Here is a 113773-nt window from a genome sequence, read left to right as displayed (position 1 = left end):
ACGGCGTCGGCAACCCGCACAACCTGGGCGCAATCCTGCGTTGCGCCGCGCATTTCGGCGCGTCCGCGGTGCTGCTTCCCAAAACCTCGACGCTGGCGCTGTCGGCCGCCGCCGCGCGGGTCGCCGAGGGCGGTGCAGAGGCCGTCGCGTTCGTGCGCATGGGGCGCGACGACAACGCGATGGCGCAGTTGCGCAGCGCCGGATTCGCATTGGCCGCCACGGTGGTCCGCGGCGGCGCGGACCTGTTCGCGACGCCATTGCCGCGGCGCTTGGTCTACGTGCTCGGCGCCGAAGGCGAGGGCATGGACGCGGGCCTGGCCGCGGCCTGCGACCTGCGCCTCTCGATTCCCGGCAGCGGGGCGGTCGAAAGCCTCAATGTCGCCGCCGCGACCGCCGTCCTGCTGGCCGCGTGGGCGCGGCCCTGACGGAGTGCCTCAGCGGCCGAGGCCGCGGCGCCGCGACCCGGCCTGCTCGGGGGAACTGCCGAAGCCGCCGTCCGCCTGCGCCGCGAGGTAGGTGAACACCGCGTAGGCGGCGACGTTCTGCGCCAGCGCCTGCGGATCGATCTTGTCGAGGGTGTCGTCGGCGGTGTGGTGCAGGTCGAAGTATTCGCTGCCATCGTGGCCGAGCCAGCCCCAGGCCGCGCCCGCGCCCGCGAACGGACCGACATCCGACTCCGGGCTGCCCTGGCCCGGCGTCCATTCGATCCCAAGCGGCTTCAACGCGGCCGCGATCTTCGCGACCGCATCCCTGGCGTCGTCGGCGATGTTTCCTGCGTCGAAGGCGTAGATGCGGCCGGCGCCGAAATCGCTTTCCGAGACGATCGCGTGCCGGGCCAGCTCGGCTCCATGCGCTTCGGCGTAGGCGAAGCCCCCGTGCAAGCCCTGTTCCTCGTTGGCGAAAGCGACCACGCGGATCGTGCGCGCCGGGTGCCGGGGGAGGTCGCCGATCAGCTTGGCCGCGGCCATCGAGATGCCGATGCCGGCGGCGTCGTCGATCGCGCCGGTGCCTGCATCCCAGGAATCCAGGTGCCCGCCGATCAATACGATCTCGTCCGGGCGGCTGCTGCCGGTGATCTCGCCGATCACGTTCTGCGAGGTGTATTCGCCGTTCCAGCCGCAGTCCAGCGCGACCCGGACCCGGGTCGACGGGTCCAGCGCCAGCAGTCGCGCCAGCTGGTCGGCATCGGGATTGCTCAGCGCCGCCGACGGAATCGGTGCCAGGCCTTCGTCGAAACGGGTGATGCCGGTATGGGCGACGCGATGGTTGTCGGTGCCGGCCGAACGCATCAGGTACGCGGCCGCCCCGGCGCGGATCGCGGCCGACGGGCCGGCGCCGCGCACGCGCGAACCCATGCCGTAGCCGTGCCCGTCCTGTGCGCGCGCCATGCGGTAGTCGATGAAGGCGATCTTGCCGTCGAGCGATCCGGGGGCGGCCTTCGCGAGCGAATCCAGGTTGGCGAAACGCACCACCTGGCCCTCGACCGTGCCGGCGGGGCTGCCGCCCAGGGCCGTCAGCACCAGCGCTTGCGAGTGCGGGCCCAGTACCTGCGCATGCTCACTGCGACGCTCCCATTTCGGGAAGGTCACCGGCTCGGTCCAGACCTTGTCGAAACCCAGCTGCTCGAACTTCGCCTTCGCCCAGGCCACCGCGCGCGCATCGGCTTCGCTGCCGGCCAGGCGCGGGCCGACCTCGGTGGTCAGCGATTCGGTGACTTTCCAGCCGGTGTCGTCCTTGAGCGCGGTTTCGCGCAACTGCGCGGCCGTCGCCAGCGCGGCGTCTGAAATCTGCGTGGGTTGCGCGGCGGCTGCAGGCAGGGCGATGGCGAGGGCAAGCAGCAACGGCGCAAGACGCATGGCGGACTCCGCTTCGGCAAAGGGGCACATCGGGAAACACGAAGCCGCGAGCTTAGCAGCCCGCGGCTTCGCGGCTTGTGCCTCTAGTCACGCCCCGCCGCGCATCAGCGCCTCAGCGAATCGCGGATCTCGCGCAGCAGCAGCACGTCTTCCGGCGGTGCGGCGAGCACCTCGGCGGTCGGCGTGCGCATGCGGTTGTAGGCCTTGACCACCAGGAAGATCACGAAGGCGATGATCAGGAAGTCGATCAGCGTCTGGATGAACGCACCGTACGCGATCGCCACTTCGGCGACCTTGGCACCGGCGGCATCCACCGTTTCCGGTCGCAACACGTATTTCCAGTCGCTGACGCTGACACCGCCCAAGGCCACGCCCACGATCGGCATCACGATGCCGTCGACCAGTGCGGTAACGATCTTGCCGAACGCCGCGCCGATCACGACGCCCACCGCCAGGTCGAGCACGTTGCCCCTGGCGATGAATTCCTTGAACTCGCTGACCATGCCCATCGTAGCCTCCAGGTACGCCGCGGCCCCCCGCGCGGCCAGCCTACAACGGCAGCGACGGCGGCGCGATGCGGCCGCGGAACTCGACCACGCCATCCAGGGCGGCGCGGAAGGTATCCCCGGGCTGCAGCGGACCGACGCCCGCCGGCGTACCCATGAACACCAGGTCGCCGGCACGCAACGCGTACAACTTCGAGAGCTCGTGCAGGATTTCCGCAACGTCCCAGACCAGGTCCGACAACGCGCCGTGCTGGCGCAGGCTGCCGTTGACCTGGAGGCTGAGCGTGCGCGTGGACAGGTCGCCGACCTCCGCCGCCGGGACGATCGCGCTGATCAGCGCGGAGGCATCGAAGGCCTTGCCGATGTCCCATGGCAGGCCCTGGGCCTTGGCCTGCGCCTGCAGGTCGCGGCGGGTCAGGTCCAGGCCGACGGCGTAGCCGAAGACCAGCGCCGGCGCATCGGCGGTGGCGAGTTCCCCGGGGGGCGCATCGCGGCCCAGCGCGACCACCAGTTCCACTTCATGGTGCAGTTCGCGGGTGCCGCGCGGATAGGGCACGACGCCGTCGCCGACGATCGCGTCCACTGGCTTGAGGAAGAACACCGGGCGGCCGCGCCCCGACTGCGCGGCCGGCGCCGGCGCTCCCATTTCGCGCGCATGCTCGGCGAAGTTGCGGCCGACGCAATAGATGCGATGGACCGGGAAAGTTCCGGCGTCCCGGTCGTCGCCGCGCACGGCCACCCGCGCAGTCGGCGCCGCCGCGATGACATCGCTCATGCCTGGGGCAGGGCCGGCTTGCCGAGTACCCGGAATTCGCCGTCGACCACGCGTGCTTGCTGCCGCGCCAGCGGCTTGCCACGCTGCTTCCACAACCGGTACAGCAGGCCCGCGGCCAGCATCGCCACGCCGATGAAGACACTGAAGAACACCAGCACCAGCAACACCCCGAGCCCGAGCAGGCCCAGCAGCACGCGCAGCAGCGGATGTCGCGGCTTGCGCGGCGCCATGCCGGCACGGAACGTGGCGCGGCCAGCGCGGAAACGGTCGAATCGGAAGTGGAATGCGGACATCTGTTCTTCGCTGTCGTGACACAATCGGCACGATGGCCGGGACGGCCAGTATCGGGCGGAGCGCAGTTGCGTTTGTGAGAACTTCGTTAAACAACGACGGCGAAAGCACGCTGCTGGCGCGCCTGGAGCAGATCGAGGACGGCGGCTTCGCCGAGGCCGAAGCCCGTTTCGATGGCACTCCGGAATCCGTGATCCTGCATCGCGACGGCGCCGCCGTGCGCGCGTGGCTCAACGTTTGCCCGCATGCCGGCAGGCGCCTGGACTGGGCCCCGGGCAAGTTCCTGAAGTCGAAAGACGGGTTGCTGGTGTGCGCCGTGCACGGGGCCAGTTTCGAGTTGCAGCGCGGTCAGTGCGTGGCCGGGCCGTGTCGCGGCGACTGCCTGCGCGCGGTGCCGGTCGAGGTGCACGACGGCGCGGTCGTGCTGGCAGGCCAAGCCCCCGCAACCTAGGATCGCCGACTGCAGGCCCGCACGCGGCCGCTGCGACGCACGGCCCGGCAAATGCCTCGACCGCGTGCGCGCCTTCAGAACATCAGGTTGACCGCCACCACCACGATCGCGGTGTAGACCAGCGTCAGCGGCCCGCCCACGCGCCACATGTCGCCCGGGGTATAGCCGGCGGGCCCGGTGATCATCGAGATCGACGGATTGGACGCGGTGATGAAGTTGTTGGACGCCGACAACGCCACGATCAGCGCGAACCCGGTCGGGTCGCCGCCCACCGCCAGCGCCAGGTTGATTGCCAGCGGCACCATCACGATGGTCGCGCCGACATGGCTGATCACCAGCGAGAACGCGGTCGTCAGCAGGCCCAGCACCAGTTCGATCAGCCAGACCGGCAAGCCGTGCGGCAGGCGCTCGATGCTGTGCCCGGCGACCCAGGCCGCGGTGCCGCTGCTGTCCATCGCCCAGCCCAATGGAATGAGGCAGGCCATCAGGAACACCGTCTTCCAGCTGATCGCGGCGTACGCCTCGTCCATCTTCAGCACGCCCGTGACCAGCATGCCGGCGACGCCGGTCATCAGCGCGATCGAGGTCGGGATCCGCGAGGACAGCGCCAGCAGCATGCTGATGGCGAAGATCACCATCGCGACCTTGAACTTGTGCGGGCGTTGCTCGCCCTTCGGGTAATCGGTGACCACGACGAAGTCGCGGCTGCTGGCGGCATCGGCCAGGTCGGTCCAGATGCTGTGCAGCACCAGCATGTCGCCGGCGCGCAGCGGCATGTTGCGGATGCCTTCGTTGTGCACTTCCTTGTCGCGGTTGATCGCCAGCAGGCTGATGCCCTGCTGCTTGCGCAGGCGCAGGTCGGCCGCGCTCTTGCCGATGAACTTCGAGGTCGGCGGCACCACCGCCTCGGAGATGCCGGCGCGGCTGGGGTTGAACAGGTCGCCGAACTCGCGCAGCCTGGTCGACAGGCGCAGGAACTGGTTCTGGGCGAAATCCGCCACCTGCTGCCGCGCGCCCATCGCGCCGAGCACGCTGCCGACCCAGATGCGGGTGTCGGCCGGTGGCGCCAGCCGGGACTCGTTGCCGGTCTTGAGGGCCAGCAGCAACGGCGCGCCGTGCAGCGCCTCGGCCTCGCCCAGCGACATGCCCACCAGCGGACTGTCGGCGCTGACGGTCAGTTCGAACACTTCGCCCTCGATGCCGTAGGTGTTGGCGAAGTAGCTCTGGGTGCGCGCCGGGGTCACGCCCTTGTCGCCGTCCTCGCGCAGCAGCCTGGCGCCGAAGAAATGGAAGTACAACAGGCAGGCGGCGAGCAAGGCCAGGCCGATCGGCAGCGGCGCGAACATCTTCAACGGTTCCAGCGTCGCCACGCCCGACGGCAAGTTGGCGTTGGCCGACACCAGCAGGTCGTTGAGCAGGATCAGTGGCGAGTTGCCGACCATGGTCAGCCCGCCGCCCATGATGATCGCCGCCGACATCGGCATCAGCAGCCGCGACAGGCTGAGGCCGGTGCGTGCGGTCAGGCGCGAGGCGATCGGCAGGTACAGCGCGGTCACCGAGGTGTTCTGCATGATCGAGGAGTTCAGGCCGGCGACCGCCGAGGTGAACAGCAGCAGCCGTTCCTCGACCCCGCGCGCGCGCCGCAGTAGCCAGCCGGCGAGGCGGTTGAGCGCGCCGGTGCGGTCAAGGCCGGCGCCCAGCACCATCGTGGCGATGACGTTGATCACCGCGTCGGAGGAAAAGCCGCTGAAGATGTCCTCCGGCGCGACCAGCCCGGTCAGGCCCAGCAGCACCAGCACCACCAGCGCCACCACGTCGGCGCGGATCCGCTCGAACACGAACATCAGCATGGTGAAGCCCACCAGCCCGAGCACGAGCTGCATGTCGGTGGTGAGCGTCAGCGCGGTGTCCATCAGCAGGGCGACTGCTGGTGCGGGTTGCGGGGAGCGCAGCGGCCGGGCACGGGGCGCCGACCGGGTTCGGGGTTCGGCAGGGCCTGGTGCGTGATGCCTTGGCGTTTGCGAATCACGGAATCACCAGTCACGTCCTGTCGTAGACCAGGTCCCAGACGCCGTGCCCGAGCTTCCGGCCGCGGTCCTCGAAATGAGTCTGCGGCCGCCAGTCGGGGCGCGGTACGTGGCCCCGTGGTCCGGCGCGGTTGCGCAGGCCCGGCGTGGCATCGAGCACGTCCCACATCTGCTCGGCATAGTCGTGCCAATCGGTGGCGAGGTGCAAGCGGCCGTCGGGCGCGAGCTTGCGGACCAGCAGCGCGGCGAACTCCGGCTGCAGCAGGCGGCGCTTGTTGTGGCGCTTCTTGTGCCAGGGATCGGGGAAGTAGATGCGGATCTCGTCGAGCGCGCCGTCGGCGACCTCGTGCTGCAGCACTTCGACCGCATCATGGTGGTACACGCGGACATGCGTGCTGCCGTCGATCGCGAGTGCATTGAGCAGGCGGCCGACGCCGGGGGCGTGGACCTCGACTCCGAGCAGGTCGCGTCCGGGGTCGCGGCCAGCGGCGAAGCGCAACGCCTCGCCGTTGCCGAAGCCGATCTCGAGCACCCGCCGCGCCTTGCGGCCGAAGACCGCGTCGAAGTCGCGCGGCTGCCCGGTGTAATCCAGTCCGTAACGCGGCCACAGTTCGTCGAAGGCGCGCTGCTGCGCGGGCGTGAAGCGGCCTTGCCGCAACACGAAGCTGCGCACCTTGCGGCGGCCTTCTTCGACGGTGAAGGGCTTGGGCGGGGCCTTGGCGCCGTCGCTGGAAAACGGATCGGTCATCTCACCGGGCGTCCCGGGCGAGGCCACGCAGTGGCGAAGCCGCAAGCCCTTGCGACTGCCTCGAGTTCTTCGACTCCGGCCGTGCGGCGCATCCCCCAGGGCGAACGCGACCGCTCGCGCGTGCGCCCGTCACCCGATCAGCCCGTCGACCGGCGAAGAGGCACTGGCGTGGCGCTTGCGCGGGATGCGGCCGGCCCGGAACGCGGCGCGCCCGGCGGCGACCGCGAGCTGCATTGCGCGTGCCATCAGCACCGGATCCTTCGCGCCGGCGATCGCGGTGTTCATCAGTACCCCATCGCAGCCCAGTTCCATCGCGATCGCGGCGTCCGACGCGGTGCCGACGCCGGCGTCGACGATGATCGGCACCTTCGCGTTCTCGACGATCTCCAGCAGGTTGTAGCGGTTCTGGACGCCCAGGCCGGAGCCGATGGGCGCGGCCAGCGGCATCACCGCAACGCAGCCGATCTGTTCCAGGCGCTTGCACAGGATCGGGTCGTCGGAGGTGTAGACCATCACCTGGAAACCTTCGCGAACCAGGGTTTCGGCGGCGGCCAGGGTCTGCACCACGTCGGGGAAGAGGGTGCGCTGGTCGCCCAGCACCTCCAGCTTGACCAGGCTGTGGCCGTCGAGCAATTCCCGCGCCAGCCGGCAGGTGCGCACGGCATCGTCCGCGCTGTAGCAGCCGGCGGTGTTGGGCAGGATCGTGTAGCGGTCCGGCGGCAGCACGTCGAGCAGGTTCGGCTCGCCGGGGTTCTGGCCGATGTTGCTGCGACGGATCGCGACGGTGACGATCTGGCTGCCGGCGGCATCGGTGGCGCGGGCGGTTTCGTCGAGGTCGCGGAACTTGCCGGTGCCGGTCAACAGGCGCGAGCGGTAGGGCTTGCCGGCGATGAACAGGCTGTCGTCGTCGGCGGGAAGTGCGGGGTCGTGGGGCATGGACGAATGTTACCAGCGCCGTCGGTCGGCCATGGACGGCCGATGGTCAGCCAGGTGCCGGAATGTGCGGATCCGTGGCCGCCGCTCGTTCCCCGGTGCGTGTAGCGCAATGAGTGGGCGATCCGGTCAGGCGGCACCCCTGACCCCGGACCGGTCGTCGGCTCGCGCGCGGTGCCATCGCGCGGTACGCCAAACGCACAACCGGCGCAAGCCGGCGTCGCAAAGCCCATGGGTCCCGGCGATCACCCCACCGCCGAGGGACAGCCGGGTTCCCATACCGCCGGTGGTCATCGCGCGGTTTTGGCCGGTCCGGCTGGACGCACCCGGATCCGAGACCTCGGCTCGGCTGGCCGGTGGATGGCATGGTCAACGACAGTCCGTCGCCCGTTGCTTGAACGGCGCCATGCTCGCACAGGGCAACTTGCCCGCCAGTACTTCCCCGCCTGCGGCGCGCGTATTCCTCGCTGCAGGCCGCATTGCGGCGTCAGCCGCCGCCGAGCGCGTGCACGATCTCGACGCGGTCCCCGTCCAGCAGCAGGCGGGTGGCGTGGGCACTGCGCGGCACGATTTCGCCATTGACCTCGACCGCGACCCTGCGATCGGCCAGGCCGGCCTCGGCAAGCAACTGCAGCACGCTGCAACCGGCGGGGAGGCGCTGCTGGGCGCCATTCAAGCGGATATCCATGCCGCCATTGTCCGGGTTATCGCCCCTTCCTGCACCCTGCTGTCCAGCCCGGGCGACCGCCGATGCCGTACTTGAGTCGCGTGTCATTTTCGTGAAACGATCCTGCCATCCGGTGGCGTATCGGCCCGGCCGGTCATCCAACATTCCCAGGAGAACACCATGGCGTCGTCCCGCAGGCCCCTCCGCTCCCTTCTTGCTGCGGCGCTCGCGCTGGCGGCGGCCCCCGTGTTCGCCCAGAGTGCTCCGTTCTCGCAGACGGTGTTCTTCGGCGACAGCCTCACCGACAGCGGTTTCTACCAGACTTTCCTGGTCGAGAACGTCGACCCGTCCGCTGCCGTGGCGGCGCGCTTCACCACCAACCCGGGCCTGGTGTGGTCGGAGTTCCTGGCCGACTTCTACGGCACCGACGCTTCGGCCGCCTGGCAGCTGACCGCCACCGGCGTGGCCCTGACCGGGGGCGACAACTTCGCCGCCGGCGGCGCCACCATCGGTCCGGAACTGGGCGCGGGCTTCCCGCCCTCGATTCCGACCCAGTTCGCGCCCTCGCTGACCGACCAGGTCAACACCTACCTGGCGCTCAACGGCGGCCAGGCGGATCCCGACGCGCTCTATACCGTGTGGGGCGGGGCCAACGACTTGTTCTTCCACCTCAACGGCGCCACCACCCAGGAGCAGTTCCTGGCCGCGGCCGGCGCCGAGGTCGGGTTGGTCGGCACGCTGACGGCGGCCGGCGCGCAGTACATCCTGGTGCCGACCATGCCCGACGTGGGCACCACCCCGTTCGGCCTGTCGTTGGGGCCCGATGGCTCAGCCGGCGTCACCGCGCTGGTCACTGCCTACAACCAGACCCTGTTCGGCGGGCTCGGTGCCGCCGGCCTGCAGGTGATCCCGCTGGATACCTACAGCCTGTTGCACGAAATCACGGCCAACCCCGGCCTGTATGGCTTCAGCAACGTCACCACGCCGGCTTGTGGCGCGGCGCCGGCGCTGGGGTGCAACCCGGCCAATTTCGTCGCACCCGACGCCGACACCAGCTTCGTCTTCGCCGACGGCGTGCATCCGACCACGACGGCACACGAAGTCCTCGCCCAGTACGCGATCTCGATCCTGGAAGCGCCCGGCCAGATGGCGGTACTGCCGCATTCCGAGGCCGTGGTCGGGCGTGCCCGTGCCGAGCGCGTCGGGGCGCAGCTGTCGCAGGCGCGCGAAGGCGAGGGCATGCGCTGGTGGGCCGACGTGCGCGGCGACTCGCAGCGCTACGGCGAAGACGTGAGCAATTACGACGGCGGCGGCCCGACCCTGACGGTGGGAGTCGACTGGGCCAGCGGCAACCTCGTCTATGGCGTCTTCGGCGGCTACGGCCGCCAAGGCATGGACTGGGGCCAGCGTCGCGGCAGCTTCGACCAGACCGACGCCAGCCTTGGCGGCTACCTGGGCTGGCAGGGCGGGCGCGCATGGGCCAATGCCCAGGCCAGTTATTCATGGCTCGGTTTCGACACCGACCGCGACGTCCAACTGGGCGCGGCCACCCGGACCCACCACGGTTCTGCCGACGGCAGCAACCTCAGCATCGGCGTCAACGGCGGCTGGACCTTCGGCGACGGCGCGTTCCGCCATGGCCCGGTGGTTTCGTTGTTGTCGCAGCAGATCGACATCGACGGCTTCGCCGAGAGCGAGCCGTCGCTGTCGACTTCGCTGGCCTACCCGGACCAGGGCGTGGATTCGCTGATCGGCAGCGCCGGCTGGCAATTCAGCTACGCGCCCGGGGAGCGCATCCATCCCTACGCGCGCGTGACCTGGGACCACGAGTTCGAGGATTCGGCCGGGCAGGCCTTCGCCATTGCCCAGTCGATCCCGGGTTCGCTGGCCTATGCGGTCCCTGGCCAGGAGTTCGACCGCGACTACGGCACCCTGTTGCTGGGCGCGCGCACGCAGTTGCTGGGGCTCGACGCGAACGTCGGCGCCAGCGCCACCTTCGCCCAGGAAGGCGGCAACGACGCCAGCGTGTTCATGACCATCGGCAGTCGTTTCTGATGCGGCACCGCGCGGCGGCCCCCGCCGCGCATTGCCATGCCCGGCGCGGGGGGCATAGACTTCGCCGCCTGCGGGTGTAGCTCAATGGTAGAGCTGTAGCTTCCCAAGCTACTGACGAGGGTTCGATTCCCTTCACCCGCTCCACCATGCAACGGCGGTGTCATCCACGCGATGGCGCCGCCGATTTTCTTTCCTCCGCGCAAGGCAGCGTCGATGATCGTGCTCGGCTGGCGGGAATGGCTGGCGTTGCCCGACCTGGGCGTAGCGCGCGTGCGCGCCAAGGTCGACAGCGGCGCGCGTACCTCGGCGCTGCACGTGGACGAGCAATGGCGTTTCGTCGAGCGCGGGGCGCCCTGGGTCGGGTTCCGGTTCACGCCCGGGCGTACCCGCCGCGTGGCCATCGAGGCCAGCGCACCGGTGCTGGACGAGCGCGAAGTGACCGACTCCGGCGGGCACTGCAACCATCGCGTCTTCCTGCGCACGCACCTGCGCCTGGCCGGGCAGGAACGCGAGATTGAAATCAACCTGACCGATCGCCGCGGCATGCTGTTCCCGATGCTGCTTGGCCGCAGCGCGATGGACGGTGCGTTCATGGTCGATCCGGCACGCTCCTTCCTCCACGGGCGCCCGCCCTCGACCCTCGAGCCCCGCCCATGAAGCTCGCCATCCTCTCGCGCAACAGCAAGCTGTATTCGACCCGGCGCCTGGTCGAGGCAGCGCGCGAGCGCCACCACAGCGTGCGCGTGCTGGACCCGCTGCGCTGCTACCTGCGCATCAGCGCGGACGGCTTCGGGATGCACTACAAGGGGCGCCCGATCGCCGGCTATGGCGCGGTGATCCCGCGCATCGGCGCCTCGATCACCCGTTACGGCACCGCGGTGCTGCGCCAGTTCGAGCTGATGGGCAGCCATGCACCCAACCCGTCCGATGCGATCGCGCGCGCGCGCGACAAGCTGCGGTGCCACCAGTTGCTGGCGGCGCAGGGCATCGGCCTGCCGATCACGGTCTTCGGCGACAACCCCGACGACACCGCCGACCTGCTGTCGATGCTCGGCCCGCCGCCGCACGTGATCAAGCTCAATGAAGGCACCCAGGGCGCCGGGGTGATGCTGACCGAGAAACCTTCGGCTTCCCGCAGCGTGATCGAGGCGCTGCGCGGCCTGTACGCCAACTTCCTGGTCCAGGAGTTCATCGCCGAGGCGCGTGGCGCCGACCTGCGCTGCTTCGTGGTCGGTGACCAGGTGGTGGCGACCATGCGGCGACAGGCGCCCAAGGGCGACTTCCGTTCCAACCTGCACCGCGGCGGCACTGCCCGGGCGGTGCGTGCCTCCGTGGCCGAACAGGCGACCGCCGTGCGTGCGGCGGCAGTGCTGGGGCTGGGCATCGCCGGCGTCGACCTGATCCGGTCCCGTCGCGGCCCGCTGGTGCTGGAGGTGAACGCTTCCCCTGGCCTGGAAGGGATCGAGGAAGCCACCGGGATCGACATCGCCGGCCGCATCATCGATTTCGTCGTGGCCGGGCACCAGCCGATCCCGGTCCGCCGTCGCTCAGCAGCGTGAGACTGCACCGGTTCCGGAGGTTTTAACGGAAATTTAATACCGGCTTTAACGGCTGTTTAATCGATTCCCGCGTAGCCTAGGCGGGACCGAAGTTCTGCTTTCTCCAGATCGACACACCTCGTCAGGTGCCGCTCCTTGGGCGTCGCAGATCACGGTAATCGGGGCTCGTTTGGCCCAGGCGCGGTGCTCCCGCGCCTGGGCCTTTGTTTTCCCCGGGCGCATGCGGGATTCACGCGGCCGTATGCAAGAATCGCCGAAGGCTGTTCGATCCGCCGCCGCTCGCCCGAACGCGATCCGACACGCAACGCCAGCAGGCGCCCGGGGAACTGCCCGGCCACTGCCGCGTTCCAACGCCACCCAGCCACAGGATCCCCGATGCGCATCCTCGTCATCGAAGACAACACCGACATCGCCGCCAACCTCGGCGATTACCTCGAGGATCGCGGGCACACCGTCGATTTCGCCGCCGACGGCGTCACCGGCCTGCACCTGGCGGTGGTGCACGACTTCGACGCGGTCGTGCTCGACCTCAGCCTGCCCGGCATGGACGGCCTGGAGGTCTGCCGCAAGCTGCGCAACGAGGCACGCAAGCAGACCCCGGTACTGATGCTGACCGCGCGCGATTCGCTGGACAACAAGCTGGCCGGGTTCGATTCCGGCGCCGACGACTACCTGATCAAGCCGTTCGCCCTGCAGGAGGTGGAAGTGCGGCTCAACGCGCTTGCCCGCCGCGGCAAGGGAGTGCAGACGCGGGTGCTCGAGGTCGCCGACCTGGAATACAACCTCGATACCCTGGAAGTGCGGCGCGAGGGCAAGCTGCTGCAGCTCAATCCGACCGCGCTGAAGATCCTGCAGGCGCTGATGGAAGCCTCGCCGGCGGTGGTCACGCGGCAGGAACTGGAAACCCGCGTCTGGGGCGAGGAGCTGCCGGATTCGGATTCGCTGCGCGTGCACATCCACGGCCTGCGCGCGGTGGTCGACAAGCCATTCCCGACGCAGCTGATCCAGACCCGCCACGGCATCGGCTACCGGATCGCCGCACCCGATGCCGCCAGCTGAAGACGTGGCCCCCGGGCAGGCGGCGCCGTCAGGCGGGGCGCCTGCTCGCAGGAAGCCCACCCGCTACCGGCGGCGCCTTCGCAGCCGCATCATCCTCTCGTTCCTGCTGCTGGGCTTCGGCCTGACGCTGCTGCTCGCCTTCGCCACCAACTGGGCGCGAAACCGCGTCGAGAACCAGCTGGTCGAAGACGTGATGAACAAGAACATCGACGAGTACGCGCGCCGTTTCTACACCGATCCGGCCAAGAATCCGGACCTGCCGGTGCAGCAGATGCTGGCGCGCGTGGTCAGGCGGCCCAACTTCGAGGCGCTGCGCGCCGAGCAGCCGGACTGGTACGAGTTCGACGACGGCATCCACAACGTCACCGGAGTCGACCCCGACGGCAGCGCGTTCTCTTACAAGCTGGCGGTCCGCAAGACGCCGGATGTCTGGTTTTTCCTGGCCTACGACATGAGCCAGTCGATGCGCGGCGAACGCCAGTTCAACAGCGCGCTGATCGGCGTGGTGGCTGTATTCACGCTGTTGTCGCTGCTGGTGGGCTGGTGGGCGGCGTCGCGGGTGATGAGCCCGGTGTCGGAGCTGGCGCAACGGCTGCGCCGTTCGGGGCGCAGCGCGCAGCCGGAGGCGCTGGCGCCTTACTTTGCCGAGGACGAGGTCGGCGAACTGGCCAAGGCACTCGACGACTACTCGGGACGCCTGACCGAAGTGGTGAAGCGCGACCGCGAGTTCAATGCCGACGTCAGCCACGAGCTGCGCACGCCGCTGGCGGTGATCAAGGGGGCGATCGAGCTGCTGCTGTCGAAGCCGGACCTGGACGACAAGACCCGGGCGCGCTTGCAGCGCATCCAGCGCGCGGAACAGCAGTGCACCGACCTGATCAGCGCGTTGCTGCTGCTGTCGCGCAACGAGCGCGGCCATGGGGCCGCCGATGTCGCGCGCATCGCGGAGCAACTGCTCGATGCGCATCGCGCCCAGCTCGGGGGCAAGCCGCTGGAATTGCGCCTGGAAGGCGAGCGCGGGCTGGTCGTGGATGCGCCCGAGGCCGCCGTGGCCGTGGCGCTGGGCAACCTGGTGGGCAATGCGGTCAAGTACACCGCGCAGGGCGACGTGGTCGCGCGGCTGCTGCCCAATGCGGTCGAAGTGGTCGATTCGGGCCCCGGGCTGACGGCCGAGGATGCCGCGCGCCTGTTCGAGCGCGGCTACCGGGGCACCCACGCCGAGCATTCGCAGGGCGGTGGCATCGGCCTGTCGATCGTGCGCCGACTGTGCACGCTGTACGGCTGGAACGTGCGCGTCGTGCCGGGTGACCGGCAGGGCGTGGTGGCGACGCTGTCGTTCTCGCCTGATGCGGTGGAAGCGGCGGCCGAGCTGACCGCCTAGGCGGCCTGCCGCTCAGGCGTCGACCGGGTCCAGCCAGCCGTACTTGTCGGGCGTGCGGCCGTCGAACAGGCCGAAGAACAGTTCCTGCATCCTGCGGGTCACGGGCCCGGCCTTGCCCGCGCCGACCTGGCGGCCATCGACCGAGCGGATCGGCGTGATTTCCGCGGCGGTGCCGCACATGAACACCTCGTCGCACAGGTACAGGTATTCGCGCGGCAGGTCGCGCTCCACCACCGTGATGCCGGCATCGCGAGCCAGCGTCATCAAGGTGTTGCGGGTAATGCCGTTGAGCAGCGCGGCACTGACCGGCGTGGTATGCAACGCGCCGTCGAACACCAGGAACAGGTTCTCGCCGGCACCTTCGCTCAGCAGCCCTGTCGATGCCAGGGCGATGCCTTCGCCGAAGCCCAGGCGCCGCGCCTCACGCGCCACCAGTTGCCCGGACAGGTAGTTGCCGCCGGCCTTGGCGCCGGCGGGAATGGTATTGGGTGCGAACCGCTGCCAGCTCGAAACGCAGGCGTCGATGCCCTGTTCCAGTACACCGTCGCCCAGGTACGCGCCCATCTGCCAGGCAGCCACGGCGACGTCGACGGGGGTGTCGGCCGACAGCCCGAACCCGCCCAGGCCGCGCCAGGCGACCGGCCGCAGGTACGCCTTGGTCAGCGCGTTGCGGCGCAATACCTCGCGACAGGCGGCGTTGATGTCGTCCACCGTGTTGGGGATCGCCATCTCGTAGATCCTGGCCGACGCGAACAGCCGCCGCGCGTGGTCGCCCAGGCGGAAGATCACCGGGCCTGCGGGGGTGTCGTAGCTACGGATGCCCTCGAACACCGACGAGCCGTAATGCAGCGCATGCGACATGACGTGGGTGGTGGCTTCGGCCCACGGCTTGATCGTGCCGTTGTGCCAGATCCATTGCGGATACTGCATGGTCGCGGTTCCTGCCGGAAAGGCGTCATTTTGCCCCAAACGACCCGGCGGCAGGCGCCCACGGCCGTGCTACAGGCTCACCCACCAGCAACCGAACGACCGCCGCAGGCCGAGCACAGTCCGCGACGGCGTGCTGCCGTTGGCCAGCGTCTGCTCCAGGCGCAAGCCGATCGGGCGGCGGCGCACCGTCGCCTGCGGGTAGTAATCGTCCTCGTCGCCGGGGCCGGCCGGATAGACCGGGACGATATCGACCAGCGGCCGCTGCGCGATCGCGTCCAGGCGCTGCATCAGCGCATAACCGGTCCCGGTCGAGACGCCGGTCCACTGATACACGCCGGCCAGCCGGTTGACGTCGCGATCGTCGATGGCGCTGGTCAGTTCGTAGACCAGATCTTGCAGGGTGCGCGCGCAGGCATTGCGGTACGGGCGCGCGCCGAGGCCTGCGGTTGCGCTTGGAACGTGGTCGACCGCGCCGATGTCCTGGCAGCGGCGATCGGTGAACACGGTGGTGCCGTTGGTCGCAGTGCAGCGGCGCACCTGCGCCTGCGTACTGCCGGCCACGGCAAGCAGGAGGAGCGTCAGCAGCAGGGCAACCCACGAAGCGCGCGTCATCGCGGCAGACTAACGTCCGCCGCCGGTCGCGGAAAGGCCCCGCTGCGCCGAAGATGCGCCCGGATTCAGAAACTGACGAAATAGCAGCCAGCGTACTTGTGCACGTCGAAATCCACCATCGACCGCGTACCGTCGTCGCCGAGCACCAGCTGCAGCACCCCGGCATCGCCATCGCCGCCCGATGCATCGGACAGCAGCGTCGAGGCGTCGGCGTAACCGCCGGCACCGGCAAGCCCGATCTGCGCATTGAAGTACTGGCTGTCGACCACCTGGCGCCCGACCAGGTGCTGCAGGCGGTCGAGCGTGCGCTCGCCGGCCTTGCTGGACATGCCGACCCAGTGGTAGCTCTCGGCGACACGATTGACGTCGCCGAGCAGCAGCGCGCCGCGCAGGTCCATCTGCAGCTGTGTCGGGGTGCGTGCGCAGCCCGAAGCCGGCGAACGGCGTCCGCTGGAAGCGCGGGCGAGCGAGCCGGTGTCCAGCGGGATCGCTGCATCGACCGTGCCTTCCAGTCCGCCAGCGCGCGCCGACAGGGCCTCTTCATGCGCGATCCGCGTCAGCAACTCACCGGACATGGGCGTCGCTTTCGCGCCGAACGCCGCGCAGGCCTTGTCGGTATAGACCAGCGTGCCGTCCGGCGACTGGCAGCGCTGGATGCCGCTCGCGGCTTCCACCGGCGCCGGCACGGGAACGGTCGCCGCGCACAACACGGCGGCGGCAAGGGTGGTGAGCAGGGACTTGTTCATCGACGGACATCACGGGCATGCGGGGGTGCGCGCATACTCGGTGTTCGGCCGTCAACGCAACGTGCGAAAACGCTCGTGGAACTGAACCTGCGTCGAATTCAGCGCAGGTTGCGCAGCACGTTCAGCGTCGGTTTTGAAAGATTCAACGTGTAGAAGTGCAACGCCGGCGCGCCGCCGTCGACGAGGCGGTCGCACATGGCGGCGACCAGTTCGGCGGCGAACTCGCGGATCGCATCGGCATCGTCGCCGAAGGCCTGCATGCGCTTGCCGACCCAGCGCGGGATCTCGGCGCCGCACGCTTCCGAGAAACGCTTGAGTTGGGCGAAATTGGAGATCGGCATGATTCCCGGCACGATCGGGACCTCGACGCCGAGCCTGCGCACGTCGTCGACGAAGCGGAAATACGCATCGGCGTTGTAGAAGTACTGGGTGATCGCGGCATCCGCGCCGGCATCGACCTTGGCCTTGAAATGGCGCAAGTCCGCGAGCGCGTCGTCGGCCTGCGGATGTGTCTCCGGATAGCACCCGACCTCGACGTGGAAGAAGTCGCCGTGCTCGGCACGGATGAAGGCCACCAGGTCGGTGGCATGGCGCAGGTCGCCCATGCGCGCCATTCCGGACGGCAGGTCGCCGCGCAACGCAACCAGACGCCTGCAGCCCATGGCGCGATACAGCTTGAGCAGCTGCCGGATTTCCTCGCGGCTGCCGCCCATGCAGCTCAGGTGCGGCGCCGCATCCAGCTTGTGGAGGTCGCGAAGGCGCTGGATGGTTTCGGGCGTGTACGAAAGCGTGGAGCCGCCGGCACCGAAGGTGCAGGACACGTACTCGGGCGCCAGCGCCTTCAGCCGCGCCGCGGTCCGGTCTAGCTGCGCGCGCTGCTCGTCGGTCTTGGGCGGGTAGAACTCGAAGGAAACCGGGACGCGGGCGACCATGCCTGACTCCGTTGCCGATGCAAAGCGAAGCGGGCGGCCGCAGCCGCCCGCACGCACCCTCAGTAGCGGTAGTGCTCGGGCTTGTACGGCCCCTCGACCGCGACGCCGAGGTAATCGGCCTGCGCCTTGGTCAGCGTGGTCAGCTGCACGCCGATCTTCTCCAGGTGCAGGCGCGCGACTTCCTCGTCGAGCTGCTTGGGCAGGCGGTACACGGTCTTCTCGTACTTGTCCCGGTTCGCCCACAGGTCGATCTGGGCCAGCGTCTGGTTGGAGAACGAGTTCGACATCACGAAGCTCGGATGGCCGGTGGCGCAGCCCAGGTTCACCAGGCGGCCTTCGGCGAGCAGGAAGATGCTGTTGCCACCGGGGAAGGTGTACTTGTCCACCTGCGGCTTGATGTTGGTGTGGGTGGCGCCGGAGGCGTACAGGGCATCGACCTGGATCTCGTTGTCGAAGTGGCCGATGTTGCAGACGATCGCCTGGTCCTTCATCGCCTGCATGTGGGCGAGCGTGAGCACGTCCTTGTTGCCGGTGGTGGTGACGTAGATGTCGCCGCGCCCGAGCGTGCTTTCGACGGTGTTGACCTCGAAGCCCTCCATCGCCGCCTGCAGTGCGCAGATCGGGTCGATCTCGGTGACCACCACGCGCGCGCCGTAGGCGCGCAGCGAGTGCGCCGAGCCCTTGCCGACGTCGCCATAGCCGCAGACCACCGCGACCTTGCCCGCCAGCATCACGTCCATCGCGCGCTTGAGGCCGTCGGCCAGCGACTCGCGGCAGCCATACAGGTTGTCGAACTTGGACTTGGTCACCGAATCGTTGACGTTGATCGCCGGCACCAGCAGCTTGCCCTGTTCGGCGATCTGGTAGAGGCGGTGCACGCCGGTGGTGGTTTCCTCCGACACGCCCTTCCAGTCGCGGACGACGTTGGTCCAGAAGCCGGGACGCTCCGTCGCCACGCGCTTGAGCAGCGCCTTGATCACGCCTTCCTCGTGCGAAGCGGCGGGCTCGTCGACCCACCTGGAACCCTGCTCCAGCTCGTAGCCCTTGTGGATCAGCAGGGTGACGTCGCCGCCGTCGTCGACGACCAGCTGCGGACCCTTGCCCCCGGGGAAGGTGACCGCGTCGAGGGTGCAGTCCCAGTATTCCTCCAGCGACTCGCCCTTCCAGGCGAACACCGGCGTGCCGCTCGCGGCGATCGCCGCCGCGGCGTGGTCCTGGGTGGAGAAGATGTTGCACGAAGCCCAGCGCACGTCGGCGCCGATGTCCTTCAGCGTCTCGATCAGCACCGCCGTCTGGATGGTCATGTGCAGCGAACCGGTCACGCGCACGCCCTTGAGCGGCTTGCTGCCGGCGTGCTTCTTGCGGATCGACATCAGGCCCGGCATCTCGTGCTCGGCGATGTCGATTTCCTTGCGCCCCCAGTCGGCCAGCGAGATGTCGGCGACCTTGTAGTCGCCTTCGGTCGAGAAGGTCTTGGCGACAGCGTTCATGTGTGTTGCTCCGTTGTTGGAAGTCCGCATGCGCTGTTGGCAGGGACTCGCATTAACGGGCGCCGTTGTTGCGTTTGCCGTCCATCGAGCCTGTTCCCTTGCGCCTTGCGCCGGGCTTGCAGCGCCCCTCGATGGAGGAGGGCGCGGCCGTCGCTCGACGTCCGCGCCTGTCTTGCGCATCGCGCCGGGTGGTTCCCGGCGCGATGCTGGTCCCTACTTCAGCTTCGCGGCCTTGCGCAGTTCCTCGGCCTTGTCGGTCTGCTCCCACGAGAATGCGGTCGCCTTCTGCTTCTTGCCCGCGCCGTCGACGTACTCGACCACTTCCGGCTTGCGGCCGAAGTGGCCATAGGAAGCGGTGCGCTGGTACATCGGGTGGATCAGGTCGAGCATCCGCAGGATCCCGTACGGGCGCAGGTCGAAGTGCGCGCGGATCAGCTTCTCGATCTGCGCATCGGAGACCTTGCCGGTGCCGAACGTGGTGACCGAGATCGAGGTCGGGTGGGCGACGCCGATCGCGTAGCTCACCTGCACTTCGCAACGGTCGGCCAGGCCGGCGGCAACGATGTTCCTGGCCACGTAACGCGCGGCGTAGGCCGCCGAGCGGTCGACCTTGGACGGATCCTTGCCCGAGAACGCGCCGCCGCCGTGGCGGGCCCAGCCGCCGTAGGTGTCGACGATGATCTTGCGGCCGGTCAGGCCGCAATCGCCGACCGGGCCGCCGATCACGAACTTGCCGGTCGGGTTGATGTGGAACTTGGTGCCCTTGTGCAGCCACTTGGCGGGCAGCACCGGCTTGAGGATGTGCTCGCGCACCGCCTCCACCAAGTCCTTCTGCTTCACGTCGGGGTCGTGCTGGGTCGACAGCACCACCGCGTCGATGGCCACCGCCTTGCCGTCCTCGTAGCGCAGGGTGACCTGCGACTTCGCATCCGGGCGCAGCCACGGCAGCGGGGAATTCTTCTTCTTGCGCACCTTGGCCTGCTGCTCGACCAGCCGGTGCGAGAGATGGATTGCCGCCGGCATGCCGCTGTCGGTCTCGTTGGTGGCGTAGCCGAACATCAGGCCCTGGTCGCCGGCGCCCTGTTCCTCGGGCTTCTTGCGGTCGACGCCCTGGTTGATGTCGGGCGACTGCTTGCCGATCAGGTTGAGCACGCCGCAGGTGGCGCCGTCGAAACCGACTTCGCTGCTGTCGTAGCCGATGTCCAGGATCACCTTGCGGGTCAAGGCCTCGAGGTCGATCCATGCGGACGTGGTGATCTCGCCGGCGACGATCGCCACGCCGGTCTTGACCATGGTTTCGCAGGCCACGCGGGCGCGTTTGTCCTGGGCCAGGATCGCGTCGAGCACGGCGTCGGAAATCTGGTCGGCGACCTTGTCCGGATGGCCTTCGGAGACCGATTCGGAAGTGAACAGGTAGGCGGAGCTGGTCATCGTAGGCTTATATCCCTTGATGCGGATGAAAGGATGGCCGTGCATGATACACGCCCGGCCGGGGGACTGCATGATGCCCCAGGACGGCGTACGTGCGGCGGCCCGGCGCGGGCGCGGCGCCGTTCATTGTCGTCCCGGGATCCGCCGCGCGGCTGTTGCGCGTCGGACGGGTTCACGGGTTTCCCTGCGGCCCGGATCGCGCCCGGGACTTGCCGCCGCCACGGTTCCCGCGGGCGTTGCGGCCCGCGCTGCCGGTGCGCGGCCATGCAGGCCGCAACGGGCCGCGGCACCGGTGGTCAGAAGCTGCGGCTGAGTTCCAGTTCGTAGGCGCGCTTGAGCTCGTGCACGGTGCGGCCCCAGACCATCCTGCCGACGGTTCCTGACAGCGCGTAGCGGTCGTTGATGCGCCAGGTCGCGCCGAATCCGGCGATGGCGTAGTTGTGCCGCGACAACTGGTCGTGGTGGTACCAGTATTCGTCGCGGTTGGCAGGGCTGAAGAAGTCGGCGTCGCGCCCCTGGCTGCGGCGCATGGTGGCGAACACGCGTCCCGACCAGGTCGGGCTGAAGAAATACCCGGCGGCAAGCCGCGCGTGCTGCTTGTCGATGCCGATGTCCATCACCTTCTCGGTGAACTCGTAGTCGTAGCCCGCCGACCAGTAGAAGTTCGAGTCCGCCAGCTGGCGGGTCACGTCCGCGCCGAACTTGAGCTTGCGCAGGTGCTGGCCGATCGCGGCATTGGCGAAGAAGGTGTAGTCGTGGCTGGGCCAGGTCAGCACCACGTGCGGCTCGATCCGGTAGCGGCCCCGCACGAGGTGGCGGGACACGCCCAGTTGCAGGTCCTGCAGCCCGCCGTGGTAGCGGCCATCGTCCAGGAACTGCGACTCCGGGTGCGGCAGGACCAGGTTCAGGGGATTGTGGTTGCCATTGTCGTGCAGCGAGCGCTTGCTGATGTAGGGCAGCGCCGCATGCAGCTCCCAGCCGCCATCGAGCAGGTAGTCGACCGACAGCCGCAGGCTCTGCGTGTCGGTGATCGCGCCATGGTTGTTGATGCCGTCCTGCAGCAGCAGGCCGGAACTGTGCAGGGTCTGGTAGGCCAGCGACATGGTGCCGCGCTGTCCGCCGGGATCGGCGCCGCCGCCAGCGTCGAATTCGTCGCCGTCGGCCCGCGCCTGCGGGATCCACCCCAGCACGGTACAGGCCGCCAGCGCGAAGACGCTCCATCGCGCCGCGCGCGCTGTCATTTCAGCGTGCCCCGAAGCAAGCGGTCGATGCCCTTCAGGTACTGCCCGAGGCTGGCGCCGTCGAGCAGGAAGACCTGGAAGCGGCCGCGGAGGCCCGCGTCGTTGCGTTGCTGGCGCTGCACCACCGGCAGCAGGCGCCCGGACCCGGCGTCGATCGCGCCGGAATCGCCGAGTTCGCTGATGACCACGTCGAAGTGCTTGCTGCGCAATGCGCGGACCAGGTCGTCCTGGGTACGGGCGACCGTCAGGTGGTGGCCGGCGCGGTCCAGGCCCTGGTAGATCGAGCGGCGCTGGGCGGGATCCTGGTCGTATACCAGCACCGTGGCGGGGCGCGGCGCCAGGTAGCCCTGGTAGCGCATGCCCTGGCCCAGGTTGAACTGGCCCTCGCCGCAGGCATGCACGGGCAGCGCAGCGAGGGTAATGGTGAAAAACGCGGCGATGGCGGGGATGGTCCGGTACATGGCGAACTTCTCCGGTGGCTGCTTGTGCGGGTTGCGATGACGGCCTTCGATCGGGGGCTTGGGCGCGGCGGATCCGGATCCGGTTGCCTCCACCCGGTCGCCTTCAATGGTGGTTACGGGAAACGGCCGCGGCAATGGCAGGCTTTCCGACGAAAGGCGGCTTCGTGGCGCCCTCCAGCGTGAGCGCGAACACCGACAGCGGCTCCGCGTCGTCGGGGATGGAGAGGCAGAGCGCGTCCACCGCGCGCCCGGGCTGCGGATTGGGCAGGCGTGGCGCGCTCAGGGTTTCACCACGGAAGCCGAAGTACCGCGAGGCCAGGCTGATGCCGAACACTTCCGGCACCTGCTGGTCGCGCCCGGAGAAGCCGGGCACTTCCCGCAGGGTGCGGATCGGCACCCGCGCCCGGCTGCCGTCGCGGTAGCGCCAGGTCAGGCTGGCGATCGTGGTGACCACTTCGGTGGGCTGCCGGATCACCGACTGCACCAGCGCATGCACCGCGGCGACGCGGGCGGCAGGAATCTCGATGCATCGCGGGCCCATCGGCAGGTTGCCGACGTTGTCGTCGTTCCTGGAGACATCCATGACGCCACGCAAGTCGAAGTCGATGCCACCGATGCGCTGCACGCCAACCGGATACGGACGCAGTTGTGCGCGCACGCTGTAGAACGGCATCTCCACGCCATCGGGCGAGCGATTGTAGTGCGCCGCCAGGTCCAGCATCTGCGGCGGCGTGGCGGGGTCGCGATCCGGGATCGGGCCACGGTCCAGGTTCGGGCGCCCGACTTGCCAGTGCCGGTTGGCACTGTGGCTGGCGGTGACCGGGGGGCGCGGTTCGACCGCGGGCCAGGGCCCGGGATCGCTGGCGCGCAGCGCGTTGCGCTTCGCTGCGTCCAGTGCCCGCAGGCGCGCCGGGTGGTCGTCCTGGACCTGGGTGTAACCGAGCCGTTCGGCGATTTGCGCCGTCGGCCGGAGGTCCGGCGCGATCGGCCACAACAGCCAATGTCCGTGCAGGGAGCGGCCGAGCAGGGAGCGGCCGTCCGGCGCAAACGCCAGCTGCTGCAGCACGTCTATGGCATTGATGTCGGCCTGCAGCGGGGGGCCGATGGCCGTACCGCTGCGCGCGTCGACCAGTTGCACCTCGCGGCGGAAGGCATGGGCGACGATCCGCGCATCCGGACTGAGCGCCGCAACCGCGGTGGCTTCCGTACCGGTGTAGCGCTGGGCGGCGCGCGCCGCGCCGCTGGCATTGAACAACAGGTCGGTGCCGAGTCCGGCGACGTAGGTCCGCGCCCCGTAGGCAATCACCGACAGCGGTTGCGCCGCACCCAGCGGGCGCTCGGAGCGCACCGCGTCGGCATCGGGATCCCAATCCATCAGCACGTCGCTTCCCAGTCGTGGGTCCGGCGCGCGCGTGGCCAGCAGCAGGTCGCGACGGCCCGGCGCGAATGCCGCCCAGGTCACCGGCTGGAAGGCGTCATGCGGGTATTGCGCCAGCCGCCCCAGGCGCGTGGCTGCCAGCACGTCGGTGGCGGCTTCGGCCGGTCCGACCGCGAGCAGGCGCGAACCATCGGCGGAAAACGCGATCTGCCGCAGTGGACCGGGCAGGGCGAGGTCGCCGGCCAGCCGCGTGCCGCGCCGAAGATCGTACTGGCGCAGGCGATCCTCGAAGCCGACCGGGCCGTGTCCGCCGAAGCTGAGCAGTACGCGCCCGCCGTCCGGCGATGCCAGCAACCGCTGCGGACTGTCGGGCAGGGCGATCGGCGCGAACCGCAGCCGCAGCGAAGGTACGTCGTACACCCGAAGGCTCGGCCCCACGGTGACCAGCAGGGTGCGGCCGCGGTCGACCAGCTCGGCGAAGCCGGGAGGCTGCGGCAGTTCGAGCCACGGCGACGAGGCACCGCGGGAAGTCGAATAGAGACGCAGCCGGTGCCATTCCACGTCGACGATGCGCTGGCCGTCGAACTCCAGTTCCTCGGCGATCTGCCGCGGCGCCAGCGCCGGCAGGGAGGGGGGCCGCGGCAGGCGCCACAGGCGTACCTGGCCGTCGATGCCCGCGCTGGCGAGCAGGCCGCTGCGGAACGACCAGCTGGCCGCGTAGGGCCCGCTCAGTCCATGCGGCGCCGGCGCCAGGTCGATCCGCTGCGCCGCCGACGCACGCGGTCCGGCGCGCGGGATGCGCCACAGCCCGACCCGGCCTTCGCCCGCGGCGACCAGCAGGCGCTGCCCGTGGTCGATGCCGACCCGATGCAGGATGAAATCGTGGCGCATCTGCCCGGAGACCAGCACCTCGCCGCTGGCGACATCGAAGGCATAGGCGGTGCCGTCGTAGCTGCAGGCCGCCAGCCAGGCGTCGTCGCTGCTGAATTCCACCCAGGTGATCTCGCGCCCGCGCGCGGTCGGCAACGTGCGCAGCGTGCGCAGCCGGGTGTCGAGCAGGAACAGCTGTCCATCGAAATTGCCCAACGCGATCCAGTGCCCGTCATGGCTTTGGTTCCAGGCGGACACCGAGACCCGGTTGGGCATCGCGAGCTTGCCCGCGGCCGCAAGGCGCGGCATCCGGAACAGGTGCATCTCGAGCATCGCCACCGGCAGCATTGCCACCATCCGCGGACCCAGCAGCCAGCTCAGGTCATCCACGCGTCCAGCGCCACCGGGATCGATCAGCGGGGAGCGCGGCTGCCACGGCGACACCTGCCACAGTTGCACCCGCTTGCGGCGGTCGCGCAGCAGCGCCAGCGTGCCGTCGTCGCTGAAGTTGGCGTCGGCGAAATCGGCGAACCCGGGCGGCGGCTCGACGACGGCCGCGCGCCGCAGGTCGACCAGCCAGCTGTCGCCGTCGGTCGGGCTGGTCTGGTTGTCGTACCAGTGCAGGGTGACGCGCAGCAGGGAGTCGCCGGCGAAGCGCAGCAGGATCGGCAGCCGCGGCCCGCCGTCGGCGCTCTTGCGGCCCTGCAGGCTGGCGCGGCCGCGCTCGTGCAAGGTCGCGGTGTCGTACCAGCGCACGCTCAGGTCGTTGTAGGCGATGGCGAGCAGGCTGCCGTCGGGGCTGAGTTCCACGGCCATCGGATTGGCGTCGGCCACCGCGATGGCGTCGATCAGCTGTACGCCCTGCTGCGCCAGCATGCCGAAGCGGCGCCGGTCCAGCAGCGCCGCGTCGCCGTCGCCGGCGCCCTCGAGTTCCTGGATGTTGGCGAGCAGGCGCGGCAGGGCATCGTTGCCGTTGCCATCCATGCTGGCGCGCACCGCCGCTTCGCGCCGCGTTTCCCACAGGCGCTCGCTGGCGGTGCGGGCGTTGGCGTCGGCGCGTTGCCACTGCAGCGAAGTGGCGAACACCCCGACTACCAGCGACAGCACGGCAAAGCCCAGGCCGCCAGCAACCCGTGGCTCGCGCCGCGCCCAGCGCCACAGTCGTTGCGCTGCGCTGAGCGGGCGCACGCTGACTTCGCGGCCTTCGAGGTAATGGCCGAGGTCGTCCGCAAGCGCGCGCGCATCGGGATAGCGCTGTGCGGGATCCTTGCGCAGGCATTTCAGGCAGATCGCCTCGAGGTCGCCCGGCACGCTCAGGTAGCGGCTGGGCTTGCGCACCTCGGCTTCCAGCAACAGGCGCACAGTAGCGGCGGCGTCCTCGCCTTCGAAGGGCGGATGCCCCGTCAGGCTTTCGTACAGCACCGCACCCAGCGCCCAGACGTCGGTGGCGGGCGTCAGCGCCGGGCCGTCGGTGCGCGCCTGTTCCGGCGCCATGTAGCTGGGCGTGCCCGAGATGTTGTCGCGCTCCAGCGCCTGTTCGATCCGCCGCGCCAGGCCGAAGTCGGTGACCAGCGGTGCGCCGGCGCCATCGCCGTGGTTGGCTTCGATCAGGATGTTGCCGGGCTTGAGGTCGAGGTGGAGCACGCCGAGCTGGTGCGCGTAGTCCACTGCCTCGGCGATCGTTCGCAGCAGCCGCGCCGCGTCGCGTGCCGGCAGCGGGCCGTCGGCGTCGAGTTGCTGCGAGAGGCTGCGCCCGCGCACCAGTTGCATCGCATAGAAGATCAGGCCCTCGTGCTCGCCCATCTCGAACACGGTGACGATGTTGGCGTGCTGCAGTTGCGCGGCGTGGCGGGCCTCGCGGCGCAGGCTGTCGACCAGCGGTTCTGGCGCCCAGGCGCCGGCCGACAGCAGCTTGATCGCCACCTCCCGCCCCAGTCGCTGCTGCCTGGCGCGGAACACCATGCCCATGCCGCCCTGGCCGATCTGTTCCAACAGCTCGTAGTCGCCGAAGGCGCGCTGCGCGGGATCCTCCAGGTCCAGGGTCGCCGCATCCGCGCCCTGCAGGGCATTGAACATCGCCGAGGCGATCGACACCGACGCCGTCTTGCCGGCGCGTACGCTGGCACCGAAGGCCAGTTGCGCCAGCGCCGGATCCAGCCACCAGTGGCTGGGCGACGGGCCGCCCTCCACCGCGGGTTGCGGATCGCGCGGGCCGCTCATGCGCCTGCTTCCAGCACGACGCGCAATTGTTGTAGTTCCTCCTCGAGCGCCTCGCGGTCGCCGACGGTCTGCATCAGTTCCAGCCGCACCAGCTGGCGCAGGCGCTTGCGCATGCGGTGCACCTGCACCGACACCGTGTTGCCGCGCTGGCCGCTGGCGTCGGCGACCTTGCCCACCGCGTCGCGATCCGGTCGTTCGACCAGCAACGGCGCCAGCTTCGCGAACTGCGACTGCTTGCCGGCCATCATCCATTCGCGCTGCAGCCGCGCCATTGCCCGTGCCAGCACGGTGCCCAGCCAGGCACGGTCGAAGGCCTGCTCCGGTGTCTCCTCGTCAGCCTGCAGCTGCACGGCGTCTGCATCGTCGTGCGCGGCTCCGCCGCCGCGCTTCGCCGCGACCTCGCGCGCGTGCTCGTCGACGAGGAAATGCCGCAACGAGGCCAGCAGCAGGTTGCGGAAACGGCCACGTCGCGGGTCGGCGTCGGTGTACCAGCCGCGTTCCAGGAAGCGCAGGAAGAACGCCTGCGCGAGGTCCTCGGCATCGATGGCGGCATGGCCGCTGCGGCGGATGTAGGCCAGTACCGGTGGCCGGTAGGCGCGGCACAGCTGTTCCAGCGCCGGCCGCGCATGCGCGGGGGTCTCGTGCGCGGCGGCGGCGATCAGGCTCCAGCGCGTGGTCTGGAACCTGCTCATGGCAGGCGGCTCATGGGCATCGACCCGGCATTGGCCACGCCTGCCTCCGGCATTGCGACCTGCGTCCCTGTTGAACGCGGATCGCATGGATGGCAGGCCGCCGACCGGTGCCTGGCATCAGCCGATATGGAACAAGCTGGCGCGCGGATCCGGCACGAAACGCACCGGCGTGGCCGCGACCTTGGCCAGGCTGGCGTGGGCCTGCTCGAGGGCTTCCAGCCAATGGCCGCGGGTCAGGCCGGTGGCGGCTTCGTCCATCCCGGCGAAATCCGCCGCGACCTTGCGGAAACGGCAGAAATCCTCGTAATCGGCGAGTTCGCGCTGCAGCAGTTGCAGGGCGATGTCGACGAGCACGGCATCGTCGAGCAGGCCGACCACGGCGATGTCGTCCGGGATGAGGTCCGCGTCGTCGGCCCGGTAGGCCTGCAGGACGCGCACCTGGCGCCGCAACTCCGGGCCCGGCTCGAAGGCATCGTCGACAGCCAGCGCTTCCAGCCGCCGCAGCGCATCCATGCGCGCCTGCACGAACGGCGGCGTGCTGCCGTCGGGGTGCCTTTCCAGCGCGCGTTTGGCGGCGCTGGCGATCTGGTCCAGGGTCATCGCCGACGCTTCCGGGCTGAGTTCGCGCAGGACCCGGTTGAAGCGCTCGAGCCGCTGCGGCTGCAGCTCGTAGTCGCCGACGTGGTGGCGGCGACCGGGGCTGACCTTGAGGAAATCGAGGAAGCCGAGCGGGAAGGTCATGCTGGCGCGCCGTGGCGGCGCCGTTCTTGCTGCAAACACGTTCATGGCGTACTCCGGGTGGGCACCCGCGATCAGCGCAGCGGGCGCAGTGCGTGCTGGAACACGAAACGGCCGACCTGTTCGCCCTGCTTCACGCCTTTCACGCAGCCCTCGCGGAAATGCATGCCGCCGAACACGCGCGCATCCACCGCTTCGCCCGTGGCCTCGTGCAGCGATACGAAGGCGCGCGTGATCGGCTTGGCCGGCAGCGGCAGCAACGGCGCCGGCAGCGGTACCGCCGGGGCGTTGAAGGTGAAGCCCCAGGCGATGTCGTCGGTGCCGAAGAAGCGGCGCAGGACTTCGGCATGGGCGCCGCTGGCATTGGTCAGGCCGCAGACGTAATCCGGGTAGGGCGGGGTGGCCAGGAACGACCACCAGCCTGCGTCGGGCGCGGTCGCCGGGTTGCCGTCGTCCTGCCAGCGGATCGCGGTGACCGGGCGCCAGAAGCGGTAGGCGTACTTGGTGTCGAAGACCGCGATCGCGGCGTCGGATTCGGCCAGGTTGGCGAGCGCGAACAGCCGCGCCTGCTGCCACAGGTCGAGGTCGAGGTCCAGTTGCGGGTTGTTTTGCGGTGCCGCCAGGATCTCGCGCAGCACGCGGTTCCAGTTGGCGCCGCCGCCGGGCCAGAAGCGGGCGATGTCGCTTTCCGCCGAATCCGGCGCGGCACCACGCACCAGGGCATCGCCTTTGGCCTTCACCTCGTTGTAGTTGCGCGTGTAGGCCTTGCCGGTGACGTCGAACAGGTCGCCGGGATCGAAGCGGAACTGCGACTGGCTGCGCATCACGAACGGCAGCATCCGGCCCCAGCCCTCGTTGGCGGGCACGATGTAGGCTTGCGGGTCGGTGTCCATCACCGGCGTGGGCTGGTAGACACCCACGGCCAGCGGCGCCGCGTAGGGCAGGTTGGGGGTGTCGGAGCCGTCGTTGGCGCGGGCGGCCAGGATCGCGTCGGCCGCGGCGACGCCGGCGGCGACACCATGGGTTTCGGCGTCGCCATCGGGGATCGCGTCGAGCGCGGTGGCATAGGCGGCATCGATGGCGTCCAGGGCGGCGGTCTTGCCCGCGCTCGCCGGCTTCGGGTCGATCAGTCCATGCAGCACGCGATGGTTTGCCGCGGCGATGGCGGCCTCCGGGTTCGCGTCCGCGGCGGCGCCCGGCAGGACGCTGTAGGTCCGGTAGCGCGGATCGATCGAATTCAGCGCGTCGTGCACCGCGACTTGGGCCATGGCGTTGACCCGCGCCTGTTGCGGCGGGCCACCGAACACGGGTGCCACCGGCGCGGTGGACACGATGGTGTTCCACTGGGTGACGGCACTGGCGTGGGCCCACGCAGGCACGGCCGCGAGCAGGGCCGTGGCGAGCGCGCAATAAAGCGGGTACGGGCGGGATACCGGGTGGCGACGGCTGGATGCATGCATGGCGGGGTCCTCGTTGCGGTGGATGGCGACAAGGAGTACGGGCGGCACGCGGCGCGATTACAGCCGATCGCGGGGGCGGTGGCGGCGGTTAGCATGCCGGCATGGATTCGATCACCCACCTGTTCCTCGGCGGCGCCATCGTCGCTGCGATCGCCCCGGCGCGGCACCGGCGCGCGGCGCTGCTGGCGGGCGCCGCGCTCAACACGCTGCCGGACCTGGACGTGTTCCCGCTGGCGCTGTGCGACAACCCGATCGTGCGCATGACCTGGCACCGCAGCGCCACCCATTCCTGGCTGGTGCTGCCGTTGCTGGCATGGGCGATCTGGGCATTCTTCCGCAGCCGTGGCGGCCGCGTGGCCGAAGCGCCGGTGCGCTGGTGGTGGGCGATCTTCGCCTGCCTGATGGCGCATCCGCTGATCGACGCCTTCACCATCTACGGCACCCAGTTGTTCTGGCCGTTGCCGATGCGGCCGATCATGTGGAGCAGCCTGTTCATCGTCGATCCGCTGTTCACGCTGCCGTGGCTGCTGGCCTGCGTGGTGGCCTGGTGGGCGCGCGAACGACTGCTCGCGCAGCGCGCGCTGGTCGCGGGCATCGCGCTGGGCGTGGCCTATGTGGGCTGGTCGCTGGTGGCCAAGGCGATGGTCGACCAGGCTGCCACGCCGGTGCTGGCCGCGCGCGGGCTGGGCAATGCGCCGTGGTTCTCGGTGCCGATGCCATTGACCACGCAACGCTGGCGGGTGGTGGCGATGACCGGCGACGGCTACGTCGAGGGCGAACGCGCGCTGGACGCGAACGGGCCGATGCAGCTGCATCGCTACCCGTCGGATACCGCGGCGCTGGAGTCCGCCGACGGCCTGCCCGCCGTGCGCCGGCTGCGCTGGTTCAACCACGGCTTCATGTCCGCCCAGGTGCATGACGGGCAGCTGCAGCTGTCCGACCTGCGCATGGGGCAGGCGCCGGACTATGCCTTCCGTTTCGCGGTGGCGGTGCGCGACGGCGACGGCTGGCGCGCGATCCCGCCGTTCGACCCGAACCGGCAGCAGCTACGCAAGGCCCTGCGGATGCTGTGGCGGCAATGGCGCGACGGGGGGCGGGTTCACGCGGCGTTCGGCAACTCGGCGACGGCGCCGGCGGACAGCGCGTCGAAGTAATCGCGGGTCAATCGAAGCTGTTCCTGCGCCGCCTGGGCGCGATTGGCCACGGCGCGGAAGGCAGAATTTTCCGGACGGTCCTTCGCGTACCAGCCCAGGTGCTTGCGGGCAATGCGCACGCCGGCTTCCTCGCCGTAGAAGGCGTACAGGGCCTCGAGGTGGTCGAGCAGGATGTCGCGCACTTCCGTGGCCGGCGGCTCCGCCAGCAATTCGCCGCGCGCCAGGTAGTGCGCGATCGAGCGGAAGATCCACGGCCGGCCCTGCGCGGCCCGGCCGACCATCACCGCGTCGCAGCCCGTATGCGCCAGCACGAACGCGGCCTTGCGCGGCGAGTCGATGTCGCCGTTGGCGATCACCGGGATCGACAGGTCCGCCTTGATCGCGGCGATGGTGTCGTACTCGGCGACGCCGTTGTATTGCTGCTCGCGGCTGCGGCCGTGCACGGCCAGCGCCGCGATCCCGGAGTCCTGCGCGATGCGCGCGATTGCCGGCGCGTTGCGGTGCTGCGGATCCCAGCCGGTGCGGATCTTCAGCGTCACCGGCACGTCGACCGCGGCCACCACCGCCGCGAGGATGCGCGCGACCAGGGCCTCGTCGCGCATCAGCGCCGAGCCGGCCCAGGCATTGCAGACCTTCTTCGCCGGGCAGCCCATGTTGATGTCGATCACCTGGGCGCCGTGGTCGACGTTGTGGCGCGCCGCCGCGGCCATCGTCGCCGGGTCGGTGCCGGCGATCTGCACGCCGACCGGATCCGGCTCGCCGGCGTGGTCCATGCGCTGCAACGACTTGCGCGTGTTCCAGAAGCGCGGGTCGGAGGTGGTCATCTCCGACATCGCCATGCCCGCGCCCAGTCGCTTGCACAGCTGCCGGAACGGCTTGTCGGTGACCCCGGCCATCGGTGCCAGGATCACGCGTGGCGAAATGTCGTGGGGGCCGATGCGCATGCGCCCATTGTAGGGGCGGCGCCCGCGGCGCTCACGGCGCGCGGGCGGGCTGGCAGGGGCCTTCGCAAGCACCGCGACGAGGCTTTCCCCCGCGTGCCGCGGAGCTAATCGCCGCGATGGCGCGCGCGGAAGCAGGTCAGCGAGGGCATCGCGGCCGCGGCGCCGGCGCGTTCGGTCGAGAGCGCGGCATAGCGATTGGCGAACACGGCATGCTCCCGGAACGCGCGTTGCGGGTGCAGCGCCAGCGCTGCGGCCAGCGCGCCGTTGCAGGCGTCGCCGGCGCCGGTGGTGTCGACCACGTCGGCTGCTTCGGCGGCGAGGCGGTAGCAGTCGCGTGCGTCACCGCGCGTCGCCGATGGTGGATGCGAGACCAGCAGGCCGCTGGCGCCGAGCGTGAGCACCACGGTGCCGTGCGGCAGCAGACGGCGCGCAAGTGCGTGCAGGCCGGCGTCTTCGCTGCCGGCAAGGGCGGCCGGGTCGATGCGGAAATCGGCATGCCTCGCCAGCAGCGCGGCGAACTCGCTTTCGTTGGGCGTCAAAATGTCGGCCAGCGCCAGCAGCCCGGGCGAGGTCGGCGCATTGGCCGGCGCGGGGTTGAGGATCGCGATCGCACCGGCGGCGCGCGCGCCGCGCAGCGCCTGGGCGACGGCAGCCACGGGCGATTCGAGCTGGGCGAGCACGACCGCCGCCGCCGCGGTCGCGTCGTCCTGGGCGGCGACGAAGCCCGGCGACAGCGTGGCATTGGCGCCGGCGCCGATCACGATGCTGTTGCGTCCCCGGGCGTCGACGAAGATGCCGGCGGTGCCGGTCGGCGCATCGCTGCGGGCCGCCCGCAGGTCGAGGTGGTCGGCGGCGGCCAGTGCGCGCGCCTGGCGGCCGCCGGCATCCTCCCCGAGCGCGCAGACGAAGGTGGTGCGCGCGCCCGCGCGCGCCGCGGCGATGGCCTGGTTGAAGCCCTTGCCGCCGGCGCTGCTGGCGTAATCACCGGCCAGGGTCGCGCCGGGCGGCGGCAATTCCGCGCAGCGCCAGACGTGGTCGACGTTGAACGAGCCGACCACCACGACCCCGGCGCGGCCCGCGATCACGGCCGCCGGCTCACGGCCCGACGTCGAGCCCGGAATGCGCCGGCACCGCCGGTTCGCGCACGTGGCGATGCTTGAACAGCGGCACGAACAGCACCGCCATCGCCAGGGCGTACAGCGCGAACGTGGTCCAGATGCCATGCCAGTCCTTGGCGCCGCCGGCATCGGTGAAGAAGCGGTCGATCATCCAGCCGCTGATCGCGCTGCCGAGCACCGCGCCGACGCCGTTGGTCATCAGCATGAACAGGCCCTGGGCGCTGGCGCGGATGCGCGGGTCGCTCTGCTGCTCGACGAACAGCGAACCGGAGATGTTGAAGAAGTCGAACGCCATGCCGTAGACGATGCACGACAGCACGATCATCCACAGCCCCGGGCCCGGGTCGCCATAGGCGAACAGGCCGAAGCGCAGGAACCAGGCCAGCATGCTGATCGTCATCACCGTCTTGATCCCGAAGCGCTTGAGGAAGAACGGGATGGTGAGGATGAACAGCGTTTCGGAGATCTGCGAGATCGACATGATGATCGCGGGGTAGCGCACCGCGAGCGTGTCCTTGTACGCGTCGACGTTGGCGAAGTCGTGCAGGAAGGTGTCGCCGTAGGCGTTGGTCAGCTGCAGCGCCGCGCCCAGCAGCATCGCGAACACGAAGAACACCGCCATGTTGCGGTCGCGGAACAGGCGGAACGACGACAGCCCGAGGGTATCGACCAGCGCGCGGCTCTCGCCACGGCGCAGCTTGGGCGGGCACGGCGGCAGGGTGAAGGCGTACAGCCCCAGCAGCAGCGAGGCGCCGGAGGCGACGTAGAACTGGCCCGCCGAGGTCTCCAGGTGCAGCAGGCTGGTGGTCCACAGCGCGGCGATGAAGCCGATCGTGCCCCACACCCGGATCGGCGGGTAGTCGCGGACCACGTCCATGCCCTGGTTCTTGAGCGCGTTGTAGGCGACGGTGATCGCCAGCGCGATGGTCGGCATGTAGAAGACCATGTTGACCAGCATCACCCAGAACATGGTGTGCGGGTCCTGCACCGTGGGCACGAGGAACAGCATCACCGCGCCGCCGACATGCAGCATGCCGTAGAGCTTTTCGGCGTTGATCCACCTGTCGGCGACCATGCCCATCAGCGCCGGCATGAACAGCGAAGCGATGCCCATGGTGGAGAAGATCGCGCCGAAGCTGGTGCCGGACCATTGCTTGGTCTGGAACCAGTACGCGCCGATGGTCAGCAGCCACGCCCCCCAGACGAAGAACTGGAGGAAATTCATCACGATCAGACGCAGTTTCAGGCTCACCCGTGTCGCTCCCCTGGGGCAGGCGAAGGCCGTCGATGGTCGTCGCTTCCCGGGAGCGTAGTGGGATTCGCGGCCGGCGTGAAGCGTTGGCCGCGCGATCCGCCGCCGCGGCGCTTCAGCCGTCGCGCGCCATGACCCGGTTGCCGCCTTCGCGCTTGCAGGCCTGCAGGCGGCGGTCTGCGCTGCCCAGCAGGGCCGACAGGTCGGCCCCGTCCTGCGGCCACGCGGCCAGTCCGGCGCTGAAGGTGATGCGTTGCAGGTCGGCGCCGCGGCCGGGCTGGAACGGGCGGTCGTACAGCGTGCGCCGCAACTGCTCGATGCGCTCCCAGCCGCTGCCCACCGGGCAGTGCAGCAGCAGCACGAACTCCTCGCCGCCCAGCCGGATCAGGCGTTCGCGCTCGTGCACGCCCTGGGCCAGCAGTGCGACCACGTGCCGGATCGCGCGGTCGCCGTCGAGGTGGCCGATCTCGTCGTTGATCAGGCGGAAGCGGTCCAGGTCCAGCAGCACCAGGGTCAGCGATCCGCCACCGTTGCGCAGCGAGTCGAGCACGTGCGGCATCTGCTGCAGCAGCCACATGCGGTTGGGCAGGCCGGTGAGGCCGTCGCGCCCGGACAGTTCCACCAGGCGCTGCATGCGGTAGACGATGGTGGCGGTGAGCAGGGTCATGATCAGCAGCAGCACCAAGCGCATGCCCTGGTTGGCGACGGTGGCGGTGCCGTAGTCGACCGACACCAGCTGGTCGGGGCTGGCGGCGGTGGCGAACAGGGTCCAGGCCAGCAGCGCGTACTGCGCGATCGACAGCAGGCCCGCGTACAGCGTCAGGCGGCCGTCGTTGCGCAGCGCGGTCATGGCGATGGCAACCAGGTAGAAGCACCACACCACCATCGAGTTCATGCCCGCCGCGCGGTCGCCGAGCGCGAGCAGCACCAGCACGCCGGTAGTGGTGCTGATGTCGTAGGTGCAGGTGGCGAACGGCAGCCAGTGATGGCGCCGGCCGCCGCGGGCCAGCACCAGCCAGACCTGCGCCATGATGTTGACGAACACCGCCGCCGCGAGCCCGATCACGGTCTCGTCGACATCGCCGCCGCCGGCCGCATTGACCAGCGGCAGCAGCAGGATCAGCGCCGACAGCCACGCGCGCAGGCGCGCCACCAGCAACTCGCCGCCGGCGCCCAGTTCGAGCATGATCTCGTCCGGCCGCACCAGCAGCGTCGCCAGCACCTTGCCGTACCCCTGGGTCGATCTGCCGTACACGCGTGCCCCCGCGTTCCGCGTCGCGTGCAGCATAACCGCAGGCCGCCGCTTCAGCCGATCCCGCGCAGCAGGACCCACGACCCGAGTGCGAGGAACACCAGCGCGGCGGTGATCCGCGCCGCGCGCAGCGGCAGGCGTTGCGCAAAGCGGTTGCCCAGCGCCACCACGGGCACGTTCGCCAGGAGCATGCCCACGGTGGTGCCGGCGACCACCTGCCACAACGGCGAATAGTTCGCCGCCAGCAACACCGTCGCGACCTGGGTCTTGTCCCCGATTTCGGCGACGAAGAAGGCGATCGTGGTGGCGATGAAGGCGCCGCGCGCGGGCAATGGATCGTCGTCCTCGTCGAGCTTGTCCGGCTTGAGCGTCCACAGTGCGATGGCGATGAAGCTGGCGGCGACGATCCAGCGCATCACCGCGGGCGTCAGCCACGACGCGGCCAGGGCGCCCGCCCAGCCCGCCAGGGCATGGTTGAGGAGCGTGGCCACCAGGATCCCGGCGACGATCGGCCAGGGCTTGCGGAAACGCGCGGCCAGCAGCAGCGCAAGCAGCTGGGTCTTGTCGCCGATCTCGGCAACCGCGACGGTGCCGGTCGATACCAGCGCGGGCCACAGCGGTGCGTTGGCCAGCGCGGCGAGCGGCAGCGCGGCGCCGGCCCATGCCTGCGGAAGACCAGCATGCGCAAGCGCGCCGGCGGATCGCAGGCCATCGGCAAGCAGGAAAACATCCATTGGGGACTCCGGGGCCGGGCAATCGCGGAGGCGAAAGCAAACGCCGCGCTGCCCGGCCCGGGTGCGCGACGCCTGCCTTCGGTCTTGCCCGGCATGCCGTCCTGCGACGGCTGCCTCGCGTGCCATGGCCTGCCGGCCAAGCGTGTTGACGCGCGTCTCCGCGAACGCCGGCATGGCCAGGACGCGGAGGGGCTACTCCCCGGAGGAGGAAGTGCGCGCAGTCTAGCGGTTGCCTCGCGCGCGGGCCAATGCCGCTGCCGGCAACGCGGCGTCCCGCGCGCAGGCGAGCCCGGCCTCAGCCGGAGTCGGCGCCCGCCAGTTGCTGCAGCAGGGCCTGGCCATACCGCTCGAGCTTGCCCGCGCCGACGCCGCCGATCCCGGCCAGGGCATCGAGGTCGGCCGGCTGTTCCAGCGCGATTTCGCGCAGGGTGCGGTCGTGGAAGATCACGTAGGCGGGCAGGTTCTGCTCGCGCGCCACGCCGGCGCGCCATGCCCGCAGCGCCTCGAAGCGCGCGGCCGCGGCCGCCGGCAGCTCAGTCGGCACGCTCGTCGCGGATCCGCCACGCCCGCGTTCGCGCCGCGGCGGCGCGGGAGCCGCCGGATCGACCCGCAGCGACAGCGTGCGCCCGCCCCTGAGCACGGCCGCGCTGGCTGCGGTCAGGCGCAGCGCGCCGTGGCCCTCGATGTCGACTTCGAGCAGGCCGGCCGCCACCAGTTGCCGGAACACGCTGCGCCACTGCCGGGCGTCGAGGTCGCCGCCGACGCCGTAGGTGCTGAGCGCGTCGTGGCCGAACTGCCGCACCTTGGCGGTATCGGCGCCGCGCAGGATGTCGGTGAGGTGCGCGGCGCCGAAGCGCTGGCCGCTGCGATAGACGCAGGACAGCGCCTTCTGCGCGACCACGGTGCCGTCCACCGTCACTGGCGGCGACAGGCAGTTGTCGCAGTTGCCACAGGCGCCGGGATGGGCTTCGCCGAAATACGCCAGCAGCGTCTGCCGCCGGCACCCGGTGGATTCGCAATAGCCGATCAGCGCATCGAGCTTGCGACGTTCCAGCCGCTTGCGGTCCTCGCCGGCGTCCGAATCCTCGATCATCTTCTGCAGCAGGACCGCGTCGCCGAGGCCGTAGGCCAGCCAGGCGTCGGCCGCTTCGCCATCGCGCCCGGCGCGCCCGGTCTCCTGGTAATAGCCCTCCGGCGACTTGGGCAGGTCCAGGTGCGCGACGAAGCGCACGTCGGGCTTGTCGATGCCCATGCCGAAGGCGATGGTCGCCACCATCACCACGCCGTCCTCGCGCAGGAAGCGGCGCTGGTTGGCGGCACGCACGGTCGCATCCAGCCCGGCGTGGTAGGGCAGCGCGGTGATGCCCCGGCTGGCGAGATGCTCGGCGATCGCCTCGACCTTGCGCCGCGACAGGCAGTAGACGATGCCGGAATCGCCCCGGTGGCCGTCGAGGAAGGCCAGCAGCTGCCGGCGCGCGTCGTGCTTGGCGACGACCGCGTAGCGGATGTTGGGTCGATCGAAGGAACTGACGAACTGGCGCGCGTCCTCCAGCGCCAGGCGCTCGACGATCTCGCGCCGGGTCGGGGCGTCGGCGGTGGCGGTGAGCGCGATCCGCGGCACCTGCGGCCAGCGCTCGTGCAGCAGCGTGAGTTCGCGGTACTCGCGACGGAAATCATGGCCCCACTGCGACACGCAATGGGCCTCGTCGATCGCGAACAGCGCGATCCGCGCGCGTTCCAGCAGCGACAGGAACCGTGGCGCAAGCAGCCGTTCCGGGGCGACGTAGAGCAGGTCGAGGCCACCCTCGAGCAGCTGCCGCTCGATCGTCGCCGCCTCGCCCGCGTCCTGGGTGGAATTGAGGAAGGCGGCGCGCACGCCGAGCTGCTTCAGCGCCTCGACCTGGTCCTGCATCAACGCGATCAGCGGCGAGACCACGATCGTGGTGCCCTCGCGCAGCAACGCCGGCAACTGGTAGCACAGCGACTTGCCGCCGCCGGTGGGCATCAGCACCAGCGCGTCACCGCCGGCGGCGACGTGGTCGACGATGGCCGCCTGCTCGCCGCGGAAGGCGTCGTAGCCGAAGACGTGGCGTAGCTGGTCGAGGGCGGCGTTGGACATCGCGGCAGGATAGCAAGTGGCGCCGTCGCCGATCCCGGCTTTCGATGCGTTATCGCGTGGGGCTTTGCCGCAACGGCGCGTGATCGAGTTGCCACAGTTGCACGTCGCGCGATTGCGCGAACAGGCTGCCGCCGGCTCCGGCGATGCCGCGCATCAACGCCGGGCTGGCATGGCCGCTGCCGACCAGTACCCAGCGCACGCCATGGCGTGCGAACAGGGCCCGCCATGCGCTGCCATCGGCATCGCGCCCGGCCTGTACGGCGGCCCGTTGCAGGGCGGGGGAATACCAGGAGACGTTGCGCCCGCGGCGGCCGAGTTCGGCGACATACGGGCGCGAGGGGTCGGTGGCCAGCACGTTGCCGCGCCTGGCCGCGGGCAACGGCGATTGCCGCAATTGCCGCAGGACTTCGCGCTCGGGGAGGAAGCGCCGGAAGACCTCCGAAGGATCACCACCCGACGTCACGTAGCGCTTCAACGCCGGCACCCCGAGGCTCCAGTTGCCGTTGGGGATGAAACAGGCGTTGAGCGCGCACAGGCCTACCACCAGCAGCGCGAAAGACCCGCGCCGCATCCGCGTGGACACGGCGACGATGACGATCGGGAGCAGCAGCATCAGGCCCGGGAATGCATAGCGCGCGTACTGCAGCCCGAACAGTGGCAACACGAACACCAAGGTCGCGACGCCGGCGATCGTGCGCAACCGCGGCTCCAGCAGTGCCGCCAGCCAGCCGCCCAGCAGGGCCACGCTGGCGAAGCCGAGCGCCGCCCGCCCGTCCTCGAGAAAGCGCGGGGTATCGAAGACCAGCGTCCACGGCAGCCCCGGGCCCAGCCCGGCGTGCCAGCGCGGGTCGTCGAAGTTCGCGACCGGCGCGTAGGGCGAAGCGAAGACCCCGTTGAACAGCGGCAGCACCGGATTGCCCGTCGCCAGCCAGGCCTGCAGGTAGCTCGAACCGGCGAGCGGCACCGACAACGTCGCTGCCGCGAGCGCGGCGCGGGCGCTCCAGCGTGAGCGGAAACGCCACAGGCACCAGGCCAGCAGCGGCAGGGCGCTCCAGGCATGCACGAGCTTGAGCGCCGCCAGGCCCGCGAACAGGCACGCCAATGCAAGCCATGACCTGCGCGGCGCGACCACCGCCAGGAGCGCGATCGCCAGCAACGCGGCGGTCGCGGCGAGTTCGGTGTGCATGCTTCCCGCCAGTCCGGCCAACAGCGGAACGCTGGACGACAGCGCCACCGCCGCCCAGCACGCACGCCGGTCGCCGCCAAGCACCGCCACCAGCGACCAGGTCAGGCCGGCGATCAATGCCAGCCACAACCCGTTCAGGCCACCGCGTGCGTCGGTGGTGCCGGCGAGCACGGTGACGATGGCGTGCAGGACGTCATTGCCCCACGAGGCGTACGCCCAGATCTGGTGTTCGGGCGCGGCGGCATAGGCATGGTCGGCGAGCAGCTGCGCGGGGAGCCGCAGGTGGTAGCCGACGTCGTCAGCCTGGATGCTGGGGATCCAGCACGCGGTCGAGGCCACGCCGAGCAGCATGATCGCCAGCGACGACCACGCCGGATGCGCGTCCACCGCTTCCGACCAGCCCTTGCGCAACGCCTCGAGTTGGCCGGGCGCGGCGCGTGCGCGCAACAGCACCGGCAGCAGCAGCGCGACGAGCCAGGCCAGCCGGTAGTGGATCGGCAAGGCCAGCAGCCAACCGCCGATGCCGGCGATCACCAGCAGGCCGACGGTCGTTGCCACCGCTTGCCGCGACGGCATCTGCGGAACCAGCCAGCCGCCAAGGTTGAACGCGGCGACCGCCAGCAACAGGCCCGCCGCCACGACCAGCGGACCCGCGAACCAGGCCAGTGCGAGCAGCCATGCCAGCGCCAGCGCGGTGGCCAGGCGAAGCCGGCTGCAGCGGGCAACGAGCGCTGCAGCCAGCAGCGCAGCCACTGCCAGGAACATCAGGTCCCCGGCCCGGGGCCAAACGACCGCGGTCCACATCCGCTGCGCGACGACCCCTGCCACGGCCGCGCAGGCGCCCGCCCAGATCAGCCATCCGGGGACGCGCGCCCGCCAATCGGCCAGCGGCCTGGGCAGGGACCGCTCGGCGTGCGGGTTCGACGGCATGGGCGGCGAGGATACACGGCGGCTTCGGGCACCACGCCGCGCGCACCGTGAAAGCCTCCGCGGCCGCCGGCAATGCGCGCGGTACCGTGCGGCAACGGCGACGCACGTCCGCATCGGTGCCGGCTGCGCTTCGCTTGGCGGAGTGCTGTCCCCGCGCCGCGCCTCAACGGACCATCAGGCGTGGCGGTGCGCTTGCACCGCCGCGTCTACTGCAACAGGGAACGCAGCATCCAGGCGTACTTCTCGTGGGTCTGCAGGCGCTGGGTGAGCAGGTCCACGGTCGGGTCGTCGCCGGCGTCGTCGGCCCCCTGGAGCACCTTGCGCGCGGTGCGGCAGACAGCTTCGTTGCCGACGGTCAGCTGGCGCACCATCTCGCGCCAGTCGGCGGTATCGGCCAGGCCCGGTTCCTCGGCGATCGAGGACAGGCGCGCGAACTCGGCGTAGGAACCCGGGGCGTTGTAGCCCAGCGCGCGGATGCGTTCGGCCACCAGGTCCAGCGCCGTCCACTGCTCGGTGTACTGGGTCTCGAACATCAGGTGCAGGGTGTTGAACATCGGGCCAGTGACGTTCCAGTGGAAATTGTGGGTCTTCAGGTACAGCGTGTAGCTGTCGGCGAGGAAACGCGACAGGCCCTCGGCGATCTGCTTGCGTTGCGCGCCGGACAACCCGATATCGATCGCCGGCGCGGCGGCGGCGGCGGCCTGCGGTTTCGGTTTCGCGGACTTGGACTTGGCCATCGGCGTGCTCCGTTTCGGATCCAGCCTCCACAATAGGGCCCGCCGGCAGCGCCGGGAAATGAATATTTGCGAATGAAGCGATACAGGAAGCCTATCGAAACGCAGGCCCGGCCCGGATCGTCCCAGGCCCGGCGCGCGATCGACGGCGCGCTGAGCCGCGACCGCGGCCGCCTGCTGGGCTTGTGGTCGCGCTGGAACGCAAGGCCGGACGATGCCGCGGTGGAGGCCGCGTTCGCCCAGGCCCTGCAGGCATCGGTCGCGGCGCGCGCGGCCCGCGCCGCCGCGCTGCCGCAGGCGCCGGTCGATCCGTCGCTGCCGATCGCGGCCCAGGCCGGCCGCATCGTCGAGCTGCTCCGCGCGCACCAGGTGGTGGTGGTTGCCGGTGAAACCGGCTCCGGCAAGACCACGCAACTGCCGAAGCTGTGCCTGGCTGCCGGCCGCGGCGCCGCCGGCATGATCGGCTGCACCCAGCCGCGGCGGATCGCCGCGCGCGCGGTGGCGCGGCGGGTGGCCGAGGAACTGCAGGTGCCGCTGGGCGACGCGGTCGGCTTCCAGGTGCGTTTCAACGACAACGTCGGCGAGCGGACCGCGGTCAAGTTCATGACCGACGGCATCCTGCTGGCGGAAGTCCAGTCCGACCGCTGGCTGTCGAAGTACGACACCCTGATCATCGACGAGGCGCACGAGCGCAGCCTCAACATCGACTTCCTGCTGGGTTACCTGAAGCAGCTCCTGCCCAGGCGGCCGGACCTGAAGCTGGTGGTGACCTCGGCGACGATCGATACGGAGCGCTTCGCCGCGCATTTCGGTGGCGCGCCCGTGGTGGACGTCGAGGGCCGCGGCTATCCGGTGGAGCTGCGCTACCGGCCGCTGGAAGGCGAGGGCGCGGAAGCGGGCGAGCGCTCGGTGCTGGACGGCATCCTCGCCGCCTGCGACGAGATCGCGCGCGGGCGTCCGACCGGCGACACGCTGGTGTTCCTGCCCGGCGAGCGCGAGATCCGCGACGCCCACCAGGCGCTGGAACAGCGCAAGTACCGCCATACCGAAGTGCTGCCGCTGTACGCGCGGCTGTCGGCGCGCGACCAGGACCGCGTGTTCCATCCGGGCACGCAGCGCCGCATCGTGCTGGCCACCAACGTCGCCGAAACCTCGCTGACGGTGCCGCGGATCCACGACGTGGTCGACCCCGGTTACGCGCGGGTCAAGCGCTACAGCCCGCGGCAGAAGCTCGATCGCCTGCACGTCGAACCGATCAGCCAGGCCAGCGCCAACCAGCGTGCCGGCCGCTGCGGCCGCATCGCACCGGGCACCTGCTACCGGCTGTATGCCGAGGCCGACTTCCAGTCGCGGCCACAGTACACCGATCCGGAAATTCGCCGCGCCGCGCTCGCGGGCGTGATCCTGCGCATGCTGTCGCTGGGCCTGGGCAACGTCGAGGATTTTCCGTTCCTGGAGCCGCCGGAGCCGCGCGCGGTCGCCGATGGCTGGCAGACGCTGGCCGAACTGGGCGCGGTCGATGCCTCGCGCAAGCTGACGGCGACCGGCAGGCTCATGGCGCGCATGCCGATCGACGTCAAGCTGGCGCGGATGCTGGTGGCGGCGCATGCGCACGGTTGCCTGCGCGAGATGCTGGCGATCGCCAGCTTCCTCGGCATCCAGGATCCGCGCGAGCGTCCCGCCGACCAGCGCGCCGCAGCCGACAACGCGCATGCATCGTTCGCGGATCCGCGATCCGAGTTCGTCGGCATCCTCAAGCTCTGGGACGCCTACCGCACCGCGCACGAGGAGCTCACGCAGTCGCAGCTGCGCAAGTGGGCGGAGAAGCATTTCCTCGGCTTCCTGCGCCTGCGCGAGTGGCGTGAACTGCATCGGCAGCTGAAGCTGTTGTGCGACGAGCTGGGGTGGCAGCAGTCCGCGGCGGCGGCCTCGCTCGACGCCCGCGCCTATGTCGCCCTGCATCGCGCCCTGATCGCCGGCCTGCCGACCCAGCTTGGGCACCGCGCGCAGGCCGACAAGGATCGCAAGGCGGGGGCGCAGTACGAGGGCCCGCGCGGGCGCAGGTTCCAGCTGTTCCCGGGTTCGGCGCTGGCGAAGAAGCCGCCGCCGTGGGTGCTCTCGGCGATGCTGCTGGACACCGAGAAGGTGTGGGCGCTGACCAACGCCGCGGTCGAGCCGGAATGGGCGATCGCCGAACTGCCGCACCTGCTGGCGCGACGGCATTTCGATCCTCGCTGGTCGCGCGCGCAGGGCAGGGTGCTCGGCAGCGAGCAGGTCAGCCTGTTCGGGCTGGTGCTGGCGCCGAAGAAGCCGATCCATTACGGCGCGCTGTTCCCGGAGGAATCGCGGCTGATCTTCGTGCACGACGCATTGCTGACCGGCGAGATCGACACCCGCAGCGCCTTCCTCGCACGCAACCTGTCCACGCTGGCGCGGGCGCGCGAAGAAGAAGCCAAGCAGCGCCGCGCCGGGCTGGTGGTGGACGAGGACTGGCAGGCGCGCTGGTACCTCGACCGGCTGCCGCCGGAGGTGCACAACGTGCAGGCGCTCGACGCCTGGTACGCAAGGCTGACGCCGGACAGGAAAAAGGCGCTGGAATGGTCGCGCGATGAACTGCTGGTCGGCGACGAGAGCGACGCCGCGCGTTTTCCGCCGTACCTGGCATTGGGCGATGCGCGCCTGGCGCTGCGCTACCGCTTCGAACCCGGAGCGCCCGACGACGGCATGACCGTCGCGGTACCGCTGCACCTGCTGGGCGCGCTGGATCCGGCGCGGCTGTCATGGCTGGCGCCGGGCTTCGTCGCCGACAAGGCGGCGGCGCTGATCCGCTCGCTGCCCAAGGCGCTGCGTCGCAACTTCGTCCCGGGGCCGGATTTCGCGCGCGCATTCGCCGAGGCCTGGCCGCAGCCCTCGGCGGACAGCATCGAGGGCGAACTCGCGCGCTTCCTGCACAAGGCCACTGGCGTGGCGCTGGCGGCGACCGAATTCGATCCCGCGTCGATCGAGCCGCACCTGCACGCCAACCTGCGCCTGCTCGATGCGTCCGCCCAAGGCGACGACCGCCGCAATGGACCAGCGGCGGACGTGCTGGTCGAATCCCGCGACCTCGACGACCTGCGTGCGCGTTTCGGCGCCCGCGCCGCCGCGGCTTTCGCTCGCCACGCCGCGCAGGGCATGGCGCGCGCCGAGCTGGCCTCGTTCCCGGAAACCCCGATCCCCGAGTCGGTGCCCGGTGCCGGCGGCGTGCCGGCGTATCCGGCGCTGCGCGATGATGGCGACAGCGTTTCGCTGGTGGTGCACGCTGACCGCGCGCTCGCGCAACGCACGCATCCTGCCGGCGTGCGCCGGCTGCTGGCGCTCGCACTGGCCGACAAGTTGAAGCAGGCGCGCCGGCAGCTGCCGCTGCAACCAAAGACCGCACTGCTGCATGCGGCGATCGAGTCCGCGGCGCCGCGGCCGCAGGCCGGCAAGCCGGGCGGGCAGGGTGGCGACCAGCTGCGCGCCGATCTCGTCGACGGCGCCTTCGCCGCGCTCACCGCCGACGGCCTCGGCGGGATCCGCGACGCCGATGCCTTCGCCCGCCGCCGCGACGCCGTCGCCAGGGAGCTGTTCCCCGAAGCGATGTCGAGGTTGCAACAGGCAGAGACCATCCTCGCGCTGGTGGCGCAGGTGCGGGCGAAACTGGACTCGAAGCTGCTCGGCTGGGCCAGCGGCAACCTCGACGACATGCGCGCGCAGCTCGCCGCCCTGGTGCCGCCGGGCTTCCTGCGCGAGGTGCCGGCAAGCGCGTTGTCCGAATATCCACGCTACCTCAAGGCGCTGGCGCTGCGTGGCGAGCGCGCGCTGCGCGATCCGGTGCGCGACCAGGCGCGGATGCTGGAGCTCAAGCCGTTCGCCGATGCGCTGGCCGCGGCCGGCGAAGCAGGTGCGCCGGAATGGCAGGCGCTGCGCTGGGATCTGGAGGAGTTGCGGGTCTCGCTGTTCGCGCAGGAGCTCGGCGCCCGCGGCGGCGTTTCGGCGAAGAAGCTGGCGGCGCGGCTGGCGCAACTGCGACGCCCGGCGTCGTAGGCGTCGTCGCCGCGAGCGAACCCGGCTTGTCCGGGTCGCGTCGACCCGGATATGGTGGCGATCGATCCCCTCGTCGTGAACGCCGTGCCTCCCCCCGAGCACGACAACCCGCAGGCCGCCACGCTGACGCCAGCCATGCTGGCGGCGCCTGCGTGTGCCGCGATCGCACCGGCGCTGCAGGCGTTGTTGCGGGAAGGCATCGCCGCCGGCGCCGTCGCCCTGCGCGACCCGGCGCCGGTGCTTGCCGACACGCTGGGATCGCTGGCACTGCTGGAATCCGATGGTGACGTCCTCGCCGCCGCGATCCTGCATGTCGCCCCCGGACTGCGGCAGGCGCTGCAGCCGCGGCTGGCGCGGGAGTTCCCGGCAGTGGTGGCCCTGCTCGACGGCCAGGCGGCCGCCAACCAGGTGTGGGCGCTGCACGCCGAGCGCCGCGACCACGGCAGCGGCAGCGAAGGCCTGCGCCGGCTGTTGCTGGCGATCGTGCGCGACCTGCGGGTGGTGCCGATCCTGCTGGCGCGGCAGTTGGCGCGGCTGCGCCACGCGGACCGCTTGTCGCAGGAGCAGCGCCGTGCGCTGGCACAGCTGACCCGCGACATCCACGCCCCGCTCGCCAACCGCCTCGGCATCTGGCAGTTGAAGTGGGAGCTGGAAGACCTCGCCTTCCGCTACCTGGACCCGGACACCTATCGCCGGATCGCGCGCCTGCTCGACGAAAAGCGCGGCGACCGCGAGCGCTACATCGAGCAGGTCAAGGCGGCGCTGGAGGGCGCGCTGGCGGCGCAGGGCGTGCACGCCGAGGTCGCCGGCCGCCCCAAGCACATCTACAGCATCTGGAAGAAGATGCAGAAGAAGGACGTGCCGATCGGCGAGCTCTACGACTTGCGCGCGGTGCGGGTGCTGGTCGACGACGTCGCCGCCTGCTACGCGGCGCTGGGCGTGGTGCACGCGCTGTGGCTGCCGCTGCCCAGCGAGTTCGACGACTACATCGCGCGCCCCAAGCGCAACGACTACCGCTCGCTGCACACCGCGGTGGTCGGCCCGGAAGGCAAGACCCTGGAAGTGCAGATCCGCACCTTCGAGATGCACGCGCAATCCGAGCTCGGCGTGGCCGCGCACTGGCGCTACAAGGAAGCGGGCGGGGCGGCCGGCGGGGCGGGACGCTCGGCCGCCGGCGACGCCGCGCTGGACCGCAAGATCGAATGGATGCGGCGCCTGCTCGACACCCACGTCGATGGCGGCAAGGATGACGGCGGCGAGGCCGGCCTGCTCGGCGAGCTCGACAGCGAGCTGGTCGAGGACCGGATCTACGTGCTGACGCCGAAAGGCGAGGTGGTCGACCTGCCGTTGGGCGCGACGCCGCTGGACTTCGCCTACCACGTGCATACCGAAGTCGGCCACCGTTGCCGTGGCGCCAAGGTCGACGGCCGCATCGTGCCGTTGGACCATCGCCTGCGCAGTGGCGACCGGGTCGAAATCCTGACCGCGAAGACCGGCGAGCCGCGGCGCGACTGGCTGGTCGCGGCCAACGGTTTCCTCGCCAGCCCGCGCTCGCGCGAGAAGGTGCGCAACTGGTTCCACAAGCTGGACCGCGCCCGCAACGTGCAGGCCGGGCGTGAACTGCTGGACCGCGAGTTGAAGCGGGTCGGCCTGCAGCACGCCGACCCGGCGCCGGCGCTGCAGAAGTTCAACGCCGACGGCATCGAGGACCTGCAGGTGCTGGTCGCGCTGGGCGACGTCGGCCCGCACCAGGTCGTGCGCGTGCTGCTGGAGCACGAACGCGCGCGCAGCGAGCCCGTGCGCGCGACCGCGCCGGCCAGGCCGCGTGCGCCGCGCAAGCCCGCGGCGACCAAGTCCCCGGCGTTCACGGTGGTCGGCGTCGGCAACCTGCTGGTGCAGATCGCGCGCTGCTGCCAGCCGCTGCCGGGCGAGGCGATCGCCGGCTACCTCACCCGCGGTCGCGGCGTCAGCGTGCACCGCGGTGATTGCGCCACCTTGCTGCGCTTGTCGGCGGCGCAGCCGCAGCGGGTATTGCCGGTGGAATGGGGCAGCCACGGCGGTGGCGGGCACGAGGTCGAGGTGCTGGTCGACGCCAGCGACCGCAAGTGGCTGCTCAAGGACGTCACCAACCTGATCGCGCAGGAAGACACCCACGTGCTCGACATCCACAGCGAGCACGCGCGTGCCGGCCGGGTGCGCCTGCGGCTGCGGCTGCGGGTGGCCGATTTCGGCCAGCTGTCGCGGCTGCTCGGCAAGCTCGATGGCCTGCCGGGCGTGGAACGGGCGCGACGCGCCACGCCCTAGGCGACCTTGCGACGGTTTCGCCTGTTCGGCCCATGCCGCGGGGGCCGGCCGGCAGACGCACGGCAGCTGGAACACCCGGCGATCGCAGCGGATGCAGACGCTGCGATGATCGTGGCTTCTCTTATGCTGGCCGCGATGCCCCGCGAGCGCGATCCCGACGAGCACCGCCCTTCCGGGCTCCCGGTGGATCCCGCGCGCCCGCCGCGCCGGGAACCGGTCGCCGGCACGCTCGATCCCGCCTGGTTCGAAACGGCGGCGTCGCGGCCGCACGCACGGCCACGGTCGCGACCACGCTGGCTGGTGCCGACGCTGTGCGCGATCGCCGTGGCCCTGGCGTTGCTGCTCGGCTTCAGGCGCCCGCTGGCCGAGCGCCTCTGGCCGCAGACCCGCGCCCAGGTGCTGCGCGCCCAGGCGGCGCAGGCGTTGGCGCAGGGCCGCCTGAGCGCGGCCGATGGCAGCGGCGCGCGCGAGCTGTACGAGGCGGCGCTGGCGATGGATCCGGACCGCAACGAAGCCCGCGACGGCCTGATGCAGGTGGCGCAGGCGGCGCTGGCGCGCGCGCAAGGCGCGATCGCGGCGGGGCGCTTCGAGGAGGCCCATCGCGATCTTGCGCTGGCGCAGGCGTTGTCGGTGCCGCGCGCGCAGGCCGACGCGGTCGCCGCGCAACTGCGCGCACGCGAAGCGGCGCGTGCCGGCATCGCGCAGCTGCTCATGCGTGCTGCCAGGGCCCGCGCCGAGCACCGGCTCGACGGCAGCGATACGGCCGCGCTGCCGCTCTACCAGCGGGTGCTGGCCTTGCAGCCCGAGCGCGTGGAAGCGTTGGAGGGCCGCGAGGACGCGCTCGCCGACCTGTTGCAGGAGGCGCGACAGGCGTTGGCGCGCGGCGAGCTGGCGCCGGCCGCGGCGATGATCGCGGCCGCGCGTGGCTACGATGCCGGCCACGGCGACCTGCCCGGTGCCGAGGCAGCGCTGGCGCGGGCACTGGAACAGGCGCGGCAACGCGCCGAGGGCGACCGCCGCCGTGGCCGCCTCGACGCCGCCGCGCAGGGATATCGCGCGCTGCTCGCGATCGATGCCGGCGACGCCGAAGCGGCGCAGGGGCTGGAACGGGTCGGTGTCGCCTGGGCGCAGCGCGCGGAACGGCTGGCCTCGGATTTCCGCTTCGCCGACGCCGGCGCAGCGCTGGAGCGGGCGCGCGCGCTGGCGCCGCAGGACAGCGCGGTGGCCACCGCCGCGCGCCATGTGGTGCGCGCGCAGCAGGCCAAGGCCCGGCTCGGATCGCCGCTGTCCGCGCGCGAACGGCGGCGCCGGGTGCAGGCGCTGCTGGCCGATGCCGTGGCCGCCGAGGGCCGCGGCGACCTGCTCGCGCCGCCGGGCGACAGTGCCTTCGACAAGCTGCGCGCCGCGCGCGCGATCGCGCCAGGCGACGCCGCCGTGCGCCGCGCCTCCGCGCGCCTGCTGCCGGCCGCGCGCGAATGCTTCGATCGAGAACTGCGCGGCAACAACCTCGGTCGCGCCGATGCCTGCCTCGATGCCTGGCAGGCACTGGACGGCGACAGCGCAGGGGTGGCGCAGGCGCGGCAACGGCTCGCCGGACGCTGGCTGGCCTACGGCGACGAACGCCTGGCGGCGGGCGAACTGCCGCGCGCGCGCGCGGCACTGGCGGCCGCGCGCGCGAACGACCCGGCCGCCCCGGGGCTGGATGCGTTCGAGCAGCGGCTGCGGGCCGCGTCGCCCGCGGACCAGCCCTAGCCGGGCGCGCTCAGAGCAGCAGCCGGCGCACGCAGTCGCGCGCGGCATCGAGCGAGAAGTGGCGCTCGACGTTGGCCAGGCCGCCCGCGCTCAGGCGCTGCCACAGCGCCTGGTCGTGGTACAGGCGCACCAGCGCATCGGCGAAGGCCGCGGCATCGGCGGCCACCAGCACGTCCTCGCCGTCGCCCAGGTGCATGCCTTCCACCGCACTGGGCGTCGCCACCACCGGCTGGCCGTGGGCCATGCTCAGGTTGACCTTGCCCTTGACCCCGGCGCCATAGCGCAGCGGCGCCACCGCGATCCGGCAGCCGTCCATGTACGGCGCGATGTCGGGCACGTGCCCGTGCACCAGTACGCCCGGCTGCGACGCCAGCGCTTCGACTTCGGGCACCACGTGGCTGCCGATGCAATGGAAGCGGACCCCGGGCAGCCGTTCTCGCACGCGCGGGAACACCTCGGCGGCGAACCAGCGCACCGCGTCCACGTTCGGCGGATGGCGGAAACCGCCGACGAATACCAGGTCGTGGCGCTGCGCGAACGGCAGCCCCGGCCCCGCCGGCTGGTGCAGGTTGGACAGGACCTCGACCGTGGCCCGCGGTGCGTCGCGGGCCAGCAGTTCGCGTTCGGCCGCGCTCACCACCACGGTGACGTCGCTGCGCGCGATCACGTCAAGCTCCAGCGCGCGCGTGCGCGCGGCGTTGCGCAAGAGCGCTTCGTCGCCGCGCAGTTCGGCCGCGCGCTGCTCGCGCAGGTAATGCAGGTCGACGGTGTCGAATGCGATCCGCGCCTGCGGCGCGTGCGCGCGCAGCAGCGGCAGGAATTCACGGGCGACGTAGTGGCGGCACAGCAGCACGCTGTCGAAGCGCGGCCCATGCTCGCGCAGCCAGGCCGGCGCACGGCGGGCGAAGGGCGCGTACCAGGCCTCGACCCCGAGCTGCTGCAAGGCCTCGGTGTAGCGCCCGGCATGCGCGCGGTTGGCCGGCAGGAACACCACGTGCGCGCCTTCCTCGCGCAGCAGCCGCATCAGGTTGACCAGCCGCAGCGAACCCGAGTCATGGTCCGGTTGCGGCGTCAGCGCGTCGATCACCAGCACCTGGCGCTGGCGGCGGTGCAGGACGGCCGGCGACGGCAGCGTGCCCGGCGCGGGCTGCAACGCGAGTTCGGCGCGCCGGTGCTCCGCGAAACGCTGGCGGTTGCGTACCTGGTAGGCCTTGGCGCCGCTGCCGGTATCGGTGCCCGAGGTCGTGCCTTCGTCGTGGACCACGCGCGCGGCCGGCTGGTACAGCACGCGGCGGCCGGCGGCGCGCACCGCGAACGCCAGGTCGGTGTCCTCGTAGTAGGCCGGTGCATAGCGCGGGTCGAAGCCGCCGACCTGCGCGAACAGCGCGCGCGGGATCGCGAGCGCGGCGCCGCTGGCGTAATCGGCATCGCGCAGGTAGGAATAGCGCGGATCGCGTGGCGATTCGAAGCGGCCGTAGTTCCAGCCACTACCGTCGGCGAAGACCACGCCCCCGGCTTCCTGCAGGCGGCCATCGGGGTAGAGCAGTTGGGCGCCGACCAGGCCGGCATCCGGGTGCGCATCGAAGGTGTCCAGCAGCACGTCGAGCCAGCCGGGCTGCGGCACCGTGTCGTTGTTGAGGAACACCAGGACCTCGCCGCGGGCGAGCCCGGCGCCGTCGTTGCAGGCGGCGATGAAGCCGCCGTTCTGCGCGCGGCGGTGGTAGCGCAGGCCCGCGACCTGCGGCAGCGCGGTCGTGGTCGCGTCGGTGGAGCCGTCGTCCACGACGATGATCTCGACCGCCGCGGCAGGCGGATGCGCGGCCAGCGCGCGCAGGCAGGCCAGGGTATGCGCGAACTGGCCATAGACCGGGATCACGATGCTGGCGCGCGGATGCGCGGACGCGGGCACGGAAAACGGCGCGAAGGCGTCGTCGGCGGGGCGGAACAACGCGTCCACCGCGGCCGCGGGGGCACGCCGCAACTGGATCGCCGCGCGTTCCCAGCTGGCGCGCCAGCCGCGCGTCCTCAGGCTGGTGGCGCCGCGTCGCAGCAGGCCGAGCGCGCGATCGAACAGGAACCGCGCATCGGCCAACGACAACGACATGCCAACGGAACTCCGGCTGACTGGGGAAGGATGCCTGCCCGGGCGGCGGAATGGCCTGCGCTAGACTCGGCGCTTCCCGGCATGCCCGGCCATTGTCGCATCCGCACGCCTGCCGGCGCAGGCCCCCACATTCGTGCCACGGAACCCATGCCGCGCATTGACTACGACGAAGACGACGATCTCGACGCCACCCCGGCCGGCGACTGGCGCCGGCGGCTGCTGACCTGGGGCCTGGCGGCGGTCGGCCTCGGGCTCGGGTTCCTGATTCCCTACACCCTCTACCTCAACCACCAGGTCGGCGCGCACTTCGGCCAGTTGCGCTGGCAGCTGCCGACCCGGGTCTACGCACGGCCGCTGCTGCTGGCGCAGGGGCTGGCGATGGACGCGCGCACGCTCAAGACCGAGCTCGACGCCGCGTCCTACCGCGACGACGGCGCCGGGGTGCGTCCCGGCACCTACAGCCATGACGGCGGCCGCTGGCGCATCGCCAGCCGCGGCTTCCAGGACGTGGCCGGCATGGTCGGGCCGAGCCGGATCGAAGTGGTGCTGTCGGGCAACCGCGTCGCCAGCGTGCGCGACCTGGCGCGCAAGCGCGCGGTCAAGTCGGCCCGGCTGGACGCGGCGCGCATCGCCACGCTGTACGGACAGAAGCAGGAAGAGCGGCGGCTGGTGCGGATCGAGGAGGTGCCGGAACTGCTGATCACCGGGCTGCAGGCGGTCGAGGACCGCGATTTCGCCCACCACCACGGCATCGACCTGTCCGGCATGCTGCGCGCGCTGTTCGTCACCGTGCGCTCGGGCGGGCAGACCAAGCAGGGCGCCAGCACCCTGACCCAGCAGCTGGCGCGCAGCGGCCTGCTCGGCATCGGCCAGGAGCAGACCCTGACCCGCAAGTTCAACGAGATCCTGTACGCGCTGCTGATCGAGGCGCGCTACGACAAGCGCACGATCCTGGAGACCTACCTCAACCAGGTCTACCTCGGCCAGCGCGGCGCGCAGGAAATCCGCGGCGTCGCCGCCGGCGCCGAATTCTGGTTCGGACGCGACCTGCGCGATCTGTCGACCGAACAGGTCGCGCTGCTGGTGGGCATCATCCGCGGCCCGTCGTGGTACGACCCGCGCCGCAACCCGGAGCGCGCCAGGGCGCGCCGTGATTTCGCGCTCGAGAAGTTCCACGAGACCGGCCTGATCAACGACGCCGAACTGGCGCGCGCGCAGAAGGCGCCGCTGGGCATCACCGACGCGCCGGGCAGCACCTCGGCCAACCGCTTCCCGGCCTATGTCGACCTGGTGCGGCGACAACTGGCGCGCGACTACCCCGCCGATGCCCTGCAGGGCGCCGGCCTGAGCGTGATGACGGCGATGTCGCCGGCGGCGCAGGCCTATGCCGAGGGCGCGGTGACCAGGACGCTGAAGTCGCTCGACAACAGGAAGCGGCCGCCGCTGCAGGCCGGGCTGGTGCTCACCGACGTGCACGAAGGCGAGGTCCGCGCAGTGGTCGGCAGCCGCGATTTCGCGCAGCACGGCTTCAACCGCGCGGTCGAGGCGCAGCGCCCGGTCGGCTCGATCATCAAGCCGTTCGTGTACCTGCTGGCGCTGGCGCAACCGGGGCGCTGGTCGCTGGCCAGCTTCGTCGACGACAGCCCGGTCACCATCACCCTGGACAACGGCAAGCGCTGGAGCCCGGGCAATTCCGACCGCCGCAGCCACGGCACGGTGCGCCTGGTCGATGCGCTGGCGCATTCCTGGAACCAGGCCACGGTGCGCGTGGGCATGCAGGTGCAGCCCGAACGCGTCGCCGACCTGATCCGGACACTGGCCGGGATCCACGCCGATCCCAATCCTTCGCTGATCCTCGGCGCGATGGACCAGAGCCCGTACGCGATGGCGCAGCTGTACCAGTTCCTCGCCTCCGACGGCGAGATCCAGCCGCTGCACGCGGTGCGCGGCGTGATCGACCGCGACGGCAAGGTCGTCAACCGCTACGACAAGGCGCCGGCGCCGGCGCAGGAAGGCGATGCGATCGCGGCGCGGCTGGTGACGATCGCGCTGCAGCAGGCGGTGGTCGGCGGCACCGGGCGGCAGTTGGTCGCCGACGGCCTCGGGCGGCTCAACGCCGCCGGCAAGACAGGCACCAGCAACGACGGGCGCGACAGCTGGTTCGCCGGCTGGACCGGCGACCACCTCGCGGTGATCTGGGTCGGCAACGACCAGAACGAGATGACGGGCCTGTATGGCGCCACCGGCGCGATGAAGGTGTGGTCCGGGATCTTCTCGCGGCTGCCGAGCGCGCCGCTGCAGGTCGCCGACAAGGGCATCGACTGGCAGTGGGTCGTGCAGTCGCGCAGCACCGATTCCGGATGTCCGGGCGCACGCCGCTTCGCCTTCGTCGCCGGCTTCGCGCCGGCCTACCAGCCCTGCGTCTACGCCAACCCCGATCCCTACTACCAGCAGCAAGGGCAGCAGGACGACGGGCGCGAAGGCGGCTGGCGCAGCTGGTTCGGCTGGGGCGATCGCGACGATCCGGCGAAACAGGCGCCGCCGCAGCCCGAGCCGGCGCCGCGGCCGGCGCCGGCGGAAGCGCCGTGACGGCGTTCCCGTCCATGGCGTTGCGTGCGCTTGCGGCCGGCACGTTCGTGCTGCTCGTCGCCTGCGCCACGCCGGCGCCGCCGCCGCCCGCCGCGCTGACCGACGCCTCACCGGAAGCGATGGTGGCGGCGATCCGCGCGACCGCCGGCCACGATGACGCCGAACTGGCGGTGCAGCCGCTGCGCGACCCGATGGTCGAGGACCTGCGCGAGGACGCGCTGCAGCTGGAAAGCCGGCAGCGGTACGCCGACGCCGCGGCGGCGCTGGACCAGGCATTGGCGATCGTGCCGGAGGATCCGGCGCTGCTGCAGGAACGCGCCGAGGCGGCGCTGCTGCTGCGGCAATTCGACGACGCCGAGCGCCTTGCGCGCCGCGCCTACGAGTTGGGCGCGAAAGTCGGCCCGTTGTGCCGGCGGCACTGGGCCACGGTGCGACAGGCGCGGCTGGTCGCCGGCGACGCCGCCGGCGCGCAGTCGGCGCAGGCGCAGGTCGACGACTGCAAGGTCGCCGGCCCGAACCGGTTCTGAGATGTCCGCGCTGACCGACCGCAGCCACGCCGCGCTGGCGCAGGGGGGCGCGCTCGCCGAAACCATCGACGGCTTCGCGCCGCGCCCGGCGCAGCAGCGCCTGGCCGAGGCGGTGGCGCAGGCGTTCGAGCAGGGCGACGTGCTGCTGGCCGAAGCCGGCACCGGCACCGGCAAGACCTATGCCTACCTGGTGCCGGCCTTGCTGTCGGGCCTGAAGACCATCGTTTCCACCGGTACCCGCGCGCTCCAGGACCAGCTCTACCACCGCGACCTGCCGCGCGTGCGCGACGCGCTCGGCGTCGGCCTCAAGAGCGCATTGCTCAAGGGCCGCGCCAATTACGTGTGCAGGTACCGGCTGGAGCAGGCGAAGGGCGATCCGCAACTGTCCAGGGGCACGCTTTCAGGTTACGACCAGGTCGCGCTGTTCCAGCGCATCGTCGCCTGGGCAGGGCGCACGCGCATGGGCGACCTGGCCGAACTCGACGGGTTGCCGGACGATTCGCCGTTGGTCCCGCTGGTCACCAGCACCGCCGAGAACTGCCTGGGCAGCGAATGCCCGTTCTGGGCGGATTGCTTCGTCGTGCAGGCGCGGCAGCGCGCGCAGGCCGCCGACCTGGTGGTGGTCAACCACCACCTGCTGCTCGCCGACCTGGCGCTGAAGCAGGAAGGGTTCGGCGAGATCCTGCCCGGGGCGCAGGCATTCGTGGTCGACGAGGCGCACCAGTTGCCGGAACTGGCCGCGCAGTTCTTCGGCGAGGGCCTGGGCGCGCGCCCGCTGGTGGAGCTGGCGCGCGATGCGCTGCGCGAATGCAAGGACGTCCCGGGTTCGCTCGCGCTGGTGCAGGGACCCGCGCAGCAACTGGAACACGCCGGCCGCGCCCTGCGTGCGGCGATGGACGTGCTGCCCACGCGCGGCACCCAGCAGCGGGCGCTGGAGGAAGCGCCGGTCCGGGCGGCGTTCGAGGCCCTGGCCGCGGCGCTCGCGCAGCTCGGCGAAGCGCTGGGGCCGGTGCGCGAAGCGTCGCCAGGGTTCGACGCCTGCCAGGCACGCGCGCAGGATTCGGCCGCGCGCCTGGCGCGCTGGCTGGTCGAGCGCGACCTCGATTCCGGGCTCGATGCCGTCGACGACGACGTGCGCTGGTACGAGCTGACCCCGCGCGGCTTCCGATTGCAGCGCACGCCGCTGGACGTGTCCGGCCCGCTGCGCGCGCACCGCGAGCGCTCTCACGCGGCCTGGGTGTTCACCTCTGCGACGCTGGCGGTCGCCGGCCGCTTCGACCACGTCGCCACGCGGCTGGGACTCGAAGCGCCGACCACGCTGCTGGAGCCCAGTCCTTTCGACTGGAACGCGCAGGCGCTGTGCTACCTGCCGCCGCGATTGCCCGAGCCGATGTCGCGCGACTACAACGCGGCCCTGGTCGAGGCCTTGCTGCCGGTGCTGCGGGCTTCGGCCGGGCGCGCGTTCGTGCTGTTCGCCTCGCATCGCGCGCTGCGCGAAGCGGCGCAGGCGCTGCGTGGCCAGCCGTGGCCGCTGTTCGTGCAGGGCGAAGCACCGCGCGCGCAGCTGTTGCAGCGCTTCCGCGATTCCGGCAACGGCGTGCTGCTGGGCGCCGCCAGCTTCCGCGAGGGCGTCGACGTCGCCGGCGCCGCGCTCAGCGTGGTGGTGATCGACAAGTTGCCGTTCGCCGCGCCGGACGATCCGGTGTTCGAGGCGCGGCTGCAGGCGGTGCGCCGTGGCGGCGGCAATCCGTTCCGCGACGAGCAACTGCCGCAGGCGGTGATCGCGCTCAAACAGGGCGTCGGCCGCCTGATCCGCACCGAAAGCGATCGCGGCGTGCTGGTGCTGTGCGATCCGCGCCTGGCCGGCAAGAGCTACGGCCGCGTGTTCCTGGATTCGCTGCCGCCGCTGCCGCGCACGCGCGACGTCGGCGATGTCGAAGCGTTCTTTGCGGCAGAATCCCCGGCCATGACCGGAACCGGCCCGCGATGAAGCTGCTCGCCTTCGAGACCTCGACCGAAGCCTGCTCGGTCGCGCTGTGGCTGGACGGCGCGCTGCACGAGCGCTTCGAACTGGCGCCGCGGCGGCACGCGGAGCTGGCGTTGCCGTGGGCGGAAGCCTTGCTCGCCGAGGCGGGCGTCGCGAAGGCGCAGCTCGATGCGATCGCCACCGGGCGCGGGCCCGGCGCATTCACCGGCGTGCGCCTGGGGGTGGCGATCGCGCAGGGCATCGCGCTGGCGCTGGATCGCCCGGTGGTACCGGTGTCGACGCTTGCCGCATTGGCGCTGCCGGCGGCCGGCGAGCGCATCCTCGCCGCGATCGACGCGCGCATGGGCGAGGTCTATTTGGCCGCGTTCGGGCGCGAAGGCGACGGCCTGCGGCTGCTGCAGGCCGAGGCGGTGGTCGCGCCCGGTGCGGCCGCATTGCCGGAAGGCGACGGCTGGCACGGCGTCGGTACCGGCTTCGCCGCCGCGGACGGCGCACTGCCGGCGCGATTCGGCGCGCGGCTCGCCAGCGTCGACGCAGGCGCCCTGCCGCATGCGGCGGACGTCGCACGGCTGGCGGTGGCGGCCTTCGCCCGCGGCGAAGCGGTGGCGCCGGAACGGCTGGAACCGGCCTACCTGCGCGACAACGTCGCCCTCACCCTGGCCGAGCAGCAGGGGCGCCGCGGATCGTGAACCGCCCTCACGACAGGTGCAGGAACAGCAGGCCGACGTAACCGCACAGCAATGCCAGCGAACTGCCGGCGAACCACAGCTGGGCGCGCGCGCCGTGCACGCGGCCGGCGACCAGCGCCAGCAGCAGGAACAGCACCCGGAAGGCGGCGTCGGCGTCGCTGGGGACAGCGCCCGCGTCGATGTATTCGTCCGCCAGGCTGACCAGCGGCAGCAGCGCGAGCAGGCCGAAGAACCACGGCCGGTTGCCGGCGAAGTTCGCCGGCAGGTCGATCTCGTCCTCGTCCCCCAGCTCCGGCAGCACCAGGTAGCTGAGCAGGAACGCGAGCGTCGGCTGCAACAGGTAGAACAGGAACAGGAAGAAGTTCCACTGGCCGATGTCGCGGCGCTCGAACGCCGCCCACCAGATCTGGGTGTCGAGCAGGAACAGGGTCGCCATCCACAGCAGGGTGGTGGCGTGCGGCCGCACCCGCGCCCGGATCTGGATCAGCCGCGCGGTGCCCGACAGCAGCTGGGTGATCGCCAGGCCGATGACGATCGAGATCAGGACCGAGAGGTATTCGAACGGGGTCATGCTCAGCGGTCGATCAGTTCGCCGCCGGGCATGAACTGCCAGGTGCGCACGACGTTGAGGATGTCCGGGTCCTCGGCCGTCTTCGGCAGCGGCGGATAGGGTTCGGCGAGCTTGGCGATGCGCAGCGCGGCCGCGTCCAGCAGCGGGATGTGGCTGGACTTGACGATGTCGGCACGCTCCACCGTGCCGTCGCGGCGGATGCCGACGTTGATCACGACCACGCCGCCGATGTGGCGACGGCGCGCTTCGTCCGGGTAATTGAGGTTGCCGACGCGCTCGACCCGGTCCACCCAGGCCCGCAGGTAGGCGGCCCAGGCGTACTCGCGGGTGCTGGCGGAAACGAACTTGCGCGACGGCCGCCTGGCATAGCGCTGCGAGCGCAGGTGGATCTCGGCCGCCAGCCGCGCCATGGCGATGTCGTGCTCGATCTTCAGTTGCCCGGGCGGCAGCGGCGCCGGCTCGACCTGCGCGGCGGCCTGGGGCAGCGGCGCGCGGGCCTGGCCGCTGCTGCTGCTGACGACGCGCGCCTGCGGGGGCGGTTGCGGCGCCGGTGTCTGCGCCCGCAGTTCGCGCGGGGCGACGCCGTCCTCGGGCTTGGCGATGTCCCCGGTCTGGGGGTCGCGCGGGCGACTCGCCTTGTCGTCGTCACCGCCGCCCAGGTTGCTGGCCTGGGCGAGGAAGTCGGCCTGCGCCGGGGTCAGCGCGGACCGGGTCTGGGTGAGGATCACGTCCAGCGTCGGCATGACCGGGGCGGCATCGTCGAGCACGAAGCCGACTCCCAGGATCAGCATCCCGTGCAGCAGCAGCGACAGCACCAGGGTGGCGCCCAGGCGATCGCGGTCGCCGATCTGCGGGCGGGGGGCGGCGACGGCGGACATCAGCGCGGCGCGGGCTCCGGCTGGCGGCAGCGGGCCTCGATCGCGTCGAACAGCTGGCCGGCGATGTTGAGGCCGTACTGGGCGTCGAGTTCGCGGATGCAGGTCGGGCTGGTGACGTTGACCTCGGTCAGGTAGTCGCCGATCACGTCCAGGCCGACGAAGACCATGCCCCGCCGCCGCATCTCCGGCCCGACCTGGGCGGCGATCCAGCGGTCGCGCTCGGACAGCGGCCGGCCCTCGCCACGACCACCGGCCGCGAGGTTGCCGCGGAACTCGTCGCCCTGCGGGACCCGCGCCAGGCAGTAGTCCACCGCCACCCCGTCGACCAGGAGGATGCGCTTGTCGCCGGCGCTGATCTCCGGGATGTAGCGCTGCGCCATGGCCAGGTGGAGGCCGCCGCCGGTCAGGGTCTCGAGGATGACGTTGGTGTTGGGGTCGCCGTGCCGGGCGCGGAAGATCGAGCGCCCGCCCATCCCGTCCAGGGTCTTGAGCACCGCCTCGCCGTGCTCGGCGACGAAGGCCTTGAGCGCGGCGGGGTCGCGGCTGACCAGGGTCGGCGGGCAGCACTGCGGGAACTCCAGCGCGGTCAGCTTCTCGTTCATGTCGCGCAGGCCACGCGGGTCGTTGACCACCATGGCCCCGGCCTGCTGGGCGATGCCCAGGATCTGGGTGTCGTGGATGTATTCGGCATCCACCGGCGGGTCGGTCCGCATCAGCACCACGTCGCCGGAACCCAGCGCACGCCGTGACGGGGTGCCCAGTTCGTGCCAGCCGGCCGGGTCGTCACGCACGGTCAGCGCCGCCGTGGTCGCCATGGCCACGCCATCGCGCAGCCACAGCCCGCCGGGACGCACGTAGTGCAGGCGATGGCCGCGTCGCTGCGCCTCGAGCAGCATCGCGAAGGTCGAGTCCTTGGCGATCTTGATGGTCCCGATCGGATCCATCACGACGACGATATCGAGCACCATGCGACCGGTCCGCGGCAGAATGCGACGCATGGTAGCAGGGGTGCGCGCCGGCCCCGGCGGCGTTCCGGAGCGGGTGAACGCGTTCAGGGACACGAGCCGGTCAAATGAAAACTTGACACTGCCGGCGCGGGCTGGGATATAGGGGTTTCGCAGCGACGCCGGCAATCACGAAGCGTCGCGCACAGGGGAGCAGCAATGACGCCAGATGACAGCCGCACCGGAAGCCTCGATGGCCTCCGCGTGATGGTGATCGATGACTCCAAGACGATCCGGCGCACCGCCGAGACGCTGCTCAAGCGCGAGGGCGCCGACGTGGTCACCGCCACCGACGGCTTCGAGGCGCTGGCCAAGATCGCCGACCACCAGCCGCAGATCATCTTCGTCGACATCATGATGCCGCGCCTGGACGGCTACCAGACCTGCGCGCTGATCAAGAACAACCAGCTGTTCAAGTCCACGCCGGTGATCATGCTGTCGTCCAAGGACGGCCTGTTCGACAAGGCCCGCGGCCGCATCGTCGGCTCGGAGCAGTACGTCACCAAGCCATTCACGCGCGAAGAGCTGCTCGACGCGATCCGCAAGCACGTCAACGCCTGACCGGGGGGTAGGGCAATCCAATGGCACGCATTCTCCTGATCGAGGACTCGCCGACCGACACGGCGGTGCTCACCCAGTTGCTGGAACGCAACGGCCACCAGGTGCTGACTTCGGGCAGCGCCGAGGACGGCATCGAGGTCTGCAAGCGCGAACTGCCCGACCTGGTGCTGATGGACGTCGTGCTGCCCGGCATGAACGGCTTCCAGGCCACGCGCGCGCTGTCGCGCGACGGCGCCACCAGCGCCATCCCGGTGCTGATCGTCAGCACCAAGGGCATGGAGACCGACCGGGCCTGGGGCCTGCGCCAGGGCGCCAAGGACTACATCGTCAAGCCGCCGGACGAGGGCGCGCTGGTCGCCCGCATCAACGAGCTGCTCGGTGCCTGAGATGAGCAAGCGCCGCGGCCCGTTCGAGATCCTCGCCGACTACGAAAGGCGCAGCCTGGCACATGTCGCCGGCCTGCCCGAACAGCTGGACGCGCCCGGCCTGTGGCGCGGCGTGGGCTTCCGCATCGGCCACAAGCGGCTGGCGGCCGGTTTCGACGAGGTGGTCGAGATCCTGCCGATGCCGCAGGTCACACCGGTACCCGGCGCGCAGCCGTGGATGCTCGGCGTGGCCAACGTCCGCGGCAACCTGCTGCCGATCGTGGACCTCAAGCAGTTCCTGGAAGGCGAGCGCACCGTGATCCACGAGGGCCAGCGTGTACTGATCGTGCGCCAGCCCGGCGGCGACGTCGCGGTCACGATCGACGAGCTGTTCGGGCAGCGCAGCTTCGTCGAGGAGCAGCTGCTGCCCGCCGATTCGCTTCCCGAACACCAGCTGGCCGAAGGCCGTTACGCGCATTTCGTCGATCGTGCCTATGCGTACGCCGACAACGCCTGGGGCATCTTCAGCCTGGAACGGCTGGCCCGCACTCCCGAATTCAGACAAGCCGCGGCCTGACCGCCGCGCATCGCAACCGAAGGTCGAGGTCGAACCATGAGCACTGTAATGGACAATGTCGCCGGCAAGGGCCGCACCATCGGCACCAACGTCTGGATCTGGTTGCTGCTGCTGTCGCTGCTGGTTTTCGCCGGCAACACCATCTGGGCGACCACCAAGGCGGCGCGACTGGGCGGTGCCAGCACCGCGGCCTCGAACCTGCAGGTGAACTCGCAGCGCCTGGCCAACCAGGGCCGCGAGGCGGTCGGCGGCAACGCCGAGTCGTTCGCCGCGTTCAAGGCCACGCGCCAGCAGATCGACAGCGACATCAAGCTGCTCAACGACCGCTTCGGCCAGACCGCCGGCGTCGCCGGCCCGATCAACACCGTCACCCAGACCTGGACGCCGCTGGCCAAGAACGCCGACCAGGTGATCGGCTCGGAGAAGGCCGTGCTCGGCCTGGCGGGCAACGCCAGCAGCTTCACCCAGAAGGTGCCGCAGCTGCAGGCGCAGATGGACGAAGTGGTGCGCGCGATGTCGGCCTCCGGCTCGCAGTCCTCGCAGATCTACATCGCCCTGCGCGAGGTGGTGCTGGCAGCGACCATGGCCCGCCGCGTCGCCGAGATCCAGGCTGGCGGCGCCACCGCCTCGCTGTCGGGCGACGCGCTGGCGCGCGACGCCGGCGTGTTCGGCCAGGTGCTGAACGGCCTGCGCCAGGGTGACGCCACGCTCAACGTGCAGAAGCTGACCAACGCCAATGCGCTGGCCGCGCTCAACCAGGCCAATAGCCTCTGGGTCGAGATGAAGAAGGACCTCGACGCGATCCTCGGCACGTCCCAGAACCTGTTCCGCGCCCAGAACTCCGCGACCGCGATCGCCACCGGCTCCGACAAGCTGCTGTCGGACAGCGAAAACCTGTTCAGCGCCTTCACCGCCTTCGGCTCGCTCAAGGACACCAGCATCATCGGCGGCGTCTGGGTCAGCATCCTGTCGGGCGCGCTGGTACTGGTTTCGCTGGTCGGCCTGTACTTCAGCACCCGGCGCGCCGAGCGCAAGCGCTACGAAACCACGATGGAGCTCAACAACCGCAACCAGGAGGCGATCATGCGCCTGCTGGACGAGATGGGTTCGCTCGCCGAAGGCGACCTGACGGTGAAGGCGACGGTCACCGAGGACATGACCGGCGCGATCGCCGACTCGATCAACTTCGCGGTCGAGCAGCTGCGCAGCCTGGTGCAGACGATCACCGACACCTCGGTGCAGGTGGCCTCCAGTGCGCAGGAGACGCAGGCCACCGCCATGCACCTGGCCGAGGCCGCCGAGCACCAGGCCACCGAAATCAACTCGGCGTCCGACCGGATCAACGAAATCGCCGCCAGCATCAACCAGGTCTCGAAGAACTCCGCCGAGTCGGCCGAGGTGGCGCAGCGCTCGGTGCAGATCGCGACCAACGGCGCCGGCGTGGTGCGGCAGACGATCGCCGGCATGGACTCGATCCGCGACCAGATCCAGGAAACCTCCAAGCGCATCAAGCGGCTGGGCGAGAGCTCGCAGGAAATCGGCTCGATCGTCGAACTGATCAACGACATTTCCGAGCAGACCAACATCCTGGCGCTGAACGCGGCCATCCAGGCGGCGTCCGCCGGCGAGGCGGGCCGCGGGTTCGCGGTGGTGGCCGACGAAGTGCAGCGACTCGCCGAACGCTCGTCCAACGCGACCAAGCGCATCGAATCCCTGGTGCAGACGATTCAGGCCGACACCAACGAGGCCGTCAGCTCGATGGAGCAGACGACTTCCGAAGTGGTCGCCGGTGCGCGCCTGGCCGAGGACGCCGGTACCGCGCTGGGCGAGATCGAAAACGTGTCGACCAGCCTCGCCGACCTCATCCAGGGCATCTCCAACGCGGCGCAGCAGCAGACCGCGGCGGCGTCGAACATCACCCAGGCGATGAACACGATCCAGTCGATCACCGCGCAGACCTCGCAGGGCGCCAACCAGACGGCCGAGTCGATCGGAAACCTGGCGCAGCTTGCGGCCGACCTGCGTCGTTCGGTCGCCGACTTCAAGCTGCCGGCCTGAGCGGCGAGGTCGTCTTCGCGATGAACATGTCCGCTCCCGCCCGCGTGGCCGTCCTTGACCTGAGCCGCGCCCCGGGGCGCGCGCCGCGGGGGGGCGCACGATGACCACGGTGTTGCGCGACGCGATCGACTACACCACGCTGGGCTGGGTCAAGCCGGAGCTGGACGAGACCCTGCGCCAGGCGCGGATCGAGATCGAGGCCTTCGCCGAGGATCCGTCCGACACCAGCCGCATGCGCTTCTGCGCCAGCTACCTGCACCAGGTGCAGGGCACCCTGCGCATGGTCGAGCTGTATGCGCCGGCGATGGTGGCCGAGGAGATGGAGCAGCTCGCGCAGGCCCTGCAGGAAGGCAGCGTGGCGGAGCGCGACGAGGCCTGCGCCACGCTCATGCGCGGCGTGGTGCTGTTGCCCGACTACCTGGAGCGGTTGCAGGGCGGGCACAAGGACATCCCGATCGTGCTGCTGCCGTTGCTCAACGAGTTGCGCGCGGCGCGCGGCGAAACCGGCCTCAGCGAGAGCGTGCTGTTCGCGCCGGACTTGCAACGGCCGTTGCCCGAAGCCCTGGCGACCGACGCGACGCCGTCGCGGCAATCGCGCGAAGCCAGCGCCGCGCCGCTGCTGGCACAGCTGCACGACGCGCTGGCGACCTGGCCCGAGCAGGGGGTACCGGCGTCGGCCGCGTCCCTCGCCGCCGCCATCGACGGGCTGCTGTCGCAGTCCGGCGAGGAAGCCGCGCGGCGCATGCTGTGGGTTGCCTCCTCCGTGGCCGGCGCCCTGCGCGATGGCGCGTTGCCGGCGACCGCCGCGCTGCGGCAGGCCTTTGCCAGCGTCGAGCGTGAAACCCGGCGCCTGTTCGAGGACGATGGTTTCGGCATGCCGCGCGCCGAAGCCGCGCTGGAACCGACCCGGCAACTGCTTTACCACGTCGCCCACACCGACGGCGATCACGCCGCGCTGAAGGACCTGCGCGAAACGTTCGACCTCGATGCGCCCGCGCCGAGCGAATCCGAACTGGCGCATGCGCAGGGCAGCCTGACCGGCCGCAATCGCGCGCTGTTGGATACCGTGTCCGCCGCGGTCAAGGAAGACCTGCTGCGGGTCAAGGATGCGCTCGACCTGCACCTGCGCAGCGGCCAGGGCGATGTCGCCGGCCTGCGGCCGCAGGTCGAGGCGCTGGGTCGTGTCGCAGACACCCTGGGCATGCTCGGCCTCGGGGTCGCCCGCAACGTCGTGCAGCAGCAGCGCGAGGCGATGCGTCGCATCGTCGATGGCGACCGCAATGCCGACGAGGGCGCATTGCTGGATATCGCCGGCGCGCTGCTGTACGTGGATGCGTCGCTCGACGAGCAGGTCGCGCGACTGGGTGGGCCCAACGCCGCCGGCGACGACGACATGCTCGCCAGCGAATCGCGCAAGGTGCTGGAGGTGCTGGCACGCGAGGCGATTGCCAACTTCGCCGACGCCCGCCAGGCCTTCGTCGCGTTCGTGGAAACCAACTGGGACCACGGCGAACTGGTCGAGGTCCCGCGCCTGCTGCAGGAAGTCGGTGGCGCGCTGCAGATGCTGGAACTGCCGCTGCCGTCGCAATACCTGTCCGGCGTGCGCATGTACACCGAGCGCGAACTGATCGCGCGCCACCGCGTACCCAACGGCCGCCAGCTCGACACCCTGGCCGACGCGCTGGCCAGCCTGGAGTACTACCTGGAGGCGCTGCGCGAGCAGCGCCCCAACCGCGACGACATCCTCGACATCGCCCGCAACAGCCTCGAGTCGCTGGGCTACTGGCCGTTGCCGGCCGCCGAGCCGACGCCCTTCATCGCCGCGGCCGACCTTCAGGCCGGCGACGTCGACACCCTGGACGTCGAAATCGGACCGGTGCCCGTGTTGGAAGAGGCCGATTCGCTGGCGCTTCCGGAAATCCCGGGCGAAGCCGCGCATCCCGTCGCCACGCCGGCGGCCGCCCCGGGCGAAGCCCCGGAAGCCCCCGCGGCTCCCGTGCACGTGCCTGCCCCGGTCGGCACCGGCACCGCCGGCGGCTTCGAGCTCACCGGCGACGAGATCGACGACGAGATCCGTGAAGTCTTCCTCGAGGAGTTCGAGGAGGAAATCGACAACCTCGACCAGATGCTGCCGCCGTGGCGCGCAGCCCCCGAGGACCTGGAAAAGCTGCGCCCGATCCGGCGCGTCTTCCACACCCTCAAGGGCAGCGGCCGCCTGGTCGGCGCCAAGACCCTGGGCGAGTTCGCGTGGAAGACCGAGAACATGCTCAACCGCGTGCTCGACGGCACCCGGCCGGCGACGCCGGCGGTGGTGGCGATGGTCGACCAGGCGTTCTATGCATTGCCGCAGCTGCACGCGGCGCTGCGGGGCGAAGGCGCCATCAACGCCGACCTCGAAGGCATGCAGGCGATCGCCGATCGCATCGCCGCCGGCGAAGAGGCGATCTACACCGCGCCCGCTGCGATCCTCGAGGAATCCGCCGCGGAGCCCGCAACCAACGACGCCTTCGTGCCCGAGGCTCCGGAAGCCGGCGAAGCGGCCGCCGTCGCGGCAGTGGAAGCCGAGCCGGTCGAAGAAGGCGTCGCCGCCAACGTCGATCCGGTGCTGCTGGAGATCCTCGACGTCGAGATCGGTGGCCACCTCGCCAGCGTCGACCATTGGATCCTTGCTGCCACTGCCGCGCCGGCCTACGCCGACGACAGCCTGCTGCGCGCGATCCACACAATGAACGGCGCCTTCGCGATGACCGAAGTGCCGGCGATCACCGATGCGATGACGCCAGCCGAGGCCTACGTCAAGCGCCTGCTGGTCGCGCATGCGCTCGCGACCCCGGATGGCGTCGAAGCGTTGGCGCAACTTGCGGATGCGGCCCGGGCCACGGTGGCTGCCTTGCACGCGACGGGGTCGCGGGTGCCACGTTGCGATGCCTTGGCCGCGCGCCTGTCGGCGCTGCGCGACAGCCTGCCGGAAGGCAAGTTGCCGTTCGAGGAGGCGGTGACGACCGAGCCGCCGTTCGAGCCCCTGCGCGTGGACGATCCGCTGGCGCGGGAACTTGCGGAACTGGACCTCAGCGCTTATGGCGACCTTGCCGCCGAATTCAACGGCGACGCCCTGGCGTCCGTCGAGATCGAAAGTCTGGCGTTCGACGACGGCGAAGTTGCGGTCCCCGCGGACGCGGGCGAGGCGGACACCGATGCCGGCCCTGTCGAAGCAGCGAGCCCGGCAGCCGAACGCGACGAAACCGAACGCGTCGAAGCAGAGCACCTCGAAGCCGAGCGCATCCAAGCCGAGCGCGTCGAAGCAGAGCGCCTCGAAGCCGAGCGCATCCAAGCCGAGCGCATCGAAGCCGAACGCATCGAAGCCGAACGCCTCGAAGCCGAACGCCTCGAAGCCGAACGCCTCGAAGCCGAACGCCTCGAAGCCGAACGCCTCGAAGCAGAGCGCCTCGAAGCCGAGCGTGCCGAAGCCGAGCGCGCCGAAGCCGAGCGCACCGAAGCGGCCAGGTTGGAGGAAGAAGAGCGCCTGGAATATGCGCGGCTGGAAGCCGAGTACGCCGAGCAGGACCGGGTCGCACGCGAACGCCAGGCCGACGCGGAGCGGGAGCAGGCCGAACGCCTCGAAGCCGAACGCCTCGAAGCGCAGCGTGCCGAAGCCGAACGCGTCGATGCCGAGCGGCTCGAATCCGAGCGCGCAGACGCCCAGCGCCTTGCAGCCCAGCAGGCCGAGGAGGCCCGTCTCGAAGCCGAGCGTGCCGAAGCCGCACGCATCGCAGCCGAACAGGCCGAAGCAGAACGCGTTGCCGCGGCCGAGAACGAAACCGCGACCACGACGGAAGCCGCAGCGGCAACGCCGGAACCCGCCGTCGCCGCGTTCCTCGAACAGGCTGCAGCTTCCGCAGAGGATCCCGACGAGCCGCTCGACCTCTCCGACCTGGACCCGGAACTGGTCGACATCTTCGTCGAGGAAAGCGTCGACCTGCTCGACCACTCCGACGGCCTGCTGGCGCAGCTGCGTGAGGCGCCCGGCGAGCGCGAGCCGCTGGTCGGCCTGCAGCGCGACCTGCACACGCTCAAGGGTGGCGCGCGCATGGCCGGGATCATGGCCGCGGGCGAGTTGGGCCACGTCATGGAATCGCTGCTCGAAGCCGTGGTCGACCAGCGCACCGAACTCGGCCGCGACGGCATCCCGTTGCTGGAACGCGGCATCGATCGACTGCACGCGATGATCACCCGGGTCGGCGCGCGCCGTGCGATCGGCCTGCCGCAACAGCTGATCGCCGAGTTCGACGCGCGTTCGCGCGGAGAGGCGATCGCGCCCGCGCAACGCGAGGCCGGGGACAAGGCCAGGCCGGTGCCGGTGCCTGCGCCCAAGGTCGAACTCAAGCCGCTGTCCGCGCCGATCGGCGACGCCACCCACGGCGACGACGACGATATCGGCGTGCGCGCGCCGCAGGAGCAGGTGCGCATCCGCGCCGACCTGCTCGACCGACTGGTCAACTACGCCGGCGAGGTCGCGATCTACCGCGCCCGCCTGGAGCAGCAGCTGGGCGGGTTCCGCAGCGCGATGGGTGAAATGGAGCAGACCAACATGCGTCTGCGCGACCAGCTGCGGCGCCTGGACAGCGAAACCGAAGCGCAGATCATCGCCCGCTACCAGCGCGAGCATGACACCGTCGACCAGACCTTCGACCCACTCGAGCTCGACCGCTTCTCGACGCTGCAACAGCTGTCGCGCGCGCTGGCCGAATCGGCCGCCGACCTGACCTCGCTGCAGGGGTCGATGGACGACCTCACGCGCCAGTACGAAACCCTGCTGCTGCAGCAGTCGCGGGTCAGCTCGGACCTGCAGGAAGGCCTCATGCGCACGCGCATGGTGCCATTCGACGCACTGGTGCCGCGCCTGCGCCGGGTGCTGCGCCAGGCCGCCACCGACACCGGCAAGCAGGTGCAGCTCAAGCTCGAGGGGGCGCAGGGCGAACTCGACCGCAACGTGCTCGAGCGCATGACCGCGCCGCTGGAACACATGCTGCGCAACGCCGTCGCCCACGGCCTCGAAGCCCCGGATGCGCGCCGGAAGGCGAAGAAGCAGGAAGAAGGCGAAGTCCGCATCGCGGTTCGCCGCGAAGGCTCGGAAGTGGTCCTGGAAGTCGGCGACGATGGCGCCGGCCTCAATCGCGGGGCGATCCGCAGGCGCGCCGTGGAGCGCGGCCTGATCCGCGACGACGCCGTGCTCGCCGACCACGCGCTCGACGCGCTGATCTTCGAGCCGGGCTTCTCCACCGCCGACGAGGTCAGCCGCCTGGCCGGCCGCGGCGTCGGCATGGACGTCGTCGCCAGCGAAGTGCGCCAGCTCGGTGGCACGCTCGACATCCAGACCCGCGCCGGCAAGGGCACCACCTTCCTGTTGCGCTTGCCGCAGACGCTGGCGGTCACCCAGGCGGTGTTCGTGCGCATCGGCGAGACCAGCTTCGCAGTGCCGATCGCCTCGGTGCGTGGCGTCGGCCGCATTTCCCGCGAGGACCTCGGCAAGCCGGGTGCGAGCTACGCCTACGGCGGCGAGGACTATGCGATCCACGACCTTGGCCTGCTGCTCGGCCACGGCGCCGCCAAGGCCGAAGGGCAGCTGCAGATGCCGGTGCTGCTGGTCCGCTCCGGCGACCTGCGCGCGGCAGTGACCATCGACCAGGTGCTGGGCAACCGCGAAATCGTGGTCAAGCCGGTCGGCCCGCAGGTCGCTTCGGTGCCGGGCATCTTCGGTGCCACGATCATGGGCGACGGCAGCGTCGTGGTGATCCTCGACGTCGCGCCGCTGGTACGCCGCCAGGCCACGATGCCGCGCGATGTCGCGCCCGCGCCGGTGGTCGAGGCGCGAAAGGTGCCGCTGGTCATGGTGGTGGATGACTCGGTGACGATGCGCAAGGTCACCGGACGCGTGCTGGAGCGCCACAACTTCGAAGTGGGCACCGCAAAGGATGGCATCGACGCGCTCGAGCGCATGGTCGAGCGGGTGCCGGACCTGATGCTGCTCGATATCGAGATGCCGCGGATGGACGGCTACGAGCTGGCCACCACGATGAAGGCCGACGCGCGCCTGCGCGATGTGCCGATCATCATGATCACCTCGCGCACCGGCGAGAAGCATCGCCAGCGCGCGTTCGAGATCGGCGTGCAGCGCTACCTGGGCAAGCCCTACCAGGAGCACGAGTTGTTGCGCAACGTGTTCGAGCTGCTGGCGCAGGTAGGGGCGATCGACGGGGAGCCGCAGGGCCATGACTGAACCGGCAATGCGGGTCGCGCTGCTGGCGCGCCCCGGCACTGCCTGTGATCGCCTGCAGGCTGCCCTGCGCGAGGTCGGTGCCGAGCCGGTGCTGGTGCTTGACCCCACCACGGGCGACTGCGGCACGCTGCAGGGCGCGGCTCCCGGGGCGGTGCTGGTGGCCCTGGAACCGGCTGTCGAAGAAGTGCTCGAGCGCTTTGAAGCCGTGCTCGACGATCCGGCGGTCACCGTGGTCTTCGACGAGGCCGAACTCGCCGCTTCGCGTGAAGGCTGGGATGCCGCGCGCTGGACGCGGCACCTGGCCGCCAAGCTGAATCGCCACGACGATGTGCTGCCCCCCGGCAGGGAGGAATCCGAACCGGCTTTCACTTTCCATGGTGAACCGCAACGCCCTGATCTTTATCAGCGGCCCGACGTGGATCATGACCTCGATGCGATACCGCTGGACTTCGGAATCGTGTCCGGACCTGGATCCGACGCGATGCAATCCGGCGAGGACGCATCGATGCCAAGTGCACCGAAACAGGAAGAAGTGCTTGACCTGGAGAGCTGGCTCGGGAAGGTGGCGCTGGAGAACGTCGAAGTTCCCGAGGCCGACGATGCCGCGTCCAGCGATCGCTTTCGCATGGACCTCGACGACATCCAGGTCCGCACCGCCACGCTGGACCTGCCGCAGGACCGGATCGAGCCCGAAGTCGGGCCGCAGAGCGGGGCGGTGATCGTGATCGCCGGCGTCGGCGGCCCGGATGCGGTGCGGCAATTGCTGGCTGCGGTCCCGCCACGCTTCCCGCGACCGTTGCTGGTCCGGCAGCGCCTCGACGGCGGACGCCATGACCGACTGGTGCGGCAGATGCAGCGCGCTACGGAAATGCCGGTCGCACTCGCGCAGCCCGGCGAAGCGCTGGAACCGGGCCGCGTCTATATCGTGCCCGATGCCATCGCCGCCGCGCTCGATGGCGACGTCATTCGTTTTGTGGCGATGGAGCCGGGCCAGGCGATCCCGGTCCTGCTCGGCCTGCCCGCCGCCGACAGCGCAATCCTGGTGCTTAGCGGCAGCGACCCGGCATTGATCGACGAGGTCATGGCGCAGGCCCTGCGCGGCGCGCTCGTCGCCGGGCAGTCGCCCGATGGCTGCTTTGACGGAGAGGCAGCCGTGGCGCTGGTCGCGCGCGGGGGCGAATCGGGTTCGCCGCGGGAACTGGCTAGACGACTTTCCACCCGCTGGCTTTCGCTGAGCTGAGGAAGAAGACCATGACCACTGCCACCAGCCAGGATATCCGCGGCGTGTTGATCCAGGTCGCAGGGGCGCGCCTGTTGCTGCCCAACGCCACCATCGCCGAGGTCCTGTCGTTCGCCGATCCGGAGCCGGTGGCTGATGCGCCGGACTGGCTGCTCGGCCGCATCCGCTGGCGCGGCTGGCAATTGCCGTTGATCGCTTTCGCGCGGATGGCGGGAATCGCCGACGAGCGCGGCGGGCTGGGCAGCAAGGTCGTGGTGCTCAAGGCGCTTGGCGGCGATCCAAAGGCGCCGTTCTTCGCGCTGCTGACGCAGGGCTTCCCGCGCCTGGTGACGGTCCCGCAGGCGGCATTGGCGGACGATGCCGGCGACGACGCGGCGCTTCCCGTGGGCGTGCAGGCGCGCGTCGTCCTGAACGAGGATGCGGCGTTGCTGCCGGACCTCGAACAGGTCGAACTGTTGATCGGGCAGGCGCTCGACAAGGCCGCCTGAGCCCACCGTCAGCGTCCCCGAAAAGGGCGGGGCCGGTTCCCCGCGCGCCGCTCAGGCGAAGTCGCCGTGGCGCGCCTGCAAGGCCGCAATCGCGGCAATCCCCGCGGTTTCGGTGCGCAGCACGCGCGGCCCCAGCCGCAGGCCCTCGAATCCGTTTGCGCGCAGGTTTTCCAGGTCGCGCGCCGACCAGCCGCCTTCCGGCCCGATCGCGACCACGATGCCGGCGGCCGGCATTTCCTGTGCAGGCATGCCTTGCGGCGCCTGCGGATCGAGCAGCATTCGAAGCGCGCCTGCCGGCAGGCCGGCCATGGCCTGCGCCAGCAGGACGGGCGCGGCGACCCCGGGGATCGTCGCCCGCCCGGACTGCTCGCAGGCGGAGACGACCACGTTGCGCCAGTGCGCGGCGCGCTTCTCGGCGCGTTCGCCATCGAGCCTGACTTCACTGCGCTCACTCGCCACCGGCACGATCGCGGCGACCCCCAGTTCGGCCGCCTTCTGCAGGATCCAGTCCATCTTCTCGCCGCGCGCCAGCGCCTGCAGGAGGATGATGCGCAATGGCGATTCGTTGCCGGCCGCGCGGGCGGCGAGGATGTCCACTCCGGCGTCGCGCTTGCCGACGGTGGCGATGCGCGCGTCGTAATCGTTGCCGTCGCCATTGAACAGCACGCAGCCATCGCCGACCTGCGCCCGCAGCACCCGCAGCAGGTGGCCCGCGGCCGCTTCCGGCAGGGTCACGCGGGCGCCGACCGCCAGCGGGGCCTCCACGTGCAGGCGGGTCAGACGCATCCGGTGGCCTCGTCGATCGCCGCGCGCGTCACCTCGGCCAGCAGTTGCAGTTGCGCCTCGTCGACGCAGTACGGCGGCATCCAGTAGAGGATGTCGCCGAGCGGGCGGAGCACCACGCCGCGTTCGAGCGCGGCGCGGTAGGCGCGCAGGCCAACGCGCAACGCCGGATCGAACGGCGTGCGCCTGTCGCCGTCGCGGGTCAGTTCGAATGCCACCACCATTCCGGCCTGGCGCAGGTCGGCCACGTGCCGATGCGCCGCCAGGGGCGCCGCCAGCGCAGCCATGCGTCCTGCGGTGGCGCGGTTGTGCGCCAGCACCTGGTCGGATTCGAAGATCGCCAGCGACGCCAGCGCCGCCGCGCAGGCCAGCGGGTTGCCGGTGTAGCTGTGCGAATGCAGGAAGGCGCGCTCGCGCGAGTCGTCGAGGAAGCCGTCGTAGATCGCCTGCGTCGCCAACACGGCGGCCAGCGGCAGGAAGCCGCCGGTCAGGCCCTTGGACAGGCACAGCAGGTCGGGCTGGATGCCCGGCAAGCCGCCTTGCCGCGCGGGCGGCGCCTGTTCGCAGGCGAACAGGGATCCGGTGCGACCGAAGCCGACCGCGATCTCGTCGGCGATCAGCAGCACGCCGTGGGCGTCGCACAGCTCGCGCACGCGCCGCAGGTACAGCGGGTCGTGCATGCGCATGCCACCGGCGCACTGGACCAGTGGCTCCAGGATCAGGGCGCAGACTTCGCCGCCATGACGCTCCAGCAGCGCCTGCAGCGCGTCGGCGGCGCGCTGTGCGCATTGCGCGGGTGACTGGCCGGGTGCGGCGAGGTAAGCGTCGGGCGACGGCGCGAACAGGCATTCGGCCAGCAGCGGCGCATACACGCGGCGGTAGAGCGGCACGTCGCCGACCGCGAGGGCGCCGAGGGTTTCGCCGTGGTAGCCGTTCTCCAGCGCGATGAACTTGGTGCGCCGCGGTTCGCCGCGGTTGCGGAACCAGTGGAACGCCATCTTCAGCGCCACTTCCACCCCGGCCGAGCCGTTGTCGGCATAGAACACCTTCGACAGCGCGGCCCGGCCCGCCTCCCGCGGCGCGATCGCCAGCAGCCGCTCCGCCAGTTCGACCGCAGGCTGGTGCGAGAAGCCGGCCAGGATCACCTGTTCCAGGCGCCCGGCCTGCTTGGCGATCGCCGCGCCGATGCGCGGTTCGGCGTGGCCGAACAGGTTGGTCCACCAGCTCGACACCGCGTCCAGGTAGCGGCGGCCGTCGCGGCCGACCAGCCAGGCGCCATCGCCGCGTTCGATCGGCACCAGCGGCAGGGTGTCGGGGCCGCTGTCCAGGTAATGCTCGCGCATCTGCGTGCACGGGTGCCAGAGGACCGCGAGGTCGCGCGACCGCCAGTCGTCGGCGTCCGCTATCATCGCAGCGGCATGGAACCGCTTCCCGCCAGGCTCGTTCTGCATCCGCCCATTATCGCCCGGATTGCCGCGGTGACGGCCGTTGCCGCGTCGGGCGGGACTGCCTTGCGCGGCCCGGGGGCCAGGCGATGACGCGCCGGTTGCCGACGATCCACGGAATCACCGAGCACGACGCCGGGCCGTACCGGATGGAGCGCATGGACCTGGAATTCGGCAACGGCGAGCGTCGCCAGTTCCAGCGCCTGCACAGCCGCGGCCACGGCGCGGTGATCGTGGTGCCGTTGCTGGACGCGGACACCGTGCTGCTGGTGCGCGAATACGCCGCCGGGGTGCACCGCTACGAGCTCGGCCTGGTCGAGGGCCGGATCGACGCCGGCGAAGCCGTGCTGGACGCCGCCAACCGCGAGTTGCAGGAGGAAGCCGGCTACGCCGCGCGCTCGCTGCGTGCGTTGCGCACGCTGACCCTGTCGCCGCGCTACATGAGCCACCAGGCCCACGTCGTGGTGGCGCGCGACCTCTACCCGCGGCGCCTGCCTGGGGACGAGCCGGAAGAGCTGGAAGTGGTGCCGTGGAAGCTGGATGCACTGCACGAACTGGTGTTGCGCGAGGATTTTTCCGAAGGCCGCTCGGTTGCGGCGTTGTTCATGACACGGGAGTGGCTGCGGCATGGCGGAACATGATTCGAACGGTGCACGGCTGGATGCGTTGCGCGAAGGCATCATCGCGCTCGCACGCGATGCCGCGGCGCGGATCCTCGCGGTCTACGACGGCGACTTCGCGGTCGAGCACAAGGACGACCGCTCGCCGTTGACCGCGGCCGACCTCGCCGCGCACCACTGCATCCTTGCCGGGCTGGAACGGCTGGCGCCCGGGATCCCGGTGCTGTCGGAAGAGTCGGCGCAGGACGTGCCGGCGCTGGTCCGCCGCCAATGGTCGCGGATGTGGCTGGTCGATCCGCTCGACGGCACCCGCGAGTTCATCAAGCGCAACGGCGAGTTCACCGTCAACATCGCGCTCATCGGCGAGGACGGCTCACCCGTGCTGGGCGTGGTGCAGGCGCCGGCCACCGGCGTGCTGTGGCACGGCCAGCGCGGCCGCGGTGCGTTCCGCCGCGACGGCGATGCGGACGTCGCGATCCGCGCGCGCGCGCCGGCGACCGCGCCGTTGCGCGTCGCCGCCAGTCGCTCGCATCGCGATGCGCGCACCGAGGCCTTCATGGGCCGGATGGGCGAAGTGGAACCGGTCGGCATCGGTTCGTCGCTGAAGTTCTGCCGCCTGGCGGAAGGCGCGATGGACGTGTACCCGCGTTTCGGACCGACCAGCGAGTGGGACACCGCCGCCGGCCAGTGCGTGCTGGAAGCCGCGGGCGGCATCGTGGTCGATCCGCGCGGGCGCGCGTTGCGCTACAACCAGCGAGACACCATCCTCAACGGCGACTTCATCGCGCTGGGCGATCCGTCGCTGCCGTGGCGCGACTGGATGGACGGGCGCGCCTGAGCCGCCATGCTGGGGCATGGCGCGCATTCGCGGACGCGCGGCCCCGGGCGCCCGGGCCGCGGGCTTGGCGGGCGACTCCGGGATGCCGAAGCGGTCTTCGCCCGACCTGTCGATGGAAAGTCGCATGAGCCAGGTTGACGGTGATCCCCGCGACATCGCGACCCTGCTCGCGATCATGGCCCGGTTGCGCGATCCCGATGGCGGTTGCCCCTGGGACCTGCAGCAGAGCTTCGCCAGCATCGCCCCGTACACGATCGAGGAAGCCTACGAGGTCGCCGACGCGATCGACCGCAACGACCTGCACGACCTGCGCGACGAGCTCGGCGACCTGCTGCTGCAGGTGGTGTTCCATGCGCGCATGGCGCAGGAGCAGGGCGCATTCGCCTTCGCCGACGTGGTCGCCGCGATCAGCGACAAGATGCTGCGCCGCCATCCGCACGTGTTCGCCGCGCAGGGATGTGCAAAGGCCGCGACAGGCACGATGCCGGCAGCCGCTGCGGGCGGTAGCGCCGAGGAGCTGGAACAGCAGGCGCGCGAATGGGAAGCGCACAAGCGCCGTGAGCGCGATGCGGCCGGCCACGGTGACACCTCCGCGCTGGCGGGGATCGCGCGCGGCCTGCCGGAGTGGCAGCGCGCGACGAAGCTGCAGAAGCGGGCCGCCGTGGTCGGCTTCGACTGGCCCGGCCCGGAACCGGTGATCGCCAAGCTGCACGAGGAAATCGACGAGGTCCGGGTGGAATTCGCCGCAGTCGCGGCCGATCCCGGCGATGCACGCGCGCACGCCCGCCTCGAGGACGAGATCGGCGACCTGCTGTTCGTCTGCGCAAACCTCGCGCGGCATGCGAAAGTCGATCCCGGACGTGCACTGCGCCGGGCAAACGCCAAGTTCGAGCTTCGTTTCCGGGCGATGGAACGGCTGGCCGCCGATGACGGCGTGGCGCTGGCGGGATTGCCGCTGGCGGAGCAGGATCGCTATTGGGACCGGGCCAAGGAAGAGGAACGGGCCGGGCAGGCTTGATCGATTCCGCAACCGGAGGCATGACGTCGATGGACGAGGGTTTCGGCAGTTTCCGCGAGTTCTACCCGTTCTACCTGGGCGAGCACTCCAACCGCACCTCGCGGCGGCTGCATTTCATCGGCAGTTGCGGGGTGCTGGTGCTGGTGGTCGTGGCGATCGTGCAACGCGATCCGTGGTGGCTGCTTGGCGCGCTGCTCTGCGGTTACGGCTTTGCCTGGATCGGCCACTTCGTCTTCGAGAAGAACCGGCCGGCGACGTTCCGGCACCCGCTGTATTCGTTCATGGGCGACTGGGTGATGTTCAAGGACATCCTGACCGGCCGCATTCGTTTTTAGCCAGGAGGCGAAGCAAGGCTTCTCTCTTCTCCGGCGGACCGGGCTTCAGGTGGTTTTGTCTGGCGTTGCCGTTTTCGCAGCGGTGGTACAAGCAAGGCGGAAGCGCTTCGGCTTTTCGGCAAGCCTGCGATCCGACGTCCCGGCGGCCACGTCGGGGCCCGTCAGGTCGCGGCGAAGGCATGCGAACAGACAAGGCATGGAGGCTCCCGGAATCGGCGAACCCTCCTCCACGCAGGCTCCGCCCACCGGCGTCGCTTGCAGAGGCGCGCGAGACTTGGAGCAGGACCAGGGCAATTCCGGGGGCTCGCCCGCGCAGGCAACGCGCGGTTCACTCCAGGAAGATCAGCCATGCCGCTACCACGATCAGGGCGAAACCGGCCCAGTGGTTCCATTTCAGCGGCTGCCCCAGGTACCAGGCCGAAAAACCTGCGAACACCAGCAGGGTGATCACTTCCTGCATGCCCTTGAGCTGCGGCGCGCTGTACACGGCGCTGCCGAGGCGATTGGCCGGCACCTGCAGCGTGTATTCGAAGAAGGCGATGCCCCAGCTGGCCAGGATGACGGTCGGCAGCGGCGTCGACTTGTACTTCAGGTGGCCGTACCAGGCGAAGGTCATGAAGACATTGGAGCCCAGCAACAGCACGATGGGTACGACGCGGTCGAGAAAGGGCATGGGCGGGCCGGCGGGGGCGGAAGAGGGACGCCAGCCTAGCGCCTTCACATGGTTTCCACTGGCGACCCGGCACCTTTCACAAAGCTGAAGACAAGGAACCCAACCCATGCGCGCATCCCAAGAACCGGGCGGTCTGGTCCTGATCGTCGAGGACAACCGCAACATCTCCGAAATGGTCGGCGAATACCTGGAGGGCCGCGGCTTCGAGGTCGATTACGCCTCCGATGGCCTCGACGGCTATCGCCTGGCCTCCGAGAACAGCTACGACGTCGTGGTGCTGGACCTGATGCTGCCGCGGCTGGACGGGATCGAAGTCTGCAAGCGGCTGCGCGAGGAAGCGCGGAAATCCACGCCGGTGCTGATGCTGACCGCGCGCGACACCCTCGACGAGAAGCTCACCGGCTTGTCCGCGGGCGCCGATGACTACCTGACCAAGCCGTTCGCGATCCAGGAGCTCGAGGCCCGCCTGCGCGCCCTGATCCGCCGCGAGCGGCGCCAGGTGGGATCCGAGGTCCTCAAGGTCGCCGACCTGGTGCTCGATCCGGCGTCGTTGCGCGCAACCCGCGGCGGCATCGAACTGCAGCTGTCGCCGATCGGGCTGAAGCTGCTGACGATCCTGATGCGCGAATCGCCGCGCGTGGTCAGTCGCCAGGAAATCGAACGCGAGATCTGGGGCAACGGCCTGCCCGACTCCGACACCCTGCGCAGCCACCTCTACAACCTGCGCAAGACCATCGACAAGCCTTACGACAAGCCGTTGCTGCATACCGTGCAGAGCGCCGGCTATCGCATCGCCGACATCGAGCAGCCGCCGGCCTGAGGCCGGCGGTACCGGCCATGCCGCAGGGGCTGCCGCGCAAGCTGCGCTTCGCCTTCATGCTGCAGGTGGCGATGGCGAGCATCGTCATCCTCGCCGGCACCTGGGCGTCGGTGACGTTGGTCAAGCACGAGCTCGCCCGGCGCGCGCTGCAGGATGAGGCGGCGTATTTCTGGATGCGGCGCGCCGGCGATCCGGCGCATGCCGCGCCCGACGGCCGCCTGGTGCGCGGGTATGCCGTCGCCGCCGGCGCTTCGGCGGCGTCGTTGCCGCCCGCGTTGCGCGGGCTCGAGCCCGGCTTGTACGACCTGCAGGACACGATCGTGCTGGTCGACCAGCGCGACGACATCCGCCTGTACCTGACCAGCCCGCGGGCGACGATCGACCTGCTTTCGCTGCAGATGGTGCTGGCACCGATGTTGCTGGCGCTGTTGGCACTGGCCGCCAGCGCGTGGTTCACGTATCGCAATGCCAGGAAGCTGGTCTCGCCGCTGCACTGGATGGCGCGGGAGGTACAGCGCTGGGATCCGCTGGAGCCGGAGACCGCGGCCCTCGCACCCGACCATTTCCCGGCCGATGCCGGCATGGAAGCGCGCCAGCTCGCCGGTGCGCTGCAACGCATGGGCGAACGCATGCGCGCGTTCGTGCGCCGCGAGCGTGATTTCACCCGCGACGCCAGCCACGAGTTGCGGACTCCGCTGACCGTGATCCGGGTCGCCAGCGACCTGCTGCAGAACGACCCGGACCTGCCCCAGCGCGCCCAGCGCTCGCTGGCGCGAATCCAGCGCGCCGGGCGCGACATGGAATCGGTGATCGAATCGTTCCTGATCCTGGCCCGGGAGGGCGACATCGAGCCGCAGCGCGAGGATTTCGCGGTGCGCGACGTGGTGGCGGAGGAAGTCGCCAAGGCGCGCCCGCTGCTCGCCGGCAAGCCGGTCGAGTTGACGCTGGTGGAGAACGCCGACCCGCAATTGCACGCCTCGCCGCGGGTGTTCGCGGTGATGCTGGGGAACCTGCTTGCCAACGCCTGCACCTTCACCGAGCGCGGCCAGGTCGAGGTGCGGATCGAGCGCGATCGCGTGGTGGTCCGCGACACCGGCATCGGCATGTCGGCCGACACCCTGCAACGTGCGTTCGATCCGTTCTATCGGGCCGACCCCGACAATCCGTCGGGCAAGGGCATGGGCCTGTCGATCGTGCGCCGGCTTGGCGAGCGCTTCGGCTGGCCGGTCGGCCTGGACAGCGCGCCGGATCGCGGCACCACGGCCACGATCCGGTTCATGGCCTGAGTCGGCAAGGCAGGTCCGCCACGACCGGGCCGGAACTCGCCAAGCCGCGGGCTGTCCATTCAGCGCACGGACGATAACCTGTCCCCGCCTCCCGCCGTTCCGCGACCGGACCCCGCATGGGTAGACCTTCGACGCCTGCAAGCAGACGCAACTTCCGCCGCGCCGGCCCGATCGCCGTCGCCTGCGTGATCGCGCTCGCGACCTTGTGGTGGTGGCAGCAGCGCGCACCCCGTGCCGAAGCGGGCTACCGCACCGTCGCGGTGGAACGCGGCGACATCCGGGTCGCAATCTCGGCCACTGGCACGCTGAGCGCGATCTCGACGGTGACCGTCGGCAGCCAGGTCTCCGGGCAGGTGACCGAGGTACTGGCGGACTTCAACGACAAGGTCGCCAAGGGCCAGGTCATCGCCCGCATCGATCCGAGCACGTACGAGGCCCAGATCGAGCAGGGCACGGCCCAGGTCGCCAGCGCGCAGGCGTCGCTGCGGCAGGCGCAGGCAAGCCTGCGCAACGCCGAACTCGACTTCCAGCGCAAGACTTCGCTCGGCGGGCAGCAACTGGTGGCCAGGAGCGACATCGACCTGGCGCGCGCCGCGCGCGACCAGGCAAAGGCGCAGGTCAGCGCAGCGCAGGCGCAGATCCGCCAGCAGGCGGCCTCCACCCGGACCACGCGCGTCAACCTCGACCGCACCGTGATCCGGTCGCCGGTCGATGGCGTCGTGCTGACACGCACCATCGAGCCCGGCCAGACCGTCGCGGCCAGCCTGCAGGCGCCGGAACTGTTCACCATCGCCGAAGACCTGTCGAAGATGAAGATCGAACTGGCGGTCGATGAGTCGGATATCGGCCAGGTGCGGCAGGGGCAGGCCGTCACCTTCACCGCCGACGCTTTCCCCGATCGGCAGTTCCAGGGCAAGGTCGAGCAGGTGCGGCTGTCGGCGACGACCGCCAGCAACGTCGTCACCTATCCCGTGGTGGTCACGGTCGACAACAGCGATGGCATCCTGTTGCCCGGATTGACCGTCAACGCCGAGATCGAAGTCAGCAAGCGCGCCAATGTGCTCAAGCTCGCCAATGCGGCGCTGCGCTACAAGCCGGCGGACGACGCGGCGGCGGATTCGCAGGCCGCGGCCGCGGCCCGCCGGGGTGGCAGCGGCATTGCCGACGACCTGCCGCGCAACGCCGCGGCGTTGAAGCTCGATGCTACGCAGCAGGCGGCATTCGATGCCGCGATCGCCGCGATCAGGCTGCGCCAGGCGGCACGCGAGGCCGCGCCGCAGGCACAGGGCGGCAACAGCCTGTTCGGAGGACGCGGAAGAACGCGCAATGGCGGCAATGGCGGCGGCCAGGTGCCGACGCAGGTGCGCCAGCGCATGGTCGAACGCTACCAGCAGGATTTCGCCGCGTTCCGCTCTTCGCTCGACGATGCGCAGCGCCGGCAATGGAACCAGTCGGTGGCGGCGCTGATCGGCGCCACCCGCGTGGCGATCTACAAGCTGGTCGATGGGCAGCCGCAACGGACGATGGTACGGGTCGGCGCCAGCGACGGCACCGATACCGAGGTGTCCGGGGACATCCGCGCCGGGGACGAGGTCGTCACCGGCGAGCGCGCCGCGCAATGAACCTGGCTGTCGCCAAAGCCGCGGTGATCGAGACGCGCGGCCTCGGCAAGGTCTATTCCCCGGGCACGCAGGCCGAGGTGGTTGCGCTGAAGGGCGTCGACCTGCGCATCGCGCGCGGCGATTTCGTCGCGATCATGGGGCCCTCCGGATCCGGCAAGTCAACCCTGATGAACCTGATCGGATGCCTGGATACCGCCAGCAGCGGCAGCTACGCCTGCGACGGCGTCGATGTGTCCACGCTGGATGCCGAGCAGCTCGCCGCGCTGCGCCGCGACAAGATCGGATTCGTGTTCCAGGGCTTCAACCTGTTGCCGCGGATGAGCGCGCTCGACAACGTGGCGATGCCGCTGGGCTACGCGCGCGTACCGGTGCAGGAACGCCAGCGCATGGCGCGCGAGGCGCTGGCGTCGGTCGGCCTGGCCGAGCGTGCCGGGCACCTGCCCAGCGAACTGTCCGGCGGCCAGCAGCAACGCGTGGCGATCGCGCGCGCGCTGATCAACCAGCCGCCGATCCTGCTGGCCGACGAACCCACTGGCGCGCTCGACAGCAGGACCGGGGAGGAGATCCTGGCCTTGTTCAAGCGCCTGCGCGATGCCGACCATACCGTGATCATCATCACCCACGATCCCGAAGTGGCCAGGCACGCCGACCGCATCTTCATGATGCTCGATGGCGAATTGCAGGAGCAGGCGCGCGCATGACCTTCGTCGACATCCTCCGTACCGCCATCCACGCCCTGCGCGGCAACTGGATGCGCAGCGCGCTGACCTCGCTGGGCGTGATCATCGGCATCGCCGCGGTCATCGTGATGGTGTCGGTGGGAAAGGGCACGCAGCGCGAGATCGACAAGCTGGTGTCCGGGCTTGGGTCGCAGCGGCTGGATGTCTCGCCAGGTGCCGGCCGCGGTCCGGGGGGTGGCGGCGCGCGCCAGAGCGCGGGCAGCTTCTACACGTTGACCGAGGACGATGCCGGCGCGATCCGCGACGAAGTCGCGGAAGTGCAATACGTCGCCGGCGCGCTGCGCGGCAACACCCAGGTGGTGTATGCCGAGAACAATGCATCGACCAGCTGGCAGGGCGTGCAGGCCGACTGGTTCGACATCAACGACTGGAAGATCGCCGATGGCGCAGGATTCGACGCGCAGGATTACGGCGGCGGTGCCAAGCGCGTGATCATCGGCGACACCGTGCGGCGCACGCTGTTCGGCGACGACAGCGGCATCGGCCAGACCATCCGCCTGGGCCGCGTGCCCTTCACCGTAGTCGGCACGCTGGCACCAAAGGGGCAAGGGGGCTTCGGCCAGGACCAGGACGACGTGGTGATGGTGCCGCTGGAAACCGGGCGCCGTCGGCTGATGGGCGCGATGGGCATCCCGCCCGGCGCGGTGCAGCAGATCGCGTTGACGGTGGCCGACGCCAGGGACCTGGGCTACGTGCAAACCGAGGTGGAGGCGCTGCTGCGCCAGCGCCACCGGATCAAGCCCGGCGCCGAAGACGACTTCAGCGTGCGCAACATCAGCGAGATCGTCGCCACCCGCACCGCGACCACCGACCTGATGTCGAAACTGCTCGGCGCGGTCGCCACGATCTGCCTGGTGATCGGCGGCATCGGCATCATGAACATCATGCTGGTGTCGGTGACCGAGCGCATCCGCGAGATCGGCCTGCGCATGGCGGTGGGCGCCGGGCCGACGGACGTGCGCCGCCAGTTCCTGGCCGAGGCGATGCTGATCTCGCTGATCGGCGGCGTGATCGGGATCGTCATCGGCATCGCCGGCGCATTGCTGGTCGGCAGGTTCAGCGACCTGCCGGTGGCATTGAACGGGCAGGTGGTCGGCCTCGCCGCCGCGTTCTCCATCGCCACCGGCCTGTTCTTCGGCTACTACCCGGCGCGCAAGGCCTCGTTGCTGGATCCGATCGAGGCGCTGCGGCAGCAGTAGTGTCGGCGTGGCGCTATCCTGCGGCCATGACTGCGGGAGGATCGCCATGTTTCGTTGCCTGTTGCCGCTGCTTTTCGCCATGTCGGCCTTGAACGCCAGCGCCGCCGACAAGCCGCGCACCGCCCTGGTGATCCATGGCGGTGCCGGCACGATCGAGCGCAGCGCACTGGCCGCTGCGGACGAGCAGGCGATCCGCGCCGACCTCGAGCGCGCGCTGGATGCCGGCAACGCGGTGCTTTCCGGCGGCGGCGCCGCGCTGGACGCGGTCCAGGCCGTGATCGAGGTGCTGGAGGATTCGCCGCGCTTCAACGCCGGCAAGGGCGCGGTGTTCAACGCCGTCGGCGGGCACGAACTAGATGCGTCGATCATGGAAGGCCATACGCGCCGCGCCGGCGCCGTGGCCGGCGTCACCACGGTGCGCCATCCGGTCCAGCTGGCGCGGGCGGTCATGGAGCATTCGTCGCACGTGATGCTGGCCGGTGCCGGGGCGGAGGCCTTCGCCGACACCCGCCCGGAAATCGAGCGCGTGGCCAACGACTGGTTCGACACCGACGTGCGCCGGCGGCAACTGGAGAAGGCGCAGGCGGCCGAGCAGGCACGGGCGTCCACCGGCGTACCAGCGATTCCCGGAGGCTACTTCGGCACCGTCGGTGCCGTCGCGCTGGACGCGCGCGGGCACATCGCCGCGGCGACCTCCACCGGCGGCATGACCAACAAGCGCTGGGGCCGGATCGGCGACTCGCCGGTCATCGGCGCCGGCACCTGGGCGGACGAGCGCTGCGGCGTGTCCGGCACCGGCTGGGGCGAGTTCTACATCCGCAACGCGGTCGCGCACGACATCTGCGCGCGCGTGGCCTACCGCGGCGACAGCCTGGACACCGCCGCGGGAACGGTGGTGAACCGCGTCGTGCCCGCGGCAGGCGGTGACGGCGGCGCGATCGCGCTGGACGCCGAAGGCAATATCGCGATGCCGTTCAACACTTCGGGCATGTACCGCGGCTGGATCCGGCCGGACGGAAGCCGCGGCGTGGCGATCTTCCGCGACTGAACGCCGGATCGGGCCCGGCCTCGGACGCCCTGGGGCGGGCGCGACGGCGACGAAGGCATGGCAGATGCCCCACGGCAGTGCCGTTCCGGGATGGCGGCGGCCGTCGCCGCAACGGGCTTGTGGCAAAATCAGGGTCTTGGCCGCTGTCCCGCCGCCTGGCACCACCGGATTCCACCGCCCATGCCGATTCCCACGCGTTTCATCGCTGTCCGCCGAGCCGTGCCTCGTGCCCGGGGGCCGGGATGCGCCTGCGCCACCCCCGGGCCGGCGCACTGAAGTGGCGGACGAATTCGGCCATCTGCCGCGGCGACCCGGCCGCATCGTGCTGGCGACCAAATGGTCGCTGCAGGGGCTGCGTGCGGCCTGGTTGAACGAGTCCTCGTTCCGGCTCGAGGTCTACCTGTTCGTCGTGCTCGCGCCGCTGGGCCTGTGGCTCGGCGCGTCGGCGATCGAGCGCGCGCTGCTGCTGGGCAGTTGCATGCTGGTCCTGAGCATCGAACTGCTGAACTCGGCGATCGAGGCGGTGATCGAGCGTTACGGCGCCGAGCACCACGAACTGGCCGGGCGCGCCAAGGACATGGGCTCGGCCGCGGTGTTCGTGTTGATGTTGAACGTGCTTCTCACCTGGGGGCTGATCCTCGGCCCGCGCCTGCTGTGAACCCATCGTCTTGCCTGGAATGATCGCTCGATGAGTCTTGCCATGCTTGCCGACCCGCAGACCTGGATCCTGCTGGTCACGCTCAGTTCGATCGAGATCGTCCTGGGCATCGACAACCTGGTCTTCATCTCGATCGCGGTGAGCCGGCTGCCGCCCGCGACCCGAGAGCGCGCGCGCAAGTTCGGCATCGCCGCGGCGTGCGTCACCCGTGTCGCGCTGCTGCTGACCCTGGCCTACCTGGCGCACATGAAGGACGACCTGTTCACCGTCTTCGGGCACGGGTTCTCGGTGCGCGACATGGTGCTGCTGCTGGGCGGCGTATTCCTGGTGTTCAAGGGCGTGATGGAAATCCGCGACCAGGTCGCGGGGGAGCCCGAAGCCGAGGACATCCACACCAAGCCGGCGAACTCCTTCGCCGCGGTGATCGCGCAGATCGCGGTGATCGACATCGTGTTCTCGCTCGACTCGGTGATCGCCGCCGTCGGCATGGCCGACCAGTACGTGCCGGTGATGGTCGCCGCGATCCTGCTGGCGGTCGCCGTGATGCTGCTGGCGGCGCGGCCCCTGGGCCATTTCATCGACAACAACCCCACCATCAAGATGCTGGCGCTGGCCTTCATCGTGCTGATCGGCGCGTACCTGGTGGTCGAAGGCCTGGAAATCCACGTACCCAAGGCCTACATCTACGGCTCGATGGGGTTCTCGGCGATGGTCGAAGGGCTCAACCTGTGGGCCAAGCGACGCGCGCGCAGGCGGTTGCAGGAGGACTGACCGCCCGTTGTTGCGCCTTCACGCGCACGGTGCTGCAATGCCGCCGTCCCCTTGCCGGAGCCGGCCCATGCGCATTGCCTTGCTGATCCTGATCGCCGCGATGCTCAGCGGCTGCGGCTACAACCAGATCCAGCAGAAGGACGAGGCAGTCAACGCCGCCTGGTCGCAGGTGCTCAACGTGTACAAGCGCCGCGCCGACCTGGTGCCCAACCTGGTGGCGACGGTGAAGGGCTATGCCAGCCACGAGGAACGGGTGTTCACCGAGGTGACGCAGGCGCGTTCGAAGGTCGGCAGCATCAACGTCAACGCCGAGGACCCGGCCTCGCTGGCGCAGTTCCAGCAGGCGCAGGGCGAACTGCAGAGCGCGATCGGGCGCCTGCTGGTGGTCAGCGAGAACTACCCGCAGCTCAAGGCCGACCAGAACTTCCTGCAGTTGCAGGCGCAGCTGGAAGGCACCGAGAACCGGATCACGGTCGAGCGCCAGCGCTACATCCAGGCGGTGCAGGACTACAACACCTACATCCGCCAGTTCCCGACCAACCTCACGGCGATGGTGTTCGGCTACAAGCCGAAACCTAATTTCTCGGTCGAGAACGAGCAGCAGATCCAGCAGCCACCGACGGTGGACTTCGGGCAGCCCCCGGCTCCGTCGCCGCCGGCCGTGCAGCCGCAGGCGCCGGCACAGCCCGCACCAGCGGGCGGCTGATCGCGATCGCCCTGACCGCGGTGGTGACGGAGGAAAGCGGATGCTGCGCCGCCTGATCGTGCTGGCCGGATGGCTGCTGGCCTGCACCCTGGCCCAGGCGCAGCAGCTGGCGCCGATCCCGGCGCTGGTTTCTCCCGTCATCGATGCCACCGGCACGCTGGACGCGGCGACGGTACAGGCGCTTGAAGCGCAGGCGCTTGCACTGCAGCAGCGCAAGGGCAGCCAGCTGCAGGTGCTGCTGGTGCCGAGCACGCAGCCCGAGGACATCGCCGCCTACACCCAGCGCGCCTACGACCAGTGGAAGCTCGGCCGCAAGGGCGTGGACGATGGCGTGCTCCTGGTGGTGGCCAAGGACGACCGCCGCGTGCGCATCCAGCCTGGCTACGGGCTGGAAGGCGCGATCCCGGATGCGACCGCGCAACGCGTGGTCCAGGAATACCTGGTGCCGAAATTCCGCGCCGGCGACTTCGCCGGTGGCATCACCGACGCGACCGCCGCACTGGTCAAGCTGGTCGATGGCGAACCGCTGCCCGCGCCGATGGCCGACAACCGCGCGCGTGGCGGCGATGGCGGTGGCGACTGGTTGTTCGCCCTGTTCGCCGCGTTCGTGGTGGCGCAGCTCGCGCGCGGGATCTTCGGCCGCGTGCCCACGTCCCTGCGGGCGATCCTCGGCGCTGGCGCGGCCGGGAGTGTCGCCTGGCTGATCGCGCAGGCGGCCCTGATCGGCGGCGCCGGGGCGCTGATCGGCTTGCTGCTTGGGCTGGCCAGTGCGCAACCCGGGCGTTATGCGCGCCACGGCGGTTGGGGCGGATTCGGCGGGGGCGGCTGGGGGGGCGGTGGCTTTGGCGGCGGCGGTTTCGGCGGCGGCGGCTGGTCGGGCGGTGGCGGCATGAGCGGGGGCGGTGGCGCCTCCGGCAGCTGGTAGGAGGCGGGCGATGGCCGCGCGGGTACTCAAGCATCTGTTCGCACCCTCCGCCGGGCGCCTGTTCCCGGCCGAAACCCTGGAACGCATCGCCGCGGCGGTGGCCGAGGGCGAGGCGCGGCATGTTGGCGAGATCTGCTTCGCGGTGGAGGCGGCGCTGCCGCTGCGCGCGGTGCTCGCAGGGCACGCCGCCCGCGATCGCGCGTGCGACGCCTTCGCCCGCCTGCGGGTGTGGGACACGGCCGCCAACAACGGTGTCCTGCTGTACCTGCTGCTGGCGGACCACCGCATCGAGATCGTCGCCGATCGCGGCCTCGATGCGCTGGTCAGCGCCGAGCAATGGCGCGGCGTCTGCCAGCTGATGGAGGAGCGGTTGCGCACCGGCGAATCCGAGGCGGCGGTGCTGCAGGGCGTGGCCGCGGTGTCGGACCTGCTGGCCGAACATTTTCCGCGCGGGCCGGGGGCGGCGGACGAGAACGAGTTGCCGGATCTGCCGCAGGTGCTCTGAGGCGGGCGAGCCGCCGGATTTTCAGAGTCTGCAGGCCCGTGCCGCAACCCGCGGCGGCGCATTGGAAAGCCGGGGGAGCGGGTTTGCGTCTGGCGCGGCACAATAGCGGCTTCCCATCCCGGAGCCGCCGGTGACGCCCTACCTGCACCAGATCGACCCGATCGCCATCCAGTTCCCGGAATTCCAGCTGTTCGGCATGAGCCTGCATCCGGCCGTGCACTGGTACGGAATCATGTACCTGCTCGGCTTCGGCATCGCCTGGTGGCTCGGTCGTCGCCGCATCCGCGCCGGACGCCTGCCGGGCGTGGACGAGGCCGGCTTCGGCGACCTGTTGTTCTACGGCATGCTCGGCGTGATCCTTGGCGGGCGCCTGGGCTACATCCTGTTCTACGACCTGCCGGCCTATATCGCGCAGCCCTTGCAGGTGTTCAAGATCTGGGAAGGCGGGATGAGCTTCCACGGCGGCCTGCTCGGTGTCTGCATCGCGGTGTGGTTGTGGGCCCGGCAGCGCAAGCTGCATTTCTTCGACGTGATCGACTTCGTCGCGCCGCTGGTGCCGCCGGGGCTCGGGCTGGGCCGCCTGGGCAACTTCATCAACGGCGAGCTGTGGGGCAAGTACACGGAAGCTGGCTGGGGCGTGGTCTTCCCGCAGGCCGAATCCGCGCTTGCCGGGCTCGCGCCGGCGCAGTTGCAGGCGCAACTGGCCAGCGGCGCGCTGGACCGCTACGCACGCCATCCGTCGCCGCTGTACCAGGCGCTGCTTGAAGGACTGGCGATGTTCGTGGTGCTCTGGTGGTACTCGCGCCGGCCACGGCCGCGCTATGCGGTGGCGGGCGTGTTCGCGGTGCTGTACGGGGTGTTCCGCTTCGCGGTCGAGTTCGTGCGCGTGCCCGACGCGCAGCTGGGATACCTTGCATTCGGCTGGCTGACCATGGGCCAGCTGCTGAGCCTGCCGCTGGTGGCGGTCGGCCTGCTCTGGCTGTGGCTGTCGCGGCGTTCGCCTACCCTGCAGCCGCAACCGGCCCCGGCGGCGAAGGCCTGATGGCGAGGAGCAGGGCACGATGAAGCAATATCTCGACCTGCTGCGGCACGTGCTCGAGCACGGCACGCAGAAGGAAGACCGCACCGGCACCGGCACGCGCTCGGTGTTCGGCTGGCAGTTGCGATTCGACCTTGGCGAAGGCTTTCCGCTGGTCACCACCAAGAAGCTGCACCTGCGCTCGATCGTGCACGAGCTGCTGTGGTTCCTGAAAGGCGAAACCAACATCGCCTACCTCAAGGACAACAAGGTCTCAATCTGGGACGAGTGGGCCGCCGCCGATGGCGAACTCGGCCCCGTCTACGGCAAGCAGTGGCGCCGCTGGGCCGGCAGCGACGGCAGCGAGATCGACCAGGTCCGCTGGGTGGTCGACGAGATCAGGCGCAACCCGGATTCGCGCCGGCTGATCGTCAGCGCCTGGAATGTCGCCGACCTGCCGAAGATGGCGTTGATGCCGTGCCACGCGCTGTTCCAGTTCTATGTCGCCAATGGCAAGCTGAGTTGCCAGCTGTACCAGCGCAGCGGTGACATTTTCCTGGGCGTGCCGTTCAACATCGCCAGCTACGCCTTGCTCACGCACATGGTGGCGCAGGCCTGCGGGTTGGGGGTCGGCGACTTCGTGCACACGCTGGGCGATGCGCACCTGTACTCGAACCACGTGGAACAGGCGCGCGAACAGCTGGCGCGCACGCCGCGCGCGCTGCCGACGCTGAGGCTGAATCCGGGCGTGAGCGACATCTTCGGCTTCAATTACGACGACATCTCGATCGAAGGCTACGACCCCTTGCCGGCGATCAAGGCGCCGGTGGCGGTCTAGGCGCCGCATGCCTGCGCACGGGCTGCCGTACCTGCGCGCCATGCCCCCGAAGGACGGGAAAACGCTGGATTCCCGCCTTCGCGGGAATGACGGAAGAACAATGACCGAAGTCTCGCTGATCGCCGCGCTCGACCGGAACTTCGCCATCGGCAAGGGCAACGCGTTGCCGTGGCACCTGTCCGACGACCTCAGGCGCTTCAAGGCGCTGACCCTGGGCAAGCCCTTGCTGATGGGCCGCAGGACCGCCGAATCGCTGGGGCGCGCGCTGCCCGGGCGCTTGAACCTCGTGCTCACGCGAACCGGACGCGTGCCGTTCGAGGGCATGCAGCCGGTGGCAACGATCGAGGAAGCACGAGTCGTCGCCGGGCTGGAACAGGCGGCGGAACTCTGCGTGATCGGCGGCGGCGAGGTGTTCGCACTGGCCCTGCCGCTGGCGTCGCGCATGCACCTGACCTGGGTCGACACCGTGGTCACGGGCGCGGATGCGTTCTTCCCGTGTTTCGAACCGGGCGAGTGGCGCGAGACCGCGCGCGAGGCCCATGCGGCCGACGCACGCAACGCGTTCGCGTTCGAGTTCGTGGATTACCAGCGGGCCTGACGCATCCCGCTTCAGTGGCTGCGGACAGCCGGCGTGGTCGGCCGCGGCCGCGGCGGCGATGCCGGCACGTCGCGCCCCGGCACCTGCACGATGCGCAGTTCCTCGCTGTCCAGTTGCAGCGCGGTCAACTTGCCACCCCAGACCGCACCGGTGTCGATCGCGTGCACGCCATGGCCGATGAACAGGCCCAGCGTCGACCAGTGCCCGCAGACGACCCGCAAGTCGCGCTCGGCCCGGCCGGGGACCGCGTACCACGGATAGAGGCCGGGCTGCTGCGTGCCCGGCGGTCCCTTCTCGTCGAAGGCGATGCGCCCGCGCGGCGTGCAATAGCGCAGCCGCGTGAACACGTTGATGATTGCGCGCTCGCGGTCGATGCCGGCCAGCCGCGGCGACCACGCCGGGCGGTCGCCATACATGTTCTTCAGCAGCTTGCGGTAGCCATCACCGCACAGCGTGCGTTCGACTTCGCGCGCGTGCTTCTCGGCCAGCGAGGTAGTCCACTTCGGGGCGAGGCCGGCATGCACCATCATCCAGCCCAGGGCGCGGTCGGCGTGCAGCAGCGGCTGCTTGCGCAGCCAGGCCAGCAGTTCCGGCGCGTCGGGCGCGAACAGCACGCGCTGCAGGTCGGGGTTCACCCTGCGCTGCTCGTCGCTGCGGCGTTCGCCGATCGCCAGCAGCGACAGGTCGTGGTTGCCGAGCACGGTCACGCAGCTGGCGCGCAGCGAATGCACCAACCGCAGGGTTTCGAGCGATTCGCCGCCGCGGTTGACCAGGTCCCCGCAGAACCACAGTCGATCGACGGCCGGGTCGAAACGGATGCGCTCGAGCAGCCGCTGGGTCGGCGCGTAGCAGCCCTGCAAATCGCCGATAGCCCAGGTACTCATGCCCGCATGCTCATGGCCAGGGGTTCGTCGCCGGCACGGCTCAGTGCAGCGTGCGCGGCACGGCGAGGGTGAAGGCCGGGATTGGCGCCTCGAATCGGGTGCCGTCGTCGGCCAGCATCGCGTAGCTGCCGTGCATGGTGCCCAGGTGGGTTTCCAGGACCGCGCCGGAGGTGTAGGTGAAATCGTCGCCCGGGCGCAGCCAGGGCTGCTCGCCGACCACGCCTTCGCCCTCCACTTCCTCGACCTTGCCGTTGGCGTCGGTGATCACCCAGTGGCGTGCGAGCAGGCGCGCGGGCACCTTGCCCTTGTTGCGGATGTGGATGGTGTAGGCGAAGACATAGCGGTCCTGCTCGGGTTCGGACTGCTCGTCGAGGTAGCGGGCGGCGACGTCGATGTCGAGGGCGTAATCGCCGCCGCTGTCGTGGGTGCGGTCGTTCATGGCCACAGTGTAAGCGCGATGCGTGAACGCGCGGGCTAGGCTGGCGTGCGCAGGTTGGCCAGGCGGATGAAATCGGCGACCGACAACTGTTCGGCGCGCGCATCCGCGCGCAGTCCGGCGGCTTCCAGCATGGCGCCGTCGGCGACCCCGGAGAGGGCGTTGCGGAGGGTCTTGCGGCGCTGGCCAAAGGCCGCGCGCACCACCTGCGCGAAACCCGCCGGATCGTCGATGCCGATGTCCGCCGCCACCCGCGGCACCAACCGCACCACCGCCGAATCGACCTTTGGCGCGGGGCGGAACGCCCCCGGCGGCACGTTGAACAAGGGCGTGACCGCGCAATACGCCTGCAACATCACGCTTAGGCGCCCGTAGACCTTGCTGCCCGGGGCCGCGGCCATGCGTTCGACCACTTCCTTCTGCAGCATGAAATGCATGTCGCGGATCGCGGCCGCGTGGTCGAGGGCATGGAACAGGATCGGCGACGACAGGTTGTAGGGCAGGTTGCCCACCAGCCGGATCTGCGCGTCGCCGCCCAGCGCGCTGAAATCGACGTCGAGCACGTTGGCGTTGAGCAGGGTCAGCGTCCCATGCGATCGCGCCGCCGCGGCGAGCGGGACCAGCAGGTCGCGGTCGAACTCGATCGCGGCCAGGGCGCCATGGCGGTCGAGCAGCGGCAGGGTCAGCGCGCCCTGGCCCGGGCCGATCTCGACGATGCGGTCACCGGGTTGCGGGTCGATCGCCAGCACGATCTTCGCGATCACCCCGGGGTCCTGCAGGAAGTTCTGGCCAAGATGCTTCTTGGCGTCGCGGCGGAATCCCTCGGCATCCTGCGCCGTGCGGTGGCGACCCGGGGCGTGGCGCGGACTCATGCCGGGCGCCGGTTGCGCGCCAGGCCCGTGCACGCATCGATCGCGGCGAACAGGCTCGATGGATCGGCACGGCCGCTGCCGGCGAGGTCGAGCGCGGTGCCATGGTCGACCGCCACGCGCGGGTAGGGCAGGCCCAGGGTCAGGTTCACCGCGCGCTCGAAGCCGCTGTACTTGAGCACTGGCAGGCCCTGGTCGTGGTACATCGCCAGTACCGCGTCGACCTCGCGGAGTTTCGAGGGCAGGAAGGCGGTGTCGGCCGGCAACGGGCCGAGCAGTTGCATGCCCTCCGCGCGCAGCGCGGCGATGGCGGGTCCGACCACATCGAGTTCCTCGCGTCCGAGGTGGCCGTCTTCGCCGGCGTGCGGGTTCAACCCCAGTACCGCGATTCGTGGCGCGTCGATGCCGAAGTCATTGCGCAGCGCGGCATGCAGGATGCGCTGCGTGCGCTGCAGGCCGGCGACCGTGATGGCATCGGCGACCGCGCGCAAGGGCAGGTGGGTGGTGGCTAGCGCGACGCGGACGATGTCGTTGGCCAGCATCATCACCACGTCGCACCCGGCCTGTGCGGCGAGCAGTCCGGTGGTGCCGGTATAGGCGATGCCGCCCTCGTTGATCGTGGCCTTGTGGACCGGGCCGGTAACCAGGCCGTCGAGTTCGCCGCGCAGGCAGGCCGCCGCGGCGCGTTCCAGCGCAGCAACCACGCTGGCGGCGTTGGCCGGTTCCGGCTTGCCGAACGCGGCGGCGACAGGATGCGGCACCTCGACCAGCGGCAAGACGCCGGGGGACGCAAGCGCCTCGGCCGCGGCCAATGCCAGCGGCAGGCGAAGCGCGGCGGCGGCGCGTTGCAGGCTGTCGCGGTCGCCGTACGCGACCAGGTCGCAGTCCCATGGGCGCTGTGCGGCGCGAACGCACAACTCGGGGCCGACGCCGGCCGGCTCGCCCGGGACCAGCGCCAGCCGCGGGCGGGTCATCTCAGCCGCCGTCGGCGGGTGCCGGGGCGGTCGCGGGCGGCGCGGTTTCGGTCGCCGGGGCGGCGGTGTCGCCCGCCAGCCGGATCTCCACGTAGGACTCGCCACGCAACTCGCGCAGGTAGCGGTCCCACTCTTCCTCGAGCTTGCGCTGGCCGATGCCTTCGCGCACCTGCTGGCGGCGGTTCTCGTCGGCGGCAGCGACCTGGCGCGCGCCTTCGCGCTGCACGATGTGCCAGCCGGCTTCGGTCTTGAACGGGGCCGACACCTGACCGTCCTGCAACGCGGCGACCTGGGCGCCGAAATCGGCGCCGTAGGCATCCTGCGCGAACCAGCCGAGCTCGCCACCCTTGCCGGCGGTCGCGGTGTCGGCTGAATTTTCCTTGGCCAGGGCGGCGAAATCGGCGCCACCGGCAATGCGCGCGCGCAAGGTTTCGAGTTTCGCCTGCGCGGCCGCGTCGTCGGCGACGCCGCCTTCACCGGTGCGGACCAGGATGTGGCGCGCCTGCAGCTGGGTCACGGTGCCGGCGCCCGCGGCGCTGGCGTCGCGGGTGCCGACCAGTTGCAGCAGCTGGAAGCCGCTGGGACCGCGCACCGGGCCGATCACCTGGCCGGCCTGCATGGTGGTGATGGCCTGCGCGAAGGTGGGCGGGATTTCGCCCAGGCTGCGCCAGCCCAGGTCGCCGCCTTCCAGCGCATTGGGGCTGTCGGAGTAGCGCACCGCCGCGGCTGCGAAATCGATCTCCCCGCGGTCGATCTGGCCCTTGATGCCGTCGATCTTCTTCTGCGCGGCGGCGATCTGGTCCGGGGTGGCGCCTTCGGGCAGGCCGACCAGGATGTGGGCGAGGTGGTACTGGTTGCCGCTGGCCATGCCGGCAAGCGCGGCGTCCACCTCGCCTTCGCTGACGCTGATGCGGCTCTGGGCGAAGCTCTGGCGCAGGCGCTGGATGGCGATCTCGTCGCGGATCGAGCTGCGCAGGTCGGCGATGGTCATGCCGTCCCGGGCGAGCTGTTCGCCGAGCTGGTCGGGGGCGACGTTGTTCTGGCGGGCGACATTGGCGATGGCGCCATCGACCTCCTGGTCGCTGACGGTGATGCCGGACGCCGCGGCGCGCGCCACCTGCAGCCTCACCAGGATCAGGCGTTCCAGCACCTGCTTCTCGAGCACGTCGCGCGGCGGCAACTGGTCCTGCCGGGTGGCGTACTGCGAGAGCACGTTCTGCAGCGCGCGGTCGAGTTCGCTGCGCAGGATCACGTCCTCGTCGACCACGGCCACGATGCGGTCGACCGGCTGCAGTTGCTGGGCGGTCGCCTGCGCGGTGGAGAAAACCGCGGCGACGGCAAGGAGGCAGGCGAACAGTCTGTTCATGGCATCAGGTCGGGGGAAGTGTCGTCTTGGTCGTCGTCGTCGTTGCCGCTGGCCTGCGACGGCGGTACGAGGTAGAGGTCCTCGCGGTAGTAGCCGAGAATAGCACGGCGCAAACGGCCCTCCGTGTCCGGCCCGGCCGAGCCCAGGCCCTTGAGCTCGATCTCCAGCTGGATCGAATTGTTGAGCTCGCCCTCGCGGTTGCGCAGGTAGCGGCGACCGACCAGGCGCACCGCCATGCAGCAGCTGTCCCACTGCAGGCCGGCGATGCCTTCCAGCAGTTGCCGGTCGCGCAACGAATAGTAGTAGCGGCCGACCATGCTCCAGGCCGGGGTCAGCGGGTAGAGGAAGTTGAAGTCCACCTGCTCCAGCAGGTTGCGGCGATAGCGGTAGCCCAGGTTGACGATGCCGTCGTCGCCGATCAGGTAGCGGGTACGGACGCTGGCCAGGTCCTTGCGGCGGAACTTCGGGTCCCATTGGTAGGACGCGCCGATGCTCCAGCGGTCGTTGATGGCATAGCTGGTGTCGGCGACCCAGGCCGATTTTCCGCGTTCCACCGCCACTTCACCGGGTACGGTGACGCGCGACTCGTCGAAGTAGCGGATCTGTCCGAGGCTGGCGGACAGCTTCTCGCGACCGTCGGACTGGCGCAGCAGGCGCGTGGACACCGCCAGCGTGAGCTGGTTGGCATCGGTCTGTCGGTCGGCGCCGGTGTAGCGGTTGTCGCGGAACAGCTGGCCCCAGCTGAAGGTCATCGGCCGGGTGTCGAACAGCGGCAGGCCGGACTGGTCGCGATAGGGCACGCGCAGGTAGAACAGGCGCGGTTCCAGCGTGTGCAGGTAGCTCTCGCCGCCGATGCTGGCCTCGCGATCGAAGAACAGGCCCGCGTCCAGCGATGCGATCGGCAGGCTGCGGTCTGGCGCGTCGTCGCCCAGGCGCGCGGTCAATTCATCGTCGAGCCGGTAGCCGGTGTAGCGCCAGGCCAGCTTCGGCGTCATGAACCAGCTCGCACCCGCCAGCGGCATGCTGATGAAGGGCTTGAAGTCCATGCGGCTGCCGCTGGCCTTGTCGGGGTGGTAGAAGCGCACCGCTTCGGCGTCGAGCCCGGCCGTCAGCCAGCGCCCGAAGGGCTGTTCCCAACGGACGTAGGCGCGCGGCAGGCGGTCGTGCGGCAGCGCGCGTTCGCGCAGGGTGTAGTCGGCCAGCTGCTGGTGGCTCGCCATCACGCCGGCATCCCAGTACAGGCCGTGGCCATAGACGCCGATGTCGCTGCGCACGGAGTACGGCGACAAGCCGTCGATGTTGTTGCTGAAATCCTCGAGGTAGCGCGGATCGCTGATCCAGTTGAGGTTCGCGCGCGCCTCCCAGCTGCCGAACAGGTCCTGCTGGCCGGTGAAGCGGAAATGCCCGCGGTTCTCGCTGCGGCGGTTGTCGAGCGAATAACCATTGGCGAGGAACTCGGCGGTTTCCTCGTCGCGCTCGCGTTCGGTGAGCTTGTCGGACGGAAGGTAGTCGAAATCCAGGGTGCCGCGGCCGGTTTCGGTGAGGTAGCGGAACTGGGCGCCCAGCTGGAAACCGCGCTGGGTCATCAGCCGCGGCGTCAGGGTGGCGTCGTAGTTCGGCGCCAGGTTGAAGTAGATCGGTTGGCGGTAATCGAACCCATTGCGGCCGGACAGGCTGATGCGGGGGTACAGCAGTCCGCTGCGGCGGCGGTTGTCGATCGGGAACGGGAACCAGGGCACGTACAGCACCGGCACCTTGCCTACCCGGAGGATCGCGTTGCGCGCCACGCCCGTGCCGGCATCGGTATCGATGTCGATGCGCTGCGCGCGCAGTTCCCAATTGCGGTCGTCGGGCGGGCAGGTCGAGTAGGTGGCCCCGTACAGCGCGCCTTGCGACCCATGCATCTCGATGTGTTCGGCACCGCCGTTGCCACGTCGCGAGACCAGCTGGTAGCGGACGTCCTGGATGTTGTGGGTGTCGGTGTTCTGGTTGCCCTCGGCGCTGTCGGCCACCAGGCGCATGCCCGAATCCTGGTAGCGCACGCTGCCGTCGGCGAGATAGTGGCCGGTGTCGCTGTCGAAGGTCAGCTTGTTGGTGCCCAGGAACTGGTCGCCGCGGCGCAACGCGACGTTGCCTTCGAACTCGGGGCGGGCCTCGGTGCCGGCGAGCTGGTCACCCTCGATGTCGGTGGGCTGTTCGGTGCGGGTCTCGGCGCTGCCCACGGGTTGCTGGGCGTCGGCGAAGGCCGGCACCGCATCCTGGATCGGGCACAGCCGCCAATCCTCGGGGCGGTCCTCCGCGGCCTGTGCCGCCAGCGACATGGCGATGCAGAACGGCAATGGCAGCAAGCGGAGGGCTTTGCGCACGCGGACATCCGTGGGGCGGAAACGGCCGCTAGCTTGCCGCATCCCTTGTGTAGCGGCAATGCAGGCAAGGGCCTGGCGGCGGGGTGCCGGCCGCCATCGGATCCGGAAACCGGGGGAATCTGAATGACACGGCAGGCCTGGCGCCCGACGAACCCCATCCTTCGCAACCGGATGCTCCGGCCGCCTGGCTGTAAGGGTGCGCGACCGCCTGCCGCGCGGGCCCGCGCGGCGTCACTCCCCGGGCTGCGCCAACAGGGCTCCGACGTGGGCCACGCTGCATTCGCGCAGCGCGTCGAGGTCGTAGCCGCCCTCGAGCATCGACACGATGCGCCCCCGCGCGTGGCGCTCGGCGATCGTGGCCAGCTCCGTGGTCAGCCACGCGTAGTCGCCGGCCCGCAGTTGCAGTTGTGCCAGCGGGTCGCGCCAGTGGCCATCGAAGCCCGCCGACACCAGCAGCAGCTGCGGCGCGAAAGCATCCAGCACCGGCAGCAGGCGGTCGCGCCAGGCTGCGCGGAATTCGTCGCCTCCGGCGCCGGGGTGCAGGGGCGCGTTGACGATGTTGCCGGCGCCGCGTTCGCCGGCCATGCCGCTGCCCGGATACAGCGGCGACTGGTGCGAGCTCAGGTACAGCACGCGCGGTTCGTGCTCGAAGATCGCCTGGGTGCCGTTGCCGTGGTGGACATCGAAGTCCACGATTGCCACGCGCGCCAGGCCGTGTCGCTCGAGCGCCTGTGCCGCCGCCACCGCGACGTTGTTGAACAGGCAGAATCCCATCGCGGTGTCGCCGGTGGCGTGGTGGCCCGGCGGGCGCACGGCGCAGAAGGCGCGCCGTTCGCCACCCTCGAGCACGGCTTCCACCGCGGCCACCGCGGCCCCGGCGGCGCGCAGGGCGGCTTCGCCGGACCCGGGCGACAGGACCGTATCGGCGTCGAGCATGGCATGCGGCGTGGCCCGCGTTTCCAGCACGGTGTCCAGCAGCGATGCCGCGTGCACGCGCAGCAGCGCGCCGCGATCGGCGCGTGGCGCCTGGGCCCAGCGCAGCGCAGGCCCGAAAGCGTCGCGCAGTGCCACGGTCACCGCGGAGAGCCGCTCCGGGCGCTCGGGATGTATGTGGCCGGTATCGTGGCCGAGGCAGGAAGGGTGGGTATGGACCGTAAGCGTCATCGGCAGGCACCGCCATCGACCGCGCGCCGGACGGGGATCGCCATGTCGGCAGGAGCGCCTAGCCCGCGGCGGGCTTGCGGCGCTCGTGCTTCCACAACACCTCGCCGCCGCCGCTGGCGCGGGCCAGGACGCGCGCCAGCACGAACAGCAGGTCGGACAGGCGGTTGAGGTAACCGATCGCCTGTGGCCGCACCGCATCATGGTGGGCCAGGGTCACGACCTCGCGCTCGGCGCGTCGGACGATCGTGCGGGCCAGGTGGCAGCGTGCCGCGGCCTCGCCACCGCCGGGCAGGATGAACTCCTTCAGCGGCGGCAGCGACGCGTTGTGCGCATCGAGCGCGTGCTCGAGCGCCTCGATGTCGGCGTCGAAGATCGCGGCATGGCCGGGGATGCACAGCTCGCCGCCGAGGTCGAACAACTGGTGCTGCACCGTGGTCAGCAGCTCGCGGATGGTTTCCGGAACCTCGCCGGCGGCGCTTGCCAGCACCAGCCCGATCGCGCAATTGGCTTCGTCGATCGTGCCGTACGCGGTGACCCGCGCTGAATCCTTGGCGACGCGGGTGCCATCGCCCAGGCCGGTGGTGCCGCCGTCGCCGGTCCTCGTGTAGATCTTCGAGAGGCGGTTGCCCATGGCGGGCGTGCTTACACCGTCTGCGCGCGCAACGCCGGCAGGCGCTGGCGCAGCAACCCGAAGCCGCCGAACAGCAGCGCGGCGTAGAACAGCGTGCCCAGCACCGTCCACTGGAAGAACGGGATCCCGGCGACGTAGGCTGCGCCGAGGCCGGCAGGACTCTGCGGGTAGGCGGGCCAGCCCAGCCAGGCCGCGAAGTTGGTCACCACGAAGAACAGCACCGAGCCGGCCAGCGAATACCCGAGCACGCGCGCACCGCCGACCTTGCCGCGCAGGCCGAAGCCGAGCAGCGTCGACAGCGCGATGCAGGCATACACGGACCAGAAGCTGAAACCGCCCAGGTAAGTGGCGTAGTCGTTGCCGACCAGCGCGCCCAGCGCCAGGTCGGACACCAGCATCGCCAGCAGCGGCACCGCCAGCGCCCAGCGCCGCGACGCGAAATAGGCGCCACCGAACAGCGCGATCGCCTCCACCGGCGAGAAATTCGGCGGGTGCGGCAGCAACCGGGTCAGCGCGGCGACGACGATCAGGCCGCCCAGGACCAGCGGGCCGGGAGCGAAAGCGGTGGCGGAAGCGGGACGATTCATCGTGTGCACGCGCAGGTAGTGGAGCCGGAACCGTTAGCATAGCGCACCCCCACCCGCGGACCCGCATGGGCAGGCATGGATCGGCCGGGCATGGACACGAGCGCGCAGACACGACATGACGTGGTGATCGTCGGCGGCGGCCTGGTCGGCGCCAGCCTGGCGATCGCGCTGGAGCGGATCGGGGTCGATGTCGCCCTGGTCGAGGCGACGCCCGCCGGCGCCCTGCCTTCGGTGTTCGACGAGCGCAACCTCAGCTTCGCCGAAGCCACCGTCAACGCGCTGGCGGCCTTGGGCGTGTTGCAGCAACTGCAGGCCCCGGGCGCGCCGATCCGGCGCATCCATGTCAGCCGCCGTGGCGACTTCGGGCGGGTGCGGCTGGAGGCGGCCGACTACGGGCGCACGGCCTTTGGCCAGGTGGTGGTCGCGCGAGACTTCGGCCAGGCGCTCGAAGCGCGGTTGTCGGGACTCACCCATCTGGCGCGCTACCGGCCGGCGCGCTTCCTCGGGCTGGGCCAGGGCGATGCCGGCAGCCGCATGCTGCGCATCGGCGACGACAGCGGCGAGCGCGTGCTGTCGGCGCGGCTGCTGGTAGCCGCCGATGGCACCCGCAGCGCGGTGCGTGCGGCGTTGGGCATCGATGCCGAGGAGCACGACTACGGCCAGGCCCTGTTCGTGGCGCGGGTCCGCGCCGAACGCGCGCCGGACGGCACCGCCTACGAGCGCTTCGGCGACGACGGCCCGACCGCGCTGCTGCCACGCGCCGATCGCCACTACGGCGTCATCCATGGCGTGGCGCAGGCCGATGCGGACGCGGTCGCCGCGCTCGACGACCCCCGCTGGCTGGCGCGACTGCAGCAGGCCTTCGGCTGGCGCGTCGGCGCCTTCCTCGAAAGCGGGCCACGCGGTCGCCATGCGGCGCTGCGCGTGCGTGCCATGCGCACCACCGCGGCGCGCGCGGTCCTGGTGGGCAATGCCGCGCAGACCCTGCATCCGGTCGGGGCGCAGGGCTTCAACCTCGGTTTGCGCGACGCGCTGACGCTGGCGGAACTGATCGAAGCCGGCGGCGATCCCGGTGCCGATGCCCTGCTGGCGGAATACGCGCGGCGCCGGCAGTCCGATCGCGAGCGCACGCTGGCGTTCTCCGACGGACTGGCGCGGCTGACCGCCGACCCGGCGCCGCTGCTGCGCCCGTTGCGCAGCGCCGGATTGCTGGCGCTGGACCGGCTGCCTGCCTTGCAGGCGCTGCTGGTCGGCGGCGCGATGGGGTATCGCGGGGACGTGCCGCAACTGTGCCGCGGGACCCAGGCATGAACCGTCGCGGCACCATCGACGTGGCCGTGGCCGGCGGTGGCGTGGTCGGCGCCGCGTGCGCGCTGGCGCTGGCCCGAGCCGGGCTGGAGGTCGCGCTGGTCGAAGGCACGCGGCCAGCGCCGTGGCAACCCGGGCAGGCCGACCTGCGCGTGTATGCCTTTGCCGCCGACAACGCGGCGTTGCTGCGTGAACTGGGCGCCTGGGAAGCGGTGCGGGCGGCGCGTGCGCATCCCTACCGGCGGATGCGGGTGTGGGATGCGGCCGGCGGCGGCGAGCTGGCGTTCGATGCCGACGCGTTCGGGCGCACCGAACTCGGCTGGATCGTCGAGCACGGTCTGCTGCTCGATCGCCTGTGGGCCGCGTTGCCGGGCGCGGGCGTGCGCGTGCACTGCCCGGCGCGGGTGCAGGCGCTTGAGCAGGGCGACGATCGTCCCGCTGCCGAGGGCGTGCGCCTGCAGCTCGACGATGGCACGCGCCTGCAGGCACGTGTCGCCATCGCCGCCGATGGCGCGGAGTCGACGCTGCGCCGGCTTGCCGGCCTGGAAGTGGACCGTCGCGACTATGCGCAACGCGGAATCGTCGGTTACGTCGCCACCGAACGCGCGCACGAGGACACCGCCTGGCAACGTTTCCTGCCGGGTGGACCGCTGGCATTCCTGCCCTGCGCCGACGGCAGCAGTTCGATCGTGTGGACCTTGCCCGACGCAGACGCGCAGCGGGTGCTGGCGCTGGACGATGCGGCCTTCGGCCACGCCCTTGCGCGCGCCTTCGATGCGCGACTTGGCGCGGTGCGTGCATTGACGCCGCGCGCCGCCTTCCCGCTGCGCCGGCAACTGGTGCGCGACTACCTCGCCGGCGCGGTGCTGGTGCTCGGCGACGCCGCGCACGTGGTGCATCCGCTGGCAGGGCAGGGCGTCAACCTCGGCCTGCGCGACATCGCCGCGTTGCGCGACAGCATCGCCGACGCGCGCAGCACGCGCCGCGACTGGCATGCGCCCTCGCGCCTGGCGCGCTGGGCACGCGAACGCAAGAGCGAGAACGCACTCGCCGCGCACGCCTTCGACGGCATCAGCCGCCTCTACGCCAGCGACGACGTGGCGGCGACGCTGCTGCGCGGCCCGCTGCTGGGGCTCGCCGGCCGCCTGCCGCCGGTCACGCAACGCCTCTGGCGCCGCGCCGCGGGCCTATGACGCAAAAAAGACGCCCCGCGCGAGGCGGGGCGTCGTGGCCGGACATGCGCTGCCGGCAACGGGGGGGATCAATCCAGCCAGCCCTTCATCTCCTCGCGGGTGAGTCGGCCGTTGTGGTTGGCATCGACCACATGGAACTCGCGCATCAGGTCGGCATTGCCGGCGGCTTCGGCGCGGGTGATGTTGCCGTCGTCGTTCGCGTCCATGGCATCGAAGTCGACGTGATAGTTGCTCGAGATCGAATTGCCCGGGCTCGAGGTCACGGTGACTTCGCCGGTGGCGGCGGGCGGGGTGGCGGGCATCGCGTCCTGCGTCGGCGGGGCGGTCGCCGCCGCCGTTGCAGCGACCTGGCTGGCCACCTGGGCGTCGACCGCGGCATCGGTCGCCTGGGCGCTTGCGGCCTGGGCGATGTCGGCCGCCTGTTCTGCGGTCACTGCGGCGGCCTTGGTCTGCATGTTGCCGGTGGCGGCGTCGTCGGCCGCCATGTTGGCGGTCGCGGCGGCGCCGGAGGCGACGCTGGCGGCGGTCGCGGCTTCGGCCGCGTTCTGGACGGCGACGTCCGCGGTCACGGCCGCGGTGCTGCTGGTCGGCGCACTGTCGCTGACGGCGTCGGCATTGGCGGCCGCATCGACCGCGACCTGGGCATTCGCGTTGGCCTGCGCCGCGGCCTGGGTGGCATCCTGGGCTTCCAGTTGCGCCTTCTGCTGCTCCTGGACCTGGGCGTACGCGGACGCGCTCCAGCCGAGGGCGGCGATCAGGGCGAGGGACAACACGTGGATCTTGCCGGTCATGGGATTGCCTCACGGTAGGGGTACCCGCCGATGCTGGACCCGCCCGGGTCAACCCGGCGTCAAGCGCCGCAACGGCCGCTGAACGCCCGACAGTGGGGATCAGGGGCCATCGACCCCGGCATACACGGTGATTTCCTCGCGGTCGTGGAACAGCTGCCGCGCGCGGATCGCCAGCGGGCGCTGCGCCTGGGTCGCGAACAGGTCCAGGCACAGCCTGGTTTCGGCCCAGCGCTTCTTCATCGGCAGCTTGAGGTTGAACACCGCCTGCCGGCACCACCCCTGCGCAAACCATTGCGCCATGCGGGCGGCGACCCGGCGTGGCTGTTCGACCATGTCGCAGACCATCCAGTCCAGCGCGCGCGCGGGCTGCCATCCGAAGCCGTCGGCGCGCAGGTGCTCGACCCGGCCGCTGTCGAACACGTGCGGGCGCAGCGGGCCGTTGTCGATCGCGGTCACCTGCAGGCCATGGCGCGCCAGCACCCAGGTCCAGCCGCCGGGTGCCGCGCCGAGGTCGGCGGCGCGCATGCCCGGTCGCAGCAGGGCGCCGCGCTCGCGTTCGTCGAGCAGCACCAGCAGCGCTTCCTCCAGCTTCAGCGCCGAGCGCGAGGGAGCATCGGCATGCAATTTCAGGCGCGGGATGCCGAGCGGCCAAGGGGCGCTGTCGCGCGGATCGCTGCGCGCCAGGAAGGCGGTGTCGCCCGCGGTGAAGCACAGGTGCAGCCGCGGATGTCGCGGGTCGTCCTGCGCGGCCAGCAGTCCGGCCTTGCGCAGCGCCGGTCGCAGGGCGTTGCCGAAGCTGCGCGCCAGCCCGGCGAGCGGCTTGCCGGCATCGGAGTCCGGGTGCTCGACCAGCAGCTCGCCGAAGGCGGCGCTACCGTCGGGCAAGCCGCGCAGCACCTGCACGATCGGCGTGATCCGGTCAGAGGGATCCATGCCGCGCAGGTGCGCAATCAGCTGCAGCTTCTGGCGCGCGAAGATCAGTTCCCGCCACGGCAGCGCGCGCGCCAGCGCGGCGCCATCGCCGAGGAACAGCGCAAGGCCGTCGCCGCGCTCGGCCCGGGCATGGCCAGGCAACCCGGCCAGCGCCGCGCGCTCGGTCAGTTCCGCCGCGAGTTCGGGTTCGAAGCCGGCGCGGCAATAGCACAGCAGGCCGTCGGCCGCGTCGGCGGCCGGCATGGCGGCCCTGGGCGTGCGGTCAGTAGTACTGCCCATCCTGCTCGCCGTAGGCGCGCAGCACCTCGCAGGCGGCGTCGCGCTGCAGGTCGCGCACCACTTCGATGCCGCGGCGCTGCAGTTCGCCGATCCAGTCGGTGGGCAACGGGCCTTCGTCGAATTCGGTCAGCGACATCACGTCCTCGCTGCGGGCGCCGATCAACAGCCGGTCGATGCCGGCCCAGAAGGTCGCGCCGTAGCACTGGCAGCACGGTTGCGACGAAGTCGCCAGGGTGACGCGGCGGCCGTCCTCGTTGAGCCGGGAGCGCTGCATGCGCTGCTGGGCCAGCATGCAGGCCATGGTCTCGGCATGCGCCAGCGAACAGTTCTGCGGCAGCACCCGGTTGACGCCGACCGCGACCACGCGGTCAGCGGCGTCGAACACCACCGCGCCGAACGGCCCGCCGCTGCGCGCGGCGATGTTGTGCCGCGACAGCTCGATCGCCAACGCGACCTTGTCGTTGTCGCTGGCGAATGCGCGGCCAACATCCAGGTCGTGTACCCACACCGGCAGTGTCAGGTGCAGTTGCGCAAGCAGCATCAGCGTTGTTCCGGCGGCTGCGGCGCCGGATCGACCGGCGGATCGAGCGCAGGTGACAGCGCGATGCAGGTGCCGTCGACGCAACGGCAGGGGCGATCGTCGTCGGCGCCGCAGGCGGGCGACGTGCCGGCGCTGCCTGCGCCCGCGCCGACGTTGCTGCAATCGGCATCCGTGCGACAGCCCTGGCCACGGTCCTGCGGCGAGGACAGCACCCGCGGCGGCAACGGGCCGCCGGTCCGCACCTTGAGCTTGCGCAGCTTGTCGAGGTCGCGGGTGGGTGCCGCCTGGACAGGGGCCGGTGCGGGCGGTCCTGCCGGTGCATCCGCAGTCGTCGCGACCTGGGGCGCTTGCGCCGCTGCCGCGCCTTGCTCCTCCGTCGCCGTTGCAGCCTGTTGCGCTGGGCGCGCGGAGGGCGCTTGCGAGTCCGGCGCGGTGCAGCCGGCCGCAACCAGCGACATGCACGCCCAGGACGACAATGCGAAGTTGCGCATGGCCATGCTCAGCCCTTCTGCGCCCAGGTGTCGCGCAACGTGACGCTGCGGTTGAAGACGGGCGCGTCGCTGCGATGGTCGCGGCGATCGGCGACGAAATAGCCGATCCGCTCGAACTGGAACGACTGCTCCGGCGCGGCCTGCGCGGCAGCCGGCTCGACGAAGCCGCGCACGGTGCGGCGCGAATCGGGATTGAGGTAGTCGGTGTAGGTCTTGCCGCCGGCGTCGTCGTCCGGGTCGGCGACGGTGAACAGGCGGTCGTACAAGCGGATCTCGGCGGGCACCGCATGCCTGGCGCTGACCCAGTGGATCGTACCCTTGACCTTGCGGTTGGCGCCTTCCATGCCCGGGCGGGATTCCGGGTCCAGCGTGCAGTGCAGTTCGACGACATTGCCGCCGGCATCCTTGACCACTTCGTCGCAACGGACGATGCCGGCGCCGCGCAGGCGGACGTCGCCGCCCACGGTCAGGCGCTTGAAGCCCTTGGGCGGTACCTCGGCGAAATCCTCGCGCTCGATCCACAACTCGCGCGCGAACGGGATGCTGCGCTCGCCAAGGCTTTCGTCCTTTGGATGGTTGGCGAACTGGAGCAGCTCTTCGTGGCCCTCGCCCAGGTTGGTGAGCACCAGCTTGAGGGGATCGACCACCGCCATCCGCCGCGGTGCGGCGGCATCGAGGTCGTCGCGCAACGCGCCTTCCAGGATCGAGATGTCGAGCAGCGAGTTCTGCTTGCTGATGCCGACGCGGTCGACCATCAGGCGCAGTGCCGACGGCGTGTAGCCGCGGCGGCGGATGCCCTGCAGGGTCGGCATCCGCGGGTCGTCCCAGCCATCGACCAGGCCGCCTTCCACCAGCGCCAGCAGCTTGCGCTTGCTCATCACCAGGAAGTTGAAGTTCAGGCGCGAGAATTCGATCTGGCGCGGCTTGGCCGCTTCGAGTGGCAGGCCCTTGTCGGTCAGCGGCTGCAGCAGCTCCGGCGAATGCGCCAGGTCGACCTTGTCCACGCACCAGTCGTACAGCGGCCGGTGATCCTCGAATTCCAGCGTGCAAAGCGAGTGGGTGATGCCTTCGATCGCATCCGACAAGGAATGTGCGTAGTCGTACATCGGGTAGATCGGCCAGTCGTGGCCGGTGTTCTGGTGCTCGACCTGCTTGATCCGGTACAACGCCGGGTCGCGCAGGTTGATGTTGCCGGCGGCCATGTCGATCTTCGCGCGCAGCGTGCGGCTGCCGTCGGCGAACTCGCCGGCGCGCATGCGCCGGAACAGGTCGAGGTTCTCGTCGGCGCTGCGGCCGCGGAACGGCGAATCCCGCCCCGGTTCGGTCAGGCTGCCCCGGTACGCGCGCACTTCCTCGGCGGAGAGGTCGCAGACGAAGGCGTCGCCCTGGCGGATGAGCTTCTCCGCGGCGCGGTAGAAGACCTCGAAATAATCCGAGGCGTGGCGCAGGCCGGCCCAGTCGAAGCCGAGCCAGCGCACGTCCTCCTGGATCGCGGCCACGTATTCGGGGTCTTCGCGGGCCGGATTGGTGTCGTCGAAGCGCAGGTTGCAACTGCCACCGAATTCGGCGGCGATGCCGAAGTCCAGGCAGATCGCCTTGGCGTGGCCGATGTGCAGGTAGCCGTTGGGTTCGGGCGGGAAGCGGGTGCGGATCGCCCGGTGCTTGCCGCTGGCGAGGTCGTCGCGAACGATCTGGCGGATGAAATCCTGCCGGACCGGCACCGCGGCGTCCGCGGTGGCGTGCGCTGCGGAAGGGTTGGGAACGGCGGGGGTCGGGTATTCGGGAGCCACGCTTGCGGGGGAATGGGGCACGACGACGGACCGGGGAAGGGCAGTCGGCAGTGTAGCCGAGCACCCGCGCCCGGGTGGCCGCGCGCGCCGCTGCTCTGCGTTGGTGGCATGGAAGTTGCTTGTTTGGTGCCCGGGGGGGCTGGCCGATGCGGGTGGTCTATGAAGCGTGGAACCTGATCGACGCCTGCCTGGTGCGGCACGCGCTGGAAGACGCCGGCATCCCCGTGTTGGTCCGCGGCGATGCCGGCCGCGCCGGGCCCATTGCGCTCGCTGGCGCCGTGCCGGCCTGACCACGGATGCAGCCACAGCACAGCCCACGGGACGGTTTTTTCGCGGCGGGGCTGCTGCTGTTGCTTGCCCTGTTCGCCGCGGGCGTGGTCGGTGCCATCCGCGGCGAAGTGCAACATGCGTCGATCCGCATCCAGCCCCTCGCCGGCAAGGCCGGCGCGCATCGCGGCGAAGTCCTGCTGCTGCCGGGTGGGGCCGAGCACGAGGTCGTCGCGCGACTGGATTTCATCCTGCCGCCACCGGACCCGGAACGCGCGCGCTGGATCATCTGGCTTGGCCGCGATCCGCTGGATGCGATCTGGTTGCAGGGTAGCGACGGTGCCGGCGCGCCGTGGCGCAGCATCCACTACGACTTCTTCCATCCGGATGCGGAGCAGCCGGCCTTGCCGGCGGGATTCACGTTCCCGTTGCCCGCCGACTGGCAGGGGCCCGTAACCCTGGAGCTGCACGCGCGTGGCGCGGTGCGCAGCGCGCTGTGGCCACGGCTGCTGCGCGAATCCGATGCGCTTGCCGGTGCCCGCATGGCGGTCGCGCTCAACGCCGGTGCCTATGCAGGACTGTTCATGCTGGCGCTGATCGTGCTGGTGCTGTACGCGGTGACGCGCGAGCGTTCGTTCGTGGCTGCGTTCGTGTGCGCGGCGGTCGGCCTGCTGCTGCTGGCGGCGTTCAACGGCCATCTGTTCCAGTTGCCTGGCTTCTCGCTGCTGGCGGCCTGGCGCGGCCAGGCAATCTGGGCGCTGCTGTCGCTGTTTTCCGCGAGCGTGATGCAGTTGCTGCTGCGCTACGCCAGCCTGCGCGAAGGCGGCGCCCCCGCGGCGCGCTGGTTCGAAGGGTATTCGGTCGCGCTGGTGCTGCTGGCGGCCACCTGCCTGCTCGACCTGCCGCCGCTGCGGCCGTGGATGCAGGCACTGGCGATGCTGGGCTGGATCGGCGCCGGGTTCGGTGCGCTCGTGGTCCTGGGCGATGCGGTGCGCCGGCGGGTCGCCATGGCCTGGCCGATCCTGGTGCTGGCATTCCTGGCCATCGGCGCAGGGCTGGCCAACGAGGCGATGGTGCGCGGATGGCTCGCCGATACGCTGTGGACGCGCTACGGCTATCAGGTCGCGGTGGTGGTGCTGCTGGCGACCATGTCGCTGAGCCTGTTCAGCCACATCGGCGAGTACCGCGACCAGCGCGACCGCGACCGGCTCGCGCGCGTCGACAGCGAGCGCCGCATGGGCCGCGAGGCGGCGCGAAACGCGCTCACCCTCGCGTTGCAGGCGCGGCTGCGCAACCAGCCCACGGCGGACCTCGAGTGGACAGCCGCGCGCCTGCTGCTCGAACACCTGGTGCCGCAGGTGCCTTCGGCCACGGCAGCGGTTGTCGCCTACGGCTATCACGGCCACGACCTGCTGGTGGTGGAACCGGTGGAGCGCAAGCAGCGGATCGCCGACGACATCGCCGCGCGAGCCCTGGCGCTCAAGCGCATGGCCTCCAATGGCGTGCCGATGCAACAGCCACTGGCGCATGCCGCCACCGAGGCCACCGAGGCGTTGGTGCCGTTGCCGATCCGCTCGCCGGGTTGGGGCCTGCTGGTGCTGCAGCGGGAAGGCAGCGACGGTTTCAGCACCGAGGAGATTGCGCTGGCCGGTGAATTCGCGCGGCTGGCCGCGCTGCATGCCGACGAAGCGCTGGCCGCCTACCAGTTGCGGCGTTCGGCCGAGCTCGACGCCCTGACCGGCACCTTCAACCGCCGCAGCATCGACCAGTGGCTGTCGCGCACCTTCCTCGACGCCAGCCGCCGGCAGCAATCGTTGTCGCTGCTGTTCATCGACATCGACCATTTCAAGTCGATCAACGACCGGCTCGGGCATGCCGGCGGCGACCATTGCCTGCGCGAGGTCGCCGCGGCGCTGCGCGGCGCGCTCGAGGAAGGCGACCTGCTGGGCCGTTATGGCGGCGAGGAATTCGTCGCGCTGCTGCCCGGCCGGGCCGGCGCCGATGCACGGGAGATGGGCGAGCGGCTGCGCGCAGCGGTCGAGCGCAGCGTGGTCGAATACGAAGGCCGCAATGAGCGGATCACGGTCAGCATCGGCGTCGCTACCCGGCTGGAGCGCGAGAGCACCCCGGCGGCGGCGATCGAACGCGCCGACAAGGCGTTGTACGCGGCCAAGCGCGGCGGCCGGAACTGCGTGCACGTGGCGCCCGCGGTGTTCACTTGAGCGGATCGCCGGCCGCGCACTGCGAGCCATGCCGTCGTCGCGCATCCGCTATTCGCGGCTGATCGCGCACACGTAGACCAGTTCGCAGGCGCCCGCGCCGGTGTCGTCGCGGCTGAGCGAACTGCGCCAACGCCAGCCGTCCGGTGCATCGGCCTCGACCAGCCAGCCGTCGATGCGCACGCGCTCGCCGGCGCGCACGTCGCGCAATGCGGCCGCGGTGGCGGCGTCGGCGGGGATCAGGTGCATGTTGGCGCTGGAGCGCGCGATCTCGCGTGGCGGCAACGGCGCTTCGCCGCTCCACCGGTAGCGGTACCAGCGCCCGGACTGGCTGACGTCCAAGCGCTCGGCCATGCCCCGGGCCGCCATCGCGCCCCAGCCCAGCGCCAGGTCGGTTGGCGACAATTGCGCCTCGCGACCGCGTCGGTAGTCCTTGCGCGACAGCACCCGCGCCTCGACGCTGAAGCCCGCCAGAGGCTGCAGTTGCGCGGCCGCCAACCGGAACGGCTGCAGCGTCGCAGGCACCGCGCTCTGCAGGGGCGGCTTGCCGCTGGCGACGCGCGGCGGTGGCGGGCAGCGCGGATCGACGCCGGGCGCCAGCGCCGCGACCGCGGGCGCGTGCGGCGACAGCGGCGAGAACCACCAGCCGATCGCGGCCACGGCCAGGGCGAGGACCAACCAGGAACGCAGGCTCATGTGCGGGATCGTGCGGCGGCAGCGCGCAGTATGCCGCCGCGCGGCCGGGGCGGCGTCAGTCGAAGTCCGCGAGCAGCGCGCTGCGCAGGGGTTCGCCGACCGTCGCGCGCAGCGGCATGCGCGGATCGTCGATGCCGAACGACAGGCCGGCGCCGCCGCGCAGGCCCGCGACCTCGTCGGGCGCGAACTCGAAGCGCAGGAAATGCACCGCCGAGGTCTTCGCGTCGGTGCTGCGGTCCAGGTCCTCGTCGGCGTGCGCGGGGATCGGCGGGAAGCCCTCGACTCCCGCGAAGAACCGGTGCTCGATGCCGCCAAGCGTCGCCAGGGCCCGCCGGCGCGCGGCTTCGTCGGTGTATTCGAACAGCACGGTCGCCTTGAGGTTGCCGCCATCGGGGATCAGCGGGTTGTAGGCCGCGAGTTCGCCGTCGATGCCCGCGGCCTCGAAGATGCGTTCCACCCGCAGCATCTCCTGCACCTGGTACTGCACCGTCAGCCGGTCCTCGAACAGCAGCGTCGCGTGTTCGCCCAGGTGCAGCGTGCGCGCGCGCTTGTGGGCGATGGCGCGGGCGCGGAACTGCACGCGCTCGGCGGCATAGCGTTCCAGCGACAGCAGGTCGGCGCGGGTGAGCTTTTGCATGCGGGGTTTTCCGGGTCTGCGGGGTCAGATGCCGTACGCGCGTCGCAGCAGCGACAGGGGATGGCCGGGGTCGGTGCCGTTGTCCAGGCCATGGGCGATGTGCGTGGCCGCCATCGGGCAGTCACTGGCGAAATGCGCGGCGCCAGCCTGGGCGACGCGAGCCTCGACCGGCCTGGCGATCCGGCGCGCGCGCTCATAGGTCGCCTTCTTGACGCCATAGGTACCGTCATGGCCGGAGCAGCGCTCGATCGCCGTGACCGTGGTCCCGGGCACCAGTTCCAGGATCTGTTTCGTGCGCGGGCCGATGTTCTGCACGCGTTGGTGGCACGGCGCATGCAGCGCGACGGTCCCCAGCGGCTGCGCGAAATCGACCTTCAGCAAACCGGCGCGATGGCGGTGCATCAGGTAGTCGAACGGGTCGAAGAACGCGCGCTTGACGCGCTGCACGCCGGTGTCTTGCGGGAACATCAACGGCAGCTCCTGCTTGAACATCAGCACGCACGACGGGATCGGCGCCATCAGGTCCCAGCCGCCTTCGACCGCGTCCAGCAGCAACGGCAGGTTGCGCTCCTTGTAGCGGGCGACGGTATCGAGGTCGCCGAGTTCCAGCCGCGGCATGCCGCAACACTGCTCGCGCCGGACCAGCTTCACGGCGATGCCGTTGTGGCGCAGCACCGCGGCGAGGTCCTCCACCATCTGCGGGCGGTTGTGGTTGCCGTAGCAGGTGCTGAAGATCGCGACCTTGCCGGTGGTCGGGCCGGCGGCGATCGCCGCCTGCCCGCTGTCGTCCGCGCGCAGGCGGCGCTTGGCGGTATCGGCGTGGTACTCCGGCACCTGCGCATCGCGGTGCACGCCGAGCGTGCCTTCCATGGCCTTGCGCAGCGCCGGCTGGCGGTTGCCCCAGTTGACTGCCTCCACCACCACCGGGATCGAGGCCAGCCTGCCGACCGCAGTAGTGCTGGCCAGCACTTTCGCGCCCAGCGGTGCGCCGTGCTCGCGATAGTGCACGGCCTTGGCGCGCAGCATCAGGTGCGGGAAATCCACGTTCCACGGGTGCGGAGGCACGTACGGGCACTTGGTCTGGTAGCACAGGTCGCACAGGTAGCACTGTTCGACGACCTTGCCGTAGTCGGCCCTGTCGACGCCGTCGACTTCCATCGTCGTCGACTCGTCGACCAGGTCGAAGAGCGTGGGGAAGGCATGGCACAGGCTGACGCAACGGCGGCAGCCGTGGCAGATCTCGAACACGCGCTCGAGCTCGGCATCGAGCCCGGCGTGGTTCCAGAATTCGCCGCTGGTCCAGTCCAGCGGATGCCGCGTCGGCGCTTCCAGGTTGCCTTCGCGCGGCGTGCCGCGATCGTTGCTGCCAGCCTCGTTCATCGCCCCTCCGCGATGCGCGGTTGCAGGTGCCCCTCGCCGTGCACCGCATGGCGAGGGACGGCTCGTGGGCTGCGATGCGGCTGGCGCATCGCGGCGTCGCTCACGCCAGTTCGTTCAACGCCTTGGTGAAGCGGTTGGCGTGCGAGCGCTCGGCCTTGGCCAGGGTCTCGAACCAGTCGGCGATCTCGTCGAAGCCCTCGTCGCGCGCGGCCTTGGCCATGCCCGGGTACATGTCGGTGTATTCGTGGGTCTCACCGGCGATCGCGGACTTGAGGTTGTCGCCCGTCGGGCCGAACGGCAGCCCGGTGGCGGGATCGCCGGTCTGCTCCAGGTATTCCAGGTGGCCGTGCGCATGCCCGGTCTCGCCCTCGGCGGTGGAGCGGAACACCGCGGCGACGTCGTTGTAGCCCTCGACGTCGGCCTTGGCGGCGAAATACAGGTAGCGGCGATTGGCCTGCGACTCGCCGGCGAACGCGGCCTTCAGGTTCTCTTCGGTACGGGTGCCTTTCAACGACATGGCGTCACCTCGTTGCGGTTGCGGTGCTGGGCCCGGGCAGTCCGGGGCAGCACGAGGCTAACGCCCCGGCGAAGCAATATGAAATCGATTGTTGCGATGGCTTCGATAGTGCGGCTGAATGCTGCGGCGCGTCATCGGCGCCGCCGGGGGCTCACGACTCAGCGGTGGTATTCGCCCGCGGCCTCGGGCTGGTAGCGCACCTCGAGCACCTGCAGGCGGATCGTGCGCCCGCCCGGCACCGGCCACTCGATCCCCTGGCCGACGCGCAGGCCCAGCAGGGCGCTGCCGACCGGGGCCAGGATCGAGACGCGGTCGCTACTGCCGTCGACGTCGCGCGGATAGACCAGGGTGATTTCGCGCTCGCTGCCGCTGGCGTCTTCACGGAAGCGCGCGGTCGAGTTCATGGTGATCACGTCGCGTGGCATGTCGCGCGGCTCGCGCAGTTCGGCGCGCGCAAGCTCATCGCGCAGGCGATCCAGGCCCGCGCCGGCATTGCCGGGCTGCTCGAGCAGCGCCTCGATGCGCTCGCAATCCAGGCGCGAGACGAGCAGCGGGGGCGAGGGATCAGTGGACATCGGTGCCTTCTCCAAAGCAAGGCGGGCGGAGCGTCGCGCGCCCCGCCCGCAATTCATCGTGTTGGCGACAAGTTAGCCCGCGCCGGCCGCGCGATCAACCACCAGGGCGCCGCGGGTGCTGCCGGCGTAATCGGCGGTAGGCGTGAACAGCTCCGGTGGCAAATCCCGGAACACCTGCGCCAGTTCCTGCAGGAACCCGGCCATCGCCGAACTCCTGCGCCACACCATGGCGATCCGCCGGCTCGGCGAGGAGTCGCTGAAGGACAGCAGGTGGATGTTGCGCGAATGCGCCACCGGGGGTTTCACCGCAAGGGTCGGCAGCAGGGTGGCGCCGACGTTGGCCGCGACCATCTGCCGCAGGGTCTCCAGGCTGGTGGCCTGGAACTCCGACTTCTCGCTGGCGCCGGCAAGGTGGCAGACGTCCAGCGCCTGGTCGCGCAGGCAGTGGCCGTCCTCCAGCAGCAGCAAGCGCTGGTGGGCCAGGTCCTTGATCGCCAGGGTGTCCTGGCGCGCCAGTGCGTGGCTTTCCGGCACCGCCAGCAGGAACGGTTCCTCGAACAGGAATTCGGCGTGCAGCTGCTCGTCGTGCACGGGCAGCGCCAGCAGGCCGGCGTCGAGCTTGCCTTCGTGCAGCCGAGACAGGATCTCGGGGCTTTTTTCCTCGACCAGCAGCAGCTCCAGGCGCGGGAAGCGTTCGCGGATCCGCGGTACCGCGTGCGGCAGCAGGTACGGCCCCAGGGTCGGGAACAGGCCCAGGCGGACGCTGCCCGCCTCCGGGTCCTGGCTGCGGCGCGCGGCCTCCTTCATCTCCTCGACCTCGCCGACGATGCGGCGCGCGCGCTCGGCGATATCGCGCCCGGCCGGCGTCAGCATCACCTTGCGGGGCGCACGCTCGACCAGGGTCACCCCGAGCTCGGCCTCGAGCTTGCGGATCTGGGTCGAAAGCGTCGGCTGGCTGACGAAGCAGGCGGACGAGGCCCGGCCGAAGTGCCTGTGGTCGGCGAGGGCGACGAGGTAGCGGAGGTCGCGCAGGTTCATTGCAATAGTCTATACCTATTGTATGTATAAAAACAATTGACTTGATAGATTGATACCTCGGCCCGACAATAGTTGCATCGCCGCGCCGTGACCGGCCCGGACGAGCCCATCTTCCACCCCACCAGGAGAGTCCTTCCATGCTGACCATCGGCGACAAGTTCCCCCAGTTCAAGCTCAAGGCCACGGTGTCGACCAACCTCGACACGGCCTTCGTCGACATCGACAACGCCACCTATGACGGCAAGTGGACCTGCGTGTTCTTCTATCCGAAGGACTTCACGTTCGTCTGCCCGACCGAGATCAAGGGCTTCGGCGACGTCAACCAGCAGTTCCTGGACCGTGATTGCCAGGTGCTGGCCGCCAGCACCGATAGCGAGTTCGTGCACCTGGCATGGCGCAAGGACCACAAGGACCTGCACGACCT

General features: G+C 70.5%; 100 protein-coding genes, 1 tRNA gene, 2 pseudogenes and 2 riboswitches (2 of these 105 cut by a window edge). Of the genes and pseudogenes, 47 read left to right on the top strand and 56 right to left on the bottom strand.

The window, feature by feature from the left end:
* Positions 1 to 425: pseudogene (locus tag MQC88_RS05930) on the top strand (TrmH family RNA methyltransferase) (its annotated part extends 316 nt beyond the left edge of the window); the annotation flags it as partial.
* Between the two features lie 9 nt (positions 426 to 434).
* On the opposite strand, the gene MQC88_RS05925 reads toward MQC88_RS05930, so the two are convergent.
* From MQC88_RS05925 to MQC88_RS05910, 4 genes are all read right to left on the bottom strand, one after another.
* Positions 435 to 1856, bottom strand: coding sequence for a M28 family peptidase (locus MQC88_RS05925; RefSeq protein WP_243319897.1), 1422 nt, complete (start codon positions 1854 to 1856; stop codon positions 435 to 437).
* 104 nt (positions 1857 to 1960) lie between these two features.
* Entirely contained in the window at positions 1961 to 2365 is a 405-nt protein-coding gene (mscL, locus tag MQC88_RS05920; protein WP_243319895.1) for a large-conductance mechanosensitive channel protein MscL, read from the bottom strand.
* Positions 2366 to 2405: 40 nt separating this feature from the next.
* Complete coding sequence (locus tag MQC88_RS05915) at positions 2406 to 3137, bottom strand: fumarylacetoacetate hydrolase family protein (protein ID WP_243319893.1); 732 nt, start codon at positions 3135 to 3137, stop codon at positions 2406 to 2408.
* Entirely contained in the window at positions 3134 to 3430 is a 297-nt protein-coding gene (locus MQC88_RS05910; RefSeq protein ID WP_425491557.1) for a hypothetical protein, read from the bottom strand. The genes MQC88_RS05915 and MQC88_RS05910 overlap by 4 nt, the downstream gene beginning before the upstream one ends.
* Positions 3431 to 3504: 74 nt before the next feature.
* On the opposite strand from MQC88_RS05910, the gene MQC88_RS05905 reads away from it, so the two are divergent.
* On the top strand, positions 3505 to 3879 hold the full coding sequence (locus MQC88_RS05905; protein WP_243319891.1) for a Rieske (2Fe-2S) protein: 375 nt from the start codon (positions 3505 to 3507) through the stop codon (positions 3877 to 3879).
* Positions 3880 to 3953: 74 nt separating this feature from the next.
* On the opposite strand, the gene MQC88_RS05900 is transcribed toward MQC88_RS05905, so the two are convergent.
* The 4 genes from MQC88_RS05900 to thiS all read right to left on the bottom strand — a co-directional run bounded on the left by MQC88_RS05900 (position 3954) and on the right by thiS (position 8275).
* Positions 3954 to 5792, bottom strand: a complete 1839-nt coding sequence (locus MQC88_RS05900) for an SLC13 family permease (protein WP_243319889.1) — start codon at positions 5790 to 5792, stop codon at positions 3954 to 3956.
* A gap of 127 nt (positions 5793 to 5919) precedes the next feature.
* Positions 5920 to 6654 carry a tRNA (guanosine(46)-N7)-methyltransferase TrmB gene (gene trmB / locus MQC88_RS05895; protein WP_243319887.1) on the bottom strand — a complete coding sequence of 245 codons (735 nt, stop codon included), beginning with the start codon at positions 6652 to 6654 and terminating at the stop codon, positions 5920 to 5922.
* Positions 6655 to 6783: 129 nt separating this feature from the next.
* On the bottom strand, positions 6784 to 7590 hold the full coding sequence (locus MQC88_RS05890; protein WP_243319884.1) for a thiazole synthase: 807 nt from the start codon (positions 7588 to 7590) through the stop codon (positions 6784 to 6786).
* A 184-nt stretch (positions 7591 to 7774) separates the two neighbouring features.
* Positions 7775 to 7867, top strand: a riboswitch (cyclic di-GMP riboswitch).
* A 207-nt stretch (positions 7868 to 8074) separates the two neighbouring features.
* Positions 8075 to 8275 carry a sulfur carrier protein ThiS gene (thiS, locus tag MQC88_RS05885; protein ID WP_243319882.1) on the bottom strand — a complete coding sequence of 67 codons (201 nt, stop codon included), beginning with the start codon at positions 8273 to 8275 and terminating at the stop codon, positions 8075 to 8077.
* 159 nt (positions 8276 to 8434) lie between these two features.
* Between thiS and MQC88_RS05880 the strand changes: the two genes are divergently transcribed.
* The 6 genes from MQC88_RS05880 (at position 8435) to MQC88_RS05855 (ending at position 14308) form a co-directional block, all read left to right on the top strand.
* The gene (locus tag MQC88_RS05880) at positions 8435 to 10309 is read left to right on the top strand and encodes an autotransporter domain-containing protein (protein ID WP_243319880.1); all 1875 of its coding nucleotides are present in this window, start codon (positions 8435 to 8437) and stop codon (positions 10307 to 10309) included.
* A 70-nt stretch (positions 10310 to 10379) separates the two neighbouring features.
* Positions 10380 to 10453, top strand: a tRNA-Gly gene (locus tag MQC88_RS05875).
* Positions 10454 to 10480: 27 nt separating this feature from the next.
* On the top strand, positions 10481 to 10966 hold the full coding sequence (locus tag MQC88_RS05870) for an ATP-dependent zinc protease family protein (RefSeq protein ID WP_243319878.1): 486 nt from the start codon (positions 10481 to 10483) through the stop codon (positions 10964 to 10966).
* The gene (gene rimK, locus MQC88_RS05865; protein WP_243319876.1) at positions 10963 to 11868 is read left to right on the top strand and encodes a 30S ribosomal protein S6--L-glutamate ligase; all 906 of its coding nucleotides are present in this window, start codon (positions 10963 to 10965) and stop codon (positions 11866 to 11868) included. The genes MQC88_RS05870 and rimK overlap by 4 nt, the downstream gene beginning before the upstream one ends.
* Positions 11869 to 12243: 375 nt before the next feature.
* Positions 12244 to 12927 (top strand): response regulator transcription factor, encoded by a 684-nt coding sequence (locus tag MQC88_RS05860; RefSeq protein ID WP_243319874.1) that lies wholly within the window; start codon positions 12244 to 12246, stop codon positions 12925 to 12927.
* Entirely contained in the window at positions 12914 to 14308 is a 1395-nt protein-coding gene (locus tag MQC88_RS05855) for a sensor histidine kinase (RefSeq protein ID WP_243319871.1), read from the top strand. Before MQC88_RS05860 ends, MQC88_RS05855 begins: the two co-directional genes overlap by 14 nt.
* 12 nt (positions 14309 to 14320) lie before the next feature.
* Here MQC88_RS05855 and MQC88_RS05850 read toward each other — a convergent pair whose 3' ends face one another.
* From MQC88_RS05850 to MQC88_RS05795, 12 genes are all read right to left on the bottom strand, one after another.
* The gene (locus MQC88_RS05850) at positions 14321 to 15238 is read right to left on the bottom strand and encodes a branched-chain amino acid transaminase (RefSeq protein WP_243319869.1); all 918 of its coding nucleotides are present in this window, start codon (positions 15236 to 15238) and stop codon (positions 14321 to 14323) included.
* Positions 15239 to 15307: 69 nt separating this feature from the next.
* Positions 15308 to 15850, bottom strand: coding sequence for a hypothetical protein (locus tag MQC88_RS05845; RefSeq protein ID WP_243319867.1), 543 nt, complete (start codon positions 15848 to 15850; stop codon positions 15308 to 15310).
* A 65-nt stretch (positions 15851 to 15915) separates the two neighbouring features.
* Positions 15916 to 16596 carry a hypothetical protein gene (locus tag MQC88_RS05840; RefSeq protein ID WP_243319865.1) on the bottom strand — a complete coding sequence of 227 codons (681 nt, stop codon included), beginning with the start codon at positions 16594 to 16596 and terminating at the stop codon, positions 15916 to 15918.
* Between the two features lie 98 nt (positions 16597 to 16694).
* Positions 16695 to 17528 carry a methylenetetrahydrofolate reductase [NAD(P)H] gene (gene metF, locus MQC88_RS05835; RefSeq protein ID WP_243319863.1) on the bottom strand — a complete coding sequence of 278 codons (834 nt, stop codon included), beginning with the start codon at positions 17526 to 17528 and terminating at the stop codon, positions 16695 to 16697.
* A gap of 59 nt (positions 17529 to 17587) precedes the next feature.
* The gene (gene ahcY, locus MQC88_RS05830; RefSeq protein ID WP_243319861.1) at positions 17588 to 19018 is read right to left on the bottom strand and encodes an adenosylhomocysteinase; all 1431 of its coding nucleotides are present in this window, start codon (positions 19016 to 19018) and stop codon (positions 17588 to 17590) included.
* Positions 19019 to 19068: 50 nt separating this feature from the next.
* Positions 19069 to 19154: riboswitch (S-adenosyl-L-homocysteine riboswitch) on the bottom strand.
* Positions 19155 to 19231: 77 nt separating this feature from the next.
* Positions 19232 to 20449: a methionine adenosyltransferase gene (metK, locus tag MQC88_RS05825; RefSeq protein WP_243319860.1), complete on the bottom strand. Its 1218-nt coding sequence runs from the start codon at positions 20447 to 20449 to the stop codon at positions 19232 to 19234.
* A gap of 296 nt (positions 20450 to 20745) precedes the next feature.
* Positions 20746 to 21690 (bottom strand): hypothetical protein, encoded by a 945-nt coding sequence (locus MQC88_RS05820; RefSeq protein ID WP_243319858.1) that lies wholly within the window; start codon positions 21688 to 21690, stop codon positions 20746 to 20748.
* Positions 21687 to 22151, bottom strand: a complete 465-nt coding sequence (locus MQC88_RS05815; RefSeq protein WP_243319856.1) for a hypothetical protein — start codon at positions 22149 to 22151, stop codon at positions 21687 to 21689. The genes MQC88_RS05820 and MQC88_RS05815 overlap by 4 nt, the downstream gene beginning before the upstream one ends.
* A 103-nt stretch (positions 22152 to 22254) precedes the next feature.
* A complete protein-coding gene (locus MQC88_RS05810; protein ID WP_243319854.1) occupies positions 22255 to 26619 on the bottom strand; it encodes a WD40 repeat domain-containing serine/threonine protein kinase in 4365 nt (1454 codons plus the stop codon).
* Positions 26616 to 27311: an RNA polymerase sigma factor gene (locus tag MQC88_RS05805; RefSeq protein ID WP_243319852.1), complete on the bottom strand. Its 696-nt coding sequence runs from the start codon at positions 27309 to 27311 to the stop codon at positions 26616 to 26618. The genes MQC88_RS05810 and MQC88_RS05805 overlap by 4 nt, the downstream gene beginning before the upstream one ends.
* A gap of 117 nt (positions 27312 to 27428) precedes the next feature.
* The gene (locus MQC88_RS05800; protein WP_243319850.1) at positions 27429 to 28097 is read right to left on the bottom strand and encodes a YkvA family protein; all 669 of its coding nucleotides are present in this window, start codon (positions 28095 to 28097) and stop codon (positions 27429 to 27431) included.
* Positions 28098 to 28123: 26 nt separating this feature from the next.
* Positions 28124 to 29509, bottom strand: coding sequence for a vanadium-dependent haloperoxidase (locus MQC88_RS05795; RefSeq protein ID WP_243319849.1), 1386 nt, complete (start codon positions 29507 to 29509; stop codon positions 28124 to 28126).
* A 101-nt stretch (positions 29510 to 29610) separates the two neighbouring features.
* Here MQC88_RS05795 and MQC88_RS05790 point away from each other — a divergent pair, with 101 nt between their 5' ends.
* Positions 29611 to 30663: a metal-dependent hydrolase gene (locus tag MQC88_RS05790; protein WP_243319847.1), complete on the top strand. Its 1053-nt coding sequence runs from the start codon at positions 29611 to 29613 to the stop codon at positions 30661 to 30663.
* Here the strand turns inward: MQC88_RS05790 and dusB are convergent.
* From dusB to MQC88_RS05750, 8 genes are all read right to left on the bottom strand, one after another.
* Positions 30609 to 31607: a tRNA dihydrouridine synthase DusB gene (dusB, locus tag MQC88_RS05785; RefSeq protein WP_243319845.1), complete on the bottom strand. Its 999-nt coding sequence runs from the start codon at positions 31605 to 31607 to the stop codon at positions 30609 to 30611. The genes MQC88_RS05790 and dusB overlap by 55 nt on opposite strands.
* Before the next feature lie 104 nt (positions 31608 to 31711).
* Positions 31712 to 32692 carry a PfkB family carbohydrate kinase gene (locus tag MQC88_RS05780; RefSeq protein WP_425491556.1) on the bottom strand — a complete coding sequence of 327 codons (981 nt, stop codon included), beginning with the start codon at positions 32690 to 32692 and terminating at the stop codon, positions 31712 to 31714.
* Between the two features lie 10 nt (positions 32693 to 32702).
* Positions 32703 to 33977: a nucleoside permease gene (locus tag MQC88_RS05775; RefSeq protein ID WP_243319842.1), complete on the bottom strand. Its 1275-nt coding sequence runs from the start codon at positions 33975 to 33977 to the stop codon at positions 32703 to 32705.
* Between the two features lie 115 nt (positions 33978 to 34092).
* Positions 34093 to 35232: a GGDEF domain-containing protein gene (locus tag MQC88_RS13050; protein ID WP_243319840.1), complete on the bottom strand. Its 1140-nt coding sequence runs from the start codon at positions 35230 to 35232 to the stop codon at positions 34093 to 34095.
* A gap of 50 nt (positions 35233 to 35282) precedes the next feature.
* The gene (locus MQC88_RS05765; RefSeq protein ID WP_243319838.1) at positions 35283 to 35963 is read right to left on the bottom strand and encodes a TMEM165/GDT1 family protein; all 681 of its coding nucleotides are present in this window, start codon (positions 35961 to 35963) and stop codon (positions 35283 to 35285) included.
* A 295-nt stretch (positions 35964 to 36258) separates the two neighbouring features.
* Positions 36259 to 38082 (bottom strand): DNA helicase RecQ, encoded by a 1824-nt coding sequence (recQ, locus tag MQC88_RS05760; RefSeq protein WP_243319836.1) that lies wholly within the window; start codon positions 38080 to 38082, stop codon positions 36259 to 36261.
* Between the two features lie 49 nt (positions 38083 to 38131).
* Complete coding sequence (locus MQC88_RS05755) at positions 38132 to 40033, bottom strand: hypothetical protein (protein WP_243319835.1); 1902 nt, start codon at positions 40031 to 40033, stop codon at positions 38132 to 38134.
* Between the two features lie 371 nt (positions 40034 to 40404).
* The gene (locus MQC88_RS05750; protein ID WP_243319833.1) at positions 40405 to 40935 is read right to left on the bottom strand and encodes a Dps family protein; all 531 of its coding nucleotides are present in this window, start codon (positions 40933 to 40935) and stop codon (positions 40405 to 40407) included.
* A 72-nt stretch (positions 40936 to 41007) separates the two neighbouring features.
* Between MQC88_RS05750 and hrpA the strand changes: the two genes are divergently transcribed.
* From hrpA to MQC88_RS05735, 3 genes are all read left to right on the top strand, one after another.
* Positions 41008 to 45000 carry an ATP-dependent RNA helicase HrpA gene (gene hrpA, locus MQC88_RS05745; protein ID WP_243319832.1) on the top strand — a complete coding sequence of 1331 codons (3993 nt, stop codon included), beginning with the start codon at positions 41008 to 41010 and terminating at the stop codon, positions 44998 to 45000.
* Positions 45001 to 45135: 135 nt separating this feature from the next.
* A complete protein-coding gene (locus tag MQC88_RS05740) occupies positions 45136 to 47304 on the top strand; it encodes a RelA/SpoT family protein (protein ID WP_243320320.1) in 2169 nt (722 codons plus the stop codon).
* A gap of 111 nt (positions 47305 to 47415) precedes the next feature.
* Positions 47416 to 49056, top strand: a complete 1641-nt coding sequence (locus tag MQC88_RS05735) for a hypothetical protein (RefSeq protein ID WP_243319830.1) — start codon at positions 47416 to 47418, stop codon at positions 49054 to 49056.
* A 10-nt stretch (positions 49057 to 49066) separates the two neighbouring features.
* Here MQC88_RS05735 and MQC88_RS05730 read toward each other — a convergent pair whose 3' ends face one another.
* Positions 49067 to 51160 carry a glycosyltransferase gene (locus tag MQC88_RS05730; RefSeq protein WP_243319829.1) on the bottom strand — a complete coding sequence of 698 codons (2094 nt, stop codon included), beginning with the start codon at positions 51158 to 51160 and terminating at the stop codon, positions 49067 to 49069.
* Positions 51161 to 51307: 147 nt separating this feature from the next.
* Between MQC88_RS05730 and mrcB the strand changes: the two genes are divergently transcribed.
* Genes mrcB through tsaB form a run of 4 tightly spaced genes read left to right on the top strand, consistent with a single transcriptional unit; the run spans position 51308 to position 56952 of the window.
* Complete coding sequence (gene mrcB, locus MQC88_RS05725) at positions 51308 to 53749, top strand: penicillin-binding protein 1B (RefSeq protein WP_243319827.1); 2442 nt, start codon at positions 51308 to 51310, stop codon at positions 53747 to 53749.
* A 14-nt stretch (positions 53750 to 53763) separates the two neighbouring features.
* On the top strand, positions 53764 to 54276 hold the full coding sequence (locus MQC88_RS05720) for a hypothetical protein (protein WP_243320317.1): 513 nt from the start codon (positions 53764 to 53766) through the stop codon (positions 54274 to 54276).
* A 1-nt stretch (position 54277) separates the two neighbouring features.
* Positions 54278 to 56266, top strand: coding sequence for a DNA repair helicase YoaA (gene yoaA / locus MQC88_RS05715; protein WP_243319825.1), 1989 nt, complete (start codon positions 54278 to 54280; stop codon positions 56264 to 56266).
* Positions 56263 to 56952, top strand: coding sequence for a tRNA (adenosine(37)-N6)-threonylcarbamoyltransferase complex dimerization subunit type 1 TsaB (gene tsaB / locus MQC88_RS05710; protein WP_243319823.1), 690 nt, complete (start codon positions 56263 to 56265; stop codon positions 56950 to 56952). Before yoaA ends, tsaB begins: the two co-directional genes overlap by 4 nt.
* A 7-nt stretch (positions 56953 to 56959) precedes the next feature.
* Here the strand turns inward: tsaB and MQC88_RS05705 are convergent, their stop codons facing one another.
* The 3 genes from MQC88_RS05705 to gshB are packed head-to-tail and all read right to left on the bottom strand — an operon-like array spanning position 56960 to position 59369.
* Positions 56960 to 57523: a hypothetical protein gene (locus MQC88_RS05705; protein WP_243319821.1), complete on the bottom strand. Its 564-nt coding sequence runs from the start codon at positions 57521 to 57523 to the stop codon at positions 56960 to 56962.
* A gap of 2 nt (positions 57524 to 57525) precedes the next feature.
* Positions 57526 to 58401, bottom strand: a complete 876-nt coding sequence (locus MQC88_RS05700; protein ID WP_425491555.1) for an energy transducer TonB — start codon at positions 58399 to 58401, stop codon at positions 57526 to 57528.
* Complete coding sequence (gshB, locus tag MQC88_RS05695) at positions 58401 to 59369, bottom strand: glutathione synthase (RefSeq protein WP_243320314.1); 969 nt, start codon at positions 59367 to 59369, stop codon at positions 58401 to 58403. The genes MQC88_RS05700 and gshB overlap by 1 nt, the downstream gene beginning before the upstream one ends.
* Before the next feature lie 195 nt (positions 59370 to 59564).
* Between gshB and pilG the strand changes: the two genes are divergently transcribed.
* The 5 genes and pseudogenes from pilG to MQC88_RS13120 all read left to right on the top strand — a co-directional run.
* Positions 59565 to 59966, top strand: a complete 402-nt coding sequence (pilG, locus tag MQC88_RS05690; protein WP_243319819.1) for a twitching motility response regulator PilG — start codon at positions 59565 to 59567, stop codon at positions 59964 to 59966.
* A gap of 20 nt (positions 59967 to 59986) precedes the next feature.
* Complete coding sequence (locus tag MQC88_RS05685; RefSeq protein ID WP_243319817.1) at positions 59987 to 60352, top strand: response regulator; 366 nt, start codon at positions 59987 to 59989, stop codon at positions 60350 to 60352.
* A gap of 1 nt (position 60353) precedes the next feature.
* Positions 60354 to 60908 carry a chemotaxis protein CheW gene (locus MQC88_RS05680; protein WP_243319815.1) on the top strand — a complete coding sequence of 185 codons (555 nt, stop codon included), beginning with the start codon at positions 60354 to 60356 and terminating at the stop codon, positions 60906 to 60908.
* Positions 60909 to 60944: 36 nt separating this feature from the next.
* A complete protein-coding gene (locus MQC88_RS05675) occupies positions 60945 to 62966 on the top strand; it encodes a methyl-accepting chemotaxis protein (RefSeq protein ID WP_243319813.1) in 2022 nt (673 codons plus the stop codon).
* Positions 62967 to 63066: 100 nt separating this feature from the next.
* A pseudogene (locus MQC88_RS13120) lies at positions 63067 to 65316 on the top strand (FimL-related protein); the annotation flags it as partial.
* Between the two features lie 748 nt (positions 65317 to 66064).
* On the opposite strand, the gene MQC88_RS13115 reads toward MQC88_RS13120, so the two are convergent.
* A complete protein-coding gene (locus MQC88_RS13115) occupies positions 66065 to 66541 on the bottom strand; it encodes a pentapeptide repeat-containing protein (protein ID WP_425491595.1) in 477 nt (158 codons plus the stop codon).
* Here MQC88_RS13115 and MQC88_RS13110 point away from each other — a divergent pair.
* From MQC88_RS13110 to MQC88_RS05660, 3 genes are read left to right on the top strand one after another with little or no spacing between them, the layout of a single operon-like run.
* A complete protein-coding gene (locus tag MQC88_RS13110; protein WP_425491593.1) occupies positions 66472 to 69243 on the top strand; it encodes a response regulator in 2772 nt (923 codons plus the stop codon). The genes MQC88_RS13115 and MQC88_RS13110 overlap by 70 nt on opposite strands.
* A 7-nt stretch (positions 69244 to 69250) precedes the next feature.
* On the top strand, positions 69251 to 70483 hold the full coding sequence (locus tag MQC88_RS05665) for a chemotaxis protein CheB (RefSeq protein WP_243319809.1): 1233 nt from the start codon (positions 69251 to 69253) through the stop codon (positions 70481 to 70483).
* 11 nt (positions 70484 to 70494) lie between these two features.
* A complete protein-coding gene (locus MQC88_RS05660; protein WP_243319807.1) occupies positions 70495 to 70971 on the top strand; it encodes a chemotaxis protein CheW in 477 nt (158 codons plus the stop codon).
* 51 nt (positions 70972 to 71022) lie between these two features.
* Here MQC88_RS05660 and MQC88_RS05655 read toward each other — a convergent pair whose 3' ends face one another.
* Both MQC88_RS05655 and bioA read right to left on the bottom strand, forming a co-directional pair.
* Positions 71023 to 71757, bottom strand: coding sequence for a 16S rRNA (uracil(1498)-N(3))-methyltransferase (locus MQC88_RS05655; protein WP_243319805.1), 735 nt, complete (start codon positions 71755 to 71757; stop codon positions 71023 to 71025).
* Entirely contained in the window at positions 71748 to 73163 is a 1416-nt protein-coding gene (gene bioA, locus MQC88_RS05650; protein WP_243319803.1) for an adenosylmethionine--8-amino-7-oxononanoate transaminase, read from the bottom strand. Before bioA ends, MQC88_RS05655 begins: the two co-directional genes overlap by 10 nt.
* A gap of 125 nt (positions 73164 to 73288) precedes the next feature.
* Here bioA and nudE point away from each other — a divergent pair, with 125 nt between their 5' ends.
* From nudE to MQC88_RS05630, 4 genes are all read left to right on the top strand, one after another.
* Positions 73289 to 73840, top strand: coding sequence for an ADP compounds hydrolase NudE (nudE, locus tag MQC88_RS05645; protein WP_243319801.1), 552 nt, complete (start codon positions 73289 to 73291; stop codon positions 73838 to 73840).
* On the top strand, positions 73827 to 74657 hold the full coding sequence (gene cysQ / locus MQC88_RS05640) for a 3'(2'),5'-bisphosphate nucleotidase CysQ (RefSeq protein ID WP_243319799.1): 831 nt from the start codon (positions 73827 to 73829) through the stop codon (positions 74655 to 74657). Before nudE ends, cysQ begins: the two co-directional genes overlap by 14 nt.
* A 124-nt stretch (positions 74658 to 74781) precedes the next feature.
* Positions 74782 to 75675 carry a nucleoside triphosphate pyrophosphohydrolase gene (mazG, locus tag MQC88_RS05635; protein WP_243319796.1) on the top strand — a complete coding sequence of 298 codons (894 nt, stop codon included), beginning with the start codon at positions 74782 to 74784 and terminating at the stop codon, positions 75673 to 75675.
* 29 nt (positions 75676 to 75704) lie between these two features.
* Positions 75705 to 76010 (top strand): Mpo1-like protein, encoded by a 306-nt coding sequence (locus MQC88_RS05630; RefSeq protein ID WP_243320312.1) that lies wholly within the window; start codon positions 75705 to 75707, stop codon positions 76008 to 76010.
* Between the two features lie 328 nt (positions 76011 to 76338).
* On the opposite strand, the gene MQC88_RS05625 is transcribed toward MQC88_RS05630, so the two are convergent.
* Complete coding sequence (locus tag MQC88_RS05625; RefSeq protein WP_243319794.1) at positions 76339 to 76683, bottom strand: DMT family protein; 345 nt, start codon at positions 76681 to 76683, stop codon at positions 76339 to 76341.
* Between the two features lie 106 nt (positions 76684 to 76789).
* Between MQC88_RS05625 and MQC88_RS05620 the strand changes: the two genes are divergently transcribed.
* From MQC88_RS05620 to MQC88_RS05555, 14 genes are all read left to right on the top strand, one after another.
* Positions 76790 to 77503, top strand: coding sequence for a response regulator transcription factor (locus MQC88_RS05620; protein WP_243319793.1), 714 nt, complete (start codon positions 76790 to 76792; stop codon positions 77501 to 77503).
* A gap of 17 nt (positions 77504 to 77520) precedes the next feature.
* On the top strand, positions 77521 to 78789 hold the full coding sequence (locus MQC88_RS05615) for a sensor histidine kinase (RefSeq protein WP_243319790.1): 1269 nt from the start codon (positions 77521 to 77523) through the stop codon (positions 78787 to 78789).
* Positions 78790 to 78905: 116 nt separating this feature from the next.
* Positions 78906 to 80411 carry an efflux RND transporter periplasmic adaptor subunit gene (locus MQC88_RS05610; protein WP_243319788.1) on the top strand — a complete coding sequence of 502 codons (1506 nt, stop codon included), beginning with the start codon at positions 78906 to 78908 and terminating at the stop codon, positions 80409 to 80411.
* Positions 80408 to 81112, top strand: coding sequence for an ABC transporter ATP-binding protein (locus tag MQC88_RS05605; protein WP_243319786.1), 705 nt, complete (start codon positions 80408 to 80410; stop codon positions 81110 to 81112). Before MQC88_RS05610 ends, MQC88_RS05605 begins: the two co-directional genes overlap by 4 nt.
* Positions 81109 to 82350 carry an ABC transporter permease gene (locus tag MQC88_RS05600; RefSeq protein ID WP_243319784.1) on the top strand — a complete coding sequence of 414 codons (1242 nt, stop codon included), beginning with the start codon at positions 81109 to 81111 and terminating at the stop codon, positions 82348 to 82350. Before MQC88_RS05605 ends, MQC88_RS05600 begins: the two co-directional genes overlap by 4 nt.
* 46 nt (positions 82351 to 82396) lie before the next feature.
* Positions 82397 to 83398, top strand: coding sequence for an isoaspartyl peptidase/L-asparaginase family protein (locus MQC88_RS05595; RefSeq protein WP_425491554.1), 1002 nt, complete (start codon positions 82397 to 82399; stop codon positions 83396 to 83398).
* Positions 83399 to 83675: 277 nt separating this feature from the next.
* Positions 83676 to 84056 (top strand): diacylglycerol kinase, encoded by a 381-nt coding sequence (locus MQC88_RS05590; RefSeq protein WP_243319782.1) that lies wholly within the window; start codon positions 83676 to 83678, stop codon positions 84054 to 84056.
* Between the two features lie 30 nt (positions 84057 to 84086).
* Positions 84087 to 84827 (top strand): TerC family protein, encoded by a 741-nt coding sequence (locus tag MQC88_RS05585; RefSeq protein ID WP_243319779.1) that lies wholly within the window; start codon positions 84087 to 84089, stop codon positions 84825 to 84827.
* A 67-nt stretch (positions 84828 to 84894) separates the two neighbouring features.
* Positions 84895 to 85533 (top strand): LemA family protein, encoded by a 639-nt coding sequence (locus MQC88_RS05580; RefSeq protein ID WP_243319777.1) that lies wholly within the window; start codon positions 84895 to 84897, stop codon positions 85531 to 85533.
* 43 nt (positions 85534 to 85576) lie between these two features.
* Positions 85577 to 86458 carry a TPM domain-containing protein gene (locus tag MQC88_RS05575; protein WP_243320307.1) on the top strand — a complete coding sequence of 294 codons (882 nt, stop codon included), beginning with the start codon at positions 85577 to 85579 and terminating at the stop codon, positions 86456 to 86458.
* Positions 86459 to 86468: 10 nt separating this feature from the next.
* A complete protein-coding gene (locus tag MQC88_RS05570) occupies positions 86469 to 86963 on the top strand; it encodes a TPM domain-containing protein (protein WP_243319776.1) in 495 nt (164 codons plus the stop codon).
* Positions 86964 to 87093: 130 nt separating this feature from the next.
* The gene (lgt, locus tag MQC88_RS05565) at positions 87094 to 88005 is read left to right on the top strand and encodes a prolipoprotein diacylglyceryl transferase (protein WP_425491553.1); all 912 of its coding nucleotides are present in this window, start codon (positions 87094 to 87096) and stop codon (positions 88003 to 88005) included.
* 19 nt (positions 88006 to 88024) lie between these two features.
* Entirely contained in the window at positions 88025 to 88819 is a 795-nt protein-coding gene (locus tag MQC88_RS05560) for a thymidylate synthase (RefSeq protein ID WP_243319774.1), read from the top strand.
* Between the two features lie 100 nt (positions 88820 to 88919).
* Positions 88920 to 89417: a dihydrofolate reductase gene (locus MQC88_RS05555; RefSeq protein WP_243319772.1), complete on the top strand. Its 498-nt coding sequence runs from the start codon at positions 88920 to 88922 to the stop codon at positions 89415 to 89417.
* Between the two features lie 11 nt (positions 89418 to 89428).
* Here the strand turns inward: MQC88_RS05555 and MQC88_RS05550 are convergent, their stop codons facing one another.
* The 9 genes from MQC88_RS05550 to MQC88_RS05510 all read right to left on the bottom strand — a co-directional run bounded on the left by MQC88_RS05550 (position 89429) and on the right by MQC88_RS05510 (position 98694).
* Positions 89429 to 90301, bottom strand: a complete 873-nt coding sequence (locus tag MQC88_RS05550; protein ID WP_243319770.1) for a symmetrical bis(5'-nucleosyl)-tetraphosphatase — start codon at positions 90299 to 90301, stop codon at positions 89429 to 89431.
* A 40-nt stretch (positions 90302 to 90341) separates the two neighbouring features.
* A complete protein-coding gene (gene apaG, locus MQC88_RS05545; protein WP_243319768.1) occupies positions 90342 to 90740 on the bottom strand; it encodes a Co2+/Mg2+ efflux protein ApaG in 399 nt (132 codons plus the stop codon).
* Between the two features lie 35 nt (positions 90741 to 90775).
* Complete coding sequence (rsmA, locus tag MQC88_RS05540; protein ID WP_243319765.1) at positions 90776 to 91609, bottom strand: 16S rRNA (adenine(1518)-N(6)/adenine(1519)-N(6))-dimethyltransferase RsmA; 834 nt, start codon at positions 91607 to 91609, stop codon at positions 90776 to 90778.
* Positions 91606 to 92580, bottom strand: a complete 975-nt coding sequence (pdxA, locus tag MQC88_RS05535) for a 4-hydroxythreonine-4-phosphate dehydrogenase PdxA (protein ID WP_243319764.1) — start codon at positions 92578 to 92580, stop codon at positions 91606 to 91608. The genes rsmA and pdxA overlap by 4 nt, the downstream gene beginning before the upstream one ends.
* A 1-nt stretch (position 92581) precedes the next feature.
* Positions 92582 to 93946: a peptidylprolyl isomerase gene (locus MQC88_RS05530; RefSeq protein ID WP_243319761.1), complete on the bottom strand. Its 1365-nt coding sequence runs from the start codon at positions 93944 to 93946 to the stop codon at positions 92582 to 92584.
* The gene (lptD, locus tag MQC88_RS05525) at positions 93943 to 96312 is read right to left on the bottom strand and encodes an LPS assembly protein LptD (RefSeq protein ID WP_425491551.1); all 2370 of its coding nucleotides are present in this window, start codon (positions 96310 to 96312) and stop codon (positions 93943 to 93945) included. The genes MQC88_RS05530 and lptD overlap by 4 nt, the downstream gene beginning before the upstream one ends.
* Before the next feature lie 231 nt (positions 96313 to 96543).
* Entirely contained in the window at positions 96544 to 97476 is a 933-nt protein-coding gene (locus MQC88_RS05520; RefSeq protein WP_243319757.1) for a histone deacetylase family protein, read from the bottom strand.
* A 58-nt stretch (positions 97477 to 97534) separates the two neighbouring features.
* Positions 97535 to 98107 (bottom strand): cob(I)yrinic acid a,c-diamide adenosyltransferase, encoded by a 573-nt coding sequence (locus tag MQC88_RS05515; protein ID WP_243319755.1) that lies wholly within the window; start codon positions 98105 to 98107, stop codon positions 97535 to 97537.
* Positions 98108 to 98118: 11 nt separating this feature from the next.
* Entirely contained in the window at positions 98119 to 98694 is a 576-nt protein-coding gene (locus MQC88_RS05510) for a DUF6580 family putative transport protein (protein ID WP_243319753.1), read from the bottom strand.
* A gap of 90 nt (positions 98695 to 98784) precedes the next feature.
* Between MQC88_RS05510 and ubiH the strand changes: the two genes are divergently transcribed.
* Positions 98785 to 100005, top strand: a complete 1221-nt coding sequence (gene ubiH / locus MQC88_RS05505; protein WP_243319751.1) for a 2-octaprenyl-6-methoxyphenyl hydroxylase — start codon at positions 98785 to 98787, stop codon at positions 100003 to 100005.
* Complete coding sequence (locus tag MQC88_RS05500; protein ID WP_243319749.1) at positions 100002 to 101195, top strand: UbiH/UbiF family hydroxylase; 1194 nt, start codon at positions 100002 to 100004, stop codon at positions 101193 to 101195. The genes ubiH and MQC88_RS05500 overlap by 4 nt, the downstream gene beginning before the upstream one ends.
* Positions 101196 to 101263: 68 nt before the next feature.
* Here the strand turns inward: MQC88_RS05500 and MQC88_RS05495 are convergent, their stop codons facing one another.
* From MQC88_RS05495 to MQC88_RS05475, 5 genes are all read right to left on the bottom strand, one after another.
* Positions 101264 to 101986, bottom strand: coding sequence for an EF-hand domain-containing protein (locus tag MQC88_RS05495; RefSeq protein ID WP_243319747.1), 723 nt, complete (start codon positions 101984 to 101986; stop codon positions 101264 to 101266).
* A gap of 99 nt (positions 101987 to 102085) precedes the next feature.
* Entirely contained in the window at positions 102086 to 103162 is a 1077-nt protein-coding gene (gene rlmM / locus MQC88_RS05490; RefSeq protein ID WP_243320303.1) for a 23S rRNA (cytidine(2498)-2'-O)-methyltransferase RlmM, read from the bottom strand.
* A 19-nt stretch (positions 103163 to 103181) separates the two neighbouring features.
* Positions 103182 to 103739 carry a nucleoside deaminase gene (locus tag MQC88_RS05485; protein WP_243319745.1) on the bottom strand — a complete coding sequence of 186 codons (558 nt, stop codon included), beginning with the start codon at positions 103737 to 103739 and terminating at the stop codon, positions 103182 to 103184.
* A complete protein-coding gene (locus MQC88_RS05480; protein WP_243319743.1) occupies positions 103739 to 104236 on the bottom strand; it encodes a hypothetical protein in 498 nt (165 codons plus the stop codon). Before MQC88_RS05480 ends, MQC88_RS05485 begins: the two co-directional genes overlap by 1 nt.
* A 2-nt stretch (positions 104237 to 104238) precedes the next feature.
* Positions 104239 to 105951, bottom strand: coding sequence for a glutamine--tRNA ligase/YqeY domain fusion protein (locus MQC88_RS05475; RefSeq protein WP_243320301.1), 1713 nt, complete (start codon positions 105949 to 105951; stop codon positions 104239 to 104241).
* 215 nt (positions 105952 to 106166) lie between these two features.
* Between MQC88_RS05475 and MQC88_RS05470 the strand changes: the two genes are divergently transcribed.
* Both MQC88_RS05470 and MQC88_RS05465 read left to right on the top strand, forming a co-directional pair.
* Positions 106167 to 106310 (top strand): hypothetical protein, encoded by a 144-nt coding sequence (locus tag MQC88_RS05470; protein ID WP_243319742.1) that lies wholly within the window; start codon positions 106167 to 106169, stop codon positions 106308 to 106310.
* Positions 106311 to 106316: 6 nt separating this feature from the next.
* Complete coding sequence (locus MQC88_RS05465; RefSeq protein ID WP_243319740.1) at positions 106317 to 108509, top strand: diguanylate cyclase; 2193 nt, start codon at positions 106317 to 106319, stop codon at positions 108507 to 108509.
* Between the two features lie 48 nt (positions 108510 to 108557).
* Here MQC88_RS05465 and MQC88_RS05460 read toward each other — a convergent pair whose 3' ends face one another.
* The 6 genes from MQC88_RS05460 to MQC88_RS05435 form a co-directional block, all read right to left on the bottom strand.
* Positions 108558 to 109202, bottom strand: a complete 645-nt coding sequence (locus tag MQC88_RS05460) for a hypothetical protein (protein WP_243319738.1) — start codon at positions 109200 to 109202, stop codon at positions 108558 to 108560.
* 55 nt (positions 109203 to 109257) lie between these two features.
* Complete coding sequence (locus tag MQC88_RS05455) at positions 109258 to 109839, bottom strand: DUF3501 family protein (RefSeq protein ID WP_243319736.1); 582 nt, start codon at positions 109837 to 109839, stop codon at positions 109258 to 109260.
* 24 nt (positions 109840 to 109863) lie between these two features.
* Entirely contained in the window at positions 109864 to 111219 is a 1356-nt protein-coding gene (locus tag MQC88_RS05450) for a heterodisulfide reductase-related iron-sulfur binding cluster (protein WP_243319734.1), read from the bottom strand.
* A gap of 100 nt (positions 111220 to 111319) precedes the next feature.
* On the bottom strand, positions 111320 to 111736 hold the full coding sequence (locus MQC88_RS05445) for a rubrerythrin family protein (protein WP_243319732.1): 417 nt from the start codon (positions 111734 to 111736) through the stop codon (positions 111320 to 111322).
* 158 nt (positions 111737 to 111894) lie between these two features.
* Positions 111895 to 112311: a nucleoside diphosphate kinase regulator gene (gene rnk, locus MQC88_RS05440; RefSeq protein ID WP_243319731.1), complete on the bottom strand. Its 417-nt coding sequence runs from the start codon at positions 112309 to 112311 to the stop codon at positions 111895 to 111897.
* A gap of 72 nt (positions 112312 to 112383) precedes the next feature.
* Entirely contained in the window at positions 112384 to 113349 is a 966-nt protein-coding gene (locus tag MQC88_RS05435; RefSeq protein WP_243319729.1) for a LysR substrate-binding domain-containing protein, read from the bottom strand.
* Between the two features lie 137 nt (positions 113350 to 113486).
* On the opposite strand from MQC88_RS05435, the gene MQC88_RS05430 reads away from it, so the two are divergent.
* Positions 113487 to 113773, top strand: partial view of a peroxiredoxin gene (locus tag MQC88_RS05430; protein ID WP_243319727.1) — the 5' portion only. It continues 250 nt past the right edge of the window; the window shows 287 of its 537 coding nt (coding positions 1-287); the start codon lies at positions 113487 to 113489; its stop codon lies off the right edge, out of view.

Source organism: Cognatiluteimonas sedimenti, assembly GCF_022808325.1.
In the GTDB taxonomy this organism is placed as follows: Bacteria; Pseudomonadota; Gammaproteobacteria; order Xanthomonadales; family Xanthomonadaceae; genus Cognatiluteimonas; species Cognatiluteimonas sedimenti.
The sequence above is the reverse complement of the archived record's forward strand: the minus strand, read 5'-3'. Positions and strand labels throughout refer to the sequence as shown.

Bases quoted from the DNA above. Each gene is read 5' to 3' on its own strand.
- MQC88_RS05685 (WP_243319817.1), top strand. From the start codon at position 59,987: ATGGCACGCATTCTCCTGATCGAGGACTCGCCGACCGACACGGCGGTG.
- MQC88_RS05675 (WP_243319813.1), top strand. From the start codon at position 60,945: ATGAGCACTGTAATGGACAATGTCGCCGGCAAGGGCCGCACCATCGGC.
- MQC88_RS05860 (WP_243319874.1), top strand. From the start codon at position 12,244: ATGCGCATCCTCGTCATCGAAGACAACACCGACATCGCCGCCAACCTC.
- MQC88_RS05580 (WP_243319777.1), top strand. From the start codon at position 84,895: ATGCGCATTGCCTTGCTGATCCTGATCGCCGCGATGCTCAGCGGCTGC.
- MQC88_RS05550 (WP_243319770.1), bottom strand. From the start codon at position 90,301: ATGAGTACCTGGGCTATCGGCGATTTGCAGGGCTGCTACGCGCCGACC.
- MQC88_RS05805 (WP_243319852.1), bottom strand. From the start codon at position 27,311: ATGAGCAGGTTCCAGACCACGCGCTGGAGCCTGATCGCCGCCGCCGCG.
- MQC88_RS05815 (WP_243319856.1), bottom strand. From the start codon at position 22,151: ATGTACCGGACCATCCCCGCCATCGCCGCGTTTTTCACCATTACCCTC.
- apaG (WP_243319768.1), bottom strand. From the start codon at position 90,740: ATGAACGACCGCACCCACGACAGCGGCGGCGATTACGCCCTCGACATC.
- MQC88_RS05755 (WP_243319835.1), bottom strand. From the start codon at position 40,033: ATGTTCCTGGCAGTGGCTGCGCTGCTGGCTGCAGCGCTCGTTGCCCGC.
- mazG (WP_243319796.1), top strand. From the start codon at position 74,782: ATGAGCCAGGTTGACGGTGATCCCCGCGACATCGCGACCCTGCTCGCG.
- MQC88_RS05915 (WP_243319893.1), bottom strand. From the start codon at position 3,137: ATGAGCGATGTCATCGCGGCGGCGCCGACTGCGCGGGTGGCCGTGCGC.
- MQC88_RS05625 (WP_243319794.1), bottom strand. From the start codon at position 76,683: ATGCCCTTTCTCGACCGCGTCGTACCCATCGTGCTGTTGCTGGGCTCC.
- MQC88_RS05750 (WP_243319833.1), bottom strand. From the start codon at position 40,935: ATGGCCAAGTCCAAGTCCGCGAAACCGAAACCGCAGGCCGCCGCCGCC.
- MQC88_RS05465 (WP_243319740.1), top strand. From the start codon at position 106,317: ATGCAGCCACAGCACAGCCCACGGGACGGTTTTTTCGCGGCGGGGCTG.
- metK (WP_243319860.1), bottom strand. From the start codon at position 20,449: ATGACCAGCTCCGCCTACCTGTTCACTTCCGAATCGGTCTCCGAAGGC.
- rnk (WP_243319731.1), bottom strand. From the start codon at position 112,311: ATGTCCACTGATCCCTCGCCCCCGCTGCTCGTCTCGCGCCTGGATTGC.
- MQC88_RS05450 (WP_243319734.1), bottom strand. From the start codon at position 111,219: ATGAACGAGGCTGGCAGCAACGATCGCGGCACGCCGCGCGAAGGCAAC.
- MQC88_RS05445 (WP_243319732.1), bottom strand. From the start codon at position 111,736: ATGTCGTTGAAAGGCACCCGTACCGAAGAGAACCTGAAGGCCGCGTTC.
- MQC88_RS05455 (WP_243319736.1), bottom strand. From the start codon at position 109,839: ATGCAAAAGCTCACCCGCGCCGACCTGCTGTCGCTGGAACGCTATGCC.
- MQC88_RS05850 (WP_243319869.1), bottom strand. From the start codon at position 15,238: ATGCAGTATCCGCAATGGATCTGGCACAACGGCACGATCAAGCCGTGG.
- gshB (WP_243320314.1), bottom strand. From the start codon at position 59,369: ATGGTGCTCGATATCGTCGTCGTGATGGATCCGATCGGGACCATCAAG.
- MQC88_RS05730 (WP_243319829.1), bottom strand. From the start codon at position 51,160: ATGTCGTTGTCGTTGGCCGATGCGCGGTTCCTGTTCGATCGCGCGCTC.
- MQC88_RS05435 (WP_243319729.1), bottom strand. From the start codon at position 113,349: ATGAACCTGCGCGACCTCCGCTACCTCGTCGCCCTCGCCGACCACAGG.
- thiS (WP_243319882.1), bottom strand. From the start codon at position 8,275: ATGGATATCCGCTTGAATGGCGCCCAGCAGCGCCTCCCCGCCGGTTGC.
- MQC88_RS05620 (WP_243319793.1), top strand. From the start codon at position 76,790: ATGCGCGCATCCCAAGAACCGGGCGGTCTGGTCCTGATCGTCGAGGAC.
- MQC88_RS05660 (WP_243319807.1), top strand. From the start codon at position 70,495: ATGACCACTGCCACCAGCCAGGATATCCGCGGCGTGTTGATCCAGGTC.
- MQC88_RS05740 (WP_243320320.1), top strand. From the start codon at position 45,136: ATGCTGGCGGCGCCTGCGTGTGCCGCGATCGCACCGGCGCTGCAGGCG.
- MQC88_RS05925 (WP_243319897.1), bottom strand. From the start codon at position 1,856: ATGCGTCTTGCGCCGTTGCTGCTTGCCCTCGCCATCGCCCTGCCTGCA.
- MQC88_RS05585 (WP_243319779.1), top strand. From the start codon at position 84,087: ATGAGTCTTGCCATGCTTGCCGACCCGCAGACCTGGATCCTGCTGGTC.
- MQC88_RS05530 (WP_243319761.1), bottom strand. From the start codon at position 93,946: ATGAACAGACTGTTCGCCTGCCTCCTTGCCGTCGCCGCGGTTTTCTCC.
- MQC88_RS05495 (WP_243319747.1), bottom strand. From the start codon at position 101,986: ATGACCGGCAAGATCCACGTGTTGTCCCTCGCCCTGATCGCCGCCCTC.
- MQC88_RS05855 (WP_243319871.1), top strand. From the start codon at position 12,914: ATGCCGCCAGCTGAAGACGTGGCCCCCGGGCAGGCGGCGCCGTCAGGC.
- bioA (WP_243319803.1), bottom strand. From the start codon at position 73,163: ATGATAGCGGACGCCGACGACTGGCGGTCGCGCGACCTCGCGGTCCTC.
- pdxA (WP_243319764.1), bottom strand. From the start codon at position 92,580: ATGACCCGCCCGCGGCTGGCGCTGGTCCCGGGCGAGCCGGCCGGCGTC.
- MQC88_RS05890 (WP_243319884.1), bottom strand. From the start codon at position 7,590: ATGCCCCACGACCCCGCACTTCCCGCCGACGACGACAGCCTGTTCATC.
- yoaA (WP_243319825.1), top strand. From the start codon at position 54,278: ATGTCCGCGCTGACCGACCGCAGCCACGCCGCGCTGGCGCAGGGGGGC.
- nudE (WP_243319801.1), top strand. From the start codon at position 73,289: ATGACGCGCCGGTTGCCGACGATCCACGGAATCACCGAGCACGACGCC.
- MQC88_RS05655 (WP_243319805.1), bottom strand. From the start codon at position 71,757: ATGCGTCTGACCCGCCTGCACGTGGAGGCCCCGCTGGCGGTCGGCGCC.
- MQC88_RS05470 (WP_243319742.1), top strand. From the start codon at position 106,167: ATGCGGGTGGTCTATGAAGCGTGGAACCTGATCGACGCCTGCCTGGTG.
- hrpA (WP_243319832.1), top strand. From the start codon at position 41,008: ATGAAGCGATACAGGAAGCCTATCGAAACGCAGGCCCGGCCCGGATCG.
- MQC88_RS05810 (WP_243319854.1), bottom strand. From the start codon at position 26,619: ATGAGCGGCCCGCGCGATCCGCAACCCGCGGTGGAGGGCGGCCCGTCG.
- rimK (WP_243319876.1), top strand. From the start codon at position 10,963: ATGAAGCTCGCCATCCTCTCGCGCAACAGCAAGCTGTATTCGACCCGG.
- MQC88_RS05705 (WP_243319821.1), bottom strand. From the start codon at position 57,523: ATGACCCCGTTCGAATACCTCTCGGTCCTGATCTCGATCGTCATCGGC.
- MQC88_RS05720 (WP_243320317.1), top strand. From the start codon at position 53,764: ATGGCGTTGCGTGCGCTTGCGGCCGGCACGTTCGTGCTGCTCGTCGCC.
- MQC88_RS05615 (WP_243319790.1), top strand. From the start codon at position 77,521: ATGCCGCAGGGGCTGCCGCGCAAGCTGCGCTTCGCCTTCATGCTGCAG.
- MQC88_RS05480 (WP_243319743.1), bottom strand. From the start codon at position 104,236: ATGGCCATGCGCAACTTCGCATTGTCGTCCTGGGCGTGCATGTCGCTG.
- MQC88_RS05570 (WP_243319776.1), top strand. From the start codon at position 86,469: ATGGCCGCGCGGGTACTCAAGCATCTGTTCGCACCCTCCGCCGGGCGC.
- MQC88_RS05595 (WP_425491554.1), top strand. From the start codon at position 82,397: ATGTTTCGTTGCCTGTTGCCGCTGCTTTTCGCCATGTCGGCCTTGAAC.
- mrcB (WP_243319827.1), top strand. From the start codon at position 51,308: ATGCCGCGCATTGACTACGACGAAGACGACGATCTCGACGCCACCCCG.
- MQC88_RS05765 (WP_243319838.1), bottom strand. From the start codon at position 35,963: ATGGATGTTTTCCTGCTTGCCGATGGCCTGCGATCCGCCGGCGCGCTT.
- MQC88_RS05560 (WP_243319774.1), top strand. From the start codon at position 88,025: ATGAAGCAATATCTCGACCTGCTGCGGCACGTGCTCGAGCACGGCACG.
- MQC88_RS05700 (WP_425491555.1), bottom strand. From the start codon at position 58,401: ATGTCCGCCGTCGCCGCCCCCCGCCCGCAGATCGGCGACCGCGATCGC.
- MQC88_RS05910 (WP_425491557.1), bottom strand. From the start codon at position 3,430: ATGTCCGCATTCCACTTCCGATTCGACCGTTTCCGCGCTGGCCGCGCC.
- MQC88_RS05680 (WP_243319815.1), top strand. From the start codon at position 60,354: ATGAGCAAGCGCCGCGGCCCGTTCGAGATCCTCGCCGACTACGAAAGG.
- MQC88_RS05800 (WP_243319850.1), bottom strand. From the start codon at position 28,097: ATGAACGTGTTTGCAGCAAGAACGGCGCCGCCACGGCGCGCCAGCATG.
- MQC88_RS05515 (WP_243319755.1), bottom strand. From the start codon at position 98,107: ATGGGCAACCGCCTCTCGAAGATCTACACGAGGACCGGCGACGGCGGC.
- ahcY (WP_243319861.1), bottom strand. From the start codon at position 19,018: ATGAACGCTGTCGCCAAGACCTTCTCGACCGAAGGCGACTACAAGGTC.
- rsmA (WP_243319765.1), bottom strand. From the start codon at position 91,609: ATGAGTCCGCGCCACGCCCCGGGTCGCCACCGCACGGCGCAGGATGCC.
- mscL (WP_243319895.1), bottom strand. From the start codon at position 2,365: ATGGGCATGGTCAGCGAGTTCAAGGAATTCATCGCCAGGGGCAACGTG.
- ubiH (WP_243319751.1), top strand. From the start codon at position 98,785: ATGGACACGAGCGCGCAGACACGACATGACGTGGTGATCGTCGGCGGC.
- MQC88_RS05900 (WP_243319889.1), bottom strand. From the start codon at position 5,792: ATGGACACCGCGCTGACGCTCACCACCGACATGCAGCTCGTGCTCGGG.
- recQ (WP_243319836.1), bottom strand. From the start codon at position 38,082: ATGTCCAACGCCGCCCTCGACCAGCTACGCCACGTCTTCGGCTACGAC.
- tsaB (WP_243319823.1), top strand. From the start codon at position 56,263: ATGAAGCTGCTCGCCTTCGAGACCTCGACCGAAGCCTGCTCGGTCGCG.
- MQC88_RS05630 (WP_243320312.1), top strand. From the start codon at position 75,705: ATGGACGAGGGTTTCGGCAGTTTCCGCGAGTTCTACCCGTTCTACCTG.
- MQC88_RS05880 (WP_243319880.1), top strand. From the start codon at position 8,435: ATGGCGTCGTCCCGCAGGCCCCTCCGCTCCCTTCTTGCTGCGGCGCTC.
- MQC88_RS05790 (WP_243319847.1), top strand. From the start codon at position 29,611: ATGGATTCGATCACCCACCTGTTCCTCGGCGGCGCCATCGTCGCTGCG.
- MQC88_RS05795 (WP_243319849.1), bottom strand. From the start codon at position 29,509: ATGCATGCATCCAGCCGTCGCCACCCGGTATCCCGCCCGTACCCGCTT.
- MQC88_RS05510 (WP_243319753.1), bottom strand. From the start codon at position 98,694: ATGAATCGTCCCGCTTCCGCCACCGCTTTCGCTCCCGGCCCGCTGGTC.
- MQC88_RS05600 (WP_243319784.1), top strand. From the start codon at position 81,109: ATGACCTTCGTCGACATCCTCCGTACCGCCATCCACGCCCTGCGCGGC.
- MQC88_RS05500 (WP_243319749.1), top strand. From the start codon at position 100,002: ATGAACCGTCGCGGCACCATCGACGTGGCCGTGGCCGGCGGTGGCGTG.
- metF (WP_243319863.1), bottom strand. From the start codon at position 17,528: ATGGTCGCCCGCGTCCCGGTTTCCTTCGAGTTCTACCCGCCCAAGACC.
- cysQ (WP_243319799.1), top strand. From the start codon at position 73,827: ATGGCGGAACATGATTCGAACGGTGCACGGCTGGATGCGTTGCGCGAA.
- MQC88_RS05610 (WP_243319788.1), top strand. From the start codon at position 78,906: ATGGGTAGACCTTCGACGCCTGCAAGCAGACGCAACTTCCGCCGCGCC.
- MQC88_RS05665 (WP_243319809.1), top strand. From the start codon at position 69,251: ATGCGGGTCGCGCTGCTGGCGCGCCCCGGCACTGCCTGTGATCGCCTG.
- MQC88_RS05485 (WP_243319745.1), bottom strand. From the start codon at position 103,739: ATGCTGCTTGCGCAACTGCACCTGACACTGCCGGTGTGGGTACACGAC.
- MQC88_RS05605 (WP_243319786.1), top strand. From the start codon at position 80,408: ATGAACCTGGCTGTCGCCAAAGCCGCGGTGATCGAGACGCGCGGCCTC.
- MQC88_RS05840 (WP_243319865.1), bottom strand. From the start codon at position 16,596: ATGAACAAGTCCCTGCTCACCACCCTTGCCGCCGCCGTGTTGTGCGCG.
- dusB (WP_243319845.1), bottom strand. From the start codon at position 31,607: ATGCGCATCGGCCCCCACGACATTTCGCCACGCGTGATCCTGGCACCG.
- trmB (WP_243319887.1), bottom strand. From the start codon at position 6,654: ATGACCGATCCGTTTTCCAGCGACGGCGCCAAGGCCCCGCCCAAGCCC.
- MQC88_RS05820 (WP_243319858.1), bottom strand. From the start codon at position 21,690: ATGACAGCGCGCGCGGCGCGATGGAGCGTCTTCGCGCTGGCGGCCTGT.
- MQC88_RS05845 (WP_243319867.1), bottom strand. From the start codon at position 15,850: ATGACGCGCGCTTCGTGGGTTGCCCTGCTGCTGACGCTCCTCCTGCTT.
- rlmM (WP_243320303.1), bottom strand. From the start codon at position 103,162: ATGCCGGCCGCCGACGCGGCCGACGGCCTGCTGTGCTATTGCCGCGCC.
- MQC88_RS05555 (WP_243319772.1), top strand. From the start codon at position 88,920: ATGACCGAAGTCTCGCTGATCGCCGCGCTCGACCGGAACTTCGCCATC.
- MQC88_RS05870 (WP_243319878.1), top strand. From the start codon at position 10,481: ATGGCGCCGCCGATTTTCTTTCCTCCGCGCAAGGCAGCGTCGATGATC.
- pilG (WP_243319819.1), top strand. From the start codon at position 59,565: ATGACGCCAGATGACAGCCGCACCGGAAGCCTCGATGGCCTCCGCGTG.
- MQC88_RS05520 (WP_243319757.1), bottom strand. From the start codon at position 97,476: ATGACGCTTACGGTCCATACCCACCCTTCCTGCCTCGGCCACGATACC.
- MQC88_RS05460 (WP_243319738.1), bottom strand. From the start codon at position 109,202: ATGAGCCTGCGTTCCTGGTTGGTCCTCGCCCTGGCCGTGGCCGCGATC.